The organism is Pseudomonas syringae, assembly GCF_002157375.1.
Taxonomy (GTDB): Bacteria; Pseudomonadota; Gammaproteobacteria; order Pseudomonadales; family Pseudomonadaceae; genus Aquipseudomonas; species Aquipseudomonas syringae_T.
In genome coordinates this window covers 1-115343 of sequence record NZ_MTSA01000008.1, presented here as the reverse complement: position 1 = coordinate 115343, position 115343 = coordinate 1, and the positions used below count along the sequence as shown (strand labels likewise).

Sequence of the window (115343 nt, the reverse complement as noted above, 5' to 3'; positions counted from 1 at the left end):
GACGCATTGACTACCTTGTCGTCGTATCCCTCCTGCTTGAGGCGTTGCTCCAGGAGGCTGACCCATCCCACGCGGGTATCCAGGCCGAAAGCCGCACTGATACTATCCCCAACGATCAACACCGTGCCCGCCATCGCGCCTTGTGACAGCAACAGCAACCCCAGGCCAGCACTTAAAAACCACGCACGCATCGGATTCTCCATGAGTGAAAGTATTCTCAGTGCCCAAAGCCTCAGTAAAGTGGTCCCCAGCACCGAAGGTGACCTGACTATCCTGCACGAACTCTCCCTGGAACTAAACAAGGGCGACACGCTGGCCATCGTCGGTGCCTCGGGTTCGGGCAAATCCACACTGCTTGGCCTGCTCGCCGGGCTGGACCTGCCCAGTGCCGGTTCCGTCATCCTGTCAGGCCGTAACCTCAGCGAACTGGACGAAGACCAGCGCGCCAGAGTCCGTGCCGAGCACGTCGGTTTTGTGTTCCAGTCGTTCCAGTTGCTCGACAGCCTGAACGCGCTGGAAAACGTCATGCTGCCGATGGAGCTGGAAGGCCGCAAGGACGCCCGCGAGAAAGCCCGTCACCTGCTGGAGCGTGTCGGCCTGGGCCAGCGCCTGACCCACACTCCGCGTCAATTGTCCGGAGGCGAGCAGCAGCGGGTTGCGATTGCCCGCGCGTTTGCTGCCGACCCGGACGTGCTGTTTGCCGACGAACCCACCGGCAACCTGGACAGCCACACCGGCGAGCGCATCAGCGACCTGTTGTTCGAACTGAACAAGGAGCGCAACACCACGCTGGTGCTGGTGACTCACGATGAGCGTCTGGCCCACCGCTGTCGCCGCCTGATCCGCCTTGAAGGGGGCCGACTGGTCGCCCCGCTGGAGCCTTGATGGCACGTTTGCCTTTTGTCCGACTGCTGAGCCTTGCCACCCGCCAACTGCTGCGCGATGCCCGCGCCGGTGAGTTACGGGTCCTGTTCTTTGCCTTGCTGGTGGCCGTGGCGGCCAGCACCGCCATCGGTTACTTCGGTGCGCGCCTCAACGGCGCGATGCTGTTGCGCGCAACCGAGTTTCTCGGGGCTGATCTGATTCTTGAAGGCTCCAGCCCGGCGCGTGCCGAACAGATCGAAGAAGGTAAACGGCTGCAACTCAAACACGCGCAGATCGTGGTCTTTTCCAGCGTGATCGCCACCGACGCCGGTATTCAGTTGTCGAGCATCAAGGCCGTGGATGATATCTACCCGTTGCGCGGCGAACTGAAAAGCGCACCGGACCTGTACCAGACCGAGCAGGCCGGCAGCGGCCCGAAACCCGGCGAAGCGTGGGCCGAGGCCCGGCTGTTTCCAGCCGTCAACCTGAAGATAGGTGACGACATCGATGTCGGCGCCAAAACCCTGAAGCTGAGCCGCGTACTGACGTATGAGCCGGACCGTGCCGGTAATTTCTACAGCCTGACACCACGGGTGATGATCAATCTGCAGGACCTGGCGGCCACCGGTGTGGTTCAGCCGGGCAGCCGGGTGACCTACCGGGAGATGTGGAGCGGCCCGCCCGAGGCGCTGGCGGCTTACCGTAAGGCGATTGAACCGGGCCTGGAACCGCATCAGGAGATCAAGGACGCCCGTGACGGCAGTCAGCAGATTGGCGGCGCACTGGGCAAGGCCGAACGGTATCTGAACATGGCAAGCCTGGTGGCGGTGCTGCTGGCAGGTGTGGCTGTGGCGCTGTCAGCCTCCCGATTCGCTGCCCGACGCTTCGATGCCAGCGCCCTGCTGCGCTGCCTGGGGCTGTCGCGTGGCGAGGCCATGACATTGTTCAGCCTGCAACTGGCGATCATCGGCCTGTTGGCCAGCCTGAGCGGCGCGCTGCTGGGCTGGCTGGCACAATTGGGCCTGTTCGCGCTGCTGCAGAACCTGTTGCCAGCCGCTGTGCCACCGGGCGGTCTTTTGCCTGCACTGGCAGGCATGGGCACCGGACTGGTCGCGCTGTCCGGTTTCGCCCTGCCGCCGCTGGCGGCCTTGGGTCGTGTGCCGCCGCTGCGTGTGCTGCGCCGGGACATGCTGCCGATCCCCGCCAGTTCATGGCTGGTGTATGGCGCGGCGCTGCTGGCGCTGGGCCTGATCATGTGGCGCCTGAGCCTGGACCTGGTGCTGACCTTTGCCCTGCTGGGCGGCGGTATCGTCGCGGCACTGGTTCTGGGCAGCCTGTTGCTACTGGCGCTCAACAGCCTGCGTCGCTTGCTGGCCGGCGCGTCCCTGCCCTGGCGGCTGGGCCTGGGGCAATTGTTGCGTTACCCGCTCGCGGCAGCCGGTCAGTCACTGGCCTTCGGCCTGATCCTGCTGTCGATGGGGTTGATCGCGCTGCTGCGCGGTGAATTGCTCGACACTTGGCAGAACCAGTTGCCCAAGGATGCGCCGAATTATTTCGTGCTGAACGTGTTGCCATCGGACAAAGAAAACTTCGCCCAGACCCTGGGCAAGCTGTCTACTCATTCAGCCCCGCTCTACCCGGTGATACCGGGACGCCTGATCAGCATCAACGGCGAACCGGTGAGCAACTTTGTCACCAAGGACTCGCGTGGTGAAAACGCAACCCGCCGCGACCTGAGTCTGACCTGGGCCGCTGACCTGCCCGAAGGCAACGCATTGACCGCCGGCACCTGGTGGAAAGACCTGCCGGCCACCGGCCAGGCCGACGCAACACCCGGGGTTTCAATCGAGACCAAACTGGCAGAGAGCCTGAAGATCAAGCTGGGCGACCGTCTGAGCTTCATTGTTGGCGGTTTGACGCGCGAAGCGGTGGTCACCAGCCTGCGAACGGTCAACTGGGACACCTTCCAGCCCAACTTCTTCATGATCTTCCAGCCCGGCACCCTGGCTGACCTGCCGACCACGTACCTGACCAGCTTCTACCTGCCGCCAGGCCAGGACAAACAGATCGTCGAGCTGTCGCGGGCCTATCCGTCGATCAGCATTCTGGGTGTCGAAGCTCTGCTCGCGCAGGTGCGCAGTATTCTTGACCAGGTCACTCTGGCGGTGCAGTTCGTGCTGTTGTTCGAGCTGGCGGCCGGCATCGCTGTGCTGTTTTCGGGGTTGCAGGCGACACTGGACGAGCGCATACGCCAGGGCGCGCTGTTGCGTGCGCTGGGTGCAGAGCGGGCATTGCTGATCAAGTCGCGACGGATCGAGTTCGGTCTGCTGGGCGCGGCCAGCGGAGTGCTGGCGGCGCTGGGCTGTGAACTGGTGAGCTTTGTGCTGTACCGCTACGCCTTTTCACTGGAATGGCAACCGCACCCGTGGTTGCTGCTGTTGCCCGTGATCGGCGCCCTGCTGGTGGGCGGCGCCGGCGTGTTCGGCACCCGCCGTGCGTTGAACGTCAGCCCGCTGACCGTGCTGCGCGAGGGGTGAGGCTAGAAGCTGGACGGTGCTCCTGCCTCACACGTCGGTTTTGCGACTCAGTGAGATTCTGGCTCGACTTGAGTCACCTTTTCGCCCCTCGGCGACTGACTTTGAAGGATCAAAGTAAGCAAAATCCCGGCTCCGTTTCCGGCCCGACTTCGTCGGGTTCCTTCGCCCTGACACTGACGTCGCAATCTGCGTCGTCAGTGCCATCGTGATTGAAAAGCACATCAAAAGCATTTCTGTGACAACTGCCTGGTAGCACAACATTGATTGTCGTACCGACGCAGTCGGCGCGGCAGTTCCGAACGCTCTGCGTCCAGCCTCACTTCTCATAAACAATCGAATTCACAAACCAGAGCTTCTCGCCCTCCGGTGTGTTGACCAGCACCTCGTCGCCGACTTCCTTTTTCAACAGGGCACGGGCCATCGGGGAGTCGATGGAGATGTAGTCATTGCGGCCATAGATCTCGTCGTAGCCGACGATGCGGAATGTCTTCAGGTCGCCTGCTTCGTTTTCAATCTCGACCCAGGCACCGAAAAACACCCGCCCTTCCTGTTCAGGCGAATACTCAACCACGCGCATGTCTTCAAGGCGCTTGCGCAGGTAGCGCACGCGACGGTCGATCTCGCGCAGCAGCTTTTTGTTGTATTGATAATCCGCGTTTTCACTGCGGTCACCCAGCGACGCCGCCCAGGCGACTTTCTGGGTGATGTCGGGCCGGTGCTCTCGCCACAGGTAATCGAGTTCTTTCTTCAGGGCTTCATGCCCGTCCCTGGTGATGATCTTTGTACTCAAGACGCTTCTCCGGCCCTGTAGACATCAATTCAAAGGGCGGTCGAACGTTACCGACGCGCCACCTCGTGCTGGATACAGCCTTCGTAATAAACCTTGCTGACCGCGTCCGGCTTCAACCGCGACTCGCTGTCGTAGGTCTGTTCGGTGATGCGCAATGCCATTGGCCGCATCCACTGTTTGGCGAATTTGCGCGCCTGAAGCTTCTGCCGCGCCCCGTAGCGCGTAACGCCCGATAACTTGGAAGCCTGCGCACCGCCGGCAATGGTCGAACCCCAACGGCACAGATAACGCTCGTTTTCGGTAGCGTTTCTGGCCTGAGCGGAAAAAGCCAGTCCGGACAGCGTCAAGCACGCCAGAGCACAATAAACCAAACGCATGCGGACACCACCTAATCCTTTGATAAGGCGGCGATTTTGCCTGCTGGTTGTAACGGCGGGGGCCAGCAATATGCCTTCTATTGCGATGAGGTGTACACGCGGTATCAGCCCAGCGTAATCAGCCCTTGGCGAGCAATGCGCGTCAGGTCACGAATAACCTGATCGACGTCGTCCGCTCGCGGCGATTGCACCACCGCCAGGTCGAACTGATCGTTGGCAAAGTGGCTTAGCGATTGATGAGGTTCGACAAACTGGATCAGAAACGCGCAGGAACCGCCACGCCGACGAGGCCAGCCATCGAGGTAGCGCAACAAGGTAGGCTGATGAGAGCCGCTCAGCAGGATTTTCGGATTCTTGCGCGACAAGACCGTACTGATCGGGGAAAGACGAATGAGGGGGCGCAGGTTGTTCATGGTTTTTTCTCTGCCTCGCAAGATCCGCTGGGCAGCGGTGAGAGGCAACACCGAACCAACGTTTTAGCGGTATTTCGACAAGACACGAGCCTTGCCAGGCGCCCCGCAAGTAGTTGTTAAATCGGCGCTTGAGCACGCATCCTAGAGAAACGCCCCATTCATTGTCAATTGTCATCCGTGGCACAGGCCTGCAAACGCACAAGGCCCGCCGAAAAGGCAGGCCTTGCAGAACAAGCGTAGCCGGTTACCGAGCGATCATGCGATCATGCGGTCAAGCGACAGCTTGCCTGCACCTTCGATCAGCACTGCAACAGCGCCACCGAGCAAGGCCAGTGCATATTCATAGCCGTTGTTGGCCATGAAGAATCCGTTGTGGATGTGGACCGTGAAAATCGCCACCAGCAACAGGACGATGACCAGCGCGGCAGCCGGACGGGCCAGCAGCCCGACCAGCAGACCCAGGCCGCCAAAGAACTCGGCGCTGCCAGACATCAAGGCCATCAGGTAACCCGGCGTCAGGCCAAGGCTCTCCATGTACTGCGCCGTACCCTCCAGGCCGTAGCCTCCGAATGCACCGAACAGTTTCTGACTGCCGTGGGCGATGAAGGTGACGCCAACAATGACGCGCAGGAGGGTCAGGCCGTAACCGGCACGTGTGGTGAGGATCGAGCGAATGAATGTGTTCATGTGAGGTGATTCCGAAAGTGATGAGGCGGGAATGGCGCCATCATAATCAAATATACTCATGCGAAAACCGCAAATAACGGCACATACGCATCGAATAATTCGATAATCAACGTTTCACCGCCGTGGCCGTACCGCCCTTTTCCAGCGAGTCCCGCTCGCGGTCGAACGCCAGGTAGTATTTGTTTACACTGTTGACGAACGCGACCACGTTGGCACCGCCCTGCTCCATCGCCACACGCTCGGTCTGGAAGAACCACTGATTCGGGTTGAGCCCGCGCCGCCGTGCTTCCTCGCGCATGCCTTGTACGCGTTCTGGCCCCAGGTTGTAGGCCGCCATCACAAAAGCCATCCGCTCGCGTTCGTTGACCTTGTTACTGGCGAAATACTTGCGCTGGATCAGCGCCATGTACCGCGAGCCTGCGCGGATATTGTCGTCGGCGCTCTGAATATTCTGTACGCCTACCCGTTTCGCCGCCGACGGCGTGATCTGCAGCAGCCCCGTCGCACCGCCACTGCCTTTGGCGGTCGGGTCGAGCTTTGACTCTTTGAACGCCAGCGCCGCCAGGTCCAGCCAGTCCATGCCCTGCGCATCGGCGTGGCGTTGCAGCATCGGACGCAACTGTTCAAGACGCTGCAGGTTGTTGCGCACCAGTGGGTTATTGACCTTGAAGGTGTTCCGGTACGCCTTCTCGAAGGCCAGATCATGCTGGGCGGAGGGTGTGTAGCCTTTCAGAAAGTCGTCCACGCTGGCGCGAAGCTGGGTCGCGTTATCACGCACGAACCAACTGATATCGCCATGCGTCTGCAACGTCAGGTCACGGTCTATGCGCAATTTGGGCATGATCCTGGCCCAGCGTTCGGCGATGGGCTGTTCGACCAGTGTCATCGGATAAATACCGGCCTGGACCATCTCCAGCACGTCTTCGACCGCCAGCGTGGGATCGACCCATTCGATTTTCGCCAACGGCAGCTTGCGCAGTTCCAGTTGCCGGTTGACCTGATGCAGAGCTTCGTCGGCGGCACTGCCGGTGGGCAGGCTTAGCGTCCGCCCCGACAACTGGTCCACCCGGCGCAGGCTGCGCTGACCGCGAACCCCCACCAAGACCAACGGCACGTCATGAATGATGGGGGCGCTGGCCTGAACACCTTTGGCGTCGCTGACATCCAGCAGCTCGCCGGGCGCGATCAGGTCACCCTCGCCGCGCTGCAAGGCACTCAGCAACTGATTCTTGGCTTTGGGGATGACTTTGAACGTCACTTTCCGGCCATCGCGGGCATGGCTGTTGAGGTATTGCTCGAACGCCTCAAGACGATGGTACTCGACCCCGATCTCCTGCCCCTTGACGTCGCCCGAGCTGTTTCGACTCTGGTTGACCAGCACCCGCAGCACTTTACTGCTGCGGATGGCCGGCAGGTCGCGCACTTGAGTGTTGTGCTGCACCGCCTCGGGACCTGTCTGACGCGCGGAGGCGTGCAGGGGCAGCAGCGGTAAAAGGCACATGACGGACACAAGCGCGGATCGGATCATTCGTTTACCCCGGGCAATGCCGGAAAAGAAACAGGAAAAAGAAAGTCGTTAGTCACGCAGCAGCATCGAACAGCGAAGGACATCGGTGAGCGTTCACACTCAATGTATTGAATACCCTGCCTTTTCTTCTTGTAGCCGTAGCTCTGGTATGCTCGGCGGCCTTGAGGCGGAGGTAGCACCATGCAACTCATCGACATCGGCGTCAATCTGACCAACGCAAGCTTCGCGTCCCAGCGACAGGCGGTACTCGACCGGGCCTATGCCGCAGGCGTCTCGCAGCTGGTGGTGACCGGTACCAGCGTCGAGGGCAGTGAACAGGCCTTGCAGCTGTGTCACGAGTTCGATGAAAGCGCGCAACAGTTGTTCTGCACGGCAGGCATTCACCCGCACTCAGCGAGCGATTGGACCGCTGACAGCGAGAAACAGTTGCATGCCCTGCTCAAGGAAAATCGCGTTCGCGCGGTAGGCGAATGCGGGCTGGATTTCAACCGCGACTTTTCCCCTCGTCCCCAGCAGGAAAAGGTCCTGGAAGCCCATCTGGCACTGGCCGTGGAGCTGCAATTGCCTGTGTTTCTGCATGAGCGCGACGCCAATCAGCGCCTGCTGGAAATCCTGCGCGACTACCGCGACCGACTGCCCGCTGCGGTGGTGCATTGCTTTACAGGCGAGCGCGCCGCGCTGTTCAGTTATCTGGACATGGACCTGCACATCGGCCTTACCGGCTGGATCTGCGACGAACGGCGCGGCACGCATCTGCATGCGCTGGTGGGCAATATCCCCCGCGGTCGGCTGATGCTGGAGAGTGACGCGCCCTATCTTCTGCCCCGCAGCCTGCGTCCGAAGCCGAAGAACGGTCGCAATGAACCCGCGTACCTGCCTGAAGTGCTGCGCGAAGTGGCCCTGCACCGCGGTGAAAGTCAGGAAGACCTGGCGCGACACAGCACCGCCTGCGCCCGGGCATTTTTCGGTTTGCCAACGGTGGAATCGACAGTCGGTGAAAATCTGCCGCTTTCTTGATCCGCATCAAGAGGCACTTTGATGGATGAGGCATCGTGATGGCACCTTGCTGCTATCTCACACGATCATCAAAGAAGACCTCTCATGGGCTCATGGCTTGGCAACCTGTCACTGAAATACAAATTCTGGGCCGTCAACGCGGTCGCGTTCGTCACCACCCTGTTGCTGGTGCTTTACGCCCTGCACCTGGAACAACAGGCTCGCGCCGAGACGTCACGCGAGGCTGCGTACGTGCAGGCTCGCCTGCTGGCCGCCTGGCCGGCTGAAAAACCGTTGACCCCGAGTGATGCACTGCTCGTCTACGCCAAAGGCCAGACACCGGAACTGAACGGGGTCTCTTTGCCGGCACTGGCGAGCGCCGGTGGCTGGGTTTCACTGGACAAACGGCTGGGCGACCGCTTGCTGAGCGGTGCTCAAATCGTATCCGCCAGCAACGGACAGCAAGTGGCGGTGCTGGTCTTTACTCCGAGCTTCATGGAGACACTTCAGGCTCGCTTCGCGCATTACGCGGTTGTCGTTTTCATGCTGATGATGCTGATGCTCTGCGCATCGCAGTTGCTGATCCGCTTTCTGCTCAGCCAGCTCAACGCACTCAAAGACGTGATGCTGCACGTCGAAAAGACCGGTGACCTGTCGGCGCGTGTCGTCAATCGCAGTGACGACGAAGTCGGGCAGATGGCCAAGGCATTCAACGCCATGCAGGCTGGGTATCAGCGCGTGGTCAATACCGTTTCGCAAACCGCCGGACGCCTTGATCTGGGCGCGGCCCAACTGGCGGCGGGCATGAAGGACGTGCGTCAGGGCATGCTCGGCCAGCAAAGCGAGACCGATCAGGTCGCGACCGCCATCAATGAAATGACGGCCACGGTCCATCACATCGCCCAACACGCCAGCACCACCCGCGACCAGTCGCAGACGGCCGATGCACTGGCAGGCAGCGGCAAGGCGGTGGTCGACCGCGTGCAGGTCTCCATCGCCGGGCTTTCCAGCGGCGTTCAGCAGACGGCCGAGATGATTCAACGCATGGCCGAGGACAGCCAGAAGATCAACAGCGTGGTCAATGTGATCCACAGCATTGCCGAACAGACCAACCTGCTGGCCCTGAATGCCGCCATCGAAGCCGCACGCGCCGGGGAAATGGGCCGGGGGTTCGCCGTGGTGGCCGACGAAGTCCGCAATCTGGCCAAACGGGTGCAGACCTCCACCGATGAAATCACCAGCATGGTGTCGACCCTGCAGAGCGGCACTCGCGACGCCGTGGACTTCATGCAGGACAGCTCGCTCAAGGCCGATGAATGCGTGCAGCAGGCCAGAGAAGCTGGCGAGGCGCTCGCCGCCATCGCCGGTGCGGTGGCGCAGATGCGCGAAAGCAATACGCAAATCGCCGTCGCGGCCCAGCAGCAGAGCCAGGTTGCAGAAGAAATGAACCGTGCGGTGGTGAGCATTCGGGATGTCACCGAGCGCACCGTGGTCCAGACCGTGGAGTCAGCCAGCACCAGCGCTGAACTCGCCACCCTGGCGGGCGAGCTGAATACCGCTGTCGGTCAGCTAAAGCTGTAACAGGCTATCGCGGCGATAGACAGGCTTGCTTCGTCAGTCATGACATTCAGGCCTATCCTTCAGGCATTGAACGATGCGTTGAAGAGGACAGCACGATGAACAAACCACTTTCCGATGTGCAGATGAATCAGTGGCATGACCGCGCTGCCGATCAGGCGCATTCGACCAGCGTGGCCCTGTACCTGATCGCCGTGCCGCTGTTTATCCTGGCGACACTGCTGATCTTGAACGGCCTGTTTTCAGAGAGCCTTTCGTCGAGCGCCATCGGCGTGATCGGAATGGTTGCGGCGCTGGGCTTTCACCGAAAGGACGCCGCACGGCTCAGCCAAAAACGGTCACGGTCTGACGACTGATTGCGATCAACGCACCTTCAGGGCTCCACAACGCAGCCGCCGTGTGGCCATAACCGTCGCGGGCATGCTCGATGACGGCGCGGTAGCTGCACCACTGCAAGGTGTCGAGCGCGGGCTGCGGCTGCACGAATTCGATGGTCCAGGTCAGCGAACTGCCGGGCGCAGGTTTGTTCAGGTGCGGCAACACGGCGGGTGGCCAGGTATCGACCAGCGCCAGAATATGAGCCTCGCTCATTGGCGTTGCTTCATCGTCACGAAGTCGCACATAGCCGCCAATGGCGGGGGACTGCGTATTGCTGAACGGCATGCCGCCCAGCGCCCAGCGAATGTCCATGAAGCGCATGTAATCGGGCATCAGGCCGCTGACAAACGGCAGCTCGGGACACTGTTCGACAGGTTTGAGGCTTGGCGCAGGCTCGGCGGCGACCTTAATCATCGACTCCCGCGACGCACCAAAGCTGCCCTGTATCAGCGTCATCACCTGACCGTTTTGCATGGCGCGCCCCAACACCTGGCTCACCGCCTTGCCATGACGCAGGATGTCGACCTCAAAGGAAATCGGCACACCGGGTTCGGCCGGCCCCACGAAGGTAATCGCCAGCGAGCGGATGGGCCGCCCATCCGGCACCTGGGCACGCATGGCTTCATAGGTCAACGCCGCCATGAGCCCGCCAAAGCAGGCGCGGCCCTGCGACCATTCGGCGGGAATGGTCACGGAGAGCGGGTTGTCACGGGTTGCGTCGATCAGTTCTGAAAAAGTCATGGTCATTCCAAACGCCTGAAATCCAGTCAGGGATGATAGCCATCCGTTTGCCGGCTGACAGGCTACATATCGGCCATCGTTGCGGCTTGATGCTCTGCCTTGCCCGGAAAACCGGCAGGGCGTGCGGCATCAGAAGCATGCCTTTGCAAGCCGCTTGAGCGAGGCTTCGGCCTTGCGCTCGGCGCGCACGATGCCGATCTGCCAACCGGGCAGGCACGGCGCAAGATCCGATTGTTCGCCGGCCTGGGCCAGCCATTGCAAATGATCGTGCCAGTCGCCGAGTTCGCTTTGTGCGGATTTGAGCCGGGCCTGCATGTTCTTCGGCTGGTGGCTGAGTGCCGGATAGGCTTCGGCGGCGTAGCGCACGCGTTTGATCAGCAGACGCAAGTCGTGTCGGTCGTGGCCCGGTTCGGCAATGGCCACGCGCAGTTTGTTCCACTGCTTGTCCATGCGCTTTTCAATGGTCTTGCGCAGGCCGCGCAACTGCCCTTGACGCTGTTGCAGGCGAAGCGAGGCCGGAAAACGATCAATCAGATTCAGCAGCCGGGTCAGTTCCCCCGACGTGGCCACTTTCGGGCACGCGTCGTTCAGGTGCTGATGGCGCTTGAAAGCCGCCTCGTTCAGCCCCTGCTCTTCCAGAAAAGCAGCGAGCACCTGCATATCCCGCAACGGCGTGGTCAACTGACCCACGGCCTTGGCCGCCTCTTCCAGCTCGGCGGCGACCGGAATGTCCCGCAGGGGGCGCAACACACTGCGCAGACGGCGCACGGTGGTGCGCAGATCATGCAGCGCTTCGCTGTCGGTAGACACCGCCAGACGCGCCTGACATGCAAGCAATTTGACGTCCAGCGCCAGCACTTCGGCGACCAGATGATTGACCATTGACGACATGCTGTTCCCCTTCGACCAAACCTTTCATGAATGCCTGTGCCTGACGGCTGACAACCGCCAGGGCAGACGACGACGCAGCGTCTTCAATGCCTTCTTCAAACGGCTCGCGCGAGCGAGTTGCCCGGCGTAGCGCTGCGCTTGAAATTCCCGAATGAAGCCTTCGATGGCCTCGGCATGCTGCGGAAAAAACAGCACCGCTCGATGGCCAAACGCATCGGCGCCTTCACCCGGCATACGACGCAGACCATGACGGGCCAGCAAGCGTTCAAATGCGTTGAACAGGCGCAGCTGCAAATCGCTCTCGCGCAGCCACGGTTTGAACAGCCACAAAGCGATCAGGCCCAGCGACAGCAGGATGCCCAGCACAAAAACCGGCGCCTGAAAGCCCGAAAACCAGCGCCCGAGAATGTGTAACTGTTGTTGTCCCTGATACCCCAGCACCCAGCGTTGCCAACCGTAGTTGAGGTTGTCCCAGCTCAGGCGCATCGCGTTGATCCAGGGCACGTTGCGATAACGCAACGCCGACAGCGGGGAATCCTGGAGGAAGGCTTCGTCGGCCGCCAGGGCCTGCTCCAGGCCTTGCTCGATACGCTGCGGCGCAACCGCAGCGGTAGGATCAACGCTGCGCCAGCCGACGCCCGGCTGCCAATACTCGACCCAGGCGTGCGCGTCGAACTGGCGCACGGTCAGGTACTGGCCGTCGGGGTTCAGTTCACCGCCCTGATACCCGGCCACCACCCGCGCCGGAATGCCAGCGGCACGCAACACGAAGGTCATGGCACCGGCGTAGTGAGCGCAGAAGCCCTGACGGCTGACGAACAGGAATTCATCGATGCTGTCACTGCCCGTTTGCACCGGTTTGAGGGTGTAATGAAACGGTTGATCGCTGAAGTAGGCGAGCATTGCTTCGACCAATGCGTCGGGCGTTGCGTAACGGCGGTGCAGCTCATCGGCCCACTGCCGGGCGCGGTCATTGCCTTTGGGCGGCAGTTGCAGGTTCTGGCGCTGAATCTGCTCATTGGATTGCGGGTCACGAATACTTTGCGGCCAGGAGTTGACGGTATACAGCAGCGATTGCTCGACCGGCCTCCTGCGTTGCAAGCGGAAGTCACTCATCTGGCGCACGTCGGGCAATGTCGTTTCAGCCACATCGAGGCTCAACAACCACGGACGACCGCTGGCTTCCATGACGACGCTGTAGGCCAGCGGCTCGCCCTGTTTCTCCCACTGTGGAATCTGCACCGTCTGGGCTCGGGCTGACTGCGACCAGCGACGCCCGTCGAACTGCTCAAGGGTCAGGCCGCGCCAGTACAGCTGATTGCGCGCAGGGATCGGCCCTTCGAAACTGGCACGAAACACCAGCGCCGGCGATTTGCTCAGCTCGGCCATGTCGCCCGGCGCCATGCTGTCAGACAGCCCGGTGACGCCCTTGTTACTCGGCTGCGGCAATGACCAGAGCGGGTCCAGGCGCGGAAAAAACAGGAACAGCACCAGCATCAGTGGCACGGCCTGGGCCATCATTTTAAAAGCCAGCTTCAGCGTGTCGGAAGACTGGCCCGCCAGATCGGACTGCTGCAGACCGATCAGCGCCGCCAGCAGCGTGCCGACAGGCAGCAGACTGAACAGCGCCCACAGCAGGTTGTTTTCAAACAGATAGCCGACCGCCACGCAAAAAAAACCAAGAAAAATCAGCACCCGCGCGTCACGGCGGTTGTTCATTTCCAGCATTTTCAGGACGAAGGCCGCCACCAGCAGCGCCGCCCCCGCGTCCAGCCCGACCAGACTGCCGCGCGCCAGGTACACGCCACCGGCGGTGCCCACCAGCAACCCTGACTTGACCCAGGTGCCGGGCAGACGAGCGCGCATCCGGAACACCTGAACCCGCCAGAACGTGCAGCCCAGCCACAGGAGGATGATGGAGACGGGCACATGCAGCGCGAACGGCAACACCACCAGCGCCTGCGCCAGCAACAGCCAGACCAGACTGACGCGGGGGATCGGCGCAAGGGGCGGCGCGGCGCTGGCGTTGACGTTCATGACCGGTCGCCATACAGCGCCAGTGCGCGCAGGCAGGCTTCACGGTGCGCGTCACCGCTGTCCACCGTCGAAAGAAAACCCGGCAGCCGCAAGGCGAACGGCTGGCGACGCCGGGACAGCTCCAGCACCCAATAACACAGCCGCGACAGGCGTTCTTCGATACCGCCACCCAGCGCCATGAAATCCAGGCACAGGTCATGACCGCTCAGATCGGTGAAATCCTTGATCAGCAGCCCTTGGCCCCGGGAATACGCTTTCCAGTGCAAACGACTGCGGTTGTCACCCGGCTGGTAGCTGCGCAGGCCCTGGTAGTCATCGACCCCTGCGCCCTGAGTGGCCTGACCGTCATCCTCGGCATGGGGTTGCGCACCTTTGAGCAGCGGCATGGCGCCGGACAAGGGCCGTGGATAGATCAAGGCGCTCTGCTCCAGGTCGAGCCAGCTCCAGGCGCGGAAGATGCCCAGCGGAAACACGCTTTCGACCCGCAACCGGGGGGCGTGCAGCCAGCCACGTTTCTCGGCAGGCAGGGTCAATTCCAGGTCGGTCAGGCCGCGCGGCAGTACGTCGCCGGGCTGCATGGCCGTGGCGGTCCAACCCAGGCCCAGTGCATGATGAGCCTGCCCGGCACTTTCCAGACGCAGGTGCAGTTGCACCGGTTCACCGACAAACACCGAACGCGCCACACCGGCGCTGAGAATCAAACCGCTGATGTTGCGGTAAGTGTGCAAAATGGCCAGCACGCCTACCGACAAGAGCAGAAACGTCAGACCGTAGGCCAGGCTGTTCTGATAATTGATCGCCACCAGCAGCATCAAGACCAGCACCAGCGCATAGGTCATCCCGGTCCGCGTCGGCATGATGAAGATGCGCCGATGGTCGAGCGTAACCCTCGACGCCGGTGGAATACGCTTCACCAGCCAGCGTTGCCAGAGCGGTTTGAACGGCTGGATCAAAGCGCGGGCACCTCGCGCAACAGCCACTGCACCAGCGCCCCGCCACCGTGGCCGGTGGGGTCGCTGCGCTCACGCAACCGATGGCCGACCACCGATGGAAGCACCGCCTGCACATCCTCGGGAATCACGTAATCGCGCCCCAGCAACATGGCCCAGGCCCGTGCCGCCGCCAGAATCGCCAGACTCGCTCTGGGCGACAGGCCATACGCGAACTGCGGCTGGCTGCGTGTGGCATCGACCAGGCGCAGCACGTAATCGACCAGCGCGTCACTGGCCCGCACCTGCCGCGCCTGAGCCTGAAGCTCACCCAGCAGGGCATGATCCAGAATCGGTTGCAAACGCGGTAACAGCTCACGACGCGACTCGCCGAGCAGCAAGGCTTTCTCGGCGGCTCTGGCGGGATAGCCCATTGAAATGCGCATCAGGAACCTGTCCAGTTGCGACTCGGGCAAGGCGAACGTGCCCCCGGAGCTGAAGGGGTTCTGGGTGGCGATCACGAAAAATGGATCAGGCAACAGGCGAGTCGCGCCTTCGATGGACACTTGTCCTTCTTCCATCGCTTCCAGCAGGGCGCTCTGGCTTTTAGGCGTGGCGCGGTTGATTTCATCGGCGAGCACCAGCTCGGCAAAGATCGGCCCCGGGTGAAACGTGAATTGCCCGCTGTCACGATCAAAGACCGACGTGCCCAGAATGTCGCCCGGCAACAGATCGGACGTGAACTGAATACGCTGATAGCTCAGGCCAAGAACCTTCGCCAGCGCATGACTGAGCGTGGTCTTGCCCATACCCGGCAAGTCCTCGATCAGCAAATGCCCGCCGCCGATCAGACAGGTCATCGCCAACCGTACTTGCGCGTCCTTACCCAGCACGACTTCATTGATCGCGCTCAGGCATGCATCGAGTTTTCTGCCCATCGAAAAGCCCCTCCGACCACTGCGCATGACTGTGGGACTGCGCACGATGCTAAACGTCCGAACACTCTACGGTGAGCGTAGGCCGTTTCGCCAGAGGCGGTAGGGATTTGATGTGATGCAAAGCATACGGAGCGAGAGGTGGCGACGGTTCGCTAGTCCGCGAAGGCGATGTTGAGAGCGATATATCTCCTGCGAATTTAAGGCCCTTTTCGCGGACAAGTCCGCTCCCACAAGGTCCGCTTAACACCCGTGGGAGCGGACTTGTCCGCGAAGGCACTATTCCAGACACAGAAAATGCATCGGATGTACCGCCCCATTCGCGGACAAGTCCGCTCTCACAAGGCCCGCTTAACACCCGTGGGAGCGGACTTGTCCGCGAAGGCACTATTCCAGACACAGAAAATGCATCGGATGTACCGCCCCATTCGCGGACAAGTCCGCTCTCACAAGGCCCGCTTAACACCCGTGGGAGCGGACTTGTCCGCGAAGGCACTATTCCAGACACAGAAAATGCATCGGATGTACCGGCCCATTCGCGGACAAGTCCGCTCCCACGACTTGAACTATCGTGCGACGCTCCGCGTCGGCATGCCGTTCTGGACGCTCTGCGTCCGCGATGGCATGTACGACGCGGTGCAGGATCAGCTATCAGCGGCCCGCGCGGGATTCACGGATGTAGAAGCGGGCTTTTTCGGCTTTCTCGGTGCAGCCTTCAAAGGCTTCGAACTGTTGCTGGGTCTTGGCGCCGGTCAGCAGCGACAGGGCTTTGGAGTAGCTGACGGTTCCGGCGAAGCCTTCAGCCTTGGCCAGATCAAGTTCGTGCCAGGCAGCGTCGAGCTGGGTACCGCAGCTGTCCCGATACCCGGTCTTGCCGGCACAACCTGCAAGGACCAGCACCAGCAATGGCAGACAGATCAGGGCTTTCATGGGGTGTTACCTCAAGAGTAAATACGGAGTGTGCGGCTTTGACGATCCGGCTTGCCAAAAGTGCCATGACCCAGGCGCCAGTATCGTTGTTTTCATCTTCATGTCATCAACTGTCTGCGAGCAATCGATAACCGATGCCCGCCTCGGTCATGATGAACCTCGGCGCGGTCGGGTCATCGCCCAGTTTCTGGCGCAAATGCCCGACCACAATGCGCAGGTAATGGCTGTCTTCAGTGTGGGTCGGCCCCCAGATATCCTTGAGCAATTGTTGCTGGGTGATGACTCGTCCGGGGTGCCGCGCCAGTTGCGCCAGTACCGCGTATTCCTTGCGAGTCAGCGCCACTTCCTGCTCATCGAGCAACACGCGGCGGTAGGCCAGATCCACGGTCAACGGGCCGAAGCGCAAGGCCGAGTCGGGTTTCTCGCTGCCTGACACCTGCCTCAGCAACGCCCGGACCCTGGCCAGAAACTCCTGAATGCCGAACGGCTTGGTCACGTAATCATTGGCCCCGGCATCCAGCGCCTGAACCTTCTGCGCCTCGCTGGCGCGTACCGAGAGCACCAGAACCGGCACGGCCGACCACTCGCGAAACTCGCTCAGCACCTGCTGGCCATCCATGTCCGGCAGGCCGAGGTCGAGGACCAGCAGGTCGGGCTTGCTCAGCGCGGCCTGAGTCAGCCCTTCCATGCCCGTGGCTGCTTCAATCACTTTGTAACCCTGAGACGCGAGGCTGATGCGCAGAAACTTGCGAATCTGCGGCTCGTCGTCAATGACCAGAATCGTCGCCACCTGACTCAAACAGGTTCCTCCATTTCGGCATCCGGCTGCGCCTGCAACGGCAGAAACAACGTGATACGCGTCCCCAGTCCGTCGATGCCTTCCTCGACAGCCAGTCGCCCGCCGTGCGCGCCGATCATGCCCTGACAGATCGCCAGCCCGAGCCCGGTGCCCTGCCCGCCCCGGTCACCCCGTGCTGCGGTGTAGAACATGTCGAAAATCTTCGCCCGTTCGTCCTCGGGAATGCCCGGCCCTTCGTCACTGACCGAGAAGAACAGCTCGGCGTCGACCACGCCTGCCGCCACCTGCAAGCGCCCGTCGACGGGTGAAAAGCGCGCGGCGTTTTCCAGTACGTTGACCAGTGCCTGCTCGATCAGCGCCGCATGCACATACAGCAATGGCAGTTCGCCGGGCACGTGCGTGCTGACCTGTAATGGCGCCAGCACCGCACGCAGACGATTGAGCGCGCTGCCGACGATATCGGCCGGCGACACCCAGTCACGGGCCAGTTTCAGCGCGCCGTGGCCCAACCGGGTCATGTCCAGCAGGTTCTGGATGTAACGGTCCAGACGCTCGGCCTCGTCACGGGTGCCTTCCAGCAACTCGCGACGGTCTTCCAGAGGAATGGCTTCGCCCAGTGCCAGCAGGCTGTCGATGCTGCCGCGCATCGACGTCAGCGGGGTGCGCAAATCGTGGGACACCGAGGCCAGCAAGGCACTGCGCAGTTGCTCGGTTTCCCCGTGCAGGCGCGCCGCTTCAAGCTCTTGCGCCAGTTGTGCGCGGGCCAGGGCCTGCGCCAGCGGCTGAGTCAGCGCGGCCAGCAGGCGGCGATGTTGCGCAGTGAACAACTGCCCTTCCCGGGCACAGACACCCAACAAGGCCAATGGGCCTTCTTCTGCGGTGATCGGCCACCACCACCAGCGACCCGACGGCAACGTGCCGGTGCCACTGCCGGCGGGCTGATCGTGCTGCCAGGCCCAGTCAGCAGCCGCGCGTTCGGCTTCCGAAAACGTCAGCGGCCCACCGGTTTCGACCACCCAGCCGCCCTGCCCGTCGCGCCCCACCAGGCACAGGTGCAACTCTTTCCAGCCGGAAAAGTGCTGCTCGGCGGCATTGAGTACCGCTTTGCGATCTGTGGCGGCGGTCATTTTTCGCGACAGATCAAGCAGCTCGCTGGTCTGTTCCTGGGTGTCGCGCAACGCCTGCAATTGCCTGCGCTGACGCGCCGCCAGTTTGCCGGTCAAGGCTGACATCAAAAGGAAGAACAACAGCGTCAGCACGTCTTCTTCACGCTGGATATTCAGTGAGAAGCTCGGCGGAATGAACAGAAAATCATAGGCCAGAAACGACATCCCGGCGCAAGCCAGCGCAGGCCCCATGCTGCTGCGCACCGCCACCAGCAACACCGCAGCGAGGAAGATCAGGGAAATATTGGGCAGCGCCAGCACACCCGCCACGCCCCAGGCCACCAGGCTGGCGATCAGCGTGGCGACGAAGGCCAGGCCGTAATCGAACCACACCACTTCACGGGCAGGACGCGCCCGCGGCGGCTGATCGGGCAGTTCTTCACTGTCATCCAGCACCGAGATTTCCAGACCGTGGCCTTCGCGCAACAGGCGCGCGGCCACACCGCCGCCGAATACCCGACGCCGCCAGTGCCTGCGCGACTGCCCGACCAGCACCACGCTGGCACGCCGTTCGATGGCATGCTGGACCAGCGTCCTGGCCACTTCTCCGGCGCGCAACGAGACCGCTTCGCCGCCCAGCCGCTCGGCCAGTTGCTGGGCGCTTTGCAGACGTGCCCGCGACTGTTCGTCGAGGGTCTGCCCGTCATCGACATGCACGGCGCTCCACGGCAGATGACGACGCTGGGCCACCCGGCTGGCGTGGCGCACCAGACGCTCGGCGTGGGTATCGCCATCGATCCCCACCAACATGCGCCCACGCACCGCCGGTGCGGACTGGCCCAACTGCCGGTAGCCCTGCGCCAGATCGTTATCGACCTGAGCCGCAGCGGTCTGCATCGCCATTTCGCGCAACGCAGTGAGGTTGGTCTGGGTGAAAAACGCATCAATGGCCGCACGCGCCTGCTCCGGCACGTAGACCTTGCCATCGCGCAAGCGCTCCAGCAGCTCACGCGGCGGGAGGTCGATCAGGACCAGATCGAAGGCTTCCTGCAGCACCCAGTCCGGCAGCGTCTCGCGCACCTGCACACCGGTGATGCCGCGCACCTGATCATTCAGACTTTCCAGGTGCTGGACGTTGACCGTGGTGTACACGTCGATACCGGCGGCCAGCAGTTCCTGAATGTCCTGCCAGCGTTTGGTGTGCCGGCTGCCCGGCGCATTGGTGTGCGCCAGCTCGTCAACCAGCACCAGGCTCGGGGCGGCCTTGAGCAAGGCGTCGAGGTCCATCTCTTCCAGCGTCATGCCACGGTATTCCGTGCGCAGCAACGGCTGTTGCGGCAAACCGTTGAGCAGCGCTTCGGTTTCTGCACGCCCGTGGGTTTCCACCACGCCGGCCAGCACCTTCACGCCCTGACGCAGTTGCGCGTGGGCGGCCTGGAGCATGGCGTAAGTCTTGCCCACGCCCGGCGCGGCACCGAGAAAAACCTTCAACCGCCCACGCCCCTCGCGGGGCAACTGGGCCAGCAGTGCGTCAGCTCGACCGGAATCACTCAAGTTGGGTATACCTTTTCTCTATCACTGTTAGCCTAGTCAATCTGTCGCCATTACGCATTCTGTTACAGCTGCGCGTTGCGTGGTGCAGACGGTAACTGATTCAGGCTCATATTCAAGGTCAATACGTTGACCACTGGCGGGCCGATCAGCGGACGCTGGGTGTTGGCGTCGATCAGGGCCTGCACTTTGTCCAGCGGCAACTGCCGGGCCGCTGCCACGCGACTGGCTTGCCAGGCAATGGCTTCAGGTGACAAGTGCGGATCAAGGCCGCTGCCGGACGTGGTCAGCAAGGCCATCGGCACAGGCCCCTGAGCGGCGTCGGCCATTTTGGCGGCGTCTTCCTTGACGCGTGTCGCCAGCGCCGGGTTGCTCGGGGCGAAGTTGCTCGCACCGCTGGCCACCGTGGCAAACGCGCCTGCGGATGGACGCGACTGGAACCACTCTTCGCCGGTAAACGACTGGGCGATCAGTGACGAACCGCGCACCTTTCCCGCTTCGTCATACAGCAGGCTGCCATTGGCCTGTGCCGGAAACGCCACCTGTGCCACCCCGGTGACGGCCAACGGATACGCCACACCGGTAATCAGACTCATCAACACAATCAGGCTCAGGGCCGGACGCAATACACTGGACATCTGCACATCCTCAATCAGGTAAGGCTGCACGCCGACCGGCATGCAGCACAGGCTTCACACCAGGCCGAGACCGACCAGCAACATATCGATCAGCTTGATGCCCACGAACGGCACCACGATACCGCCCAGGCCATAGATCAGCAGGTTGCGACGCAGCAGGTGAGCCGCGCTGGCGGCCTGGACACGCACGCCGCGCAGGGCCAGCGGGATCAGCACCACGATGATCAGCGCGTTGAACACAATGGCCGACAGAATCGCGCTCTGCGGGCTGGCCAGTTGCATGACGTTGAGCACACCCAGTTGCGGGTAGATCGACGCAAACAGCGCAGGCAGCACGGCGAAGTATTTGGCCACGTCGTTGGCGATGGAGAACGTGGTCAGCGCGCCGCGCGTCACCAGCAACTGCTTGCCGATCTGCACCACGTCCAGCAACTTGGTGGGGTCGCTGTCGAGGTCGACCATGTTGGCGGCTTCACGTGCCGCCTGGGTGCCGTCGTTCATCGCCATGCCGACGTCCGCCTGAGCCAGCGCAGGCGCATCGTTGGCACCGTCACCGCACATCGCCACCAGCCGGCCTTCGCCCTGCTCCTGACGAATGCGCTCGAGTTTCTTCTCCGGTGTGGCTTCGGCCAGCACGTCGTCAACGCCCGCTTCGGCGGCAATGGCTGCGGCAGTCAGCGGGTTATCGCCGGTGACCATCACGGTGCGAATGCCCAGCTTGCGCAGTTCTTCGAAGCGCTCGCGAATACCCGGCTTGACCACGTCCTTGAGGTGGATTGCGCCCAGCAGCCGACCGTTGGCGCAGACCAGCAGCGGCGTGCCACCGGTCTTGGCGATCTTGTCCACTTCACGTGCCAGCGCAGGCGGCAGATCGCTGCGCTGCATATTGACGAAGGCCAGCAGCGAATCCACCGCGCCCTTGCGATAGACATGCCCCTGATAGTCCACGCCGGACAGACGCGTATCGGCACTGAACGGCACGGCCGTCACCGAGCTCAGGGTCGGCTCGCTCATCGGGTGCAGGTTGCGCAGGAACTCGACGATGGACTTGCCTTCTGCCGTGTCATCGGCCAGCGACGCCAGCAAGGCGCCCTCGCCCAGCTCTTTCGGGGTCACGCCGGGCGCGGCGTAGATGGCGGCGCAACGACGGTTGCCGAAAGTGATGGTGCCGGTCTTGTCCAGCAACAGCACATGCACATCACCTGCGGCCTCGACCGCGCGACCGGACTTGGCGATCACGTTGAGGCGCACCAGACGGTCCATACCGGCGATACCAATGGCCGACAGCAGCCCGCCGATGGTGGTCGGGATCAGCGTCACCAGCAGCGCCACCAGGAACACCAGCGGCAGGCTGCCACCGGCAAAGTGGGCGAACGGCTGCAAGGTGATGACCACCAGCAGGAAGATCAGGGTCAGGCCGATCAGCAAGATGTCCAGTGCCACTTCGTTGGGCGTCTTCTGGCGTTTGGCGCCTTCGACCAGCGCGATCATGCGGTCCAGTGTCGATTCGCCGGGGTTGCTGCTGATGCGCACCAGCAGCCAGTCGGACACCAGCCGAGTGTTGCCGGTGACCGCCGAGCGGTCGCCGCCGGACTCGCGGATCACCGGCGCGGATTCACCGGTAATGGCCGCCTCGTTGACGGCCGCAATCCCCTCGATGACTTCGCCGTCACCGGGGATCATTTCCCCGGCGTCGACGCGCACCACATCACCCTTGCGCAACTCACTGGCGTTGATCGTGCGCAGGCTGCCGTTTTCATCGCGGATGCGCGCCTTGAGCCCTTCGCTACCGGCCTTGAGGCTGTCGGCGCGTGCTTTGCCACGGCCTTCGGCCAGTGCTTCGGCAAAGTTGGCGAACAGCACGGTGAACCACAGCCACAGGGCAATCTGCACACAGACAGAAGTCGGCACCTGCGGGTTGGGGATGACGCACAGCACGGTGGTCAGAATGGCGGTCAGTTCCACCACCAGCATCACCGGCGAACGCTTGAGCTGGCGCGGGTCCAGCTTGACGAACGCTTGCGCCAGCGCCGGACGCCACAGGGCGGCGATGCCGGTTTTAGCCGACTCGCTGGCGGCCTGCGGTTCGGCGGCTTTTGCAGCAGCATTTCTTGAAACTTCAGTAGTGCTCATGATCGGTTCCTCAGAAACCCAGGCTCAGGTGTTCGGCAATCGGTCCCAGTGCCAGGGTCGGCAGGAAGGTCAAACCACCCACCAGCAAAATGGTGACGGTCAACAGGGTGACGAACAGCAGGCCGTGGGTCGGGAAGCTGTTCTGGCCCTGCGGCGCGGTTTTCTTCATCGCCAGGCTGCCGGCCAGTGCCAGCACCGGCAGGATGTAGCCGAAGCGGCCAATGAAAATCGCCAGGCTGAGCATCAGGTTGTGAAACACCGTATTGGCACTGAACCCGCCGAATGCCGAACCGTTGTTGGCCGTGGCCGAGGTGTAGGCGTACAGCAGCTGACTGAAACCGTGCGGGCCGGGGTTGCTGATCGCACCCGCAGGGCCGGGCAAGCTGGCGGCGATCGCACCGAGTACCAGCACGCCCACCGGCATGACCAACAAGGTCGCGACCAGCAGCCGGACTTCCTGGGCCTGGAGTTTCTTGCCGAGGTATTCCGGGGTGCGGCCGATCATCAGGCCGGCGAGGAATACCGCAATCAACACGTTCAACAGCATGCCGTTAAGGCCCACACCGACGCCGCCGAAGATCACTTCACCGACCATCATGTTGACCAGCGCGACCATGCCGGTCAGCGGGTTAAGGCTGTCGTGCATGCCGTTGACCGAGCCGTTGGACGCCGCCGTGGTGGCGACGGACCACAGCACGGTGCCCGTGGTGCCAAAGCGGGTTTCCTTGCCTTCCAGCGGCGCCGTCTGTTCAACACCGGCGATGTTCAGCGCCGGGTTGGGCTGGTACTCGGCCCACAGCGACACCGCGCCGCCGATCAACAGCAAGGCCAGCATGCAGCCAAGAATGGCGCGGCTCTGGCGCATGTCCTTGACGTAGTGGCCGAAGGTGAACACCAGCGCAGCCGGGATCAGCAGGATCGACACCAGTTCGAACAGGTTGCTCAAGGCGGTCGGGTTCTCGAACGGGTGCGCCGAGTTGACGCCGAAGAAGCCACCACCGTTGGTGCCCAGTTGCTTGATGGATATCTGGCTTGCCGCCGGCCCCATCGGCAGGCTCTGACCGCTGCCTTGCAGGGTCAGCGCATCGATGTAATGGGCGAAGTTCTGCGGTACGCCCTGCCAGACCAGAAACACCGCCAGCACGATACTGATCGGCAGCAGGCCATAAAGTGTGGCGCGGGTCATGTCGGCCCAGAAATTACCCAGGCTGTGCGACGAACGACGGCTGATGCCGCGACACAGCGCGACCAGCACAGCGATGCCGGTGGCCGCGCTGACGAAGTTTTGCACGGTCAGGCCGACCATCTGGCTCAGGTAGCTGAGCGACGCCTCGCCGCTGTAGGCCTGCCAGTTGGTGTTGGTCACGAAGCTCATCGCCGTGTTGAACGCCAGCGACCACTCCATGCCCGGCAATTGCTGCGGGTTGAGGGGCAGCACGCCTTGCAGCATCAGCATCGCGAACAGCACGACAAAGCCTGCCAGGTTGAACGCCAGCAAGGCCCACGCGTATTGCTTCCAGGATTGCTCGGTTTTGGGGTCTACGCCGGAGATCCGGTAGCAGGCACGCTCCACCGGCCCCAGCACCGGGCTGAGCCAGGTGCGCTCGCCTTCCATGACCCGATAATAGAAACGCCCCAACCACGGCGCAGGCGCCAGCAGCAGGACCAGAAAGGCCAGGATCAACAGATAATCGTAACTGTGCATGATCACTCCTGACTCTGGTCGGCGCGCAACAGCGCCACCAGCAGATAGATGAACAGCCCGACTCCCATCAGCAGAGAGATACCATCCATAACGCTCATTGAAATTTCCCCATCAGGCAACAACCGATACGGCGCAGGCCGCGTGAGGTGCATTGTCGGCAGCAACGGTGTAAAGGCACGAGATCGACAGCCGGGGATCGCCGTAAAGAAGCTGTAAAAAAAACGCTACAGACCAGACGGTGCAAGGCGTGCGCTCGGGTCGGCGCTGTCATTTATGTCAGGTTCGCAGGGAGGCGCTCGGGGGTATCGTGGTGCGGCAATCTTCAGGGAAGGACCTCACCATGGCTCGCGACAAGGGAAAACCGTGCGGTGCAACGCCGCCCTGCCCGACCGCGTCCACCGTTGTCCGGTTGACTGCCAAGGAACGACAGGTTCTGGAGTGGGCGGCGATCGGTAAAACGGCGTGGGAGATCGCACGCATACAGGAATGCTCGGAGGCGACGGTCTACTTTCACACCAGCAATATCCGTCGCAAGTTTGACGTGCATTCGATAAGTGCGGCGTTGGTGATCGCGATGCAGCAGGGGGTTATTTCGGTGAGGTGATAGGTAACAATTAAAACCCCTGAGTTAAACCGGACAACGGCAAATAGGTCGTTGCCCGGCTAGCCAGTAGAAACTGTGTGCTATCAACTATTTCCGTCACCCAGAAAACTGCGCTCCTTTTGAAAGTCCCGTGGCGTACGTTTGGTCTGATACTGACCAAGCCTTATTCTTTCCTGCTGGGAAGCAATAGCTTCATTAATATCAAATTCTTTTGCAAACTTTTTTAAGGTGGACTTAACCTCCTTGGTAACAATCCGCTTCCCGACATTTTGGCTTGCATAAGTGTAAACACGCTGTGCTTCAAAAAACAGGTACTCAGTATTATCTACTGCCTCTTCTGCTGCGCTAAGCTCAGTCACAAGTCGACTCGACGGCGGCTTCCCCTTCGAGCGTGCTGACAGCGTTTCTTCTGTTTTCCTGGTCAGGTTTTGTTGTGCATTTTTATATGCCCGATCCTTCGGTATAACTCTTTTCCTGAGGTTCTCCACCGTCTTAGGCGTCATTTTCCTCAGGCGAACAGGTATGCCTTTGCTGTTGCCGAGCAATGCTTTAGGGATGGAGCTGTCCGCAGCAGAACTAAGAGGCGCTGCAAGCCTTAACAATGCTCCCCAAATACTATGCCCCGTCGGATCCACCCCATTGACCGGGTCCCCCTCAACATACGCATACGCATTCACCCCACCCTCGCCAAACGGGCTCCAACTGTCCGGGCTGTTAAAGCGCATCAATACCGGGTTATAAGCGCGATAACCGTTGCCCAGCAGTTGCCAGCCGGTATCGGCCTCGGCGAGTTCGCCGTTGTATCCCAGACTGCCGACCGGAGGGTCTTCACTGCCGGGGTAACCGTAGACCGTATAACTTCTCCGGTTGATACCGGCGGCGTGGACTTCACTCAACACGCTGTCGCTGATGCTGGTGGCAAGCAGCACCGTTTGATCGCTCTGGTGTTCAGCCAGCAGGTAGCCGTCCCCGCGCATGAAGGTACTGTTCTGATGGCTGCCCAGCGTATTGGCAAGCGTCCCGCCGCGGTAAAAACGCTGGTCCTGGTCGCCGTCACGGGTTTCGCCGGCCACCAGGTCATCCGGGCCATAGCTCAGATGAATGCCGGCAGGAGGTGCGCCTACCTCGATCAGCCGGCCTAACGGATCGTACTTCAGCGGGCGCTTCTCCTCATCGAGGGTCAGGTTGCCGTCCGGGTCGTAGTCAAGCAAGATGTCCGTTGGGTAATCGGTGTGACTATTCTGCACTCGCGTCAATTGCGCAGGGTCAGCCCCCTCGTAAAAGTAACGGGCCACGTTGGTTTTGCCTTCAAACGTCGTCATGACCGTCGTCAAGTTGTTCACGCCGTCGAAACTGAAGACTTGTCTGGTGATAACCTTGCGATACGGGTCAACGGGTAGCTGGGTGCCTGCACAATCGTATTGAACCAGGCGACCACTGGTGTCATAGCGATAGGTTTCATCACGAATGAGGGTGCCTCCCTCAGTCAGGGTGCGCTTGATCATTTCGTCGACACCGTTGTACATCTGGACCATCCGTTGCCCAACGCCATTGAGGTCGAAGGTGCGCAGCCTTTCCCGTCCCTGATCGTCATACTCAAGGCTGATCACGACCTTGTGATGACTGGTGCTGTCAGCCGTGGCGATGCTGGCGGTGCGGCCAAAGGCGTCGTACGTGAAGTTTGAGGTGATATCCCCCAAACGGGTCTGCTCCAGTCGCCCGACGGTGTCATAGCGGCTGGTCTGCTCCTGGCCCAGCACATCGGTGTACGACAACAACAGCCCCAGCCGGCTATAGCGGTAATGCATGGTGTATTGATTTCCCTGCGAAGTACGCTGCTCGCTTTTCAGTGACCCGGTGCTGTAGTACTCGCGTTTCAGCGCCTCACCCTGTTCCAGCGAATTCAGCAAACGCGCATTGCGCGGGTCGTACTCGTAATCTGCGGTCACGCTCAGTTTCGCCACGTCATCGGACTGGGTCCGTTGCAGCGGCTCGCTGCCCAATTGTGGCTGGTACTTATAGTCAATCCTGCGTCCGCTGGGCAGGTTCACCGTCTTGGGTTGAAGCAGGCCGGGATCATAGCTGAGCGTGCGTGTACGTCCGCCGGTCACTGAGCGGACGATACGATCCAGCCCGTCGAACGCCTGCTGGCCCAATTCGCTGATCTTGCCGTTGTGCTCGACGCTAATCGATGTCGGTAAATCTTCGCTGCTGTGGGCGGCGTAACTGCGATGCTCGATCGCCCCGCTTGGCAACGTGGTTGCAATGGGCCGATCAAATGCGTCGTAGGTGTAGGCGGTGATCCGTTGAACCGCATCAGAACTGACGGCTTCCCTGACGCGACGGCCCAGCCCGTCGTAGTGGTACTCGCTCAAACTGACCACCTGGCCAGTGGAATCAAGGCGCACGCTGCGAGTGGGTTGCTCCTCGAACAGGCTGAGCCAGGTTTCACTGACTGCGCTTTTTTCAGGCACGCTGCCACTGCTTTCTGTCCAGCTATGCTGAATCGGACCTTTGGACGCCGCCGTACCAATGGGATCGGTTTCCTCGACGGTCCTCACGCCGTCCGGCCCCGTCACGCATCGCTGCTCGCCCCAGTCGTCGTACTCGTAATGGCTGGTCAGCGCCAGTTGCCGGGTTTCCAGCCAGTCATATTCAGCTTCGTGCAGCAGACGCCCCCAGGCATCATGCACGGCGCTGTACGTCTGACGCGGCTCATCGGCCCGCGCAGGATCATCAGCGTTGTCACGCTCTTCATAGATGACCCGGTTCAACCCGTCGAAGCGGCTACAGGTCCTCACGTCCTTGACATCGAACAGTCGCTGCTCGGCCTGGTCGCCCGGGTTGGCGCACAGCACATATTCGTAACGCCGGGTCGCCGCGTACTCGGTGCCAGGTGCCACGGTTTCGCTCACCACGCGCCGCAGGTTGTCGTAGACGTAACGGATCTCGACATTATTGTCATCACGGTTGAGCAACGGCTCGCCGATCAGCAGCGAGTGCTCCAGGGTAATGACCTGCTGTGTGCCGTCGAAGCCGGTGACGGTCTGCACGGTACGCTGCACGCTTTCTCCGAACTCGGGGCTGTCAAGCGTGCTGTAGACGTATTCGGTCGTCGTGTTCTGCCCGCCCATCGTCACAATCTGCCGGCCCACGCGACCATGTTGAAAGGCGTCGGCCGGGGCTTCAATGTGCTCATAAACCGTGCGCTGCAATTCCTGCTCAACGTCGGGGATCTCTCGTAACAGCGCATCGATCGTGTCACGAAGCGCCCGCATTAACGCGTGATCGACGCCAGGCACCATGCCTGACAGGCTGTCGATGCGGTGATACGCATCACGCCGCAACCCGTGCCTGGCGCTGGAGTCCAGTTGTAACAGGGTTTCGCTTTGCTCGGTCAGCCACGCCCCCTGTTGACTGCCAGTCACCGCGGGCAATGCCTTATAGCGATAACGGCTGATCAAGGTAGGGGCCTGACCATACTCGGACGCTGCCGGCACAACGGTCTTGCTCTTGAGGTTGCGAACAAAGCCTTCAGGGTCAGGCGGACAACCGTCCTCCCCCTCGGCCAGGTACCATTCACTGTTTTCAACCACACCATTGGCCTGAGTCTGGGCGAGCAGATTGCCGTAGATGTCGTAGCGACTGCTGACAACCTCGGTGCGCGGCACACTGCCGACCGTGGACAACCGCCAGCTCGTCTTGACCTCTTTGGGCAACTGGCAATAGGCCGGTTGCGCGTAAAACGGCTGACCTTCCTCCACGTAATAGCTCGTGTCCACTTCCATGATATTGACGTTCTGGCGAGTGGTTTCACGGACCAACAGGTGAAACTGACTGAAGACACGCTCGATGCTGCGCACATCAAGGTCATTGATTCGCAGGGTTTCAGTCGACGAGTATTGATACGGTTCGGCGCCCAGGTACTGATAAAGGTTATCCAGACCGTTGTCTTCCCAAGCGATATCCAGGCCCGCGCCGAGAAAATTGTGCTCACGCCCCGCGCTGTCCTTGTAGCTGTAATGCACGTTGATCTCTGGCTGACCGAACCCGGGAGCCGTGCGATGGTGCGTGACTCTGGGCAGCGGCTCACGTCCGGCCTTGGCCGGGAACTGGTGACCTTCATCCTGGTAAAGCACTGTTTCCTGCCCGCCGACCGGTGTTTCCACCGAGATCATGCACAGATGGTTACGGATCAGCGTGTACTCGAAGCGCCAGGAGGCCTTGTTCTCGGTGGGTAATTCGATGCGCGTAACGCGGCGATCCGAGCCACCCAGCAGCATCATGAACGTTGCGCCCGGGCCGTCGGCCGCATGCAACTGTATCTCTACAGATGCAGTGCCCCGGCTGACGCTGAGTAATGTCTGCCCCGAGTCGTCCTTGACCTCCCTGAGCATCTGATGCCCGCTGAAGGTTGTGTATTCCAGCGTAACGCTGTGCCCTTCCGGGGCACATATGCGAACCGGCAGGGCAACCCGGTTGCCTACACTGCCGCGCACCTCCAGGTGCTCCACCAGGCCGGACTTATGCACCACCCGATAGCGGCTGTCGTCCAGTTTGTAGAAGTGAAAACTGTCGATTTTCTTTTCTGACATCAGCAACTGATCGTCACGGGTGCCATCGACTTTGAACGTTTCACCACTGCTCAAGGACACGATCTGTGTGCCCAGCGTAAATTGCGAAAGTTGCAGATTCCAGCCAAGACCAAAACCACTGTCTTGTGTGTTGAGCGGGTTATAACTCAATGCCAGGGGGACGCCGGGCCCACGCAACCCGTTGGTCTTGACGTCGGGCAATGTAATAGACGCTGTGTATTGGCCTGTGCGCGGGTCAACACCACTTTGTATGTAACTCATGAAATTGAATGCATTGGAATGCACGGACGTTGAAATGGTCATGTTTCGAAACCTCGAAGTGTCAAGTACTTAACGAATAATCACGGTGTGACGGTAGGCGGACTCGACACACGAACCCTGACACAGGACAACTTGCCCTTGATGTTATCGTCGCCACTATAACCCTTGGTTAACCTCACCCCGCGGACGATCACATCGCCCACTTTTTTGTTTCTCAGGGCGTCAATGGACAACCATCCCGTGGAAATCGGGTCGATCGTAGTTCGCAGTTCAAAGACCCAGCTCGGGTCATCATCGCAGTCTCTGGATTCAAGTGTTATGAAGGTGGACGACCGCACGTTATCGAGCCTTACGTAACTCATGACGTCGTTGTCACACGAATGATCTTGTTTGTTGAGATAGACCGTGTCGTTTGCGGCAGGAAAACTGCAATCGTCGCCTCCACCTTGATCATCTTGTGCGAGGTAGATGGTTCGCACCACCTTGGGGACCTCAGGCACGGGCTTTTCGGTGGGTGACAGCGTGCAGCCCGCCAGGGCAACAAGCACGAGGCTTGTCAGGGCGTTGTTCAACGTATTCATGATAATGACTCCCTGTCATTTCATTGTGGTGGACTGCCTTATGAACTCAGTGTTGGCGAGTACAAGGTATGCATCAGTCGATTGCGCCTGCCTACAATGCTGTCCGGCAGAAAACTTATCTTCCGTTTGTGGGTGTTACCCTGATGGTCGATCAACAATACTGCCAGTGAACCCGATAGCCTTTTTCGCTCTGGAACCTCAGGGTCTACAAAAACAACGTCGTCGGAGCGGTGCAAACTGATGACCAGCTTCCCCTTCTCGAAGACGGATTTGTCAACGTTGAAGTCCAGCAGTTCTGGAGCAATGCCGATGTAGCGAACCCCTTCATCAAAACGGATTTTTTCCGCGTCTGCGGTTTTGGCCGAGTCGTCAAAGATATACCCTGTCCAGCTGAACATGATTTCGTCCACCAACTCGGCTTCCCAGAGAATGATGGAGGTCACAGGTACATCTTCCTGGGCAGACAAAAACGTCATTGTCTCGAACCCGACCCATTGCTGCGTTTCTGGATTGCGCACACTGAGCGTCCAGTAATCGATGGTCCTGGGATGAAAATCGAATGTATCGTCGGCGGCGCCTTCCGCAGGCGGCTCGGGTGTAGGGTTGCTGCCACCGCCCCAGACACGTGTCGGCACGAAGGTGTAGTTGGCGGTATCAAACACCGGCAGACGTCGCGGTGTAATGCTCACCTTGCTGTTTATGTCGTCCAGATCAAGCGAGGTCCACCACTTGTTTTCTTCATCCTGGAAGGTGGCGTAAAAGACGCCCTCGAAATTGACCAATGCACGGCTGTGCAGGTAGAAGTTCTGAGAGATGATGTTCGGTATGTTCAGGTCCGCATCAGTGGCGACGGCGCCAGGGCTCGCCAGCTCGAACCGGTTATGTTCAAGACGGGTCTGCCAGGCCTGGCCGCCTTTCTCGGGAATACCCTCAAGTATCGGGCTGACTGACTCGAGGTTCTGGTGAGTCTCGTTGTCCACCAGACGCATGGACGCCAGTTCGATGGCGCTTAAATCATACTCGACATTATTGACCGGCATGGTCTGGGTCTTGACCTGCAGCCTGAGTTGTTGATAGCCGTTGGGGTAAAGACTGCCCTGACTGTTTTGAACGGGTCCCCCCGGCACGGTGACCGTGAACAGTGACAGTTCTTTCCAGCGAGGTTCGTCGATCACTTCGGACAACTCGATGACGCTGTAACCACAGGCGAGCACCACACCGTTGTGGATCACTTCGCAGCTCACCACGCTGCTGGTGACGACCGGATCGTCAGGCGGCATGAAGCGCCCTTGCTGGTCAACAGAGCCCGCGCCACCCACCACTTTCCAGCGTCGCGCAAGGCCTGCCAGCAGTGCGCTGTCATCCTGCAACTGCACCGGCACAGACCTGCGCGCACGCGGCACAAACGCCGGCTCGATACGCAACATCTGTTGACCGTTGACGATCAGTACGGTGGCGATACCACTCTCACTGCCCTGCGCTTCAATCTGCTGGGTAATCAGGGCTCGTTTGCCGGATCTTTTTTCGTCCGGGACAAACAGCGCGCCCCCTTCAACCTCGCTCAACTCGCCATATTCATTCCCCAGCAGGCCCCAATCGATCGGGCTGCCGTCCAATGCTGAAGCGCGCAGCGATACGCTCTGAAGCGCAGCGCCGCCACCTGCTACAACCATCACGCGGGGTGCCAGCTCCATACTCTCGTACACCACACTCAACAGCGCCGAAGCAGTGACCGCTTCGCCTGATGCTTCATAGGTGGCAGTGATCACGACGCGCAAGGCGTCATGGCCCATCAGCGCAGGATCGGGAGCCGTATAAACACCCGTGGCAGAGATGCTGCCATGGCCGTCAGGCCGATGGCTTTGCAGGCTGAACGCCTTCCAGCTCAAGACCGGCACTTCCTGCCCCTGCGGGTTGTGCAACATGAAGCGCTGGCTTTGTCCGGCCTGTATTGTCGAGACCCGCGGTGCCACGCTGAAAGGCGTTGTAAGCATCGAGCCGAACACCAGCCTGTCATGAAGTGCGTGCTGCTCAGACGCTTGAAACGCGTCGCCCGCCGCAAATTTTATGCTGTCAGGCAGCGAAACACGCTGACGGCCCAAGAGCATCTCATGAGACAACATCACCACGGTGCCGTACTTGCCCTGGTTGTCCGGCCCAGGCACGGTCGGTATCGGGTAGACGAAGTCGCGTGTTGGCGGAAAACGGCCTTCGGCAGCGCTGCCGCGCAATTTCATGAACAGCAGAAGCGCGCCATCTCCGAAATTCTTCGCTGCCGTGTTCATTGCTCCGGGCGCGGAACGGGTCAGCATCCGAAAACCTTGTGGCAACTGCGCCTGATATTGGCCGAGTGCTGCAGGCACCATCGAGAACACGCTGCGATGAATTGCAATCTGACTGAACTGACCGGCGAAAAAGTCTGCCAGGAGCTGATTGACGCCTTCATCAAGCCCCGCCAGATTGCAGTGAAAACCAGTGCCTTTGGCCAGATCAAGGGTCACGTGACCGCTGTCATCGCTCACCAGGTGGGCCGTCATTGTCAACCGGAAACCCATCGGCTCGGCAATCCTGAAACTGGTCGACACGGTCGTTGCACTGCCTGCTGGCTGGTGCAGACCACTGTAGCGGCCTGCCACAATATTCATTATCACCAACACGCTGGTGTCGCGTGACGATGTCGCCTGGAACGACAAGGTGGGCACACCCAGCTCGATACCTGTGAGGCGCAAGGTATCGACCTGATGCTCATCCATGCCGATATCGCCAGTGAACAGCGGCAAAAAGGCCAGCCGCGGGTACCGCTCTATATATTGCTGTTCTATATGCCGATTGAGGTCGCTGCGGCTTATCGCCACGATTGCCCCCCAGCCTTGAGTGACAGTCCCTGCGCGAGCTCGCCGCAGGATACCTTTGAGAGAATTGGACATTACATTACCCTCCGTGCAGCACACAGGCTGCACTTTGATTAGCCGGCCAGTGCCTGCAACACGTCGGGGGAACCGCTCAATGGCAGTGGCAGAATCAGGTGTCCTGCCGCCAGCCCCAGGAAAGCGTCCTCATACTCGGCGAAGATCACGACGAAACGTTCGGGCTTTGCAGGATCGCTGTTGTACACGCCATTGGCGTCTATTGATCCTGGCCCGCTCAGACGCCAGGAAACTGCAAGTTCGTTGCCATTGGCGATGACTTTCAGCCTGGCCTGCCCGTCAGTGACGCTGGCGAGCGTGATGGACAGTAGGGGCGTGTGGCGAAGCACCAGCATCCAGATTGACCGGGTATTCTGATCATCGCTGACGGTTATCTCGTCAAGCACATAAGTATTGCCCGGGCCACCTTCGGCGGCGACATAGACCCGCTCGTGCGCCGTATCAGTAGCCTCTTCCAACGCCCCGCTTTCTCCGGTTATCGGGTTGGCGATCTCCCATTCCAGCGTGCTGCCGAGCGAACTGTGTGCCGAAAGCATGACCCGTTGACCGTGGTTACAGACTTGAATCAGGGGGCTTACGCTGACACTGCTGACCAGCACCGTTAACAGCGTTGTACTGCTTTGCCCGGATAACGTGTCCATCGCCTTGATCAGTACGCGTTGAAAACCCTGCGTCGAAGGCAGTGTGGCGGGAGCCTGATAAAGACCCTGCGCATCGACAGTGCCCAGACTGCCGACATCACCACCTGATGGATTTGCCAGCGTCCAGACCAGGCCGTCGCGCGCCGGAAGGGTCGTGAGTGGCAGGCTCTCTCCGACGCCAATCAGCACCTGTTGCTCGACGATACTGAAGTTCGACGCACCAGGTTCGATTCGGCCGAACAACGCAAGGTCATGAGGCATGCGCTTGAGTACGGGTTGCAGCACTTGCGCGTTCGGCAGTGACCAGCCAGCCAGAAAACGCTCGGCGCCCGTTGCATCCAGTGTTTTGCTCAAGCCCTGAAGCAGCGCGCGCTTGACGGTGTAGGCCACGAAGCCGTTGACCTGCTCCAGCTCGCTGGCGCTCAGGCTGTCCAGCGACCCCGGCATGGGGCTGACTTCCTGATCGAACCCGTAAGGTGCGTAAAGATGCCCTTCCATCGCCTGTTCACCGGACTCATCTTCGATCAGATGAAATTCATGCTTGAGGCTGATATTGAAGGTCGCGCTCCGGGACTGCCATTGGTCGTCGTCCAGTGCTCGGTAGCGGAAGCCCAGTGTGCAGGGAAAGCGCCAGGTCTGCGTGGTCTGGCTGTATTCGAAATCGATGGTCAACGGGTGCTCAGTGTTGACGGCCTGAAGACTGAACGGCTCTGACTCGAAGGCAAATTCCGCACTCTGATAGTCGCCCGCCTGAACCGCAAAGGTTCCTGCCTGAGCGATCATCCGTTGCAGGGGTTTATCGGAAGCAACGATGAAGCGAAAATCGGGCGCTTGCAGCATCTGTATCACGGCATGGCCGAAGGCAGCCCGATGCAGGGCATGGGCAGAAAACACCGCGGTTGCCGAATACGAATGCTGTTCATCATTGGGGATCAGGTAACGGAAATCAGAATCGTCATCCGGCAGCCCGCCGGTCACGCCGTACTCCATCGTGGTGAACAGCAACAGGGCACCCTTCTTGTGGGTAGACACGCCATCAGCACTTTCAAGCTGAGAGCGCACATCAATCCTTCGTACCTTGAGCAGTTCGTTGCTCTGCTCTTCGAAAATGCTCAGTCGGAACTCTCGTTCCTGATTTTCCGGGCTGCTCAGCCAGCCCTGGAAAAACTGACCGATCCTGCTTCGCTCGGTATCCTCGCCCGGGAAATCCAGCATGACGTTTTTAGCCAGGCCAAGATCCACTACCAGTTCCGCGCTCTGACTCCCCAGCTCCATATCAAAATCCAGGTCTGGAGCATTCAGCGGATCATAGGCCGTCAGTCTGTGGACGTTGTGCTGTCCCTGAACGGACTCTACGACAGTGTGCAACCCCTCAAGCACTGCCACGCGCCAGGCCAGTGAAGAGTGCCCCAGAACACTGTGCTTGAAAGACAGAGCCGGCGCGCCGAGCACACAGCCCGAAAAAAAATGAGCCGCGTGCGTATCGGGAATCACGATACTTCCGTCCGGCACCGGACGCGACAGTCCGTTAGCCACACCTTGTTGATAAACATGTTCAACCAGCCCGTTGACCTTGTCGCCGTCCAGCGCGACGATCGCGTCCCAGCCCCTGAGGCGGGTGGTATCTTTCATCCATGCCAGCAGACTTTCCGCTGAATAACCGGCCATGACATCACCTCCTGTGATGTAGATATAAGTAAACCTGAAGTGCGTTCTGTTATGACTGCCCTTTTACTTTTCTGCCCTTCATCAGTGCCAGGTCTTCATCGAACTCATCCAGCGGCAAAGGCACTATGATGTGCCCTTCCATGTTTCCGAATACCGGGTGCGGGAAGGAAGCAAAGATCAGCACAAATTTTGCGTCCGATGGATCTGCAGCGGTATACAGACCGCCTTCAGTGACAGAACCGGGGCCATCCGCGGCCACTTTGAATACGGCATCGGAAACCACGTTGCCATTGGCAGACGCTTGCAGTTGAACCTGGACGGCTGACAATTTCACATCCTTGTTAGCCTTGGAAACCTTGACGACCTTGACGACCTTGACAACCAGCAGCGAGGGCTGATGCCTTACCAGTACCCACGACGATGCATTCGCCTTTGTGCTGGTCACGAGAATCTCGTCCAGCACGTACGTCTTGCCGGGCAGCTTCGGCACGGCGACGTAACAGTGATCGCCATCAAACAGTGCGCTGGGCTTTAATTCACCACTCTCGCCAGGAACGAAATGCTTGATCGACCACTCCAGTTCTTCGGTGCGAGGCGAACCCGCCGCCCTGCTATCTGGACCTGAACGGGGTAAACCGGCAGCCAGCTCCACCGTTTGCCCGGCGTCACAGACCTGGATCAGCGGGTTGACGGTGATCGGGTTGGCCACGATCGTGACCAGAGCGGAACTGTGAAGGCCCGACGTGTCAGTGGCCGTGACCCGGACACGGGTGAACGCAAGTCCGGATGAAGGCGCTTCCGGCGCGTAGTATTTACCGGTGGTATCGTTGATGGCTCCGTAGTCCTGCTCATCCCCTTGCAGCCTTTCCAGGCTCCATTTCACTTCAGCGCCCGGCGGCTGGACAGAGAACGTGACGGTACTGTCAACCACCATCTGATGCTCCTGCGGGCTGACGATAAAGTTCGCTTGGGAACCGCCGTGAATGCGGCCAAAGACAGCAATGTCTCTGGGCGCACGAAGTACATCGGGGACAATCGCTTCTTCGAAATTGAGATGAATGCTGTCGCGGATAAACGAACTGATCGACACACTGGTTGCCAGCTTGTTTTGCAGCGCGCCCCTGATGCGGGACTCGAATTTTTCTGCACCACGCTGCTCGAAAGTAGCGCTTACCCCGGCAATCAGAAACACCTCAGCGAGGGTTATATCTGGAGGGGTTGGCATCTCGGTTATTTCCCCCATGCGGGTGGTGACCGTCAGGTAAGGGATCAGCACGAGGTCGTTTCTTTCTTCTGCAAAGGTATAAATACACTCGACATCGACAGTGACTACCTGTTGCATGACCAGCACCGGACTAGTACGGTAAGGTACGGTCAGAACGATGCTCTCGACTGCCTCGGCGGTCCAGGTAAGTACTGCACGGCCATCGCCCGCGAGTTCAACTGATAAAGGTTTGGGACCTGACGCATCCAGATGGGACCCGCTTCTAAAAAGCTGGGCGTTGACCACTGTATCTAGGACAAGAAACGGAATCGCTTGAGCCCAGGGCTGCTCAACTGAAAGCGTGCCCCGAATGGCCGTTGCCTTGATCAAACGACCGGAAGCGTCATGCACGTTGTCGAATGAGATGTTTTCAAAAACCGAAGCAATAGCCTCTGTCACTTTCCCGATGACCAGCGCGGCCTTGAACGTCCGCTCTGCACTGAACAACACCGTGGCTGAGTAATCTTTGTTGGCGTCATCCGGTATCAGGTATTGGTACTCCACCGGAATGTCGCCGCCCTCTTGGCTGCCTTCCAGACGAATGAATGCCAGAATGGCGCCATCACCGTAACTGGCTGCCTGCGGATCGAGTGAGGCCGCTGGATTACTCTGCGTGCGCAATTTGAAAGATTGAGGGTGCATCAGATTATTATTGCCGCGCTTGATTTCACCCAGTGTCCATATGCGTTGTTCAGGACGGAGTTTATTAAACAGGCGCTTGAACAAGTCCCCGCCCAGCCTGCGGTCTGCGTGGTCAGCCGCGAAGGTCAGTATGAAATTGTCACTGTGATTGAGGTCAAGCATCACACGACCGTCGCTCAGAACAATGCCCGGCACCTTTTCCAGCGCCAGATCAAGCGTCAGTATCGGACCTTGCAGCGCATCGATATGAATAACTCTGTAAGCCTCCCAATTGTCGACGTTATTTTTCATCGTCAGCTGAGTGCCACCCAGAATGGAGCAGCTCAAGGTCGCATGAGACTGGCCCAGGTCGTCGTTCGTGAATGCCAGCCGTGGAGCGTCCAGAATGAATTTGTGAATTTTTTCTATAAAGGCGTCGCCAACCAGTGCCACTTCACCACTCATCGGTTCCAAGTAAGATCCCGACGTGAAACGCGTGATGTAGTCCTTAAGCAACAGGTCATTGACCTTGCCCCGTGCCATGGCGGCGATTGAATCCCAACCCCACATGACGTTGTTGCGAGGGTCTTGCATCCATGCGACCAGACTTTGCAGCGTGTTATTGGCCATGGGCCACCTCCATGTGGCTGTTTTAAACGTGGAACGATTACCTGAATGCCCGTAACGTTCTGTTGCGCGACGCGCGATCAATCGACCAATGCGAAAAGGACGGGTGGAAACTGCGTATAACTGTTCCCGTCGTCAAAGCTGACGTCGACGGTGATGGTGTTGGTCCTGGTGCCTCGGCACAGTCTCTCCAGAAAATCCCTGGGGATGTTCACCGACACCTTTTCTGCCTGGTATTCCGCTGCGGTCAGAGGTTCTGCCGCGCCAGTGCGCAGGCCGATCATTTGCTCGGTGCCTGATTGCAACAATCCGGCGACCTTGATGCGTACCCGTTGTCTTGGTGCCATGTAGGTCCAGGACGGCAGATCCAGCCCCGCCCCTTCAGCCGGAACAGTGTTGAGCGCAAGCACCCCGTCAGTAACAAGCGGGCGTACCATCTGAATCACCGGCCAGCCTTCACGGATGCCTCTGACGTCCAGATCGAATACGGCTGAAGTCCCCAGCGGGTCTGAAGAGGGAGAAAAAACCTTGTAATACACGTCTACACGCTTGCCCATGTTGGCCGGCACTGCTTCGGGCGGAATCTCGAACAACAGAGGATCGCTCGCCGAGGGGTAGGCGACAAAGCGACCAGTGCTTCCGTAGCCATCCCAGTGCATTTGCAGCTTGTTGCCTGGGCCGGTCTGCGCGCCGGCCGGTATTCGCACCCTGACCCCGTTCACCATCTGGTCCGCGAACATGTAGCCAATCACACCCGCTTCGTTGGGGCTTTCGATGAGGGCACCTTCAATGTCGGGCGGCGGCAGATCGAGCGGCCGCCGCAAAAGAACGTTACGCGGCAGCGAACTGCCCGCGACGCCCTGGCGCGCATACTGGTACACGAACTCGACGTCCTGATCCACGTTATCCAGCAACCAGGCGCGATCCAGTCTGAATTGCACGACGCCGCTGTCCAGCGTCGACTTGTCTGCACGCAGGGCCTGCACGACTTGCTGTATCCGTTTCGCACTTTTGACATAAAGCACGACATCGTCATTGATCTGCATACCGGGCCAGGGCTCGATCAACAGGACGAGGCCTTCGGGAAAGGCTGCCGGATCCAGCGATCCTCCGCTGAGATCCTTGATCCTCAGCGCAGGTAACAGGTCAGCCGATGGCTGGGTGACATGCAAGGTCTGGGTGACGGATTCTGTCAATGAAGCAGGCTCGGCGTACTCGATGCTGTAGTGCATCAGTGCAAAGCCCCCCACGATAAACATGAAGTCGGTGGACTGGATCTTCCATTGCAAGGGTTGCCCCGCATCGCTTGCGTCCAGCGTTTGGGACTGGATCAGAGATTGCCAAGGGTCGTTCTCGTCAAAATACAGCTCGAGCGTCAGTGTGACCTTGTCCCCGGCACGCATGGCACGGTACGGCGGTGTCACGATCAACAGTTCGCTGACCTTATCCAGCAGTTCAGGGTCCAGCTTCAGGTCATGCGACTCCCTGCATTGCGGTGCGCCAAGGCCACCCGTTGAAACAGGTCGTTTACCCACGTTGAAAAACAGCCGTAACGACTCTTCGCCGAGCACATCCGGGTCACTGCTGTCAGCTATTTGATACGAATAGAACACCCAGCCCTGATCCAGTATTTGCAACGTCGAGTTCGGTATTGACACCGGCACGCCCTCTTCGGGCGGAAACGGCGGGATCTCAATGAGGCTGTTGGAATAATCACTCACCTCCCCCGTCGCGCTGCAACCCCGCCAGTTGGGATAGAGATAATCCCCCGCTTTGATACCCGGATACGAGATCAGGGTCAGCAGCTCATCGGCACCCAGTTGATCCAGATCGATGTAGTTCCCGGGTTGTTGCAGGTCAGGTACCTGCGGGCGTGGTAGGGCCATGAACGTTGCTCCTGTCTCGTTTCCGGTTGAACCGGAGAGGCTGCAGGGGGTTTCCCTGTGTACGGATAGGTTTTTTTACGCTGATGCCGGTTACCCGCCCACTAGCACTATTGCTAGGTTGCCCGCCGGGTATGGGCTGTCTAGGGTTGAACAAGACCGCTTGACGTATGGGCTCTTCAGACAGGCTGAGGCCAACGGATCAGCAACGACCAGGCGCAATGGACTGCACAATCAATCGTCAGACACCGCTGCGTTTTCCCCGTATCCACCAGCGAGGCCTGCCCCATGGCTGCCCCTACCTCCGTCAGTTCCAATGCGCTCAACTTCATGAGCTGCCTGAAAAGCGGCGTTGATCCGCGGACCGGCTTGTACAGCGTATCGATCACCCTGCCCGAGCTGCAAAGCAATGACCTGCGCGGTCCGGGATTCAATCTCGGCCTGTCCTACAGCCAGCTGAACCCACTCGACAGTGGCTACGGTCTGGGCTGGAACCTGCAACTGTCTCAATACGATCCCGGCAAGCAGATTCTGTCGCTCAGCACCGGCGAGACGTTTCGTGTGGACGGCACCGGCAGCGACAACCAGCTGACGATGTCGGAAAAGAAACTGGACACGTTTCACTTCTACAAGCTGGACGACACTCATTATCGAGTGGTGCATAAGTCCGGTCTGGTGGAAATACTTGAAGTGCATTTCAGTGGCACCCGCAGCATGGCCTGGCCCGTGCAGATCATCGCCCCGTCAGGCCATGCCATCAGGCTCACACACAAGCCCTACAGCAGCAGTCAGTACATACTTGAATCAATCACCGACGACCTGGGCGAAACGTTACTGAAGCTGACACGCAACAGGGCAACGATCACGCTGGAGCTGCACCCCTACGCCGGGGCAGGAGGTACTGCGCTGGCGACGTTTGTGATGAGCCTGTCAGGCAGTGACAACCGGGTATCGCGCATCACGCTGCCCACCGAGAATGACGCGTCGTGGCGCTTCGTGTATGGCCTGGAAAACGATCAGTTGTGCATCAAAGGTGTGGACACGCCCTCGGGAAGCCATGAAGACATCTACTATCACGACACCGGCCATGAATTCCCGACCAGCGCCAAACGCCCCCCGATACCCAGGGTGACCCGACACATCATCGATCCGGGTTCCAGACAGGCCCGGGTGGATGTGCGCTACACCTACAAGGACAGTCAGCAGCGTTCGCGAAACTTTCTGGGCGCCGGGCTGCAGATCGTGTGGGAGGACAACGGCCTGGACAACCTTTACAAGTATCTGGGCACCTACGACTACACGTGTACCGAAAGCCTGTGGGTCGACGACAAAGCCGTGCGCAGCATTGAAAGGACCTACAACCGTTTTCACTTGCAGACCCTTGAAGTCACCACCCAGAACAACCATCAGCAAACACTACAGACCTCTTACAACATTCTTGAGGGCGAACCTTATTTCAGACAGCCCAATGATTGCCAGCTGCCGAGAACAATCACCAGGAGCTGGCAACTGAGCGAGCCGGGCACGCCCGTGCGCCTGCGCAGTGAAACGGTCAGCGATACCTATGACAGCCAAGGCAATCTGCTGGTGCATACCCGGGCAGACGGCCTTGAAGAGGTCAGCAGTTGGTACCCGGCAAGCGGTGACGACGGCTGCCCTCCTGACCCTGAAGGCTTTGTATCGCGACTGAGAGAAAAGGTAATCAAACCGGCCGCTTCAAACCAGACGGGCGCGCCGACGCTGAGTACCCGGTATCGCTACAGACAGCTGCCTGCACTGCAAGGCAGCGAGAGCCATTACTGGATCGTCTCTGACAGCGAGACGCTGGTGCAGATCGCCAGCCAGGCTGGCGAGGCCGAACGGGAGTTGCAACAGACCCGGCTGGAGTATTTCGACCGTCCCGCCGAGCCTTTCCTGCATGGACGTACCGAGCGCAATATCCAGACCCTCAATGGCAAGTCCACCACCTCCCACTATGCCTACAGCAAAATCACCAGCCAGCCATCAGGCGTGCCGGTGCTGCAGATAGAGCAGACCCTCAGCACTGATTTCGACAGCGAGACCCGGAAAGTCACGCGTCAGCAATCCGCACTGACCGGTCATGAGTTGCTGATCAACCAGGATGGCGTGGAAACGCGCTATGGGTATGACGCACTCAACCGGCGGACCCATGAAACGGTCGCCGCCGGTACAGCTTACGAGGCGCGCCGCGAGTACCGATATACGCTGTGCGCGAACGTCGGTGAACAGGCCGAACAGCGGGTGATCAACGCCCGCAAGATAACGACCCGCTCGTTGCTCGACGGAATGGGCCGGGCAATATACGAGGAGCAGGACCACGTCGACAGCGCGGGCGTCATGACGCTTCGGCAAATTCATGCCGCGTACTACAACGCCTGGAATACGGTGGAGTATGAAACCCGCTTTGACTGGCTGGACGATCAGCCCCGCACTGAAACGCGTCGTTACCGCTATGACGACTGGAACCAGCAATACTGCGTTACGACCGATGACGGCGTTCAGACCCACCAGTCTCTGGACCCTATCGGCAACGATGCCCACAAAGCGCCGATTCAGACAAACTGGATACAGAGCAGCGACCCGCAGCCCTGTATCAGCGGCCGCAGCGAAACCTGGCTGAACCTGTTCGGTAAACCGGATCGAATCGCAAGCCTGGACGCGACCGGAAAAGAATTGAGCAAGCAGGTTTTTCTGTACGACGGCCTGGGGCGATGCACCCGACAGGATGATGAACTCGAGCACAGCACCTTGTTCAGCTACGACAGTTGGTCGCGCATGATCTCGACCACTCTGCCGGAGGGGAGCACCGTCAAACGTGATTATGCGTTGCACAGCAGTAGCGAACTGCCAATCAAGCTGGAGGTCGTTCATGCCGACGGTAAAACCACTACCCTTGCGGGCGAGCAGACCTTCGACGGCCTGGGACGCCTGACACAGAGCAAAGTGGGTGAACGCATCGAGACACTCACCTACAACGCGGGTGACATGCAGGTCAAAAGCCGCAAAACGGCCAAGGGCGACGACATCAGTTTTACCTACAACCTTGCGCTGACCGATCAGATTGTTTCCAGCACGGCACCGGATGAACAGGCCGATTTCGACTATGACAACACCAGTGCCCGCCTGACCCGTGCGCAAAATCCACAGGGCAAGCGCGCCTACGAATACGACGTGCATAACCGGTTACGCAAAGAGACCTGGGAAGACCAGCAAGGCAAGACCTGGCATACCTCGTATCAGACTTCGCTTCAAGAACGGCCACTCAAACGTACCGATCTGGCAGAGGGCGATAACACCGGTGTGGATACCACCTATCACTACGATGCCATTGGCAGGGTCGACAGTATTGATCAAGGCAATGTGCAAACGGCCATTGCCTACGACAGTCTGGGTCAGCTCAGCGAGATCATCACCCGAGACCAAGCTGCGAGTACCGCGGTAGTTGCGCGTATGGAGTACGACGATCAAGGCCAGGAAACGCTGCGGACCCACACCGTTGACAACCAGCCGGAGCGAACGCTGAAGCAGGAATGGCAACTCGACGGGCTTCTGAAAAGTCGTCATTTGGAGCAGGCGGCCAGCAGCCTGCTGCATGAAGTGTTCACCTATGATAAACGAGGCCGTCTGACCGGCGTGAATTACACGGGCAGCACCCGGCCAGTGGACGCACTGGGAAGGAGAATAGACAAGCAGGTATTCAGTTTCGACGAACTGGACAATATGACCACGAGCCTGACCGAATTTGCCGACAACACCAATGAACGCGCAACATTCCACTACGGCCATCCGGATGACCCCGTTCGCAAGGACCGCTGCCAACTGCTGAGCATCGAGTATGTCCCTTCCAGAACCACGCCTGATCCGACCTTTAGTTACGACCGCAACGGAAACCAACTCAACGACGAGTCAGACAACAGCCTGCACTATGACAGTCAGAGCCGCCTGCTGCGGGTTGATGACGTGGCTGACAGGCTGATCAGCGAATACCGGTACGACGGCCACGATCACCTGGTCACCACTCGTAATGACGGCGAAACCGAAGTGCTGCGCTTCTATGAGGGGCAGCGGTTGAGCAGCAGCGTGCAGGACGACCAACGCACTCAGCACCTGCACCTGGACGAACAGCCGCTGGCGCAGCAAAGGGTTGGCGACACCGGAGAAACCCTGCTGTTGCTCACTGATGCCAACCAGAGCGTCATCGGCGAATACCAGCAGGATAAACTGCGAGCGGCTGTCTACAGCGCTTACGGAGAGCGCCACAGCGACGACGCGCTACGCAGTGCCGCCGCATTCAACGGGGAAGTGCGTGAGTCGCCCAGTGGCTGGTATCTGCTGGGTAACGGTTACCGGGCCTACAACCCGAGCCTGATGCGCTTTCACAGCCCGGACTTTCTGAGCCCGTTTGGCGAGGGTGGCGTCAATCCGTACGCCTACTGCCTGGGTAACCCGATTGCCCTGCGTGACCCCACTGGCCACGACGCCAGTGCTCAGAGCGGCCGACTGCGAAGACCCGATGAGGGCGCACAGCCCGCGGAGCGATCAGGAGGCTTCGACGTGCTGACCTGGGTCTTTCTCGCGTTAGGCGTGGCGGCGACCGTCTACGGCGCCTACGCCACGGTTGCCAGCTTCGGGGCAGCGGCCCCTGTCACCGTTCCCGTGACCGTCATGGGCATCACGACGACTGCAACCACCGCATCGGCCGTTGCGACCGGCCTGCTGGCCACCGGGACCGCGCTGAGCGCCGTCGCCACTGGCGCTACTGCGTATGGAGCGGCGAAGGGCGACGAGACAGCCAATATGGTCGGGATGATTGCCGGGCTTGCTACGGTACCGTTCGATATCACCGGGGGAATATTCAGATTTGCGGTGAGAGGGGCCGTGAAGGCTGCGGGAAACGCTGCAAAAACGGCAAGTATGAAGTCGGTATTTTCGGATATACATAATTCAGTGGATGCGCCTTTGAATAGGGTGGATAGCGTGGTTGGTGCAACGTTGGAACAGAGCAGCAAGCTTTATAAAAACTTCATGGCCCGACCTTCGCCAAACTGGTTGCAGCGCAAGTATCGGCAGATACAGCGACGGCTGGGGACAGGTCCTTATGACCGATCAGCAACAGCTGCAACCAGCGCCCCTTCCTGGCTCGCCCGAAGAAGTGGTGTAACGACCCCGATTAAGGAATTTGGCCCCAATAATTTTAAAGTAGACCTTTTTATTCGCGGATAACAAACACAGGCATTCTGTCACCGACAAAACTCACGACTTTGCCGGTGACACTTCTGTTGAAACCATCGATCAAATGGCAGCCATGAACCCCGTCACTGCGCAGTTTCCTGCACGACTCCAGACCCACGCCTTTAAAAAGCATGCCAAACATGATGAATACTTGTTTCAGAAACGCCTGATTAATAAATGAACGTCCGATAGTAAAAACGTACGACACGACTTTAGGAAAGTTCCTACAACAACTGCCACCAACCCACCCCCCTCTCAGCCTTCCCATCCAGCCTGTCTTCTATAAACTCTCGCCCCGTCATGACACCCTGAACAAACCGTTTAACCCAGACACTCTGCATAGTTACATCTTTCAATCCTGTAACTTTAATAGTCATAAGGTCTTTTATCGTGAAAACAACGCTCTCTGCACTCGGTCTTGCTCTGGCTACCGCACTGACCGGCACCGCAGTGTCTGCCAACACCGGCACTATCAACTTCGAAGGCCTGATCACCAGCAGCACTTGCCCTATCGAAGTGGTCAACCCGGGTGACGGCACCGTCGGCAACCTGGTGAAGATGGGTTCCGTCGAGGCCTCCCGCTTTGACGCAATCGGTCAGGAATACAGCGGCAAAAGCTTTGCACTGCGCGTCAACGACAACGGTAGCTGCGGCCTGACGGATACCGACAATACGGCGACCGTCACCTTCAACGGTACGGCTGACGACTCCGGCAGTTACTTCGGTGTGACTCCGACTGAAGACGGCGCCAAGGGCGTTGCGATTGTCATCAAGGACTATACCGGCGCTTCCATTGCCCCTGGCACCGAGTCGGCACCCTACCCGCTGATCAAGGGCGAGGTCACCAGCCTGGTGTTCAACGCCTATTACCGTTCGACAACCAGTGCGGTTACAGCAGGTGCTGCTTCGGCGGACATACAGTTCGTGGTAGCCATCAACTGATACATCCCACTTGCTTCGCGTGTGAAGGCTGGAAGGCCGATCACAGGCAGCACCATCGTCAATGCTTCCAGGCCGTGTTTCGGGTCTGGAAGCACAGGGTAAAACACACATGATCGGCATCCTCCGCCTACGGCCTCTGGTCAGGCCGACACTCGGCCCGTGCATGGCATTCGCCTTGTTTGGCTCTTACCTACCTGCGACCCATGCCGCATTGACCGTCAATGCCACACGCGTGGTATTCGCCAGTGACAAACGCAGCACATCGGTGGTCATTTCCAACCCCAGTGACCGCCCCTTCGCTGTACAGACCTGGGTCAACACCGCCACCGACGATGCAACGACCGTCGTGCCGTTTGCCCCCTCCCCGCCCTTGTTTCGTCTGAACCCCGGCAAGCAGCAGCAGGTGCAGATCAACGGCCTGCCCAACGATCTGCCAGCGGATCGCGAATCGCTGTTCTTTTTCAATGTGCAGGAAATCCCCCAGGCCGACAGCTCGCAAGGCAACGTGCTGAATATCGCGTTGCGCACCCGGCTCAAGCTGTTCTACCGCCCGGCGCAACTGACTGACAACCCGGCTGCACGCCTCAAGGAGCTGCAATGGTCAGTCGCACAGCGCGATGGCACGACACACCTGATGGCGATGAATCCAACCCCCTTCCATGTGTCGTTCATACGCCTCGAAGTCACTGACAACGGCAGGGTCGAGAAGGTCAAGGACGCTGGCATGCTTGCCCCGTTTGCTTCCGGAACCTATGAACTTGGCGAAATAAAAGCGGCGCCGGGCCTGAGCGTCGTGTTTTCCGCGATAAACGATTACGGCGGCTACAGCGCGCCACTGACAGTTCCGGCCACGCTGACTCAATAAGACAGCCTCGGCCAGCGTTCACCCCCAGGACATTGAACATGACCCTATTACCCGATTCCGGGCTCATACCAGTGCGCCTGCGTTTTATGCAGATGCTGATTGCCTGCGGCAGCACTGCCGTACCACTGGAAATGGTCAAAGCCGCCACACCGGTCGATTTTCAGTCCGGTTTTCTGCGCCAGGGCCAAGGCTACGACAGCGATGCCGCCGCCAGCGCACTGAACCAACTGGCGGTGGTCGAGGACCTTGCACCTGGCGAACACTGGGTCGAGATACAGATCAACATGGTTTACTTCGGTCAACGAAAGATCCGTTTCGATCTCGACCCACAGAGCAACCGTCTGCAACCATGCCTGTCGCGAGAACTGCTGGAACAGATGGGCGTTCGCGTCGAGAGTCTGGCCGACCCAGCGCTGTTACAGGCGGCCTGCGTCGATCTGACGCGATTGATACCCGATTCAAGGGCCGAACTGGATGGCGGCAGGCTGCAACTGTCGATCTCCATTCCGCAGATCGCCATGCGCCGTGACGCCACGGGCCGTGTCGATCCGGCGCTCTGGGATTACGGTATCAACGCCGCGTTCATCAGTTATCAGGCCTCGGCGCAACAGACTGACCGCACCGATACCGGTAACAGTCATGGCGCAGACCTGTACCTCAACAGCGGTGTCAATCTGGGTGCCTGGCGCCTGCCTGTACGGTCCTTCAACCTGTAAGAGACATAACGAACGCCATCCCCACTTTCAAGAACCAGTTGCCTGTCGAAGGCGACGTTGATCACACCGCCTATAGCGGATGCCTCAAGCGTCACGGTTCCCGTGCGCTCCGAACCGGTCGGCGTGGTGCTCCAGTACCAAGTGATGACATCTCCGGGGCTTGGGGAAAAATACGCAGGGACCTCCGCCAGCAACGTATTGTCATGAGTATCGAACCAGGCAGCCGTGAGGCCGTCGCTGATTATGTCGTCTGGAAAAATCAGCGCCCCTTCGTCTTCGAACACCGGGCCGGTTTTATCAATGAACAGCGTGAGTATTTGGGAGTCAGTCTGCACCTGATTGGCCGTCACGACGGAATAACGGAGCTGATGCACACCTTCGACCAGACGTTGCTGCGCAACCATGATGAACAGCTCGTCGGGCTGTACCGGTCGAGTCCAGGCCCTCTCCTCGACCAGATCATCGTTCCAGTAAACACGCAGGTATTCAGGGCTGTCCGGAGACGGTTCCGAGTTATCCCACATGGAGAAGCTGACCCGCAACGGTGCCAGCCAGGCGCTGATGGGGAGCATGTTCGGTTCCCCGCCAGGTATGTCGGGAAGAAGCTCGGCAATCACGGGCGGTGCCAGCAGCGCGCGCTGACGTGTTGAAGCGGGCCAGAGCAGGACGCTGATCCGTTTGATCCATTTTGAAACGACAGACATGAGCCGGGCCTCCAGCATGAGTGGGCGATGGTCAGCCCCTTTGCCGGCTGCCGCACTCAGCAGTTAACACCCTCTTCTTTTGCGCGGATACTGACACAAGTAACAGGGGCTGCTTGCGCCTTGACGCGAGCAGGCAGGCCGCAGCCCCCACCGTCGCACTGTCGCTACCAGCTGTAACGCAAACCGGCACTGACGCCCCACGGTTGTTCGATGGCTTCACCATTGCTGTAATCAAAGTCGGCATGCAGCTGCAGTCTTTCAGACAGTGAAACCGCCACGCCGGCCCCTAACTCGCCCCGGGAACCGGACAAGTCGTTGTTGAACACGTTGTCGTTCACCTTCACCTCGTTGCTGTTGACGAACTCGTGAGCCAGCGCCGCCCGCACGTAAGGTTGCAGCGTACGGCCCTTGCCCAGGTCAAAATGGCGACCCGCCGCCGTACCGACCTTGCCAAGCAGCGACCGGCTGCGGTCGCCCTCAGCGCGCATACCGTTATCCAGTTCGTAATCTTTTCCCTGGACAACGAGGCCTGACAACTGGGTGTAGGGTTCAAGGAAATAACCGTCATCCAGCGTGATGTGCCGCCCCAACTCCAGCGACGCACCTACGCCCAGGTTGTCGTAGTCGCCACGTGTGCGGGCACCATCGCTGAGGTTGACTCTGGCCTTGTTTTTGAAACGATTGAGTTTGACCACGCCATCGACGTAGTAACCACTTTCGCTGTCCAGCCAGGTGCTGTAAGCCCCCAGAGAGTAGCTGTCGACCTTGCCGCTGGCACCGTGATCCAGGCTCAGACCGGATCGGCTCTGCCCGATCATGACACCCGCCAGCCATTGCCCTCCCCCTATGGGCAGCTTGCCATCCGCGCCCAGAGAAACACCGCTCTGAACTTGCTGGTAGCCGAAGCCCGACGCGTCGGCCACATTGAATTTGTTGCCATAGGTACGCATCCAGCCGCCAGAACGGCCGTCGTCCAGTCGCAATTCACCCATGCGTGAACGTAGCGTACTCAGCTCCCCATACCAGACGGTCGGCGCCGTGTTGAACAGCGCCATGACGGTTTGCGCAGCCGGGCTGATGGTCCGGGTTGCAGCATCCAGATACCAGTCGTTTGCGCCTTGCTTGATCAGGTCATAGGACCAGGCGCCCAAGTCCACTGCGCCGCCTGCAAGTGAAAAACGGGCATCGCCGGCTGCGGCATGCACCACGTGCAGACGGGTATCGCTGAGCGGATCAGTGCCGGTGCTGCCAATAAGCAAGGAGTGACTGCCGGTTGCAGTGCCTGTGATATCAAGAAAATCCGTGGCCGCCCCACCGAAATCCACGTCCATCCTGAACGTGCCATTACCCGACAGACTGGCGAGCGACAGGGTGTAAAACGAGGCGGCGTCGCCAAACCTGACCGACCCGCCATTCATGGACACGTCACCTGCCTGACTGCTCTCCACCATCATCCACTGCCCCCCACTGGCGAGCGACAGGCTGGATACGTTCTCCAGACGCCCGGTCAGGGTCGCGTTGTTTTGCAGCACCAGACTGGCGGTACTGCCCGCGCCAGCTGAGACGTCGCCCTGCAACTGGCTGTTGTCCACGGTCATGCTGGCCGTGGAGCCGTTGATCACTTCCAGTAGTTTGCCATTACCGCCAGTCAGCGTGGACCCGTTATTGACAAAGACAGTGGCCGTTGCAGGCGCCCCGGTGGGCGTTCCGACAATCAGTGCCGAACCTGTGACCCCTTCGACGCGGGTGCCTTCCAGGGTCAACAGGTTGCTTGAGGGCACGCCGGGATCAGCTCGCATGCGTATGCCATATTGCTGCCCGGTGAGGGTGCTGCCGGACGCCTTCACCGTGGAGTCAAACATCTCCACGCCTCTGCCGTTGGTGCCAGTGGCCGTTACTGTCGTGCCTTCCATCACCAGATTGCTTAGCGAGCCGGCACTCACCCCGCGATTCGTTGCGGTGAGGGTGCTGCCAATCACCGTGGCCGTGGAACCCGTCAGTTTCGACGTGTCATTGCCCATTCCCAGACCATCTGCGGCACCTGTCAGGACGCTCCCGGTAATGAGGGCGTCTGCACCGGTCAACGATACCGCAGACGTGCTCGTACCTGCGCTGACCTGACTGCCATTGAGCGTCAGCTTCGCACCGGTAACCGTGGATATTTGCAGAGTGGTCGCGCCATTGGCTGTCAGAACACCGGTGCTGACCACCCGATAGCTGTCGAGAGGACTTGTTGCATCAATAGTCTCTGGAGCGTTGACCAGAATTTGCGCAAAGGCATGACTGCCGGACAAGAAGGGGGAAAGAAACACCATGACCTTCAATGTCCGTGAAGGCGGACGCAGCACGAATGGAAGATTCATTACGAGGTATTACCTTAAAAGAACGACGTTGAACCCCGTGGCTTGTGCCCGAAAGCGGCCCCGAGAAGAGGCTGAAAGACTACGGGTATCAAACTGAATGCTCTGTAGGACGTTTCCTAGTTAGCCGTACGGAGATTCTGACAGTGAGGGACTTACGGGGAAGATGCTGGCAAGCTTAGTCGACGTCACCCCATGCGCGGCGGCGTTGCTAAACTGTTTGGGAGCAACCTGATCCGTCCCGATAACTGAAAACGCAGGACGCAGTGGATCGCAGGCACCTTCTGCCTGCGATCTTTCCCGTTGCGGGCGCTACCTGACAGGACACGAGCTGCTTGCATCGTACATCCCCACCCGTGCAGTGGTTTGCAGTGACGTAATGGTTTCGCCTTGCAGGATGAACGAATACTTGATCCTTCCGAACCCGAAGCGCCCATGACCAGCAGGATCATAAGTGGGCAGAATGTGTATATCGTAGGGCGTGACCAGCCAGGTGAAACCCTCGGCCGGGCGGGTGTCATCCAGCGTAATTGCTTCAATCTTTTCAGTGCCCGGAATGACGTCCTCGCCCCCCTCATCCGTAGAGGTGATCCAGTGCAGGGTGACCGTGTCTCCCGCCACCAGATACTTCGATAGATCAGGAATGGACACCCGCACACCCGGTTCTCCTGGCGCCGGGTTGGCCGGATCTTTAAAGAGCGAGTTGCAGTTCAGCCAGCCACCTGGACTGAGACCGTCGAAAGCCGGCGCGTCGGGAATAATGACGATAGCGCTCACGCTCACCAGAGTAGCCGGCGAATGTTGAGCGTTCTCCGAATCGGCGGCATGGATGCGGTAATGGACAGGCAAATCAACGCGATTACCTTCGGATTCGATGTAACGCCAAGGTATTTCAACCCGAAGATCGGTGTTCGCCGTGTCACCGTCTAATACCGTGTAACGAGCTTCGGGCACAAGGCTCGCAGCCCAGTAGAAGTCAATAATCTCGCCCGCTACAAGCGGGCCATACAGCGTGAAGTTGACGGTGGCGGGCTGGCCTTTATCTGCGGGCGTCAAGGTGTTCATTGTGTTGGACGTCTGACCATAAACTTCAACGGGTAACAAGGCGTCGTTGACCGGATCCGGCCACTCGGGGTCGGGATCAGGACGGACAGGCCCGATGTAGGAAAAGTTGACGTTGACAGTGGCGCTTTTCACGTCTGATGAAAGAACGCCACGCAGGACTCGATAACTCACTGAGGTCGTCTGGTCACCGCCCGTCGTGTGAATGTATTGATCATACAAGTCCTTATCAGGAACCCTGATCGAAACGGGAAAGGTCGGAAAACTGCCCATTTCTTCGGGACGCAGCACGGCATTGCCCCAAGTGACCTCTATACGGTCAGTCGGCTTCCAGTTATCGAACGACTGGATCAACACCTCGACACCCATTCTCGCGTCATCCAGGTTGATCAGGTGTTCAGGAGCTTCTGCCAAGGGCACGACAGGGTCCAGCAGATTGGCGGGCAGCGGCCCCAGCGCTACGTCTATGCGCCTGTAGTTCGACAGCGGGCTGCGGTTGGTGGCTTTGTCAACGAGGATGTAGGCGACGTAATAAGGCTCGTCTTTCGCATCGGCAAACGTCGAGAGGGGGAATGTTACAGAGTTATTCACAGCACTGGCGACGTCAACGTAACCGATCGGATCCGGGAGGTCTTCCGGATCCGGTAAAGGTGTACCGATCCAGTAAAATGCTACTTTGTCGCCCGGCTTCCAGTCTTCGTAATCGGGCAGCGTGCCGATCAGGCCGCCTGGGTTTTCCTCTATGAATTGCTGTGTCAGCTCAGCGGCATTCAGCGTCATCTGGGCCGGCTCCAGGTGCTTGCCGGGTGGCGTTGTATCGACAATCAGGGGAACCGAAGGGCTCAAGGTCTCTTGCTCGTTCGGTTGCTTGATCCGGTAGCGAAGACGGTAAATGCCGTCTGCAGGCCTTTCGACGCCGGGCGAAAGAGCGGTCATCGGAACCTGAACCTTCATCGGAAAGGTCCCGGCGGCCACCGGGGCCGTGACAGTACCGGTAAACACCTGCATGTACGTGTCGTCACCGGGTGCATCACCGACTGCCCACTCAAGGGTATAAGTGTCGGAGTCACCTTCGTAATCGACCAGCTGTGCCCACTCGGGCAGGCTGACCTCGAGCGAGGTACCGAGAGAAACGTCCTTGTTCAACGTCCCGTCGGCCTGGTCGACGATGCCGGGTACTGTCGGCTTCTCAAGTTCTTTGGTGCTGGCACGGCGCTGAATGCGTTCAAACCGGTAAGCCATGCGCGCCGCGTTTTTTTCAAGCTTCGGTGTTGTTTTAGAATCGACCATCACAAGCACTCCTTTGCTATTCGATTGCCGCCCCCTTCTGCACAGTAGCCTCGCGGGCGGATGGAGAGGTGACAGGCCGTCTCGACGAGCGCTGTCTTTGGGGACAGACCCTCCAGGCCTGTCTTCCAGCTGATTAAACGGGGGTTGCCAGTGGCTGGATACTCTCAGAACTACTAGGGAGGTCAGTCGAACGGCACGTCTCGGAGACGTTTGGTATCAATCCAGATACATTCATGACATGCCCATGACATTCGATCACGCCACCCTTTCGCCGCGCCTCCCGGCGAAGTAGCATCGGGAACAGCGTTGATCTTCAACAGCGGCCAGCAATGGCAGCATCAGCAGGCAGCAGACGCACTATGCAAGCACTTCCCGACAATACCCTTGATGCCACATCGACCGACCAGCGCTGGAGCGTCCGTGCGCTGATCGTCGATGACGATGTGGCCATCCGCGAACTGCTTTGCGACTACCTGACTCGCTTCAATATCAACGCCCGCGGCGTGAACGACGGCACGCAAATGCGTCAGGCGTTGGCAGACGAAACCTTCGACGTGGTGGTTCTGGACCTGATGTTGCCCGGCGAAGACGGCCTGTCGCTGTGCCGCTGGTTGCGCACCACCTCGGACATCCCGATCCTGATGCTGACTGCAAGGTGTGAACCCACCGACCGGATCATCGGCCTGGAGCTGGGCGCCGATGATTACATGGCCAAGCCGTTTGAGCCGCGCGAGCTGGTTGCGCGTATCCAGACCATCCTGCGCCGGGTACGCGACGAACGCAGCGATCAGCGCACGACCATTCGGTTCGATGCCTGGCGCTTGAACAGTGTTTTGCGTCAGCTCACAGCAGCCGATGGCCTGGTGGTGCCGCTGTCCAACGCAGAGTTCCGCCTGTTGCGCGTGTTTCTCGAACGACCGCACCGGGTACTGAGCCGCGAGCAATTGCTCGATGCTGCCCGAGGCCGCTCGATAGAAGCCTTCGACCGCAGCATCGACCTGCTGGTCTCGCGCCTGCGCCAAAAGCTGGGGGACGACCCGAAGAATCCGCAACTGATCAAGACCGTGCGCGGTGAAGGCTATCTGTTCGATGCCAGGGAGCTGGGTTGATTCGCAGGTTCGACACCCTGTTTGCGCGGCTGTTTGGCGGCGCGCTGCTGGCCATTCTGCTTGCGCATTTACTGGCCTTCATCTGGTTCACGCAGTACGGCATGCGCCCCATGCCGCCGCCCCGGCCTGACTTCAACCCTGCGCACGGCCAGTTTGACGACAGGCACCTGCACAGGCCGCCGATTCTGGGTGGCCCGGTCATCCTGCTGCTCTTTCAGTTCATTACCCTGATCATCGCAGCATGGTATGGCGCCAAGGCGCTCAGTCGTCCGGTACGAAGCCTGAGTGAAGCCGCCGAGCGCCTGAGTGAAGACCTCGACAGCCCGCCGCTGGAGATCAGCGGCCCCAAGGAGGCTCGTCAGGCGGCCCAGACGTTCAACCTGATGCAGCGAAAGATCCGCGAACAGATGCAGCAACGCGGGCGCATGCTGGCCGCCGTGTCCCACGACCTGCGCACCCCGTTGTCACGTCTCAAGCTGCGCGTCGAACAGATCGAAGAACCGAGGCTGCATGGGCAGATGACTCAGGACCTCAACGACATGATCAGCATGCTCGATGCCACGCTCGCCTACCTCAACGAGCATCGACGAAACGAAGGCTTGCAACAGTTTGATCTGCAGGCGCTGATCGAGTCACAGGCTGAAAATGCCCAGGACAATGGCGACGACGTACAGTACCAAGGCCAGTGCAAGCCGCTCAGGACGCAACCGATGGCGTTGCGCTCCTGTCTGCAGAATCTGGTCGACAATGCACTCCGCTACGCCGGTAGCGCGTACATCGTGATTGAAGACAGCGCAGATCACGTGCGCGTATCGGTGGTGGATCACGGACCGGGGATTGCGCCCGAGTTTCACGAGACGGTGTTTGAACCGTTCTATCGCCTGGAAAGTTCGCGCAATCGCAATTCCGGCGGTATCGGCATGGGCATGAGTATCGCCCGCGAGGCTGCGCGACGCATCGGCGGTCATCTGTCGCTGGCGCAAACCCCAGGCGGTGGCCTGACGGCGGTGCTGGACCTGCCGCGCCTTTGACACACGGTGTATCGCGCCTCTTACAAACCCGGCATCACCACGACAACTGACACCCCGAGGCTTCACAAGCCGGTACACCGTGACCGGCTATTTTCATCTCAGGGGAGTGAGATCAATGATCAGTGGGATCAGCAGCAGTTTCTCGGGCTATACCCGTTCGACCAGCAGCGCATCAGCCACCAGCAACAAGACGTTTCAGGAAGACCTGCTGGCAAAGCTCGATGCCGATGGTGATGGCAGTATCAGCAAGGACGAACTGAGTTCGGCCCTGTCATCGGACAGCAAGGAGGGTATTACCGTCAGCCTGAGCAAGGCGTTCAGTGACCTGGACAGCAACGACGACGATAGCCTCGATACTGACGAACTGGCTGCCATGACGCCGCCACCGCCCCTGCAACCGGCGACCGATGTGGCAGACGAACTGCTTGATTCGCTGGACAGCGACGGTGACGGTGCAATCAGCAGCGCAGAACTGAGTGCAGGGCTGACCAGCGCTGGCAGCAGCGCCAGCAGCAGTGAAGTGTTCGATACGCTGGACACCAACAAGGACGGTACTGTCAGCCTTGACGAGTTGACCGCCAGCCTGCAAGCGCAACAACCGCCTGCCGGACCACCGCCCGCGCAAATGGGCACATCCGGCAGCACAACCACCGACAGCGCAGTGCTGTTCAATGCACTGGACAGCGACAGTGACAACAGTATCAGTGCTTCCAAGCTGTCGGCCGCGCTGAAACAGAGTGACAGCAACAACGAACAGACCAGCACCCAACAGGTCGCCGCCCAGGCCCTGAGCAAGATGATCGCCGCCTTGGGCGAAAGGTACGACACCGAGGGCAACAAACCGGTGGGACGCTACCTGAATACCGCCGCTTGACGCACCCCGCCGCCGGCCATTGCCGAGCGGCGGGCATGCTTGAGATCAGCGAGGGTTACGCACACGCTCACTGCCCACCCAGTCCGTCAACAGGCTGTACGCCACTGCCAGTAGCGTCGGACCGATGAACAAGCCGATAAAGCCGAAAGCCAGCAGTCCTCCGAAAACACCGAGCAATACAATCACCAGCGGCAGGTTGCCGCCCCGGCTGATCAGGTAAGGCTTGAGCACGTTGTCCACGCCGCTGATAACGAACATGCCCCAGATGCCGAGGAATATCGCCATGCCATACTCGCCCTGCCAGACCAGCCAGGCCGTGGCCGGCAGCCAGACCAGCGGCGGCCCCATCGGAATCAGGCTGAACAGGAAGGTCAGAATGCCCAGCACCAGCGCCCCCGGAATGCCTGCGATCAAAAAGCCGATCAAGGCCAGCACGGCTTGCGCCGCCGCCGTACCGATCACCCCGTTGACCACCCGCTGTACCGTCCCGGCAACCAGGTCCAGGTAGTACTGCGCACGATCACCGATCAGGCGTTCGAGCAGACTGAGTACGAATGCCGCCAGACGCGGCCCGTCCCGGTAGAAGAAGAATGCAAAGACGATGCTCAGGGTCAATTCCAGAATGCCGCCGCCAATCTGCGCGCTGCGCGCCAGCAGCCAGTTGCCGACTTCACCCAGGTAAGGTTTGAGCGTGGTCATGAACGCCGCGCCCTGCTGATCGATGGTGGTCCAGATCCCGACCAGTCGCTCGCCCACCAGCGGGATCCCCGCCAGCCATTGCGGCGGATCGGGCAACCCGTCCACCTGAATGTCCTTGATCAGCCCCGTGGCGTCACGCACATGGTCGGCCAGGTTGAAACCCAGCCAGACCAGCGGCGCCGCGACCAGCAACATCCAGCACAGGCTCATCATCAAGGCGGCCACCGATTCGCGCCCCTTGAACCAGCGCGTCAACAAACGCATCAGCGGCCAACTGGCAAACGCCAGCACCGCCCCCCAGACCAGTGCTGACCAGAACGGAGCCATCACCCAGAGGCAGGCACCGAACAGCGCCAGCAGCAGAATCTGCACCAGCAAGCGATCATTGTTGAACATGCGGTATCCACTAAAAGGAGTCAGAGGTGGCGAGCATAATGGCGAACCGGGTTGTTCGCCATCTTCGCAAGTCAGGGGCTAGCGGATGATCTCGATTTTAAGCCCTGCGCCCTCGACAGCGCCCGTCTCCAGCCGCGCAGCACGAACCCCCTTGGCGATCAGAGCATCGCGCCAGGCGCCTGCACTGGCGCCCGATACGATTGCCCGCAGCGAACTGTCGAGGTTCAGGCTGCGGGAAATCAGGGTGGCCCATGCTTCCGGCGGCTCGCCGCTCAGTCGGGGCAGGTCCAGCTTTCCGGTGCTCCTCAATTGACGCAGCAAGGTGGCCGACGTCGGCAGCAGTTCGCCCAGCGGCGCAGCGGATTCGAATTGTTCGGCATGCAGGTAGGCCCGACGGTTGCCGCGAGTAATGCTGTAAAGGGCGACCAGGGTTTCACTGCGGGGTTCGATCAGGCGCACCAGCAGATACGCCTGCCCGTTGTCGGCGCCGTACAGCTTGGCGTTGCCGAACACTTCATTGGCCCACAGACTGCTTTCTCCGCAGTCACGCGCCTGACACCAGAAAAGCAGCTCCACACCCTGCTGCTGCAATGCTTCGCGCGCTGCCGTGAACGCCTCGTCGGCAGTACGCTCGGCTGGCAATTGATACGTGACCGATGTCAGATTGCCCCGGCCGCTGACCTGACCGTCGAAACGCAACTGCCCGCTGATCTTGCGGATCGAGCCCATCGGGTAGATACGTTCGAGCTCGGCAGACGGGCGATAGTCGACGATTTCCGAGTCAACCGGACGTGGCAGACCCTGCAAATCGGCGCTGCCGGGCATATCAGCGGCGCACAGCATTGTGCTGAACATGGACAGGCACAATGCGAGGCCGGGAACACGGGATAAACGCATGCGTGTTCTCATTGGCAGGCAGACAAGAGGCAAGAATAAAAAGCATCGCCAGCAAGGCGGTTATGGGCTGCGGATGGTTGCATCACGGTTGACTCCTGTTTCAACCCGTTCAGCGTCGGCAGTTGCCGCCTTCAAGTCAAGAAGCAACGAAAAAGCGATTGATACAGCGTGCAACAGAGCGCGCGCCCTCCTCTTCATCCAGATGCAGATGGTGACCGCCTGCCAGTCGGGCGATATCGAAAGGCAGACCGCCCAGCAGCTCCTGCTTTTTCGCCAGCATGCCGTCCGACGCCACCACCAGTTGTGTCGGACAACATATGCCGTGAACGAAGGCCATTGCCTGTTCATGGGTAAGTCGTGTTGCGGACGGCAAGGTCAGGCGACTGTCGCTGCGCCAGGTGTAACCACCCGGCACGGGCATCAGACCGCGCTGAGCCAGCAGCTCTGCCGCCTCGCGACTGACGGCGAGGACGCCTTTCATACGTGCCTGTATCGCGCGCTCCTGATCCTGATAGACCGGCTTCTTCTTGCCCGACAGCACCAATTGCGCCTGCAAGGCCGCCCCCATTCGCTCGGCGGCAGATTCGGCGTCGCCAGTCAGCGGCACCAGCCCGTCGATCAGCGCCAGACGCGTCACGCGCTCAGGCAGCGAGCTTGCCAACAGGACGGAAATGATGGCGCCCAGGGAGTGGCCCAACAGGGCAAAGCGCTGCCAGCCCAGTTGCTCAGCCACCTGCAATACATCAAAGACATAGTCGGCCAAGGCATAGGACGACCCCACGGGCCGATGATCGGAATGGCCATGCCCCGCCAGGTCCAGCGCCACGATGCGCAGCCCTTCCAGATGCGGTGCGAGACGGGCAAAGCTGTTGGCATTGTCCAGCCAGCCGTGCAGAGCAATCACCGGCTGACCGTCCTCAGGACCGAACAGACGGGCAGCCAGTTCGATATGGCCGAGACTCAAACGCACGTCCTCGACAGCCAGCGTCATGCGTCAGCCCGTTGCAGATGCCGGGCGTCCCAGCGCACAAACAGCGATTTGAGCAGCTGCGCCGTTTCATCGGGACGTTCCAGAGGAAACATATGCCCTCCCGGCATCGACAGGTATTCGCCTTCGCGCATGCGTCGGGCCAGATAACCATGATGGGGCATGATCACCCGGCTGTGCTTGCCACGCACCATCGCCAACGGCACCTTGAGATGACGCGATGGCACAGGGCTGGTGTGGGGAATGCTGCGATAGATACTGATCTCAGTCGCAGGGTCGAAGCGCAGGCGCAGTTGCTCGCCGTCCTGCTGCAACCCATGCGTCAGGTAAGCGGTCAGGCAATCGGGGTCGAACCGGCGAAACAGCGTCTTGCCTGCAAAATAGGCCCGTGCCGACTCAAGGTCGTCAAACGCCTCGCGGCGCCCCAGTGTGCGGCCTGCCGGCGTGATACGGTCGATGAACCCCCAGCGTTTGGCCGCCCGGATAAACCACTGATCGGCCAGGCCCAGCACCGGCGAGTCGAGCATCACCACGCCACGATAAAGCTCGGGGCAGCGCAACGCGGCGTGCAGATGCAGCACCCCGCCCAGCGAATGACCAACGCCCCAGACCGGGCCAGTCTGCTCACGCAAATGATGAATCAGCTCATCGACGAGATTCAGCCAGTTGTCATCCACCGGAAAGCGCGGGTCGTGAGCGTGTTGCTCGAGGTGCGCCACGTCGTATTCCGGCGCCAGCGCGGAGAACAGTTTGCCGTAGGTCGCCGATGGAAAGCCGTTGGCGTGAGCGAAGAATACCGGTTGCGACATGCCAGAACTTCCAGGGGCCGAACAAGTCGCAATTGTGCGCAGCCTCGCCGTCGAACGGCAATGACTGGAACGGCCATCGCGAGTGTCACTCCGGCCATCGGGGCCATTATTCCCATGACCGGAACTTCGTGAACAGCCGTTGTTACAAGGATTGAGTCAGCCGGTCCAGCGATGCCTTGATGTAAGCCACCTGAAATCCCAGTGACTGCCTGACCAAGGCCTTGGCTTCGGCATCAGGCTTGCCTTTTCTGACCTCAAGAACTGCGAATTGCATGGCCTCTACCACCACATCCGCTAACGGTTCGAAGAGCTTCAGGTAACCATTTTTCGGAAAAGTGGCCTTGAGCTCCTCGAACAGCCTGTCGGCATCGTCACGCAGCCCGGCAAACTCCGTGGTGGTCATCAACTGATCGGCATAGAGCTGTTTCAGACGCTTATCCAGGTTCAACTCAGGCACCGGCGGCGGAAGTGTTTTCTCGAGTGTGGGTGAACTGTCTACCGCGGGTGGCTGTTCAAGGGGTTGCGGACTTCCAGAGGCCGCAACGGCGGTTGACTCAGGGGCTACGACTGGCAGGTGTTCTCCGGACGGCGTTGTCTTTTCATCAGTTTCATCAGTCATGATCTTTTCTCCTGGAAAGAATATTCCCATCGGGGAACACTCAGACACTAAGAGAAAGACCACCGGGTCACAACGTCCAGTTTGGACCTATACCATGACCTTTAATAGCCGAAAGCTCAGCGGGCAGGCGGCTCCTGACCATGCGGCACAACCGCGACGGTCAGTCGCGAGATGCAGCTCAGCTTGCCTTCGTCGGTGCTGATGCGGATATCCCATACATGCGTGGTTCGACCAATGTGTATCGGACGCACGACACCTGTCACGCGCCCGTTACGTACGCCACGCAAATGGTTGGCGTTGACTTCAAGCCCGACACAAAAATGCGTGTTCGGGTCGACCATCAGATAACTGGCCATCGACCCCAGCGACTCGGCCAGCACCACCGACGCGCCGCCGTGCAGCAATCCGAACGGTTGATGGGTGCGTTGATCGACCACCATGCTGGCGGTCAGCGAGTCGTCGGTGAACGACTCAAACTGAATATCCAGCACCTCGCCAATGGTGTTTTTCTGAGCCTTCATGAGGGCTTCGATATCGGGAGCCTGACGCCATATGCTCATGTTGAATCCTTTTCAGAGAGTGTCGATGTTCGAACAGACCGTTCAAACGTGCCTGACGCTGTTGAGCTGCATGCCGCCGGCGATCACGAACTCGCCCTCGAGTTCTGCAAGACTGGCCGTGCTCATGGGCTGCGCCTGCTGTGCATTGCCGTGTACCAGCACCCCGATCAGTTCACCGACCAGAGGCTGATGACTGACCAGCAGTATTTCGTCGACGCCGAGCGTGTCCAGTTGCGCCAGCACCTCGCGCGGCGTGCTGTCAGGCGTCAGCCAGGGCACAGTCATGACAGGCTCGTCAAAACCCAGCGACTGACGCACCAGTTGCGCGGTCTGCTGCGCCCGGACATACGGGCTGGCAACAATTCGCCTTATCGCCCTGCCCGACAGGTGGACAGCACTTTTAAGCACTTCATCGCGCCCGTGGGCCGTCAACTCACGCTCGGCATCACTGCGCGCCCGAGACTGTGCCTCGCCATGACGCAGCACCCAGACCTTCATAGTTTTGGCTCCTCATCGCGAACCGGGTGCGGCGCTGGCGCAACGTAATGCGCAGCCTCGCCATCCGGGGAGCGAGGCGCCGGCCAGTCGGCGAACGGCCAAGGCTTCTGGTCGCTGTGAAACGTCCCGAAACGGCCGATCTGAGCCAGGTATTGGCTGAGGCTGTCACCAAAGTTCATCAGGCTGCCGCTCGGCGCGCCGTAGATCAGGCGATACCCCAGCTGCACCAGCACCACGCCCGCCAAAACGATCTGGGCCAGATGCCACACACCCAGAAACAGAAGCATCCACACAATGCGGAGCAAAATCGACTCGTTATGCTGGATTTTCGACTCGTTCAAGACCTTCTCCCTGAGCAAACTGAATTCAATTGAAACCGGTGATCGAAATGAAATCGACGTCTGTCTTGGGCTCGGCGCGCATCAGCGCTTCAATGACCTGGCTGAGCGTACGGCCTTCGAAAAGAATCGCATGCAACCCGGCGACCAACGGCATATAGACCTGCACCTCCTGCGCCTTGACCTTGAGCACCTTGAGGGTGTTCACACCTTCGGCCACCTCGCCCAGCCGCGTCACAGCCTCGTCCAGCGTCAGGCCCTGCCCCAGGGCGAAACCGACCTGGTAGTTGCGGCTCTTGGGCGAGGAACAGGTGACGATCAGATCACCCACCCCGGCCAGGCCCAGAAAGGTCATGGGGTTGGCGCCCTGACACACGGCAAAACGGGTCATTTCCGCCAGCGCCCGGGTGATCAACATGCTTTTGGTGTTCTCCCCCATGTCCAGCGCCACCGCCATGCCGGCAATGATCGCGTAAACGTTCTTCAGTGCCCCGCCCAGCTCGACGCCGAAGCGGTCATTGCTGGCGTAGACCCGGAATGTCCGTCCGTGCAAGGCAGCCTGGACCTGCTGACACAGCGCCTCGTCTTCGCTGGCGACCACCGTGGCGGTCAACGCGTGCTCGGCGATCTCACGGGCCAGATTAGGGCCGGACAACACGCCGATGCGGGCCTGAGGGACGATCTCTTCCAGAATCTGGCTCATCAGCTTGAAGCTCTGCGCCTCGATACCTTTGGTCAGGCTCACCAGCATCTTGCCATTCAAGCGTTCGACGTGGGGCGACAGTACCGCGCGCAGGGCACTGGAAGGCAGTGCGACGAAGATCAGTTCGCTGCCTTCCAGCACAGCAGTAAGGTCAGTCACCGGCTCGACTTCAGGACGAACCTTGATGCCTTTGAGGTAACGAGGGTTCTCGCGATTGACGCGAATGGCCTCTGCCTGCTCCGGATCGCGCATCCACTGGCGAACCTGATGGCCGTTCTCGGCCAGCAGATTTGCAATGGCAGTACCGAAACTGCCACCACCAAGAACCGCAACTGGTTGCTGTGTGGTCATAGAACTATCCATCCAGGGCCATCAAGTGGCGATGCCGGCATTATACGGAGCGACAGAGCATCGGCCAGCAACAAACGCCGGCAACGCATGCTTCACTGACACTTCGTCTCGAAGAACGTGCCACCTGTAAGCATATGCACACTGGAAACCGGCGCCATCTCGGTTAACATGCACACGTTGCAATCAACCATAGTATGCAATCAACAGGGACACCGAGCGCACAGGCATGGACGCATCAACCGGATTCAAGCTGTATCACCTTGCCTGCAAGGTGGCCGGCCGATGAACTTTCGGCACTGGGACATCAATACCCGCACGCAGATCATAAGCCTGGGCCCCGCCCTGTTGCTGACGGTAATGCTGATCGGCTTTTTCACCTTTGTGCGTATCCAGGACCTGCGTGAAGAGCTCAACCACACAGGGCAACTGATCGCCAATCAACTGGCTCCAGCGGTCGAGCCAGGCATCACGGCTGGCGATATCGACGGTCTGAAGATGCTGATGCGCGCCACCCTGTCCATGCCCAGCGTGCGTTACGTGGAAATCCAGGACAGCTCCAACACCGTCCTGGTCTACATCGACCAGCCGCGTGAGCATGAGCATCAGGCGCGGCAGATGGAAATTTTCCAGGCCCCCGTCCGGGTGCCGCATGCCTCGCCGCAAAGCAAGACCGCCACTCAGCCGCAAGACTATCTGGGGCGGGTGCTGGTCGGCATGTCCAGCGAGGCGTTCAATCAGCGTCAGCAGGAGATACTGCTCAAGGCCGGAATCCTCGCGTTGTGCGCCCTGCTGTTTACCTTTTTGCTGGCCCGGCGCCTGGCCTTGAGCCTGTCGAGCCCCATCAGCCGCATGGGCGAGGCGCTGAAGGCCATCCAGCAAGGTGATTACCACACGCCGCTGCCGGTCAGCGATGACGCCGAGCTGGGCGCACTGGCGCGGCATATCAATAATCTTGCCGAAAACCTGCATGCCGCCAGCCAGGAACAACAGCGCTCGGTGGCGCAGTTGATCCAGATGCGTGAAGAGGCCGAAAAAGCCAACCGTGCCAAATCGGATTTTCTGGCGATGATGAGCCACGAGCTGCGCACCCCGATGAACGGCGTGCTGGGCATGCTGCAACTGCTGGAAACCACGCGCATGACCGATGAACAGAGCGAGTATGCGAAGCTGGCGACCGAGTCCACTGAACACTTGCTGCGGGTCATCAACGATATTCTCGATTTTTCACGCATTGAACGGGATGCCCTCGAGATGGAGGGTATCGCCTTCAATCTGGCCGAATTGATCAACGCCTCGACACACGCATTCAATCACAGCGCCTTGCAACGCAAGCTCTCGCTGGAGCTGAAGATCAAACCGGGGCTGGAGACATTGACCGTCACCGGCGACCCGACCCGGATCCGGCAGATTCTGGTGAACCTGATAGGCAACGCGCTGAAATTCACCGAACAGGGCAAGGTCTGTGTCGAAGCCGACTGGGCGATGCTTGACGATGATCACCTGAGCTTTACCTGCAAGGTTCACGACAGCGGCATCGGCATCGACGCGGAACGCCTGGAGTCAATGTTCGATGCCTTCAGGCAGGCCGACAGCTCGATCTCGCGGCGTTATGGCGGGACAGGCCTGGGGCTGCCCATCGCACGCACCCTGGCCGAACGCATGGGCGGCACCTTGTGTGCGCAGAGCGAAGAAGGTGCGGGGTCTGTCTTCACGCTGCAGATCCCCCTGGCCGTTTCACGCAAGGCTTCGGTCGACCCCGTCAAGCCGCTGTCGGCACTCGATGCTCAGGGCAGGAAACGCAGCGTATTGCTGGTCGAGGACAACCCGGTGAACCGCACCGTGGTGCAAGCCATGCTGCATCACCTGGGCTGCGACGTCGACGTCGCGGTCGATGGCGTCGAGGCGGTCATGAAAGCCGGCGCAGGAAACTACGCCCTGATCCTGATGGATTGCCGACTGCCGGTCATGGACGGTTATGAAGCCACGCGCAGAATCAGGCAACTTTCCGGGCTGGAGCGAATCCCAATTATCGCCCTGACTGCCAATGCGTTGCAGGGTGATCGGGACGCTTGCTTGCAGGCGGGCATGGACGATTATCTGCCAAAGCCTTTCAAACACGCTGATTTGCAGCAGGTTTTGCAGCGCTGGTTGTCTTTTCAAGCACCTGCGACTGGCGATAAATGTTAAATTGCGGCAGTCTTGGCACCCATATCGGCCAGCAAAATCGGCTGACTGATACAATTCAGTGTACAGGTGTACCTTGATTTCACCTGAGCTGTGACTTTCATTACAACGCAACAGTCTATGAGTAGGCTGCCGGACAGGGTCCTGGCGAATGAGTGCGCCGGAACCGACGTTCGAGCCAGTGGCGCCACAACCTGCCGCACAAGATTATTGAGGAGCTCGCATGACCAAACAACACGCCTTTACCCGGGAAGACCTGCTGCGCTGCAGTCGCGGCGAGCTGTTCGGCCCAGGTAACGCGCAACTGCCCGCCCCCAACATGCTGATGGTTGATCGCATTACCCACATCAGCGAAGAAGGCGGCAAGTTCGGTAAAGGTGAATTGGTCGCAGAACTGGATATCAATCCTGACCTGTGGTTCTTTGCCTGCCACTTCGAAGGCGACCCGGTCATGCCCGGCTGCCTCGGGCTGGATGCCATGTGGCAGCTGGTGGGCTTCTATCTCGGCTGGCAGGGCAACCCCGGCCGTGGCCGCGCCCTGGGTTCGGGCGAAGTGAAATTTTTCGGTCAGGTTCTCCCGACTGCAAAAAAAGTCACCTATAACATCCACATCAAACGCACCATGCGCGGCAAACTGGTCCTGGCGATTGCCGAAGGCACCGTGAGCGTCGATGGTCGCGAAATCTACAGCGCCGAAGGCCTTCGCGTCGGTCTGTTTACTTCCACTGAAAATTTCTAAGGGTACTCGCATGCGCCGCGTCGTTATCACTGGTCTGGGTATTGTTTCCTGCTTGGGCAATGACAAAGAGACCGTCACCGCAAACCTGCGTGCTAACCGCCCTGGCATCCGCTTTAACCCGGAATACGCCGAAATGGGTCTGCGCAGCCAGGTTTCCGGCTCCATCGACCTGAATCTGGAAGAGTTGATCGACCGCAAGATCTATCGCTTCGTCGGTCACGCGGCTGCCTACGCCTATCTGGCCATGAAAGACGCGATTGTCGACGCCGGCCTGAGCGATGAACAGGTGTCCAACGTTCGCACCGGCCTGATCGCCGGCAGCGGCGGCGCGTCGACGCTGAACCAGATGGAAGCGCTGGATACCCTGCGCGAAAAAGGCGTCAAGCGCGTCGGTCCATACCGTGTCACGCGGACCATGGGCAGCACCGTTTCGGCCTGCCTGGCCACGCCTTTCAAGATCAAGGGCGTCAACTACTCGATTTCGTCCGCCTGCGCTACCAGCGCTCACTGCATCGGCAACGCCGTCGAGCAGATCCAGCTGGGCAAGCAGGACATCGTGTTTGCCGGTGGTGGTGAAGAAGAGCACTGGAGCCAGTCGTTCCTGTTCGACGCAATGGGCGCGCTGTCCACCCAGTACAACGAAACACCGGAAAAAGCCTCCCGTGCCTACGACGCCAAGCGTGACGGCTTCGTCATCGCCGGTGGTGGCGGCATGGTGGTTGTCGAAGAACTGGAACACGCGCTGGCACGCGGTGCGAAAATCTACGCAGAAATCGTGGGTTACGGCGCGACGTCCGACGGCTATGACATGGTTGCGCCTAGCGGTGAAGGTGCGATCCGCTGCATGCAGATGGCCTTGGCCGACGTCGACAAGAACGACATCGACTACCTCAATACCCACGGCACTTCGACTCCGGTCGGCGACGCCAAGGAAATGGAAGGTGTGCGCGAAGTGTTCGGCAGCAACGCTCCGGCCATCAGCTCCACCAAAAGCCTGTCGGGCCACTCGCTGGGCGCCGCAGGTGTTCACGAGGCGATCTACTGCCTGCTGATGATGGAGAACAACTTCATCGCCGGCTCCGCAAACATCGACGAGCTGGACCCTGCCGTGGCTGACATGCCGATCCTGCTCAAGACACGTGAAGACGCGAAGCTTGACCTGGTCATGAGCAACAGCTTCGGCTTCGGTGGCACCAACGCTACACTGGTACTGAAACGCTGGCAGGGCAAGTAACACCGCCCTCGCCCTACCAAAAAGGCGCCTTTTGAAGGCGCCTTTTTTATGGCTGAAAAACCGCTGACATCTCTCGTTCTGCACGCCCCGGCACGGGAACGCCCTTCGTGACGCACCGCGCACTCAAAGCAAGCAGGACGTTCGACCTTAACCGAACACTTCACCCAGCAGATCATGCATCGACTTGAACGCACGCCCGGCCACTTTGGCGTCGTACATCATCATGCCCGGCACATTGGCGTGCGGATCGGTGAATGAGTGGAATGCGCCGCCGTAGCTGTGCAATTGCCAATCCACGCCAGCTGCGTTCATCTCGTCTTCAAAAGCAGGCAACTGCTCTTTCGGCACCAGCGGATCGGAGGCACCGTGCAGGACCAGCACCGAACCCTTGATGTTTTTCGCATCAGACGGATCAGGGGTGTCCAGCGTGCCGTGGAAGGAAATGGCAGCTTTCAGTTCAGCCCCGGTACGCGCCAGTTCCAGCGAGCAGCAGCCACCAAAGCAAAAACCGAAGGTTGCGATCTGCCGGGTGTCCAGCGAGACGTCTGCCTGACTCAACAACTGATCAAGCCCTGCCTGCATACGCTTGCGCAACAAGGCACGGTCGTTCTTGAGCGGCGTCATGGCAGCGCCCGCTTCATCGTTGTTACTCGGGCGTACCTGCTGACCGTAAAGATCAGCCAGCAGCACGACATAGCCCTTGCCGGCCACTGCCTTCGCAATGTCCTCGGCTCCCTGACTGACGCCCATCCAGTTAGGTGCCATCAAAAGGCCCGGCTGCAGGGCCGTGGCGTTGGCGTCGAACACCAGACGGCTCTCGTAAGGCTGACCATCAATCTGGTAGACCACAGAACGGACTTCGATATTGCTGCTCATGGCTGACTCCTGGTGAAAAATGAGGGATCGGTTGACAGACCCTGACAAAAAACCCGCCGAAGCGGGTCTTTTGCCAGACAGCTGTCAGATCGACAGTTCTACCAACAGCTTGTTCAGACGGCGAACATAAGCGGCCGGATCCTTGAGGCTGTCACCTGCGGCCAAGGCCGCCTGATCGAACAGGATGTGCGACAGGTCGCCAAAACGCTCTTCACTCTGCTCGGCATCGAGCTTGTCGATCAGCGGGTGAGCCGGGTTGAATTCAAAAATAGGCTTGGAATCCGGCACCTTCTGCCCGCTGGCTTCCAGAATCTGACGCATCTGCAGGCCCATGTCCTGCTCACCAATGGCCAGAATCGCCGGAGAGTCGGTCAGACGATGGGAAACGCGAACCTCGCTCACGGACTCGCCCAGTGCAGCCTTCAGACGCTCGATCAGGCCTTCCTTGTCCTTGGCGATTTCTTCCTGCGCTTTCTTTTCCTCTTCGGAATCAAGTTTGCCCAGATCGAGGTCGCCCCGTGCGACGTCAACGAAGCCCTTGCCGTCGAACTCGTTCAGGTAGCTCATCAGCCACTCGTCGATACGGTCGGTCAGCAGCAGCACTTCGATGCCTTTTTTGCGGAAGACCTCAAGGTGCGGGCTGTCCTTGACCTGCGCGTAGGACTCACCAGTGAGGTAGTAGATCTTGTCCTGACCTTCCTTGGCACGCGCCAGGTATTCGGCCAGACCTACACTTTGCTCGCCACCGTCGACAGCGGTCGACGCGAAACGCAGCAGACCGGCGATCTTCTCCTTGTTGGCGAAGTCTTCGGCAGGGCCTTCCTTGAGGACCTGACCAAAATTCTTCCAGAAACCCTTGTATTGCTCGGGCTCGTTTTTCGCCAGCTTTTCCAGCATGTCCAGCACACGCTTGGTCAGCGCAGCCTTCATCGAATCGATGATCGGGTCTTTCTGCAGAATTTCACGGGAAACGTTCAGTGACAGGTCGTTGGAGTCGACCACGCCCTTGACGAAGCGCATGTACAGCGGCAGGAAGGACTCGGCCTGATCCATGACGAACACGCGCTGAACGTACAGCTTGAGGCCACGCGGTGCTTCACGCTGATACAGATCGAACGGAGCACGTGCAGGCACGTAAAGCAGCGACGTGTATTCCAGCTTGCCTTCAACCTTGTTATGGCTCCAGCTCAGCGGGTTTTCAAAATCGTGGGCGACGTGTTTGTAGAACTCCTGATACTCCTCGTCCTTCACCTCGGTGCGCGGACGGGTCCAGAGTGCGCTGGCTCGGTTGACGGTTTCCCATTCCAGCGCCGGTGCTTCCTCCCCTTCAGCCGCAGGAGCCTGCTCTTTGGGCAGCTCGATCGGCAAGGCGATATGGTCGGAATACTTCTTGATGATGTTGCGCAGGCGGTAGCCATCTGCGAACTCGTCTTCACCGCTTTTCAGGTGCAGGACGATGCGCGTGCCGCGCTCGGCTTTTTCGACGTTCGCGACTTCGAATTCGCCCTCGCCTTTGGAAGACCAATGCACCCCTTCACTGGCGGGCAGGCCTGCGCGACGACTGAATACTTCAACCTGATCGGCAACGATAAATGCCGAATAGAAGCCCACACCGAACTGACCGATCAGGTGCGAATCTTTCTTCTGGTCGCCCGACAGGTTTTTCATGAAGTCGGCAGTGCCGGACTTCGCGATGGTGCCCAGGTGGGTGATCACATCTTCACGGCTCATACCGATGCCGTTGTCTTCAAGGGTGACGGTCTTCGCGTCCTTGTCGAAGCTCACGCGAATCTTGAGCTCGGCGCCGCCTTCCAGCAGCTCGGGCTTCGACAACGCCTCAAAACGCAATTTGTCGACCGCGTCGGACGCGTTCGAGATCAATTCGCGAAGGAAAATTTCCTTGTTGGAATACAGCGAATGGATCATGAGGTGCAGCAGTTGCTTTACCTCGGTCTGGAAGCCCAGGGTTTCCTTTTGAGTTTCCACACTCATAATCATCAAACTCCGATCTGGATGGTATAAGCCGTCACAATCAGGCATCAGCCTCGTGACAGCGGGTAGTCTTCAAGGTGGGGGCTGGGTCGGGGATTTCAAGAGCAGAAGATGCCCGGACTCTTTTCATCGTCCTGACGGGGCGGTGAGAAGGCTGATCGGCGTGGCTCTGAACGACCTGCAATCAGGTTGGGCAAACACCCCTGCAACCCCACTGAGACGGCCGTCTTCAATATTGTGTTCAGCGTTGGAACTTAAGCCTGCGGGACAGGCTCTTAGCCACGTGAATAATCAATAAGGAGACACACCCCATGCGTAAATCTTTAGCTTATGCCTTGATGCTTTCTGCCACCCTGGGCCTCGCCGCCTGTGACAAAAAGTCCGAAAATACTCAGCAAGATGCCAACAAGGCAGCTCAGCAGTCCCAGGAGTCGATGGAAAAGGCTCAGGACAAAGTGAATGACGCCGCCAAGGAAAGCCAGGAAGCTGCTCAGAAAAACGCAGAAGCCGCACAACAGCGCGCCGCCGAAAACGCCGACAAGGCGCCGGAAGCAGCTCCAGCCACCAAATAAGGCTGGCACGCTCGCAGAACCAGAAAGGCCCGCATTGAGCGGGCCTTTTCATTGGCTGCGTTTTAATGATCAACAGGGAGCCAGAATCGTTTTGGCCCAAGGCTAGACCTTTCCGACCTTCAAGCCAGCGCCTCGCTGCGCTTGCCCATCAGCCTGTCGATGACCACAGCGCCCGCCAGCGTGATGACCGAAGGCACCAGCCACGCCAGCCCCTGATCGCTCAACGGCATGCTGGTCAGCGCGTTCGGAAGGTGCTCACCGAATCCGGCACCCTTGAGCGCGTCGATAAGGCCGAAAACCAGAGAAACCAGCATCACCGGTGCAACCACCCTGCCCTGGCTCTGCCAGAGCCCTTTGCAGAAGCTCAGCGCGACCAGAACAATGCAAGGCGGGTAGATAGCGGTCAGTACCGGAATCGAAAACTGGATCAGCTTGGTCAGCCCCAGATTGGAGACCAGCAACGAGAACACTGCCAGCATCACCACCAGCGTTCTGTAAGACAGCGGCAACACCTTGGCGAAATATTCGGCACACGCGCAGGTCAGGCCCACCGCCGTCACCAGACACGCCAGAGAAATCAGCACGGCAAGAAAGCCGCTGCCCAGAGAACCGAACGTATGCTGGACGTAGGCGTGCAATACGGCTGCGCCATTGCTTGCACCCGCCGCCACGGCATGACTGCCGGAACCAAGGCGGAACAGGCTGACATAGACCAGCGCCAGCCCGACGCCGGCAATCAGCCCGGCAATGATCGCGTAGCGGGTGATGAGGCGAGGCGACTCGACACCCCGGGAGCGGATGGCATTGACGATGACGATGCCGAAAACCAAGGCCCCCAGCGTATCCATCGTCAGGTAACCATTGATAAAGCCCTGGGAAAACGGCGCAGCGGCATAGGCCGGCTCAGCCTCCCCGATGCCGCCGGCGGGCAAGGCAAATGCGGCGATACCCAGAACCGCCAGCGCGATGATCTTGAGCGGTGCCAGGAAGCGACCCACCGTGTCCAGCAGGCGGCCCGGGTACAGCGAAACCCAGAACACCACCAAAAAATACACCAGGCTGTAAAGGAACAGCGCCATCGGGCTATCGCCGGTCAATGGTGCAAGACCCACTTCAAACGAGACGGTGGCCGTACGCGGGGTCGCGAACAGCGGGCCGACCGCCAGGTAGCAGACTGCTGCCAGAGCGCCCCCGGCAATCTTGCCGATGGGGCTGCTCAAGGCATCCATCGCACCGCCGACCTTGGCCAGGGCAATCACCGTGATGACCGGCAGGCCGACCGCCGTGACCAGAAAGCCAAGCGCCGCCATCCACACATGCGGCCCGGCCTGCAGGCCCACGATGGGTGGAAAGATGATGTTACCCGCCCCGACGAACAGGGCAAATGTCATAAAACCGAGTGCCAGGATGTCCTGACCTTTCAAAACTTTCATTACGAGGGACCACACGAAATCGAAATAAGGGATGGGACGTCACCCATGAATGGGGCAGACGCAGCCCGTCGGCGTAAGACGTGGCAGTACCTTGCGATGCGCCCCTCGTGAGGGCCACGCAAAAACGCCGCACAGGGTAGCCAACTTCGAACGAAAATGCACTGTCTCAGGGCGCACCACCCGACGACGCACCTTTAAACGGCAGTTGAACAAAGCTTGGGGGTATTCAGAAATATCCGACAGACCTATCGATGATCGATCGGTAGATTGACGGGCCTCTCTGCTGCCGATGGCTGATGCCCATGCAAGAAACGAAAAATCGGCCTGCGGTTTTCACCCCCACCCTGCATACGCCACGTCTGCTCCTGCTGCCGTTGCAGCTTGAAGACGCTCCCGCCATGCAGAGCCTGTTCAACCATTGGGACGTTGTCCGCTACCTGACCCATCACGTGCCTTGGCCCTACCCTGAGGGTGAAGCGCTGCGCTATCTGCGCGAAGACGCTCTGCCTGCGATGCAGGACGGGGAAGAATGGCACTGGTCTATTCGTCTGCGCGGTCGACAGGAGCAATTGATCGGCAGTGCCTGCATGATGGACGAGCAGGATAACAACCGTGGCTTCTGGCTTTCACCGCCTTATCAGGGGCTGGGGCTGATGTCGGAAGTCTGTGAGGCCATTGATCGCTTCTGGTTTGAAACACTCGGGCGCCCTGTCCTGCGCGTGGCCAAGTCCGTCTTGAATGCAGCGTCCTGCCGCCTGTCGCAGCGAGAAGGCATGCGCCTTGTGGCTGTTCAGGAATCACAGTTTGTGTGCGGCACGACCCAGGAACAGCTATGGGAATTGACACGAGAAGAATGGCAGGCAAATAACCGCGGGTAGCCAAGCGGGACCAGGCATGGCCTAAATGGCTTTTCATACGCCCAAACAAAAGCCACCCGAAGGTGGCTTTTGTCGATTGCTCGAAAAAGTAAGCAGCGCTTACTTGGTCGGCCAACCGGTCAGCTCGGCCAGGGCCTTGCCGATATCTGCCAGGGAGCGCACGGTTTTGACGCCAGCGTCCTGCAGTGCAGCGAATTTCTCGTCTGCAGTACCTTTACCACCGGAGATGATTGCACCGGCATGGCCCATGCGCTTGCCCGGAGGAGCAGTCACACCAGCGATGTAGGAAACAACCGGCTTGGTCACGTGTGCCTTGATGTAGGCGGCCGCTTCTTCTTCAGCCGAACCGCCGATCTCGCCGATCATGACGATCGCTTCGGTCTGCGGGTCTTCCTGGAACAGTTTCAGGATGTCGATGAAGTTGGAGCCAGGGATCGGGTCGCCGCCGATGCCCACGCAGGTGGACTGACCGAAACCGGCGTCAGTGGTCTGCTTCACAGCTTCGTAAGTCAGGGTGCCGGAACGCGACACGATGCCTACTTTGCCTGGCAAGTGAATGTGACCTGGCATGATGCCGATCTTGCACTCGCCCGGAGTGATGACGCCTGGGCAGTTAGGACCGATCAGGATCACACCCAGCTCGTCACACTTGACCTTGGCTTCCAGCATGTCGATGGTCGGGATGCCTTCGGTGATGCAGACGATCAGCTTGATGCCGCCGAACGCTGCTTCAAGGATGGAATCCTTGCAGAAAGGAGCCGGTACGTAGATAACGCTGGCAGTCGCGCCAGTGGTGTCTACTGCTTCTTTCACCGTGTTGAACACGGGCAGGTTCAGGTGCGTGGTGCCGCCTTTGCCTGGCGTCACGCCGCCGACCATCTTGGTGCCGTAGGCAATGGCTTGTTCGGAGTGGAAAGTACCCTGCGAACCGGTGAAACCCTGGCAGATGACCTTGGTGTCTTTATTGATCAGGACGCTCATTACTTGCCCTCCGCGGCTTTGACGACTTGTTGAGCAGCGTCGGTCAGGCTGGTAGCAGCGATGATGTTCAAACCGCTTTCTGCCAGTACTTTAGCGCCCAGTTCAGCGTTGTTGCCTTCAAGGCGCACAACAACCGGGATTTTCACGCCGACTTCTTTCACTGCACCGATGATGCCTTCGGCAATCATGTCGCAACGAACGATGCCGCCGAAGATGTTGACCAGTACTGCAGCGACATTGGTGTCGGACAGAATGATCTTGAACGCTTCGGTAACGCGTTCCTTGGTGGCACCGCCGCCAACGTCAAGGAAGTTGGCAGGCTTGCCGCCGTGCAGGTTGACGATGTCCATGGTACCCATGGCCAGGCCAGCACCGTTGACCATGCAACCGATGTTGCCTTCCAGCGCAACGTAGTTCAGTTCGAACTTGGCAGCGTGAGCTTCGCGAGGATCGTCCTGCGAAGGATCGTGGAAGCCCTTCAGCTTTGGCTGACGGTACATGGCGTTGGCGTCGATGTTGATCTTGGCGTCCAGGCAGTGCAGATCGCCGTCAGCCTTGATCACCAGCGGGTTCACTTCCAGCAGGGCCAGATCGTGGTCCTGGAACAGTTTGGCCAGACCGGTGAAGATCTTGGCGAACTGAGTGACCTGCTTGCCTTCCAGACCCAGCTGGAATGCCAGATCGCGACCCTGGAATGGCTGTGCGCCAACCAGAGGATCGATAGTAGCCTTGAGAATCTTTTCAGGAGTGTCGTGAGCGATCTTCTCGATGTCCACGCCACCTTCGGTGGACGCCATGAACACGATACGACGGCTGGAACGATCGACCACAGCGCCCAGATACAGCTCTTTGGCGATGTCGGTGCAGGACTCGACCAGGATTTTGGTCACTGGCTGACCGTTGGCGTCAGTCTGGTAAGTCACCAGACGCTTGCCCAGCCACTGTTGAGCGAAGGCTGCAGCGTCTTCCTTGCTACGAACGAGCTTTACGCCGCCCGCTTTACCGCGACCACCTGCGTGAACCTGGGCTTTGACAACCCACTCGGTCCCGCCGATCTTGTCGCAGGCTTCAGCTGCTGCTTCCGGGGTGTCTACCGCGTAACCTTTGGATACTGGCAGGCCGTACTCAGCGAACAGCTGCTTACCCTGATACTCGTGAAGATTCATGCTTATTACCGTCTTCGTTTAGGTACTGCGCATTCGGTGCTGCACGTCAGCGTGCCGCACCACCTGTGACCGCTACTCCGGGTGGACGCCGCAAGTGCCATTGGACACTCATGGCGCCGCCTGAGAGGTCGAGTCCGGCGCAGATTCCGCGGTAAGCCTTGCTGGCAAGGCTCACGACGGGCACTGCGTCGTGGTTTCTCTTGTTGTCTTAGCGTTTCTTGCGATTCTGAATGTGGATGGCGCCGCCATTCACAGCCAGTGCAGCTTCGTGCAGCGCTTCGGACAACGTCGGGTGCGAGAAGACCATCATGCCGATATCTTCTGCACTGCTGCCGAATTCCATCGCGATTGCGCCCTGCTGTACCAGTTCGGCAGCGCTCGGGCCAATAACGTGAACACCCAGAACACGGTCGGTCTTGGCATCGGCAATGATCTTGACGAAACCACCGGTGTCGTTGGCTGCCATTGCACGGCCACTGGCCGCGAACGGGAACGTACCGACATTGACTTCAACGCCTTCGGCCTTGAGCGTCTGCTCGGTCTTGCCGACCCAGGCAATTTCCGGGTGGGTGTAGATAACCGACGGAATCAGGTTGTAGTTCATCTGGGCCTTGTGGCCCTTGATGCGCTCGACAACCATGATGCCTTCTTCGGAAGCCTTGTGGGCCAGCATCAGGCCACGTACCACGTCGCCGATGGCGTACACGCCCGGAACGCTGGTGGTGCAGTAGTCATCGACATAGATGAAACCGCGCTCGTCCAGGTCGACACCGCTGTCGGATGCCAGCAGGTCGGTGGTCACCGGACGACGGCCAACGGCAACGATCAAGCGGTCGAACGTGATCGACTGTTCGCCGGCGGCGTCGGTGTAGCTGACAACCACTTCTTCGCCTTCGACCTTGGAGCCGGTCACGCGAGCGCCGAGCTTGATGTCCAGGCCCTGCTTGGTGAAGGTTTTCAGCGCTTCCTTGGAAACCGCTTCGTCAGCGGCCGGAATGAACTTGTCCAGCGCTTCCAGAACAGTGACCTGAGCGCCCAGACGAGCCCATACCGAACCCAGCTCCAGACCGATTACGCCAGCGCCGATCACGCCCAGACGTTGTGGAACCTGCTGGAATTCCAGCGCGCCGGTGGAATCAACGATGACCTTCTGGTCAACCGGAGCCGGCGGGATGTCGATAGGGCGCGAACCCGAAGCCAGGATGACGTGGTCTGCTTCAATGATCTCGACCGTGCCGTCGGCAGCGGTCAGCTCGACCTTCTTGCCGGCCAGCAGTTTGCCGTGGCCCTGCAGGGTGGTCACGCCATTGGCTTTGAACAGGCTGGAAACGCCGCCGGTCAGGCCTTTGACGATGGTCGACTTGCGGCCGATCATGGCCGGCACGTCCATGGTGACGTCAGACGTCGAAATGCCATGCACGCTGAAACCGTTTTTGGCTTCGTAGAATTTCCAGGAGCTGTCGAGCAATGCCTTGGAAGGAATGCAACCGACGTTCAGGCAGGTACCGCCGAGGGCCAGTTTGCCCTCCTTGTCCTGATATTTCTCGATGCAGGCAGTCTTGAGACCAAGTTGCGCAGCCTTGATGGCGGCAACATAACCGCCAGGGCCTGCGCCAATCACTACCACGTCGAATTTCTGGGACATAACAAAGAGTTCCTCTTTAGCTGCGAGCTTTAAGCTGCAAGCTGCAAGTCGGTCCGCGTTTCAGCGCGAGGCCGACTTGCGACCTATTGATTAGGTGAAACACATCAGCCCCGATGACACGCCTTTTTACCTGCGGCTGACATAAACCGGGGCCGCCTCATCAGATATCCAGCAACAGACGAGCCGGATCTTCCAGCAGGTTCTTGATGGTGACGAGGAAAGTTACTGCTTCTTTACCATCGATCAGGCGGTGATCGTAGGACAGCGCCAGGTACATCATCGGGCGAATCACCACCTGGCCATTGACGGCCATCGGACGCTGCAGAATGTTGTGCATGCCCAGAATGGCGGCCTGTGGCGGGTTGACGATCGGCGTCGACATCATCGAACCGAAAGTACCACCATTGGTGATGGTGAACGTGCCGCCGGTCATTTCGTCGATGGACAATTTGCCATCGCGAGCCTTCTTGCCGAAGGTGGCGATGCCGCCTTCGATTTCAGCCAGGCTCATGTGCTCTGCGTTACGCAGAACGGGCACAACCAGACCACGGTCGCTGGAAACCGCAACACCAACGTCTGCGTAGCCGTGGTAAACGATGTCGGAACCGTCGATCGATGCGTTGACTGCCGGGAAACGCTTCAGCGCTTCGGTGGCGGCCTTGACGAAGAAGGACATGAAGCCCAGACGCACGCCGTTGTGCGACTTCTCGAACAGGTCCTTGTACTTCGAACGCAGTGCCATGACTTCAGTCATGTCGACTTCGTTGAAGGTGGTCAGCATCGCCATGTTCGACTGGGCTTCGACCAGACGCTTGGCAACGGTTGCACGCACGCGGGTCATCGGCACGCGCTTCTCGGTGCGATCACCAGCAGCGACAACAGGCGCAGCGGCTGCGGCAGGCTTGGCGGCAGGAGCAGCGGCTGGAGCGGATTTCTTCGCTTCAACGGCAGCAACGATGTCTTCCTTGGTGATACGACCGTCTTTGCCGGTGCCCTTGACGCTGGCCAGGTTGATGCCGTTTTCTTCAGCCAGCTTGCGTGCAGCAGGTGCAGCAATTGCATCTTCTTCGTCAGCAGAAGCTGCTGGTGCAGCGGCGGACGGTGCAGCCGCAGGTGCCGCCGAAGCAGCAGGCGCCGGAGCAGCCGATGCAGTCGCACCATCATGCAAGATAGCGAGCACTTCATTGGACAGGACGATAGCGCCCTCGCCCTTCGTGATCGGACCCATCACGCCATCAGCTTCGGCCAGGACTTCGAGGACAACCTTGTCAGTCTCGATGTCGACCAGCATCTCGTCGCGCTTTACCGCATCACCCTCTTTTTTATGCCATACGGAAATGGTGCCGTCGGCAACGGATTCCGGGAAAGAGGGGGCTTTGATCTCGATAGCCATTATCTGTAATTCCTTAATTCGGTTTCTAATGCTCGAAGGCGTTAAACAGTGAAGGCATCGCGCAGGAGTTTTTCCTGCTGCTCGGCGTGCATCGAAGCGTAGCCACAGGCTGGCGCGGCGGAGGCATCACGACCGGCGTACTCGAGAACGAGTTCGCGTTTGTGGTTGCCCATGCTGCGGCGCAGATGGTGCTGACTGCTGTACCAGGCGCCCTGGTTCATCGGTTCTTCCTGACACCAGACCACATGCTGCAGGTTGGTGTAAGGCGCGATGGTTTCCATCAAATCATCTTCAGGGAACGGATACAGCTGCTCGAGGCGAACGATGGCGATGTCTTCACGCCCTTCGGCACGACGTTTTTCCAGCAGGTCGTAGTAGACCTTGCCGCTGCACAGCACCAGACGCGTGACCTTGGCCGGATCGAGGGTATCGATTTCCGGAATGACGGTCTGGAACGAACCTTCAGCCAGATCTTCGAGGGTCGAAACGGCGAGCTTGTGACGCAGCAGCGACTTCGGCGTCAGCACGATCAGCGGCTTGCGCAGCGGACGGATGACCTGACGGCGAAGCAAGTGGTAGATCTGCGCCGGCGTCGTCGGTACGCACACCTGAATGTTGTGCTCGGCACACAATTGCAGGTAACGCTCGAGACGTGCCGAAGAGTGCTCCGGCCCCTGACCTTCGTAGCCGTGAGGCAACAGCATGGTCAAACCGCACAGACGGCCCCACTTGTGCTCGCCGCTGGTGATGAACTGGTCGACAACCACCTGGGCACCGTTGGCGAAGTCGCCGAACTGCGCTTCCCAGATAACCAGAGCATCAGGCTGAGTGGTCGAGTAACCGTATTCGAACGCCAGCACGGCCTCTTCCGACAGGAACGAGTCGTACAGATCGAAACGCGGCTGACCGGCGTACAGATTCTGCAACGGGATGTAGGTCCCTGCGTCTTTCTGGTTGTGCAGGACGGCGTGACGGTGCGAGAACGTGCCGCGACCGATGTCCTGACCCGTCATGCGGATCGGGTGGCCTTCGAACGCCAGCGTGGCGTAAGCCATGGTTTCGGCGTAGCCCCAGTTGATCGGCAAGCCACCGGCCTGCATCTTCTGGCGATCTTCGTAGATCTTCTGAACCTGACGCTGCACGACAAAACCTTCCGGCAGCTCCATCAGCTTGGCCGACAGTTCCTGCAAGGTCTTGAGATCGAAGCGGGTGTCGTGACGCGCAGTCCAGGCGTGGCCCAGATAAGGACGCCAGTCGACGAACAATTCCTTGTTCGGCTCTTTGACCAGGCTTTTCACTACGTGCAGGCCGTTGTCCAGCGCGCTGCGGTAGTCATCGACCTTGGCCTGAACGCGGGCGTCATCGAGAACACCGGTCTTGATCAGATGCTCGGCATACAGTTCACGGGTGGTGCGCTGCTTGGTGATCTGCTGGTACATCAAAGGCTGAGTGCCGCTAGGCTCGTCAGCTTCGTTGTGACCGCGACGACGGTAGCAGACCAGATCGATGACGATGTCCCGCTTGAACTGCATGCGGTAATCGATCGCCAGCTGGGTCACGAACATCACGGCTTCCGGATCATCCCCATTCACATGGAGGATCGGCGCCTGAATCATCTTGGCAACGTCGGTGGCGTACTCGGTGGAACGCGAGTCCAGCGGGTTGCTGATGGTGAAACCGACCTGGTTGTTGATGACGATGTGGATCGTGCCGCCCGTCTTGAAGCCGCGAGTCTGCGACATCTGGAAGGTTTCCATGACCACGCCCTGACCGGCAAACGCCGCGTCGCCGTGGAGGGAAATCGGCAGAACCTTGTCGCCATTCGGATCGTTGCGACGATCCTGACGCGCACGCACCGACCCTTCGACCACCGGAGAAACGATCTCCAGGTGAGACGGGTTGAATGCCATCGCCAGGTGAACTTCACCGCCTGCGGTCATGACGTTGGAAGAGAAGCCCTGGTGGTATTTGACGTCACCGGAACCCAGTTCCACTTTTTTCTTGCCTTCGAACTCGTCGAACAGGTCGCGCGGGTTTTTGCCGAAGGTATTGACCAGCACGTTCAGACGGCCACGGTGGGCCATGCCGATGACAACTTCCTTGGTGCCGTAGGACCCGGAACGCTGAATCAGCTCGTCGAGCATCGGAATCAGGCTTTCGCCGCCTTCCAGACCGAAACGCTTGGTGCCCGGGTATTTGGTCCCCAGGTACTTCTCGAGACCTTCCGCAGCGGTGACACGCTCCAGCAGGTGGCTCTGGATGTCAGCCGAGAACGCCGGACGACCGCGAACACTCTCGAGTCGCTGCATGAACCAGTTGCGCTGCTCGGAATCCACGATGTGAGTGAACTCGGAGCCGATGGTGCGACAATATGTCTGCTGCAACGCTTCGTGGATTTCGCGTAGGCTCGCTTCCTCTTTGCCGATGAACAAGTCGCCGGCACGGAAAGTCGTGTCCAGATCGGCATTGGTCAAGCCGTAATGATTGATCGACAGATCGGCAGGCGCAGGACGCTGCCACAGGCCCAGCGGATCGAGCTGAGCGGCCTGATGGCCACGCATCCGATAAGCCTGGATCAGTCGCAGCACTTCAACCTGCTTCTTTTCGTGTTCGCTGCTCACACTGCCGGCGGAGACCGGCTGAGCGCGGCGCTGGTTTTTGGCCAGCAACACGAAATGATCGCGAATAGTCGAGTGCGATACATCGGTGGCAGAGCTGCCGTCTGCTGGCAACTTCTGAAAGTAGGTGCGCCATTCTTCTGGCACAGCGTTAGGGTCGTGCAGGTAGAGCTCATAGAGCTCTTCCACATAGGCAGCGTTACCACCGGATAGGTGGGCACTGTTCCACATGCGCTGCATCACGCTTTCTTGCATGCTTGGTCACCCTCGGTAAGGGGACACCACCGGCGAAGACACCAGAGCAATCCTGAAATAGTCGTGTGCAGCGACTGTATCAAGTCACCAGGGATCACGCAGATAGTCCGGGTACCAGCCCGGATGCCCCTGCTGGTCTCATTTCTTCAAAATAAGAGCGGCAGCTTTGCGAGCTACTGCTCAGGTTAAAACCACGGCGCCGGTTGAAGCCTGCGCCGCGGCCATTTCAGTGCAACGGTGTAACAGATAAAGCGATGAATCAGACGCCGTTTTGCAACAACATGTTGCGCACGTGACCGATGGCCTTGGTTGGGTTAAGGCCTTTCGGGCATACGTTGACGCAGTTCATGATGCCGCGGCAGCGGAATACGCTGAACGGATCATCAAGCGAAGCCAGACGCTCACTGGTGCGGGTGTCACGGCTGTCAGCCAGGAAACGGTAGGCTTGCAGCAGTGCAGCAGGACCCAGGAACTTGTCGGGGTTCCACCAGAAGGACGGGCAGGAAGTCGAGCAGCAAGCGCACAGGATGCACTCGTACAGACCATCGAGCTTTTCGCGCTCTTCCGGAGTTTGCAGACGTTCGATGGCCGGAGCCGGCGTGTCGTTCTGCAGGAAAGGCTTCACCTTCTCGTACTGCTTGTAGAAGATGCTCATATCGACGACCAGGTCACGAATGACCGGCAAACCTGGCAGCGGACGAACGATCAGCTTGTTCTTGGCGACAACGGCGGACAGCGGCGTGATGCACGCCAGGCCATTCTTGCCGTTGATGTTCATGCCATCGGAACCGCACACGCCTTCGCGGCACGAACGACGGTACGAAAAGCCTTCGTCCTGTTCCTTGACCAGCGCCAGCACGTCCAGCACCATCAGGTCCTTGCCACCGGTATCGACCTGAAACTCCTGCATGAAGGGCGCAGCGTCCTGATCAGGGTTGTAACGATAAACACTGACTTGCAACATATCGGTCACCCCTTAATAAGTCCGAATCTTAGGTTCAAAAGTCGGAACAGTCTTCGGCGAGAAGTTCACGGCACGCTTGGTCACGCGCTTGTCACCCGGGAAATACAGGGTGTGGCACAACCAGTTCTCGTCATCGCGATCTTCGAAGTCTTCACGGGCGTGAGCGCCGCGGGACTCTTTACGATGCTCTGCGGCGATCGCCGTGGCTTCGGCAACTTCCAGCAGGTTTTGCAGTTCAAGCGCTTCGATACGGGCCGTGTTGAATGCCTGGCTCTTGTCGTTGATCTTGACGTTGGCAATACGAACGCGCAGGTCAGCCAGCTGGGCAATGCCCTTCTGCATGTATTCGCCGGTACGGAACACACCGAAGTAGTTCTGCATGCAGTTTTGCAGCTCTTTGCGCAACGTGGCGACGTCTTCACCGGTGGTGCGTTCGTTCAGCCCGGCAAGGCGTGCGAGCGCTGCATCGATGTCGGACTGGGAGGCACGTGCGTAATCGACGCCTTCGCGCAATGCCTGCTCCAGGTGGATACCGGCAGCACGACCGAACACCACCAGGTCGAGCAGCGAGTTGCCGCCCAGACGGTTGGCACCGTGAACCGATACGCAGGCCACTTCGCCTACTGCGAACAGACCTGGAATGATCTGATCGACGCCGGCAGCGTCCTGAGTGATCGCCTGACCATGAATATTGGTCGCGACACCGCCCATCATGTAATGGCAGGTTGGAACCACCGGGATCGGCGCGGTAGCAGGGTCGACGTGGGCAAAGGTCTTGGATAGCTCCATGATGCCTGGCAGACGGCTGTGCAACACTTCTTCACCCAGGTGATCGAGCTTGAGCATCACATGATCGCCATCCGGACCACAGCCGTTGCCGGCGATGATCTCTTTGACCATGGAGCGTGCAACCACGTCGCGACCGGCAAGATCCTTCGCGTTCGGAGCATAACGCTCCATGAAACGCTCGCCGTGCTTGTTGATCAGGTAACCGCCTTCACCGCGGCAACCTTCAGTGACCAGTACACCTGCACCGGCAATGCCGGTCGGGTGGAACTGCCACATCTCGATGTCCTGAACCGGCACACCGGCGCGCAGCGCCATGCCGATACCGTCACCGGTATTGATCAGTGCGTTGGTGGTGGACGAGTAGATACGCCCTGCACCGCCGGTTGCCAGCACGGTAGCGTTGGCGCGGATGTAGGAGGTTTCACCGGTCTCGATGCAGATGGCGATGATGCCGACAAAGGCGCCATCCTGGTTCTTCACCAGATCCACTGCGTAGTATTCGTTGAGGAATACGGTGCCGGCCTTCAGGTTGGCCTGATACAGCGTGTGCAGCAGTGCGTGACCGGTACGGTCGGCAGCAGCGCAGGTACGTGCAGCCTGACCACCCTTGCCGAAGTCCTTGGACTGACCACCGAACGGACGCTGATAGATACGGCCCTGCTCGGTACGGGAAAACGGCAGCCCCATGTGCTCGAGTTCGAAGACCGCTTCCGGACCTACGGAACACATGTACTCGATAGCGTCCTGGTCACCGATGTAATCGGAACCCTTGACGGTATCGTACATGTGCCAGCGCCAGTCATCGTTCGGATCGGCCGAAGCGATGGCGCAGGTGATACCACCTTGCGCAGACACGGTATGCGAGCGGGTTGGAAAGACCTTGGTGACCACGGCAGTCTTGTGACCGCCTTGAGCCAGTTGCAGCGCAGCGCGCATGCCGGCACCGCCACCACCAATGATGATGGCGTCGAAAGAAAGCGCATTAATATTAGCCATGAATCAGATACCCCAAAGAATCTGCACACCCCAGACGAAGTAGGCGAACATCAGAACGCCGCATACTGCCTGGAACAGGAAACGTACTGCGGTCGCGGACTTGCCCAGCGCCATTGGCGTCAGGTAGTCGGTCGCGATGGTCCACATGCCGACCCAGGCGTGAGCGCCGAGTGCAACAAGCGCCAGCAGGCTGAAGATACGCATTCCGTTGTGGGAGAACAGATCATGCCATTGGGCGTAACTCAGACCCGGATGGAAGACCATGTAGCCGATCAGGAAGATGAAATAGGCCGCGAGCACGACCGCAGAGACGCGCTGCGCCATCCAGTCGTAGAGACCCGAACGCGACAGGTTCGTGACGTTGGTTACCATATCCATACTCCTGCCAGAAGAATCAGCACCACGGAAACCGCGATAACGATTTTGGAGCCCAGCTTGCCGCCTTCGAGCGTCTCGCCTACCCCGGTGTCCATGATCAGGTGACGGATACCGGCCACCATGTGATACAGCAGGGCAGAAAGAAGTCCCCAGATGATCAGCTTGGCCAGCGGACTGGTCATACACGCTTTGACTTCACCGAACCCTTCTTCGGACGCCAGCGACTTGTCCATTGCATACAGCATGATTGCAATACCGACAAAGAGGATGACACCGGAGATGCGGTGAAGGATGGACGTGTAAGCGGTGACTGGGAGCTTGATGGTCCTTAGGTCTAGATTTACAGGTCGTTGGCTATTCACGGCTTTTTTTCACACTGAAGAGCCCCTAACAATCAGGGCAAGTTGTTGGGAAGTGCACTGGTCAGGTACCCACCACCCAGGAAGTGACGACCCCCTTGAAACAGGCCAAAAGCCTCTGGCGGTCGGACGCCGAGTATAGACAGTTAGGGCGCTAATGACAACGCGCAGACTTACCTCCAATGGCGCATTGCGTTACCGGGATAAAAGGCGTAAATGGCAGGAAACAGCTCCGAAAATCCACGGCCGGAGCCTTGTGGAACACGACTTTAGGCAAATTGACTTTAGAATTTATCTCACTATAGTGATGCGGGCCCTGCGTGGGGGGCCTGTCTGATGATTTGAAGCATAAATAGGAGGCCACATGGCTGACAAAAAAGCGCAGTTGATCATCGAGGGCGCAGCCCCCGTCGAGCTGCCAATTCTGACTGGTACAGTGGGTCCGGACGTGATCGACGTACGCGGTCTGACCGCCACCGGCCGCTTCACATTTGACCCTGGCTTCATGTCCACGGCATCTTGCGAGTCGAAGATCACCTACATCGATGGTGACAACGGAATCCTGCTTCACCGCGGCTACCCGATCGAACAACTGGCCGAGCAGTCCGACTACCTCGAGACCTGCTATCTGTTGCTCAACGGTGAACTGCCAACCGCCGAACAGAAAGCCCAGTTCGTGGCCGTGGTCAAGAACCACACGATGGTTCACGAGCAACTCAAGACCTTCTTCAACGGTTTCCGCCGTGATGCCCACCCGATGGCCGTCATGTGTGGCGTAGTCGGCGCCCTCTCGGCGTTCTACCACGATTCGCTGGACATCAATAACCCGCAGCACCGCGAAATTTCGGCTGTGCGCCTGGTTGCCAAGATGCCGACCCTGGCGGCGATGGTCTACAAGTACTCCATGGGCCAGCCCATGATGTACCCGCGCAACGACCTCAGCTACGCCGAAAACTTCCTGCACATGATGTTCAACACCCCGTGCGAGATCAAACCGATCAGCCCGGTGCTGGCCAAGGCGATGGACAAGATCTTCATCCTCCATGCCGACCACGAGCAGAACGCGTCAACCTCCACCGTGCGCATGGCGGGTTCCTCGGGTGCCAACCCGTTCGCCTGTATCGCTGCCGGTATCGCCGCACTCTGGGGCCCGGCTCACGGCGGTGCCAACGAGGCGGTGCTGACCATGCTCGACGAAATTGGCGATGTGTCGAACATCGACACATTCATTGCCAAAGCCAAGGACAAGAACGATCCTTTCAAGCTCATGGGTTTTGGCCACCGCGTCTACAAGAACCGCGATCCACGCGCGACCGTGATGAAGCAGACGTGCGACGAAGTGCTGAAGGAACTGGGCATCAACAACGATCCTCAACTCGAACTGGCCATGCGCCTCGAAGAGATCGCCCTCACCGACCCGTATTTCATCGAACGCTCGCTGTACCCGAACGTCGATTTCTACTCGGGCATCATTCTCAAGGCCATCGGCATTCCGACCAGCATGTTCACCGTGATCTTCGCCCTGGCGCGGACCGTCGGCTGGATCTCGCACTGGAAAGAAATGCTCTCCAGCCCTTACAAGATCGGTCGCCCTCGCCAGCTTTACACCGGCGATGTGCAGCGTGACATCGTCCCGTTGCAAGACCGCAAGTAAGCACTGCCCGCAAAAAAACAAGGGCTGCCAATGGGCAGCCCTTTTTTATGCGCAGCTCTTTCGAACGACGTTGAATTACTGTGCAGCCCGCTCCCTGAGCGCCTTCAGCGTATTGAATGGCGCATCAACGACAAACTTGTTGGCCAGCATCGAGGGCACGCTGCCACCTGGCTCGGTATGCACCTGATACGTGACCTCTGTCTGATTCGGCCCCTTGGGCACCATCTTCCAGAACCCTTTGACCTCTGCCACGCGCACAAAACCCTTTTCCTCGGGGATGTACTTCGGCTGCTCTTCAAGCGTCCGCGTGACACTGCCGTCAGCCCCTTCCTGGGTGGTAATCAGCAAAACAGAATCGCGCGGCGTGACGGGCCAAGGCGTATTGAACTGACTGTACGTCCAGGTCTTGTCACCTTCGTGCTTCAGTATCTTCTGCAACTTGCACTCGTGAATCCAGGCGCAGGCACCCGCAACGTCTTCTTGAAGCGCGCGTAACTTGCCGACACTGGCGTTGATCACGGCAACGCCCCGGTAAGCCTTGTAATCAGAACCCGGCACATCACTCAACGAGACCTTGATACCGCCCTCATCCTTGGCAACCTTCCAGTCTTCAGCCTGTGCAACGCCGGCCAGCGTTACAGTCAACCCACAAGCGACCATCATGCGATACAGCGGACTCATTGTTTTATTCCTTGTTTTGAAGTTCCGACAATGCGCTAGCACTCAAAGACCCGTTTCAAACCACGGCAGTAGCCTTTTCCCACCAGCCGATAAGGCGAATCGCATCAGCCTGATCGGCTCCACAGACATCGTCTGCCGGTTTGAACTGACTGCAGACCGCAGGACGCTCAGGCATACCGAACAGCGCGCATAACAGCTCTACCGACAGGTGCAGACACCGCTCGCCGGCAGGCTTTCCGTGAGGCATACCGGGTATGGGAGACGTGATGGAGGGCGCGATGCAACACGCACCACAATCAGAACGGCAGTCCATGACCCGACACCTTTTGAAAAAATGGAAAAAGAGGAAGGATAGTAACCGCCAAAACGCTTGTTTGAAAACGTCGTATCGGACGAGACGCAGGGCTTACTGCTTGAATTTGAAATCCAGCGCAGCGCCTTCCACATCGCGACGGTTTTCATTACGCATCTGCAACTGCATTTCATTGGTCAGCAATCGACCTTCCAGCTCGAAAGGGCTGGCACCGGCCGACTCGCCGAACATTTGCGGCAACAATGGCTTGCGCTTGCTGGTGATGACTTTGGCCGGAGGGTCCAGCTCCCTGACCAGTTCAGGTGGCAGGCTCAAATCAAGCTTGGGCGACTTGATTCGCACATCCTTGGCTTTAGGCTCTTTGCCTGCCTTGCGATTGCTGGCTGTAGCCTCGCGCTTGGCCACGGCAGCCTTGGACGTTGCAGCTTTCGAAGACGGCTTGCCGGCCCCCGTGGCGGGCGCCTTGTTGATCTGAGCAGACGATGGCGCATTGGACTCTTTGCCAACCACCACCGGAACCACTGGCACTCCCGGCATCAATTCATGCATCGAGTCAGGGACTTTCGGCAACACGGTTTCAGCTGCCGAAGCCTGCGTCGAAGGCTCTGCATCGTTGGCTGTGTCAGTCTTTTTAGTCACGTCCTTTTTAGCCACATCAGCGCTGGAAGCGGCAGGCGCAGCAGCCGCTTCGGTCTTTGGCTTGGGTACGGGCGTTTCCTGAGCATCACAACCGCCCAGTAGCACCAGAATCAACAAGCCGCAACAACGTAACGCATTCATAGGCAGAAATCAGACAAGACAGTGGCAAAGCCGGAAAGAAACACATGCTGTCCTTTTGAGGCCACGCTGACAAGACAAGAGTTCCGAAGAATTGACAAAAAAGCACGCACCACTCAATAGGCAGGAACGTTGTCGTGACAAAGTTGCTTGGCCAGCAATCCCAGTGTCATCAGCGCACGCTCCGCTTCCTTGTTCCAGGGCATTCCGCAATTGAGCCGTACACAGTGATTGAACTGCTCTGTGTTACTGAAAATAAGGCCGGGCGCGATGCTGATGCCCTGCTCCAGCGCTCGCACGTGCAGCTCTTGCGTATTGACCCGGCCTGGCAGGCTGACCCACAGAATAAAGCCACCAGCCGGTCGGCTCATTTGCGTGCCTTCCGGGAAAAACTGCTGCACGGCGAGTTGGTAGGCACTCATGTTCTTGCGATATTCAAGACGAATGAAGCGCAGGTGCCGGTCATAGCCACCGTTTTCGAGATAGGCGGCGATCCCCATCTGCGTAACGCTGCACGCAGAGTGGGTACTGAAGGTCTGGAGACGTTGAATTTCAGCCTGATACTTGCCGGCAATCACCCAACCGACACGCACACCCGGTGACAGCGTCTTGGAAAAGCTGGAGCAGTAGATCACCCTCCCCAACCGATCAAAAGCCTTGAGCGCCTTGGTTCGCCCGACTTCGAACATCAGTTCGCCATAGACATCGTCCTCGACCACCTGGATATCGAAGTCCGAAGCCAGACGCAGCAGGCTTTTCTGCCGCTCTTCGGGCATGGTGCCGCCCAAGGGGTTGCTCAGGCGCGAGGTCAACACCAGCGCTTTGATCGACCACTGATTGGCCGCCAGTTGCAGGGCTTCCAGACTGATCCCTGTCGCCGGGTCGCTGGGAATCTCGATGACCTTCAGGCCCAGCAGATCGGCGAGCTGCAACAACCCGTAATACGCGGGCGACTCGGCGGCAATCAGGTCGCCGGGCCGTGTGAGCACACGCAAGGCCATTTGCAGCGCATCGACACACCCATGAGTGATGACCACCTCGGAAGGATCGACCACAACACCTGCATCACGCATGCGAATAGCGACCTGCCTGCGCAGTGGTTCAAAACCGGGGCTGAACATGTAGCTGAACGCACGCGGGCTGTGAAAACGCGTGACTTTGGCCAGTTGTTGATGCAGCGCGCGAACCGGCAGGTAATCCACATGTGGCACCGCTGCCCCCAGCGCAAAAACGCCCTCGCGGCGCGATTCTTCAAGAACCTGCTGGATAATGCTGCTGCGCGTGACCAGCCCGGGTCGCTCGACGCGGGCAATGTCTGGCGTCGAAGCGGTCAGCGCGGGGGTCTGGTGGACGTAATAGCCCGACTGCGGGCGTGCCCGGATCAACCCTTGATCTTCAAGGTTCGCATAAGCCTGCAACACCGTCGCATGGCTGACATTGAGCTGTGAGCTCATCTTGCGAACCGAAGGTACGCGTTCGCCAGGCTGGTACACACCGCGACGGATGTCTTCGGCCAACTGCTGGGCGATACGCTGGTAGAGCAAAAGGTTGGTCATGGCACAGCCTCGAAAAAGACCGGTGGTTTATTATTTTAAAGATACAGATTGATAAAAACCGGTACTGCTCTGAAGTGTACGGGAACAGTTTACGTTCAGGCCAGCTGTCGTACTCGCTGCGCGAAAATAAACGCGGCCAAAAGCGCGATGCCCACAGCTTTAAAGCCAAAAAAAACCCGAGGCCGTTTCCGGCATCGGGTCTGTTTAGCGCGCACCGTCAGCGAGCAGCGCCCAAATGGCCTTTTTCGTCCGAAAACACAATCTCGACACGGCGGTTCTGCGCGCGCCCTCGCTCGGACGCGTTGGCATCCACCGGGAATTGCTGACCGTAGCCTTCGACCTGAATGCGCTTCTCATCCACGCCAAGGTCCATCAGCACGTCTGCGACCGCTTGCGCACGGTCTCTGGACAGTTTCAGATTTTCCTGACGGTCACCGGTGCTGTCGGTGTAGCCCTCGATCCTGACCACGCGACGCGGGTTGATCTGCAGGAACTGCACGACCTTGAGGATGGTGCGACTGGCCGAGTTTTTCAGCTCGGCATGGCCAGCATCGAAAAGTACATCGCCCAACGTCATGACCAGACCGCGATCCGTCTGAGTCGTCGCCAGACTGAGGATCTGGTCCTCCAGCCAGCGCCCTTGCTGCTGGGCACTGGCCAGCTTGGCTTCACGCAGGGCCAACTGCATGCGCTGACGCTCCATGTCCATTTTTGCCAGACGCTCCTGACTCAACATCAAATTACTGTGCTCGCGGGCAATCTCGCTGTAGCGGCTGCTCAAATACGCGTAATGACTCACGTCGGCGCTGCTGCCCAGGTAACTGGTCAGTCGCTCGGCGCGCGCCAGGGATTCACCGGCGCGAATCACGTCTTTGGGCGCACTGCGCAGCACATCGGTATCTTCCTTGACCTTCTGGAAGTCGGCACTGGCTTGTTGCAGCGCCTGGCCGCTGTCCTGATGACCGGCACACCCGTAAAGACCGGCCGCCCCCAGCAGCAGGCATACGCTCACTACACGCGGAACGCGGTTCATTGCGCCTCTCCCAGCTGCTTGCGCAAGCGATTGAGACGAGTGTTCAGTTGATTGACCTGCTCCTGGCTTTTCAGGGTAAGCACTCGCGCCTCCGCCAGCCGCGCATCCAGCTCGGCTTGTTCGGCCTTCATGCGCGCGTCTTTGTAAGCGTGACTCGTCATTGAGGCGCGGGCTTCGGCAAACCGGGCCAGCGCAATGTCCATCTCAGGCTGATCATCACTCGCACCGACCGCCTTGGCCTGCTCCAGCGCCTGCTCGGTCAACTTGAATTGTTCGGTGGGAACAGGATCACTGGCACATCCGGCCAGCGTGGCGATTGCCATGAAGGCAACTGAAAAACGAATACTCACAAAAACATTCCTACTGGTTTGGGGCGCTGGCACTGGCAGGTTGCAATAACTGGGCTTTCCACAACTCCAGATTGTGCTTGATCACTTCGCCCGCAAGGCCGGAGGCCGCAGATTCTGTCATCTTTTTCGCCAGCTGTCCGCGCAACCACGGATCATTGCAGGCCGAGTTGACGGACAACGCCAGGTAAAAACCCGGCGTATCGACCGGCTCAGGCTGGGCAATCAGGTCTGAAGACAAGCCCAGCGTCTGCACCATCACCATCCCTGCGTAACGTCCGGCCAGCACATAGTCGGCTTCACCCAACGCCAGTTTCTGAAAAGCCGCGGTCAGGCCCGGCAGGCGCAGCAGCGTCAGATGCTGCTTCGCTGCTTCCTCGAAAGGCGGCGTCAACCGGGTCTTTTCCGACATCACGCCAGGGTGCCCATGCAGCTCGCTGAGGGCATTGAAGGGCACGGCGTGATCGCGGCGCGTCCAGACCATGATGTCGTTCTGCACAATCGGCGGATCAATGTAGTCAAGGGATTCGAGCTGTGCCGTGCTCAAGGGTGCGTCGGCCAGCATATCCATGCGCCCGGTTCGCACCTCTTCAAGCGCCTGACTGCGCTTGCCGCCATACAGGAAACGGACCTTGATGCCGAGTTCGCCCGCGACATGCGTCAACAGATCGGCATTGGCCCCCATCAGACGCTTGGGGTCCTGCGGATCACGCCATAAATAAGGTGGCGCATCCGGACTTCCGGTCACCACCAGGCTCTCACATTTGCCGGCAGCGAGTGTCACCGTCGGCAACATGACCAGGCCGAAAAAAAGCGACGACAGCAGCCGGGAATGCCCCATGAAAAGTCCTTTTGAAATTCAATAAAAAACCCGCTCTGTCCGGGCCTACGCGCCGCAGGCAAGCTGCTGGCACGTAAACCGCGAACGGAACGGGTTCTCTTTATAGTGGAAGCGCGTGGCTTAGACCAGCTTCTCCAGCTCGGGAATGGCTTCGAACAGGTCGGCCACCAGCCCGTAATCCGCAACCTGGAAGATCGGCGCTTCTTCGTCCTTGTTGATCGCGACGATCACCTTGGAGTCCTTCATGCCGGCCAGATGCTGAATCGCGCCGGAAATACCGACCGCAATGTACAGCTGTGGCGCGACGATCTTGCCGGTCTGACCGACCTGCATGTCATTGGGCACAAAACCGGCATCGACCGCAGCCCGGGAAGCACCGACCGCAGCGCCGAGCTTGTCGGCCAAGGTGTACAGGTGCTTGAAGTTATCGCCGTTCTGCATGCCGCGACCGCCGGAGACGACGATCTTGGCGGCTGTCAGTTCCGGACGATCAGACTTCGCCAGCTCTTCGCCGACAAAGCTCGACTTGCCTGCATCGTGAGCCGCCGAAACCGCTTCAACAGACGCCGAGCCACCTTCGGCAGCCACAGGGTCGAAGCCGGTGGCACGCACCGTGATGACCTTGACCGCAGCAGTGGACTGCACGGTGGCAATCGCGTTACCGGCGTAGATCGGGCGAGTAAACGTATCCGCCGACACCACCGACACGATTTCGGAGATCTGGTCCACGTCAAGCTGCGCGGCAACGCGAGGCAGGATGTTTTTGCCATTGGAAGTCGCAGCGGCAAGAACGTGGCTGTGACCCGCGGCCAGTTCGGCCACCAGCGGCGCGACGTTTTCCGGCAATTGATGCGCGTAGGCAGCGTTGTCGGCGACCAGTACTTTGGACACGCCAGCAATTTTGGCTGCGGCTTCGGCAACAGCGCCGATACCCGAACCGGCAACCAGCAGGTGAATGTCACCGCCGATCTTCTGGGCGGCAGCAACGGTGTTGAGCGTAGCCGGGGCTACGGTCGCATTGTCGTGTTCAGCGATAACCAGGATCGTCATTTAGATTACCTTCGCTTCGTTTTTCAGTTTCTCGACCAGTTCAGCCACCGACTTGACCTTGATGCCCGCGCTGCGTGCAGCTGGCGCTTCAACCTTGATGGTCTTGTTGGTCGAGGCCGTGGAAACACCCAGTGCATCAGGGGTCAGCACTTCAAGCGGCTTCTTCTTGGCTTTCATGATGTTTGGCAGCGAAGCGTAACGTGGCTCGTTCAGACGCAGGTCTGTGGTCACGATAGCAGGCAGGCTCAGGGAGACCGTCTGCAGACCGCCGTCGATTTCACGGGTCACGGCCACCTTGTCGCCGATCACTTCAACCTTCGAGGCGAAGGTGCCTTGCGGGTAACCGCTCAGCGCAGCCAGCATCTGGCCGGTCTGGTTGTTATCGCTGTCGATCGCCTGCTTGCCGAGGATCACCAGCTGTGGCTGCTCCTTGTCGACAACGGCCTTGAGCAGCTTGGCAACGGCCAGCGAGGTGAGATCTTCGGCGGATTCGACCAGCACGGCACGATCGGCACCCAGCGCCAGTGCAGTACGCAGCTGTTCCTGAGCAGTGGTCGGACCAATAGTGACCACCACGATTTCTGTCGCAACACCCTTCTCTTTCAAGCGCACCGCTTCTTCAACAGCGATTTCGCAGAACGGGTTCATGGACATTTTGACGTTGGCCAGATCGACGCCGGAGTTGTCCGCCTTGACGCGAACCTTGACGTTGTAGTCGACCACTCGTTTGACAGCTACAAGAACCTTCATGGATTCCTCACTCTCCGGTGAAAAGAAGTCGCCCGGCGAAACCAGGCGATCGAAATGTGTCCTCAACAAGCAATCGTGCTGATGCAGGCCAGTGGCGCACGTTGAAACGCGCTATAAAAGCCGGGCGTCATCCGTCAAGCAGCGGCGGTATGTGTAAAATGCGCCGTGCGACGTTGAGCCGTGACCTGCACCGCGCCTGCCTGATGCCTTTTGAGAGATTCGCTGGAACCTCGTTTCAGCCTACGGCAAACGCAAAACCGCCCGTATCTTGACCGCAACGCCTTTTCTGGTCAATACGCCAAATCGGCCAGTCCTGAGTCTGGCGTCTTTGATTTATCAGGGCTGCGGCCGATTCAAACAAACGTTTGTATTGGACCCGCACAGTGGTGTAGATATAATGCGTGCCATTAAAAGACTGGCGGTGTCCAACACCTTCCAGGTCGGCCTGCAGGGACCCATAAAGCAGTGCCACATAAAAACACCGTGAGCCTTGAGATTAGGAGATAGCCTGTGGAACGCGAATACATGGAATTCGACGTCGTCATCGTCGGAGCCGGCCCTTCCGGGCTTTCTGCCGCTTGCCGCCTTAAACAGAAGGCCGCTGAAGCCGGGAAGGAAATCAGCGTCTGCGTGGTGGAAAAAGGCTCCGAAGTCGGCGCACACATTCTATCCGGTGCCGTGTTCGAGCCGCGCGCACTGAACGAGTTGTTTCCGAACTGGCAGGAACTGGGCGCGCCGCTCAACACGCCGGTCAAGCGCGATGACATCTACGTGCTGCGCGATGCCGAAAAAGCCCGGAAGATTCCGGACTTTTTCGTTCCCAAGACCATGCACAATCACGGCAACTACATTATCTCGCTGGGCAACCTGTGCCGCTGGCTCGCCCAGCAGGCTGAAAACCTCGGTGTGGAAATCTACCCGGGCTTTGCTGCCCAGGAAGCGCTGTTCGACGAAAACGGCGTGGTTCGCGGCATTGTCACCGGCGATCTCGGCGTCGACCGTGAAGGCAACCCCAAGGAAGGCCTGTACACCCCTGGCATGGAACTGCGCGCCAAGTACACGCTGTTTGCCGAAGGTTGCCGTGGCCATATCGGCAAGCAGCTGCTCAAACGCTTCGACCTCGACAACGAAGCCGACGTGCAGCACTACGCCATCGGCCTCAAGGAAATCTGGGAAGTCGACCCGGCCAGGCACGAACAGGGGCTGGTGGTGCATACCGCAGGCTGGCCATTGGACGACGCCAACCCGGGTGGCTCGTTCCTGTATCACTTGGAAAACAATCAGGTGGTGGTCGGCCTGATCGTTGACCTGTCCTACACCAACCCCTATCTGTCGCCGTTCGATGAATTCCAGCGCTACAAGCATCACCCGGTCATCAAGCAATATCTGGAAGGCGGCAAACGCATCAGTTACGGCGCCCGCGCCATTGCCAAGGGCGGCCTGAACTCGTTGCCGAAGATGGTCTTCCCTGGCGGCGCACTGATCGGTTGCGATCTGGGCACGCTGAACTTCGCCAAGATCAAGGGCAGCCACACGGCCATGAAGTCCGGCATGCTCGCGGCCGACTCGGTGGCAGACGCGCTGTTCGCCGGCCAGGAAGGCGGCGACGTGCTGACCTCCTACGTCGATGCCTTCAAGGCCAGCTGGCTGCATGCAGAGCTGTTTGCCAGCCGCAATTTCGGCGCGGCGATCCACAAATACGGCGCGATCAAGGGCGGCGCTTTCAACTTCATCGATCAGAACATCTTCGGTGGCAAGCTGCCGTTCACCCTGCACGACACCCAGCCTGATTACGCCTGCCTCAAGCTGGCGGCGGACTCAACGAAGATCGATTACCCGAAACCCGACGGCAAGCTCAGCTTCGACAAGCTCAGTTCGGTATTCCTCTCCAGCACCAACCACGAAGAGGAACAACCCTGCCACCTGAAGCTGACCGACCCCAGCATCCCGATCAGCAAGAACCTGCCGCTGTACGACGAGCCGGCCCAGCGCTATTGCCCGGCGGGCGTTTACGAAGTCATCACCAAAGAAGATGGCGAGAAGCGCTTCCAGATCAACGCGCAGAACTGCGTACACTGCAAGACGTGCGACATCAAGGACCCTTCGCAGAACATCACCTGGGTGGCACCGGAAGGCGCGGGCGGGCCGACTTACCCGAATATGTAAGGGCCTCAGTAAACGTCACGCCGAGAAAAGCCCCTGCCGGGGCTTTTCCATTCAGTCAGGCCGGAACCCGCAGGTTGCTGCTTTCCTCACCGGGGCTGCGCTCGAAATAGCGTTTGTATTCCCGGCTGAACTGCGATGCACTCTGATAGCCGACCTTGAGCGCGACCTGCGCCACGCTCATCCCGTCGACCACCAGCAATTGCTGGGCCTTGAGCAGTCGCAGGCGCTTGAGGTACTGCACCGGTGACAACAGGGTGCTGCGCTTGAAATGCTCGTGGAAGGTCGAGGTGCTCATGTTCGCGCAACGGGCCAGGGTGTCGACATTCAGCGCGTGATCGTAATGGTCATGCAGATAGGTGACCGCCGAGGCGATACGGGCAAACTGCCCCTGCTGCTCGACCAGCGCCCGCAACACCCCCGACTGAGGCCCCCGCAGCGCGCTGTACAGCACGTCGCGAACCCGCGACTGCCCCATCGCCTGACATTCCAGAGGGTCGTGCAGGCAACGCAGCAGCCGCTCGACGCTGTCGCGCATCGCACTGTCGATCAACACCGAGGTCATGGATTCAGGCGTCTGCAACTGACTCTCCCGCACGCTGGCCGGCCCCAGCGCCTGCACCAGCTCACCGAGCAACACGCGGTCGATGGCGACGGACACGCCGTACAACGGCTTGTCCGGCGTGGCAAAGGTTTCGCACTTGAACGGCACAGAGAGCGCCTGAATCAGGTAATGCCCGGTGCCGTATTCAAAGGTGCGCGGCCCCAGGCACGCGACCTTGCTGCCCTGCACCACGATCATCAGGCTTGGCTCGTAGATCTGCGGGCTGCTGGCCACATAACCGAACGCCGACAGGACGCGAACCTCCGGCAGAGGCGTTGCAACAAAACCGGGACGAACCGCCAACGGCTTGATCAGTGAGACGAGCGTGGCATTGCCATCGGAGGGGAAATCGAGTGACATGAAAACAGGCCGACAGAGAAATAGACAGCCGCATCATCGCAGATTTAAGCCTCGCAGCCGACCTCAAAACACGCTGCCGGAGAAATAGGCATGAAACACGGAGGAATCACCATAGCCGCGACAGGCCCGCATCCGGACAATAGTGAGCCTCTATTTCGTAACACCTTGCGAGGTCAACTATGTACACAGCTATCGGTTACGCCGCTCAGTCAGCCACCGCCCCCCTCGCCCCGATGACCTTCGAACGTCGCGCTCCGCGTGCCGACGACGTTGCCATCGAGATCCTGTATTGCGGCGTTTGTCACTCCGACATTCACCAGGCGCGTAATGAGTGGGGTATCGCCGTTTACCCGCTGATGCCAGGCCACGAAATCGTCGGACGGGTCACCGCCACGGGTGCCAACGCAACTAAATACAAGGTGGGTGATCTGGTCGGCGTCGGCTGCATGGTCGATTCGTGCCGTGAGTGCTCGGCCTGCAAATCGGACCTCGAGCAGTATTGCCTGGAAGGCCCGACCATGACTTACGCCACGCCTGACCGCGTGGACGGCAGCAACACCATGGGCGGTTACTCCAACAGCATCGTGGTCGCCGAGCATTTCGTCGTGCGCGTCCCGGAAAAACTCGATCCGGCCGCCGCCGCACCGATTCTTTGCGCAGGCATCACCACCTATTCGCCGCTCAAGCACTACGGTGTGAAGGCTGGTGACAAGGTCGGCATTCTGGGCATGGGCGGTCTGGGCCACATGGGCATCAAGTTCGCCAAGGCGATGGGCGCTGAAGTCACTCTGTTCACCCGCTCCGCTGCCAAAGCCCAGGAAGCACGTCGTCAGGGCGCCGATCATGTGATCGTCTCCACCGACGCCGAACAGATGAAAGCCGCTGCCGGGCATTTCGACTTCCTGCTCGACACCATTCCGGTGCAGCACGACCTGAACCCCTACCTGGAAACGCTGCGCTTTGATGGCGTGCATATCCTGGTCGGCCTGATCGAACCGATCGAACCGCCAGTCCACGCCGCCCACCTGGTGATGAGCCGCCGCGTGTTGGCCGGTTCGCTGATCGGTGGTATTGCCGAAACCCAGGAAGTGCTGGATTTCTGCGCCGAGAACGACATCACCTGCGACATCGAAATGCTCGACATCCGCAACATCAACGAAGCCTACGAGCGCATGCTGGCCGGTGACGTGAAATACCGCTTTGTCATCGACATGGCCACACTGAAAGCCTGATTCGGCCCGAATCAGCCGCCGAGATCGGCCGAGAGTTCCGCTGCTATCTGCTTGATCAGCGGAACCAACTCGGCCATTTTCTCCAGCGGCATGTAAGGCACGGTACTGGCAACGCTGATGCCGGCAACAATCTGTTTGCTGGCATCACGTACCGGCGCGGCGACACAACGGATCGACGGTTCGTTGTCCTCCAGATCAAACGCATAACCGCCCTGCACGTACTCTTCCCTTCGCGCGCTCAACTGCGCCCAGGTTTGCTGCTCATGCGCAGGCCATAACGGGTTCCTGCCTGACGCGGGCCTGCTGACTTCGTACAACCGCTGCCATTCCGATTGCGCACTGTCCAGCAACAACGCCTTGCCGATACCGGTCCGTACCAGCGGCATACGGTGCCCGACCCGCGAACGCATTTCAGGTCCGTTGCGGCCGGGATTCTTGTGCAGGTAAAGCACGTCGTCGCCCTCTCGAACCGCCAGATGCACGGTATCGCCTGTCAGCTCCGACAGCCGGTCCAGGTACGGTCGCGCAAGAATCGCCAATGGCACTTCTTCCCGAGCCTGAAACCCCAGCTCAATCAGTTTCGGTCCGAGCAGATACCCCACCTGTGGCACCACGCGAAGGTAGCGCTCTTCAACCAGGCAACTGGCCAGCCGGTGCGTGGTGCTGCGCGTGGTACCGATCAGCCGGGCGATCTCCTTCAGGTCGCGTGCGCCACCGGCCACTGCCTGAACCACGCCCAGACCGCGCAGCAGGGTCTGAGTGCCGGTGGGTGCCGGTTCCTTGTCGGTGATATGCCCAGTAGGCAGTGCGTCGTTTTGCATGAAAGGCCATCTTCCAAAAGAGGTCAGATCGAAAAGCGGGCGACATTATCGTCGCCAGCGCCCGCACGCGTCGACATCAGAGCTCGATACGCTCGACTTTTCCTACCAGCAGGATGTAAGACAGCGCGCCCAGCAAGGCCAGCGCCGAGATATAGGTGATGGCTGGCGCAAACGAGTCGCCCGTGGCCAGAAAGCCGATCACGATGGGTGTGGCGATGGCCGACAGGTTGCCGATGAAGTTGAACGTGCCACCGGTCAAGCCCAGCAGGCGGGCCGGGGCCAGGGTCGAGACCAGCGACCAGGTGATCGACGCCAGGCCGTTACCGAAGAACGCCAAGGCCAGAAAGGTGATGACCAGCGGCGTGGAATCGACGAAGTTGGCGCCGATGATCGAGGTCGAAATCAGCAGCCCGGCGATGATCGGCAGCTTGCGGGCGAAGCCGACGCTGTGGCCACGACGGATCAGCCAGTCGGAGAAGAACCCCGAGCACAGCACGCCGACGAATGCCGCCAGAAACGGCAGCGACGCCAGCAGCCCGGACTTGATGAAGTCCATGCCCCGGTATTTCACCAGGTAGGTCGGGAACCAGGTCAGGAAGAACCACAGCGTGGAGTTCAGACAGAACTGCCCCAGGTAGATCCCCCACAGCTTGCGCTTGCTCAACACAATGCCCAGGTCCAGCCAGCTGAAACCCTGCTTCTGTTTTTCGGCATCCGTCTGGATATCCACCAGACCGCCGCCCTCTTTGATGAGGTCGATCTCCTGCTGGTTGACGCCTTTGAAGTCGCGCGGTTCGCGATACACGGTGTACCAGATCAGCGCCCACAACACCCCGACGCCACCGGTGACGACAAACACCATGTGCCAGCCGTAGTGTGCCTGCAACCAGGCCAGTATCGGGGTCAGAAACGCCAGACCGACAAACTGTCCCGACGTGTAGACGCCAATGGCCGTGGCCCGCTCGCGCTCGGGGAACCAGGTGGTTACCACCCGGCTGTTAATCGGATAGGCCGGCGCTTCGAGCGCACCGACGGCCATGCGCAGCACAAACAGCGCAATGAAGCTGGCCGCGAAGCCGAGCATGATGGTCGCAATGGACCACAGCAGCAGCGCAGCAGTGTAGAGGATGCGCGGCGGGACACGGTCGACCAGCCAGCCTCCGGGCAGTTGCATGGCGGCGTAGGTCCAGCCGAACGCAGAGAAGATCAGCCCGACATGCACCGTATCCAGACCCAGTTCGGCGGTCAGTGCCGGGGCGGCAATCGACAGGTTGCTGCGGTCCAGGTAGTTGATTACCACGGTAATGAACAGCAACACCATGATAAAGAAACGCTTGCGGGACGGCGTCGCCAGCGACGCCGCGCCTTCCATCGTTCGAGTGCGCATGGCCTGTAGCCTCTTGTTGGATTTATTGATGACTGTGCTTCTCTCTCGCTCCCACGCTCCGCGCTCAGCGTTCTATACAAATCCGCTTTTGATTCTGGCCGAAGGCCGTGGGAGCGAACTTGTTCGCGAAAAGGCCAATGCATTCCTCGAAAAACGCATCGGCCGAACGACCGTCTTCGCGAACAAGTTCGCTCCCACACCCTGCGGGCAGTAGCCCAATCTACGGGCTTCTCAGGACTGGTGTATAACGATGAGCGGGGAGCGTGTTCATAATGGCGTGGTCGTCCTACCACTCCGCAAAACTGCCGTCCGCATGGCGCCAGATCGGGTTGCGCCAGCGGTGGCCGATGGCGGCGCGTTCGATGACGTACTCTTCGTTGATCTCGATGCCCAGCCCCGGGCCGTTGGGGATCTTGACCATGCCTTTGTCGTAGTCGAACACTTCCGGGTGCTTGACGTAATCCAGCAGGTCGTTGCTTTCGTTGTAGTGAATGCCCAGGCTCTGCTCCTGAATGAAGGCGTTGTAGCAGACCGCATCCAGTTGCAGGCAGGCGGCCAGCGCAATCGGTCCCAGCGGGCAATGCAGCGCCAGCGCGACGTCATAGGCTTCGGCCATGTTGGCGATCTTGCGGGTTTCGGTGATGCCGCCCGCATGGGACGCATCGGGCTGGATGATGTCGACGTAGCCTTCGCTCAACACCCGCTTGAAGTCCCAACGCGAGAACAGTCGCTCGCCCAGTGCAATCGGCGTGCTGGTCAGCGGGGCCAGCTCTTTCAGCGCCTCGTAGTTTTCGCTGAGCACCGGTTCTTCGATGAACATCAGCTTGTACGGGTCCAGCTCTTTCATCAGCACCTTGGCCATCGGCTTGTGAACCCGGCCGTGGAAGTCCACACCAATGCCGACATTCGGTCCCACCGCATCACGCACGGCAGCCACGTTGGCCAGCGCCAGATCGACCTTGTCGAAGGTGTCGAGAAATTGCAGCTCTTCGGTGCCGTTCATTTTCACCGCCGTAAAACCGCGCTCGACGGCCTCTTTGGCCGCCCGCGCCGTGTCGGCAGGACGATCGCCGCCGATCCACGAGTAAACACGAATCTTGTCACGCACCTGCCCACCCAGCAGATCACTCACCGAAACACCCAGCGCCTTGCCCTTGATATCCCACAGCGCCTGATCGATGCCGGCCAGCGCGCTCATGTGGATCGCGCCACCCCGGTAGAAACCGCCGCGATACAGCACGGTCCAGATGTCCTCGATGTTGCGTGGGTCCTTGCCGATCAGGTAATCGGAAAGCTCTTCAACGGCGGCAGCTACGGTATGGGCGCGGCCTTCGACCACCGGTTCGCCCCAGCCGACAACGCCCTCGTCAGTCTCGACCTTGAGGAAGCACCAGCGCGGCGGAACGATGAACGTGGTGAGTTTGGTGATTTTCATGGGTGCGGTTTCTCTTGTTAATCTCTTGTTTGAATAGCGGCCATCGAACGGCAATGCCAGCCCGTGTCGGTCAGTCTGCAAGCCCTGCGGTGTGTTGCTTCCAGGCGGTCACATAAGCCTTGGCGCGCTCGGCAACGTCGGCAGTACTCATGCCCGGCTTGAACAACCCGGAGCCGAGGCCGAAGCCCTTCACACCCGCGTCGAGGAACACCTTCATGTTATCCGGCGAAATACCCCCGACCGGCAGCAGGATCGTGCCTTTCGGCAGCACCGCCAGCCACGCCTTGACCACCGCAGGCGACATCTGCTCGGCCGGAAACAGCTTGAGCACATCGGCCCCCTCGGCCAGCGCAGCAAAGGCCTCGGTCGGTGTTGCCACGCCCGGTGACAGGAACAGCCCGGCCGCCTTGGCGGCGCGCAGGACCTTCGCATCGCTGTGCGGCATGACAATGACCTGCCCGCCTGCGTCCTTGACCTGTGTCACCTGCTCCGGGGTCAGCACCGTGCCCGCACCGATCAGGCAATCGGCAGGCAATTGCTGACGCAACAGGCGGATGCTGTCGAACGGCTGCGGGGAATTGAGCGGCACTTCGATAACCCGGAAACCGGCCTCGTACAACACATCGCCCATCGCCGGGGCTTCCTCGGGACGCAGGCCGCGCAAAATCGCGACCAGGCCGTTTTCCTTCAATGCTTGCTGGAGCATGTCAAACCTCTCGAATGTGTTGGGATGACCGGCGTGCAATCAGACCCGCCTGAACCGCGACCTGCCAGAGGCCGCGTTCGGTGGCCTGTTCGGCCAATGTCACTTTGGGAAACCCGCAGACCGCCAGGCCGCGCGAATAACGTGCGCACAGCGACTCGCTGCCGATGAGCATCACCGCAGGCAATTGTTCGTGTTTGTGCAGGTGCAATCTGGCGATGGCCCCTAATTCATGGCCAATCAGCAGACCGGAAAGGTAGTCAGGTTGCGCGCTCGCCGTCAGTTGTCCGGTCAGCCCCAGTGTCCGGGTGCTGAATACCGTGGAAAGCGGCCCGGCGCTGCCCGCCTCCGACAGGGCAATCGACAGCCCACGGTCGAACGCCTCAGTGTCGAATGCCTCTGATGGCTGCATGGTGCGCCCGAGAAGGGTGTGTGCGCACAGCGCGGCGTAGATCTCGCCGGTCATGAACGTATCGAAATGAACGATGCGGCCGCGGACCACCTGTACCCATTTGGAATGGCTGCCCGGCAGCCCGATCAACAGCGGCTGACCGTCGACTTGTGCGTCGAGTCCGGCCAGCACACCCAGCACCTGGGTTTCTTCGCCACGCATGACATTGGGCAGGGTCGAGCGTTGCAGAACGCCCGGGATGATATGCACGGTAACGCCATTCATGCTGCGAACCGTCTGCATGGCGGCACTGAGTTCGTTGACGCTCGCCGGCGTCTCCCGATAAGCCGCCTCGCGCCAACCCTGCGCACTGCCGACCATGCCGCAGGCGATGACCGGCAGACCGGGCTCGGCGTCGAGCCAGTCGCCACAGGCCTGATCGAACGCGAGTTCAAAACCGTCACTGCACAACTGCCCGGAAATCAGGCGCGGCGTGGTCGGCAACTGCATGATGCCCGCGCTCAGCGCGCGCTGTTCCAGCACCTGGCCATGTTCGCCAAGTCGATAAGCACGAAGGGAGGTTGTCCCCCAATCGAGTGCGATCAATTGCGCCTGCATTGCGTCACCTGTTGTTTTATTGGAAGTGAGTGCAGGACGACTATAAACCCGTTGTTACGCTTATCTCAATATGTAAATTTCAATCCCATATATAGGGACAAAACAAAAAACACTTTTCTCATTGCTGAGCTACCGTTACCACGTCTTCGGCAAATGCCCGGCACTACCGCCTCCTCCCGGTAGCGTTGCCGCGGTGGTAACGCGCCCGATATTCCCCCTTGGTCACCCTTCCCTCTGGCACTGCTGCGCAGTGTCTGCAGTCACACCTGCTCTTCAAGGAACCTTGCGCCATGAAGCGATTCCTCGTGCTTGACAGCTTTCGCGGGCTTTGTGCCCTGGCGGTTGTGCTGCATCACTTTCATGCGGTACAGAGCATCACTGAGCTGGGCTTTTTCAGACACGCCAACTACCTGGTCAATTTCTTCTTCGCCCTGAGCGGCTTCGTGCTTTATCACACCTACGCGGATCGACTGAACAGCGCAGTGCGACTCAAGCAATTCGTCATCGCACGCGTCTGCCGTCTGTATCCGCTGCACCTGGCAACGTTAATGGCAGCGCTGCTGTTCGAAACACTGAAACTGTTGGCCGAGCGGCAAGGCATTCAGTCGACGGCAGGCAGCTTTACCGGGCCTCGGGCGGTTTCCGAAATACTGCCCAACCTGTTGTTGTTGCAATCCTGGTGGCCCGGTTTCAACTCGATGTCGTTCAACTTTCCATCATGGAGTATCAGCGTCGAGTTTTACCTGTACCTGCTTTTCGCACTGATGGCTGCCGGTCTGCCAAGGCTGCCACGACAGGCATTTGCGACAGTCGCGGTCATGGCGTTCACCGCGCTGCACTTCAGAAGCGCCCTGTTCAGCGAAGGCGCATTGATCGGCGCAGGGTGTTTTTTCAGCGGGGTCGTCACCTGTCGGCTTCATGCAAAACTGAGCGGGCTAAAACTTCACACTGGATGGGCAAGCCTGCTGGAGGCGTTGAGTCTGACGGCGGTGTACATGGCCGTTACCCACAGCGGACCTTCGCAGAACCTCTCTCTGAGCCTGTTATTTTGCGGGGTCATCGGGCTGTTCGCGTTCGAGGCAGGGGTTATTTCGCGATGCCTGAAGACATCACTGTTCAAGTGGGCCGGAGCCTTATCCTTCTCGATATACATGACCCACACCATCGTCCTGTTCGCAGTGACGACAACCCTGATGCTGTTCGAGAGGATCACCCGTCAGACCGTACTGATCGACCTTCCGGGTGAAATTCCCGGCGCCGCCGTACGTTACATCCACACCCAGAGTGCCTGGATCGACAACCTTGTCATCGCAGTCAGCCTCGGGATGGTGTTGCTGCTTTCGATGCTGACGCACCGCTATATCGAGTTGCCGGGCATCGCACTGGGCAAGGCTTGGGGCCGCAACGCCACGGGCAGTTCCGACCAACCCACGGCGCCGCGCGGCACGGCACCCTGAATCCCAGGCATAAAAAAACGCCCTTGCAACGGGCGTTTTCAAAGCTGCGTGAATCAACGCTCCAGCAGGATCCTCAGCATGCGGCGCAACGGTTCAGCCGCGCCCCACAACAGTTGGTCACCCACGGTAAAAGCGCCCAGGTATTGCGAACCCATGTTCAGCTTGCGCAAACGACCCACCGGGACACTCATGGTGCCGGTCACAGCGGTCGGGCTCAGCTCGTGCATGCTCGCTTCACGGTTGTTCGGCACCAGCTTGACCCAAGGGTTGTGCTGACTGATCAGGCCTTCGATGTCCGCAATCGGCACATCCTTGTTGAGCTTGATGGTCAACGCCTGGCTGTGGCAACGCATGGCACCGATGCGCACGCAGATACCGTCCACCGGGATCGGGCTCTTGAAACGGCCGAGAATCTTGTTGGTTTCGGCCTGGCCTTTCCACTCTTCACGGCTCTGGCCGTTGGGCAGCGCCTTGTCGATCCAAGGGATCAGGCTGCCCGCCAGGGGCACGCCGAAGTTCTCGGTCGGGAATGACTCGCCGCGCATGGCTTCAGCCACCTTGCGGTCGATGTCCAGAATGGCGCTGGCCGGGTTGGCCAGTTCGTCCGCCACAGAGGCGTGAACCGCCCCCATCTGCTTGATCAGCTCGCGCATGTTCTGCGCGCCGGCACCTGAGGCCGCCTGATAAGTCATGACGTTCATCCACTCGACCAGACCGGCATCGAACAGACCACCCAGGCCCATCAGCATCAGGCTGACCGTGCAGTTGCCGCCGATGTAGTTCTTGGTGCCGGCGTCCAGTTGCTGGTCGATGACCTTGCGGTTGACCGGGTCAAGCACGATAACCGCGTCATCCTGCATGCGCAGGCTGGAGGCCGCGTCGATCCAGTAACCCTGCCAGCCCGCTTCGCGCAGCTTGGGGAACACTTCGTTGGTGTAGTCGCCACCCTGACAGGTCAGCACCACGTCCAGTGTTTTCAGCTCGTCGATGCTGTAGGCATCTTTCAGCGGCGCAACATCCTTGCCCACCGAAGGCCCTTGGCCACCGACATTGGACGTGGTGAAGAACACCGGCTCGATGAGATCGAAGTCCTGCTCTTCCCGCATCCTTTGCATGAGCACGGAACCGACCATTCCACGCCAACCGATCAGACCTACACGTTTCATCGCAACTGCACCTTGAATAAAAGTGGGACCGCCGTTCTGCGTGTGTACAGCAGGCGGCGGGCCAGAGAGATTACAGATTCCGCAGCGCGGCGACTACTGCATCGCCCATTTCCTGCGTACCGACTTTGACTTTGCCCTCGGACCAGATGTCGCCGGTGCGGATGCCCTGATCCAGCACCAGGCTGACGGCCTGTTCGATGGCGTCAGCGGCGGACGTCAGGTTGAAGCTGTAACGCAGCATCATCGACACCGACAAAATGGTCGCCAGCGGGTTGGCAATGCCCTTGCCCGCGATGTCCGGCGCCGAACCGTGGCAAGGCTCGTACATGCCCTTGTTGGCCGTGTCCAGAGACGCCGACGGCAGCATGCCGATGGAACCGGTGAGCATCGACGCCTGATCCGACAGAATGTCGCCGAACAGGTTGTCGGTCACGATCACGTCAAACTGCTTGGGCGCGCGCACCAGCTGCATGGCGGCGTTATCGACGTACATGTGGCTCAGCTCGACGTCCGGGTAATCCTTGGCGACCTGCTCCACGATCTCACGCCACAACTGGCTCGACGCCAGTACGTTGGCCTTGTCCACCGAACAGAGCTTTTTACCCCGCACCCTTGCCATGTCGAAACCGACTTTGGCAATACGGCGGATTTCGCTCTCGCTGTAGGGCAGCGTGTCATACGCCTGACGCTCGCCATTATCCAGCACGCGGGTGCCGCGTGGCGCGCCAAAATAGATGCCACCGGTCAGCTCACGGACGATCAGAATGTCCAGGCCAGCAACGATTTCCGGCTTGAGGCTCGATGCATCGGCCAGTTGCGGATAAAGGATGGCCGGACGCAGATTGCCGAACAGGCCCAGTTGCGAACGGATTTTCAGCAGCCCGCGCTCAGGACGAATATCGCGCTCGATGGTGTCCCATTTCGGGCCGCCCACTGCGCCGAGCAGCACTGCATCGGCTGCACGGGCGCGATCCAGGGTTTCATCGGCCAGTGGCACGCCATGCTTGTCGATGGCCGCGCCGCCGATCACGTCGTGGGTCAATTCAAACCCCAGTTGATACTTCTGGTTGGCCAGTTCCAGCACCTTGACCGCTTCGGTCATGATTTCCGGACCAATACCATCACCTGGGAGAATCAGAATCTGCTTGCTCATAACATCCTCGATGTGTGCAGCGGCGCCTTGGGTGGCACCTTTTTATAACGCTGAATACGGCAAAAAATTTATCGCCCGGTCAAAACACCTTCGCGAGCAAGACGACTGACCGCCTTGCTCGCGAATGAACCTGTCATCGTTGCCCGAGGCTCAATCGCGAAACAACCACGGCTGGCTGGCGCGGTGCTTGCTCTCGAAACTGGCGATGGCGTCGGCATCCATCAGCGTCAGGCCGATGTCGTCCAGGCCATTGAGCAGGCAGTGCTTGCGAAAGGCGTCGATTTCAAAGCTCAGCACCTTGCCGTCGGGACGGGTCACGGTCTGCGCCTGCAGATCAATGCTCAACTGATAGCCGGGACTGGCCTCGACCTGTTTGAACAGTTGATCGACTTCGTCTTCAGCCAGAATGATCGGCAGCAGGCCGTTCTTGAAACTGTTGTTGAAGAAGATGTCGGCGTAGCTCGGCGCGATGATTGCGCAGAAACCATACTCTTCCAGTGCCCACGGCGCATGCTCACGGCTCGAGCCGCAACCGAAGTTTTCCCGGGCCAGCAAGACGCTGGCGCCTTGGTAACGCGCGTGGTTGAGCACGAAATCATGGTTCAGCGGTCGCTTGGAGTTGTCCTGATACGGCTGGCCCACATCCAGGTAACGCCACTCATCGAACAGGTTCGGGCCAAAACCCGTGCGCTTGATCGACTTGAGAAACTGCTTGGGGATGATCTGGTCGGTGTCGACGTTGGCGCGATCCAGAGGAGCGACCAGGCCATTGTGCTGGGTAAAAGCTTTCATGCTGGATTCCTCAGTGCTGGATCAGGTCGCGAACATCGATGAAACGGCCATTGACCGCTGCGGCAGCAGCCATCGCCGGGCTCACCAGATGCGTCCGGCCACCCGCGCCCTGACGACCTTCGAAGTTACGGTTGGAGGTCGATGCGCAATGCTCGCCGGAACCGAGACGGTCCGGGTTCATCGCCAGGCACATGGAGCAGCCCGGCTCGCGCCACTCGAAACCGGCCTCGATAAAGACCTTGTCCAGCCCTTCTTTCTCGGCCTGTTCCTTGATCAGGCCCGAACCTGGCACCACGATGGCCTGCTTGATCGTTGCAGCCACCTTGCGGCCCTTGGCAACGTCCGCCGCCGCCCGCAGGTCTTCGATCCGCGAGTTGGTGCAGGAGCCGATGAACACGCGGTCCAGCTGGATATCAGTGATTGGCTGATTGGCTTTCAGGCCCATGTATTTCAAGGCGCGTTCGATGGAGCCACGCTTGACCAGGTCCGGTTCCTGCGCCGGGTCCGGCACGTTCTGGTCGACTGCCAGCACCATTTCCGGCGACGTGCCCCAGCTGACTTGCGGCTTGATCTGTGCGGCGTCCAGCTTGACCACGGTGTCGAACACCGCGTCGGCGTCGGACACCAGGTCCTTCCAGGCCTCGACGGCGAGGTCCCATTCAGCGCCCTTCGGAGCGAACGGACGGCCCTTGACATACTCGACGGTCTTCTCGTCGGTGGCCACCATGCCGACCCGGGCACCGGCTTCGATGGACATGTTGCAAATGGTCATGCGGCCTTCGATAGACAGGTCGCGAATTGCGCTGCCGGCGAACTCGATGGCATAGCCGTTACCACCTGCGGTGCCGATCTTGCCGATCACCGCCAGCACGATGTCCTTGGCCGTCACGCCGAACGGCAATTGCCCTTCGACCGAGACCAGCATGTTTTTCATCTTCTTGGCCACCAGGCACTGGGTCGCAAGCACATGCTCGACCTCGGACGTGCCAATGCCGTGGGCCAGTGCGCCAAACGCGCCGTGGGTCGACGTGTGCGAGTCGCCGCAGACCACGCTCATGCCCGGCAGGGTTGCGCCTTGCTCAGGGCCAATGACGTGAACGATGCCCTGACGCGGGTCGTTCATCTTGAATTCGGTGATGCCGTATTCGTCGCAGTTGTCGTCGAGGGTCTGCACCTGCAGGCGCGAGACCTGATCTTCAATGGCGTCGATACCGCCCTTGCGTTCCGCCGTGGTCGGGACGTTGTGGTCCGGCGTGGCGATGATCGAGTCGATCCGCCACGGCTTGCGCTTCGCCAGCCGCAGACCTTCGAACGCTTGCGGCGAGGTCACTTCATGGATGATATGGCGGTCAATGTAGATCAGCGCCGAACCGTCGTCGCGCTGTTTGACCAAATGCGAATCCCAGAGCTTGTCGTAGAGCGTTTTTCCGGCCATCGGACGTACTTCCTCATCAGCTTCTTTCTATGCCTTGGGCAATCGTGACGATGACCCTTTGGCTTGTGCGGCCATCCTATGGAATGTGCTTAAATAACTCAAATTCATAATTTTCATGCTTTGGATAACCAAATGGAATCCGACTATGGACCTTGCCAATCTGAACGCCTTTATCGCCATTGCCGAGACAGGCAGTTTCTCGGGTGCCGGTGAGCGTCTGTACCTCACCCAGCCGGCGATCAGCAAGCGCATCGCCGGCCTGGAGCAGCAGCTCAACGTCCGTTTGTTCGACCGCCTGGGCCGCGAAGTCAGCCTGACCGAAGCGGGTCGCGCCCTGCTGCCACGGGCCTATCAGATTCTCAACGTGCTGGATGACACCCGACGCGCGCTGACCAACCTGACCGGCGAAGTCACCGGTCGCCTGACCCTGGCGACCAGCCACCACATAGGCCTGCACCGCCTGCCTCCGGTATTGCGGGCGTTCACCCGGACCTACCCGACCGTTGCACTGGATATCCAGTTTCTGGATTCGGAAGTGGCCTACGAGGAAATTCTTCACGGGCGCGCCGAGCTGGCAGTAATTACGCTGGCACCCGAGCCGCATTCGCTGATCCGCGCCGTGCCGGTCTGGGACGACCCGCTGGACTTCGTTGCGGCCCCTGAACATCCGTTGGCCAACAGCGGCCCGATGAAGCTGGAAGACATCGTGCGTTACCCCGCCGTATTTCCCGGCAGCAACACCTTCACGCATCACATCGTCAGCAAGCTGTGCGAGGCTCAAGGCCTCAGGCCCAACATCGCGATGAGCACCAACTATATGGAGACCATCAAAATGATGGTCTCCATCGGCCTGGCCTGGAGCGTTCTGCCGCGCACCATGCTGGACGAACAAGTGGCGCGCATTCCATTGCCGGGCGTGCAGCTCAATCGCCAGCTAGGCTACATCCTGCATACCGAACGCACGCTCTCGAATGCTGCCAGGGCATTCATGAAATTGCTCGATGCGCAGACACAGTAAGTAGACCCTGCTGCAGACGGCAGGCTGAGCGCTCTATCAGCGTCGTTCATCAAAGGCTCGTGACACATGCGCAACCCACCGGATAAACCCGAGCATGACACCCTTGCACCGGCAGCGGCGGAGCGCATGATCGAAAACGACCGTGATCGGCTGGAACTGGCACTGGACCTGGCGCAGATGGGCACCTGGGATCTGGACGTCCCCCGCAACAGGCTGCGAGCTTCGGCGCGCACGGCGTTCCTGCATGGCATGGACACACAGCCCTTCGATGAGGACGCCGAGCTTTTTTTCGGCAGACTGCCCCTCGAAGAACGCCTGAAGATGCGCAGGACCTTCGAGGCAGCGATTGAAAATCGCGACGACTACCTTCAGGTGACCTACCGGTTTCAGCTGAAAAACGGCACTTCGCGCCTGCTGGAAAGCCGCGCGCGGATTTACCGGGACAGTCAGGGTCAGTTGTCGAGACTCGCAGGCACGCTGATGGACATTACTCAACAACGCGCCCAGGCGGCACTCGAGGCCAGTGAAGAAAAGTTTGCCAAAGCGTTTCACTCAAGCCCGGACTCGATCACCATCACCGAAATCGAGTCGGGTCGCTACGTGGAAGTCAACGATGGCTTCTGTCGCCTCACCGGCTTCAGTGCTCAGGAAGTGGTCGGGCGCACCGCCCATGAAATCGGCATCTGGACCGATACCCGGCAGCGCGAGTACATGATCGACGAACTGCGTCAGAAAGGTCGCGTTCATCACCGGGAAATGAGCGGTCGCGACAAAAATGGCAACCCGCTGGTGCTGGACATCTCGGTGGACTTCATCACCCTCAACGACACCGCCTGCCTGCTCATGAACGCCCGGGACATCGGCCAGTTGAAGGACGCGCAGGCGCAGATCCATCATCTGGCCTATCACGATCCGCTGACCGGTCTGCCCAATCGCGCCCTGCTGCTGGACCGCCTCAGCCAGCAGTTGTCCCTGCTCCAGCACCAGAACCTGCGCGGCGCGCTGCTGTTTCTCGATCTCGATCATTTCAAGCACATCAACGACTCGCTTGGCCATCCGGTGGGCGACAGCGTGCTGAATGTCGTGGCGGCACGGCTGGAAGCAAGCGTGCGCCAGGAAGACACGGTGGCCCGTCTGGGCGGCGACGAGTTTGTGGTGTTGATCTGCGGGCTGGACGGTTCACTCGATGAAGTCACCCATCAGGTCCGGACGCTGTCCGACAACCTGCGCGAGCTGCTGGCCGAACCGATGTTCCTCGATGGCCACCGCCTGCAGGTCACACCGAGCATCGGTATCGTCCTCATCCCGGACGACGGCCTGACCCCTGCCGATGTACTCAAGCGCGCCGACATCGCCCTGTATCGCGCCAAGGATGCCGGACGCAACGCGTCACAGTTTTTCCATGTGTCCATGCAACAAGCCGTCAGCAAGCGTTTGCAGCTTGAAAACGATTTGCGCCTGGCACTGACCCGCAATGAATTCCACCTGCATTTTCAGGCTCAGGTTGATTGTCGCGACAATCAGATCACCGGTGCGGAGGCGCTGCTGCGCTGGCAGCACCCCGAGCATGGGCTGCTGCCTCCCGACCAGTTTGTGCAGATACTGGAAGAGAGCGGCATGATTCTGGAGGTGGGCAGCCGGATCCTCGACGACGCCTGTAAAATCGGCGGGCTGCTGTTGAGTCAAGGGCTGGTTTCGAAAGACCGGTTCCTGATGGGCGTCAATATCAGCCCGCGCCAGTTCCGTCAGAACGACTTTGTCGAGCGCGTGGAATACAGCCTTAAACAGCATCAACTGCCTGCGTCCATGCTCAAGCTGGAAATCACCGAAGGCATCGTCATTCAGAACCTGGACGATACAATCCTCAAGATGCGCAGCCTGAAGGAGCTGGGCGTAAGCTTTGCGATGGATGACTTCGGTACTGGCTATTCGTCGCTGACCTACCTCAAGCGCCTGCCGGTGGACACGCTGAAGATCGATCAGTCATTCGTTCAGGACGCCACCAGCGACCCCAACGATGCCGAAATCATTCGCGCCATTGTGGCGATGGCCCAGAGCCTCAAACTGAACGTCATTGCCGAAGGCGTGGAAACCCCGGAGCAACTGGCCTTTCTCGAAAAAGTCGGCTGTTACAACTACCAGGGATACCTGTTCAGCGAACCGCTGCCCGGCCCGGCGTTCGAGTCCCTGCTGGAACTCAAGCGACACGCGCACTAGAACTGAAAACAGGAAAGGCGCCCGAAGGCGCCTTTCTGTCATGTGCCGCTGACCGACGAATCAGTTTTCCAGCGCTTTCTGGCTGTTAAGCGGAATACGCTTTGGTTTCGCTTCTTCCGGCACATTCCGCACCAGGTCAATATTCAGCAGGCCGTGGGACAAATCGGCCCCTTTGACTTCGATATTGTCAGCCAGCCTGAACGACAGCTTGAATTCACGCCGGGCAATACCCTGATGCAGATAGGTCACGTTTTCGGCTTCTTGCTCGCGCTTGCTGCCGATCACGGTCAACACACCTTTTTCAACCTGCAACTCGAGATCCTGCTCTTGCATGCCTGCTGCAGCAATCACGATTCGATAATGGTCATCGGTGTGCCGCTCCACATTGTAGGGAGGGTAGCCGCTGGTTGTCTCGTTTCGCGCCGCCGACTCGAAAAGGTCGTTGAAGCGGTCGAATCCCACTGAGTTGCGAAACAGTGGAGCCAGAGAAAATGCAGTAGCCATAATAGTTCTCCTGTTTATCAGCGAGTGGTGTACGCGACCCGTATTCGGCATCGCTTGATCACCAAAATAGGGACGCCCTTTCGCTTTTCAAGAGGTTTTTTTCAGACTTTTTTCGACCGTTCGTCGGGCTGGTTTTCCGGTGCGCAGCCGAGCAATACGCTGATCCGGTCACAGTCGGTTTCGCGGCGCAACGCATTGAACATCAGCGTCGCTTCCGGGTAACTCTTGGTCAGCAGCACCAGCCATTGCTTGAGGCGGCCGGGGGCCTGGATAAGCGTCATCTTGACCAGACAGGCCTGCCAGAAGGTGCGCAACATCGGCTGCAGCTCGGCCCAGGTCATCGGCACCACCTCTTCGCCCTTCTGCGCCGCAGCAATCTGCCTGGCCAGATCAGGGCGCGCTACCAGCCCGCGACCAATCATGATGTCCCGCGCGCCGCAGATTTCACGGCAACGGCGCCAATCCTCAACGGTCCAGATTTCACCATTGGCGACGACCGGAACCTTGACCACTTCCTGAATGCGCGCAATCCACTCCCAGTGCGCGGGCGGCTTGTAGCCGTCGACCTTGGTGCGTGCGTGAACGACAATTTGCTCTGCCCCGCCGTCAGCCAGCGCGCGGGCGCAATCCAGCGCGCCATCAGTGTTTTCGTACCCCAGACGCATCTTGGCGGTCACTGGAACGGGTTTGGGCACTGCACGGCGCACCTCGCTGACGATGGTGTGCAGCAGATCCGGCTCCTTGAGCAGGACTGCCCCGCCACGGGAGCGGTTGACGGTCTTGGCCGGGCAACCGAAGTTCAGGTCCAGTACCGGTGCGCCCAGCTCGCAGGCGAACGCGGCGTTCTCGGCCAGGCACACCGGATCAGAACCCAGCAGTTGGAGCCGTAAGGGCGTGCCGGCGTCAGTCTTCGCGCCCTTGTGAAACTCCGAAGCGTACTTGTAGAAGTAGTGCGCCGGCATCAAACGCTCGGACACCCGGATGAATTCGGTCACGCACCAGTCGATGCCACCCACTTTCGTCAGTGCATCGCGCAGGATGTCGTCAACCAGCCCCTCCATGGGCGCCAGAGCAATTTGCATGGGTCACACTCGAAAAAAGTCCGGCAGTTTACTGCCCGGCGTGCGGATTGGGAACGTCACCGTCGGGAATGGCCGTGCCATAGCCTTCGATGAACTCGGCGGGCATGCGTTTGGGCCGACCGGTGGACAGTTCGATGCAGACAAAGGTGGTTTGCGCGCGCAGCAGCGTCAGGTTGTCGGCGGGCCGTATGAGCTGGAAGCAGCGGGTCATTTTCAGGCGGCGGTCCCAGTCGGTGATCCAGGTCGCCAGTTGCAGGTCGTCGTTTTCGTAGGCGCTGGCCAGGTAGTCGATCTCGTGGCGGACCACCGCCATGGCCCGGTCCAGGCGTCGATACTCGGTCAGGTCCAGCCCCAGGAACTGTGAGTGCCGCCAGGCGCAGCGCTCCAGCCAGGAAACGTATACGGCATTGTTGGCATGCCCCAACCCGTCGATGTCTTCGGCGCCGACGTTGAGATCAATGACGAAAGGCGTTGTCCGGTCCCAGACCATGCGTGCTCCTGCTTGAGTGAATGCGATGGGCGGGAGTGTAGCGAAGTCAGGATCCGTGGGAGCGAACTTGTTCGCGAAATGGCCCGTACAGTCGCAGAAATCGGGTCGCCTAAACACAGTCTTCGCGAACAATGCGGATCGCCGCCCCGGTCGCCCCCGGCCCTTCGGGCAGAAGCAGGCTTGTGCATGACCATCGTGCCGATGCTCTGCGTCGGCATGCAGTTCTGGACGCTCTGCGTCCTCCTTGTGTTCGTGACGCTCTGCGTCACACAGCGGTTCTGTGATGTCAGTTGGATATGTTTACGGCTCAAGGCACCTTTTCACACCCCTGACCATCGTGCCGACGCTCCGCGTCGGCATGCAGTTCGTGACGCTCTGCGTCACACGGCGGTGCTGCGGTGTCAGTTGGATGTGTTTCTAACTCAAGGCACCTTTTCGCCCCTCGGCGAGTTACTTTGATGGGGCCAAAGTAACCAAAGCCCTAAGCTCCGTTTCCGGCCCGACTTCGTCGGGTTCCTTCGCCCTGCCACTGATCCGGGGGTCGCCGCAACGGGCCATCCATGGCCCGGTGCGGCTAGCCTG

Annotated in this window: 93 protein-coding genes and 1 pseudogene (1 of these 94 running past the window's edge); 24 read left to right on the top strand and 70 right to left on the bottom strand. The window is 59.6% G+C overall.

What is annotated here, in order from left to right:
- A protein-coding gene (locus BW686_RS11940; protein WP_084916934.1) for an arylesterase crosses the window boundary here: on the bottom strand, window positions 1-191 show its start. It extends 415 nt beyond the left edge of the window; 191 of the gene's 606 nt are visible here — the first part of the coding sequence; the start codon lies at window positions 189-191; its stop codon lies beyond the left edge, outside the window.
- A 10-nt stretch (window positions 192-201) separates the two neighbouring features.
- On the opposite strand from BW686_RS11940, the gene BW686_RS11935 reads away from it, so the two are divergent.
- On the top strand, window positions 202-885 hold the full coding sequence (locus tag BW686_RS11935) for an ABC transporter ATP-binding protein (protein ID WP_084916932.1): 684 nt from the start codon (window positions 202-204) through the stop codon (window positions 883-885).
- Window positions 885-3401: an ABC transporter permease gene (locus BW686_RS11930; protein WP_084916930.1), complete on the top strand. Its 2517-nt coding sequence runs from the start codon at window positions 885-887 to the stop codon at window positions 3399-3401. The genes BW686_RS11935 and BW686_RS11930 overlap by 1 nt, the downstream gene beginning before the upstream one ends.
- A 316-nt stretch (window positions 3402-3717) precedes the next feature.
- Here BW686_RS11930 and greB read toward each other — a convergent pair whose 3' ends face one another.
- The 5 genes from greB to BW686_RS11905 all read right to left on the bottom strand — a co-directional run bounded on the left by greB (window position 3718) and on the right by BW686_RS11905 (window position 7196).
- Window positions 3718-4191 (bottom strand): transcription elongation factor GreB, encoded by a 474-nt coding sequence (gene greB, locus BW686_RS11925; protein WP_084916928.1) that lies wholly within the window; start codon window positions 4189-4191, stop codon window positions 3718-3720.
- Window positions 4192-4238: 47 nt separating this feature from the next.
- Window positions 4239-4568 (bottom strand): hypothetical protein, encoded by a 330-nt coding sequence (locus BW686_RS11920; protein ID WP_007249951.1) that lies wholly within the window; start codon window positions 4566-4568, stop codon window positions 4239-4241.
- Window positions 4569-4672: 104 nt separating this feature from the next.
- The gene (locus tag BW686_RS11915; RefSeq protein WP_084916926.1) at window positions 4673-4981 is read right to left on the bottom strand and encodes a hypothetical protein; all 309 of its coding nucleotides are present in this window, start codon (window positions 4979-4981) and stop codon (window positions 4673-4675) included.
- A 255-nt stretch (window positions 4982-5236) separates the two neighbouring features.
- Window positions 5237-5668 carry a DoxX family protein gene (locus BW686_RS11910; RefSeq protein ID WP_084916923.1) on the bottom strand — a complete coding sequence of 144 codons (432 nt, stop codon included), beginning with the start codon at window positions 5666-5668 and terminating at the stop codon, window positions 5237-5239.
- 106 nt (window positions 5669-5774) lie between these two features.
- Window positions 5775-7196 (bottom strand): transglycosylase SLT domain-containing protein, encoded by a 1422-nt coding sequence (locus BW686_RS11905; RefSeq protein WP_084916921.1) that lies wholly within the window; start codon window positions 7194-7196, stop codon window positions 5775-5777.
- A 180-nt stretch (window positions 7197-7376) separates the two neighbouring features.
- Between BW686_RS11905 and BW686_RS11900 the strand changes: the two genes are divergently transcribed.
- From BW686_RS11900 to BW686_RS11890, 3 genes are all read left to right on the top strand, one after another.
- Complete coding sequence (locus tag BW686_RS11900; protein WP_084916919.1) at window positions 7377-8213, top strand: TatD family hydrolase; 837 nt, start codon at window positions 7377-7379, stop codon at window positions 8211-8213.
- A gap of 84 nt (window positions 8214-8297) precedes the next feature.
- Window positions 8298-9773: a methyl-accepting chemotaxis protein gene (locus BW686_RS11895; protein ID WP_084916917.1), complete on the top strand. Its 1476-nt coding sequence runs from the start codon at window positions 8298-8300 to the stop codon at window positions 9771-9773.
- Window positions 9774-9868: 95 nt separating this feature from the next.
- Window positions 9869-10126, top strand: coding sequence for a hypothetical protein (locus BW686_RS11890; RefSeq protein ID WP_084916915.1), 258 nt, complete (start codon window positions 9869-9871; stop codon window positions 10124-10126).
- Here the strand turns inward: BW686_RS11890 and BW686_RS11885 are convergent.
- The 12 genes from BW686_RS11885 to kdpF all read right to left on the bottom strand — a co-directional run bounded on the left by BW686_RS11885 (window position 10095) and on the right by kdpF (window position 24641).
- Window positions 10095-10889, bottom strand: coding sequence for an acyl-CoA thioesterase (locus BW686_RS11885; RefSeq protein WP_084917155.1), 795 nt, complete (start codon window positions 10887-10889; stop codon window positions 10095-10097). The two genes, BW686_RS11890 and BW686_RS11885, sit on opposite strands and share 32 nt — an antisense overlap.
- Window positions 10890-11018: 129 nt before the next feature.
- Complete coding sequence (locus BW686_RS11880; protein WP_179149257.1) at window positions 11019-11771, bottom strand: CHAD domain-containing protein; 753 nt, start codon at window positions 11769-11771, stop codon at window positions 11019-11021.
- A 33-nt stretch (window positions 11772-11804) separates the two neighbouring features.
- Window positions 11805-13817, bottom strand: coding sequence for a transglutaminase TgpA family protein (locus tag BW686_RS11875; protein WP_084916911.1), 2013 nt, complete (start codon window positions 13815-13817; stop codon window positions 11805-11807).
- The gene (locus tag BW686_RS11870) at window positions 13814-14797 is read right to left on the bottom strand and encodes a DUF58 domain-containing protein (protein WP_084916909.1); all 984 of its coding nucleotides are present in this window, start codon (window positions 14795-14797) and stop codon (window positions 13814-13816) included. Before BW686_RS11870 ends, BW686_RS11875 begins: the two co-directional genes overlap by 4 nt.
- Window positions 14767-15684 carry an AAA family ATPase gene (locus BW686_RS11865; RefSeq protein WP_084916907.1) on the bottom strand — a complete coding sequence of 306 codons (918 nt, stop codon included), beginning with the start codon at window positions 15682-15684 and terminating at the stop codon, window positions 14767-14769. Before BW686_RS11865 ends, BW686_RS11870 begins: the two co-directional genes overlap by 31 nt.
- 648 nt (window positions 15685-16332) lie before the next feature.
- On the bottom strand, window positions 16333-16611 hold the full coding sequence (locus BW686_RS11855; protein ID WP_084916905.1) for a hypothetical protein: 279 nt from the start codon (window positions 16609-16611) through the stop codon (window positions 16333-16335).
- Window positions 16612-16717: 106 nt separating this feature from the next.
- Window positions 16718-17410 (bottom strand): response regulator, encoded by a 693-nt coding sequence (locus BW686_RS11850; protein ID WP_084916903.1) that lies wholly within the window; start codon window positions 17408-17410, stop codon window positions 16718-16720.
- Window positions 17407-20070 carry a sensor histidine kinase gene (locus BW686_RS11845; RefSeq protein ID WP_084916901.1) on the bottom strand — a complete coding sequence of 888 codons (2664 nt, stop codon included), beginning with the start codon at window positions 20068-20070 and terminating at the stop codon, window positions 17407-17409. The genes BW686_RS11850 and BW686_RS11845 overlap by 4 nt, the downstream gene beginning before the upstream one ends.
- Before the next feature lie 62 nt (window positions 20071-20132).
- Complete coding sequence (kdpC, locus tag BW686_RS11840) at window positions 20133-20705, bottom strand: potassium-transporting ATPase subunit KdpC (RefSeq protein WP_179149253.1); 573 nt, start codon at window positions 20703-20705, stop codon at window positions 20133-20135.
- 54 nt (window positions 20706-20759) lie between these two features.
- On the bottom strand, window positions 20760-22838 hold the full coding sequence (gene kdpB, locus BW686_RS11835) for a potassium-transporting ATPase subunit KdpB (RefSeq protein WP_084916897.1): 2079 nt from the start codon (window positions 22836-22838) through the stop codon (window positions 20760-20762).
- 10 nt (window positions 22839-22848) lie between these two features.
- Complete coding sequence (gene kdpA / locus BW686_RS11830) at window positions 22849-24543, bottom strand: potassium-transporting ATPase subunit KdpA (RefSeq protein ID WP_084916895.1); 1695 nt, start codon at window positions 24541-24543, stop codon at window positions 22849-22851.
- 2 nt (window positions 24544-24545) lie between these two features.
- On the bottom strand, window positions 24546-24641 hold the full coding sequence (gene kdpF / locus BW686_RS11825; protein WP_003406089.1) for a K(+)-transporting ATPase subunit F: 96 nt from the start codon (window positions 24639-24641) through the stop codon (window positions 24546-24548).
- A gap of 242 nt (window positions 24642-24883) precedes the next feature.
- Between kdpF and BW686_RS11820 the strand changes: the two genes are divergently transcribed.
- A complete protein-coding gene (locus BW686_RS11820; protein WP_084916891.1) occupies window positions 24884-25147 on the top strand; it encodes a helix-turn-helix domain-containing protein in 264 nt (87 codons plus the stop codon).
- Window positions 25148-25230: 83 nt separating this feature from the next.
- Here BW686_RS11820 and BW686_RS26500 read toward each other — a convergent pair whose 3' ends face one another.
- From BW686_RS26500 to BW686_RS11795, 6 genes are all read right to left on the bottom strand, one after another.
- Window positions 25231-30045, bottom strand: coding sequence for an RHS repeat-associated core domain-containing protein (locus BW686_RS26500; RefSeq protein ID WP_084916889.1), 4815 nt, complete (start codon window positions 30043-30045; stop codon window positions 25231-25233).
- Window positions 30046-30083: 38 nt separating this feature from the next.
- A complete protein-coding gene (locus BW686_RS11810) occupies window positions 30084-30584 on the bottom strand; it encodes a hypothetical protein (protein WP_084916887.1) in 501 nt (166 codons plus the stop codon).
- Between the two features lie 38 nt (window positions 30585-30622).
- Entirely contained in the window at window positions 30623-33511 is a 2889-nt protein-coding gene (locus BW686_RS27505) for a hypothetical protein (protein ID WP_179149252.1), read from the bottom strand.
- Window positions 33512-33549: 38 nt separating this feature from the next.
- Entirely contained in the window at window positions 33550-35820 is a 2271-nt protein-coding gene (locus tag BW686_RS27500) for a hypothetical protein (RefSeq protein WP_179149251.1), read from the bottom strand.
- A gap of 49 nt (window positions 35821-35869) precedes the next feature.
- Entirely contained in the window at window positions 35870-38335 is a 2466-nt protein-coding gene (locus BW686_RS11800) for a hypothetical protein (protein WP_084916885.1), read from the bottom strand.
- Between the two features lie 77 nt (window positions 38336-38412).
- The gene (locus BW686_RS11795) at window positions 38413-40218 is read right to left on the bottom strand and encodes a hypothetical protein (protein WP_084916883.1); all 1806 of its coding nucleotides are present in this window, start codon (window positions 40216-40218) and stop codon (window positions 38413-38415) included.
- A gap of 327 nt (window positions 40219-40545) precedes the next feature.
- On the opposite strand from BW686_RS11795, the gene BW686_RS11790 reads away from it, so the two are divergent.
- The 4 genes and pseudogenes from BW686_RS11790 to BW686_RS11775 form a co-directional block, all read left to right on the top strand.
- Window positions 40546-45459, top strand: a complete 4914-nt coding sequence (locus BW686_RS11790; RefSeq protein WP_084916881.1) for an RHS repeat-associated core domain-containing protein — start codon at window positions 40546-40548, stop codon at window positions 45457-45459.
- 399 nt (window positions 45460-45858) lie between these two features.
- Window positions 45859-46410 (top strand): fimbrial protein, encoded by a 552-nt coding sequence (locus BW686_RS11785; RefSeq protein ID WP_084916879.1) that lies wholly within the window; start codon window positions 45859-45861, stop codon window positions 46408-46410.
- A 109-nt stretch (window positions 46411-46519) separates the two neighbouring features.
- Window positions 46520-47275: a fimbrial biogenesis chaperone gene (locus BW686_RS11780; RefSeq protein WP_084917153.1), complete on the top strand. Its 756-nt coding sequence runs from the start codon at window positions 46520-46522 to the stop codon at window positions 47273-47275.
- 38 nt (window positions 47276-47313) lie between these two features.
- A pseudogene (locus BW686_RS11775) lies at window positions 47314-47967 on the top strand (FimD/PapC N-terminal domain-containing protein); the annotation flags it as partial.
- On the opposite strand, the gene BW686_RS11770 reads toward BW686_RS11775, so the two are convergent.
- From BW686_RS11770 to BW686_RS11760, 3 genes are all read right to left on the bottom strand, one after another.
- Complete coding sequence (locus BW686_RS11770) at window positions 47913-48695, bottom strand: hypothetical protein (RefSeq protein WP_373271010.1); 783 nt, start codon at window positions 48693-48695, stop codon at window positions 47913-47915. The pseudogene BW686_RS11775 and the gene BW686_RS11770 sit on opposite strands and share 55 nt — an antisense overlap.
- Before the next feature lie 164 nt (window positions 48696-48859).
- Window positions 48860-51058, bottom strand: a complete 2199-nt coding sequence (locus BW686_RS11765; RefSeq protein WP_084916875.1) for an autotransporter outer membrane beta-barrel domain-containing protein — start codon at window positions 51056-51058, stop codon at window positions 48860-48862.
- 309 nt (window positions 51059-51367) lie between these two features.
- Window positions 51368-53407, bottom strand: coding sequence for a hypothetical protein (locus tag BW686_RS11760; protein WP_084916873.1), 2040 nt, complete (start codon window positions 53405-53407; stop codon window positions 51368-51370).
- A gap of 359 nt (window positions 53408-53766) precedes the next feature.
- Here BW686_RS11760 and BW686_RS11755 point away from each other — a divergent pair, with 359 nt between their 5' ends.
- From BW686_RS11755 to xopAW, 3 genes are all read left to right on the top strand, one after another.
- On the top strand, window positions 53767-54516 hold the full coding sequence (locus BW686_RS11755) for a response regulator (protein ID WP_084916872.1): 750 nt from the start codon (window positions 53767-53769) through the stop codon (window positions 54514-54516).
- A complete protein-coding gene (locus BW686_RS11750; protein ID WP_084916870.1) occupies window positions 54513-55547 on the top strand; it encodes a sensor histidine kinase in 1035 nt (344 codons plus the stop codon). Before BW686_RS11755 ends, BW686_RS11750 begins: the two co-directional genes overlap by 4 nt.
- 115 nt (window positions 55548-55662) lie before the next feature.
- The gene (gene xopAW, locus BW686_RS11745) at window positions 55663-56421 is read left to right on the top strand and encodes a XopAW family type III secretion system calcium-binding effector (RefSeq protein ID WP_084916868.1); all 759 of its coding nucleotides are present in this window, start codon (window positions 55663-55665) and stop codon (window positions 56419-56421) included.
- Between the two features lie 45 nt (window positions 56422-56466).
- Here xopAW and BW686_RS11740 read toward each other — a convergent pair whose 3' ends face one another.
- The 9 genes from BW686_RS11740 to BW686_RS11700 form a co-directional block, all read right to left on the bottom strand.
- A complete protein-coding gene (locus tag BW686_RS11740) occupies window positions 56467-57516 on the bottom strand; it encodes an AI-2E family transporter (RefSeq protein ID WP_084916865.1) in 1050 nt (349 codons plus the stop codon).
- A 78-nt stretch (window positions 57517-57594) separates the two neighbouring features.
- Window positions 57595-58413: a DUF4892 domain-containing protein gene (locus BW686_RS11735; RefSeq protein WP_179149250.1), complete on the bottom strand. Its 819-nt coding sequence runs from the start codon at window positions 58411-58413 to the stop codon at window positions 57595-57597.
- Window positions 58414-58549: 136 nt separating this feature from the next.
- Window positions 58550-59404 (bottom strand): alpha/beta hydrolase, encoded by an 855-nt coding sequence (locus BW686_RS11730; protein WP_084916860.1) that lies wholly within the window; start codon window positions 59402-59404, stop codon window positions 58550-58552.
- A complete protein-coding gene (locus BW686_RS11725) occupies window positions 59401-60210 on the bottom strand; it encodes an alpha/beta fold hydrolase (RefSeq protein ID WP_084916858.1) in 810 nt (269 codons plus the stop codon). The genes BW686_RS11730 and BW686_RS11725 overlap by 4 nt, the downstream gene beginning before the upstream one ends.
- Before the next feature lie 142 nt (window positions 60211-60352).
- A complete protein-coding gene (locus BW686_RS26825) occupies window positions 60353-60829 on the bottom strand; it encodes a hypothetical protein (RefSeq protein ID WP_179149249.1) in 477 nt (158 codons plus the stop codon).
- A 116-nt stretch (window positions 60830-60945) separates the two neighbouring features.
- Window positions 60946-61389: a hotdog fold thioesterase gene (locus BW686_RS11715; protein ID WP_084916856.1), complete on the bottom strand. Its 444-nt coding sequence runs from the start codon at window positions 61387-61389 to the stop codon at window positions 60946-60948.
- A gap of 42 nt (window positions 61390-61431) precedes the next feature.
- Window positions 61432-61887, bottom strand: coding sequence for a phosphohistidine phosphatase SixA (sixA, locus tag BW686_RS11710; RefSeq protein WP_084916854.1), 456 nt, complete (start codon window positions 61885-61887; stop codon window positions 61432-61434).
- Window positions 61884-62228, bottom strand: a complete 345-nt coding sequence (locus BW686_RS11705) for a DUF4389 domain-containing protein (protein ID WP_084916852.1) — start codon at window positions 62226-62228, stop codon at window positions 61884-61886. Before BW686_RS11705 ends, sixA begins: the two co-directional genes overlap by 4 nt.
- 25 nt (window positions 62229-62253) lie before the next feature.
- Window positions 62254-63279, bottom strand: a complete 1026-nt coding sequence (locus BW686_RS11700; RefSeq protein WP_084916850.1) for an NAD(P)H-dependent glycerol-3-phosphate dehydrogenase — start codon at window positions 63277-63279, stop codon at window positions 62254-62256.
- A 282-nt stretch (window positions 63280-63561) separates the two neighbouring features.
- Between BW686_RS11700 and BW686_RS11695 the strand changes: the two genes are divergently transcribed.
- From BW686_RS11695 to fabB, 3 genes are all read left to right on the top strand, one after another.
- Window positions 63562-65466 carry an ATP-binding protein gene (locus BW686_RS11695; RefSeq protein ID WP_084916847.1) on the top strand — a complete coding sequence of 635 codons (1905 nt, stop codon included), beginning with the start codon at window positions 63562-63564 and terminating at the stop codon, window positions 65464-65466.
- 220 nt (window positions 65467-65686) lie between these two features.
- A complete protein-coding gene (fabA, locus tag BW686_RS11690; RefSeq protein ID WP_084916844.1) occupies window positions 65687-66202 on the top strand; it encodes a 3-hydroxyacyl-[acyl-carrier-protein] dehydratase FabA in 516 nt (171 codons plus the stop codon).
- Between the two features lie 10 nt (window positions 66203-66212).
- Window positions 66213-67436, top strand: coding sequence for a beta-ketoacyl-ACP synthase I (gene fabB / locus BW686_RS11685; RefSeq protein ID WP_084916842.1), 1224 nt, complete (start codon window positions 66213-66215; stop codon window positions 67434-67436).
- 147 nt (window positions 67437-67583) lie between these two features.
- Here the strand turns inward: fabB and BW686_RS11680 are convergent, their stop codons facing one another.
- Together BW686_RS11680 and htpG are read right to left on the bottom strand one after the other, a co-directional pair.
- Window positions 67584-68312 carry a dienelactone hydrolase family protein gene (locus BW686_RS11680; RefSeq protein ID WP_084916840.1) on the bottom strand — a complete coding sequence of 243 codons (729 nt, stop codon included), beginning with the start codon at window positions 68310-68312 and terminating at the stop codon, window positions 67584-67586.
- Window positions 68313-68396: 84 nt separating this feature from the next.
- Window positions 68397-70304, bottom strand: coding sequence for a molecular chaperone HtpG (gene htpG, locus BW686_RS11675; protein ID WP_084916838.1), 1908 nt, complete (start codon window positions 70302-70304; stop codon window positions 68397-68399).
- Between the two features lie 311 nt (window positions 70305-70615).
- On the opposite strand from htpG, the gene BW686_RS11670 reads away from it, so the two are divergent.
- A complete protein-coding gene (locus BW686_RS11670) occupies window positions 70616-70876 on the top strand; it encodes a hypothetical protein (RefSeq protein WP_084916837.1) in 261 nt (86 codons plus the stop codon).
- Between the two features lie 119 nt (window positions 70877-70995).
- Here the strand turns inward: BW686_RS11670 and brnQ are convergent, their stop codons facing one another.
- Window positions 70996-72309, bottom strand: a complete 1314-nt coding sequence (gene brnQ / locus BW686_RS11665) for a branched-chain amino acid transport system II carrier protein (protein WP_084916835.1) — start codon at window positions 72307-72309, stop codon at window positions 70996-70998.
- 302 nt (window positions 72310-72611) lie between these two features.
- Between brnQ and BW686_RS11660 the strand changes: the two genes are divergently transcribed.
- Window positions 72612-73187, top strand: a complete 576-nt coding sequence (locus BW686_RS11660; protein ID WP_086934811.1) for a GNAT family N-acetyltransferase — start codon at window positions 72612-72614, stop codon at window positions 73185-73187.
- A gap of 99 nt (window positions 73188-73286) precedes the next feature.
- On the opposite strand, the gene sucD is transcribed toward BW686_RS11660, so the two are convergent.
- The 9 genes from sucD to sdhC form a co-directional block, all read right to left on the bottom strand.
- Window positions 73287-74168 carry a succinate--CoA ligase subunit alpha gene (sucD, locus tag BW686_RS11655; RefSeq protein ID WP_005617294.1) on the bottom strand — a complete coding sequence of 294 codons (882 nt, stop codon included), beginning with the start codon at window positions 74166-74168 and terminating at the stop codon, window positions 73287-73289.
- Complete coding sequence (sucC, locus tag BW686_RS11650) at window positions 74168-75334, bottom strand: ADP-forming succinate--CoA ligase subunit beta (protein ID WP_002552981.1); 1167 nt, start codon at window positions 75332-75334, stop codon at window positions 74168-74170. The genes sucD and sucC overlap by 1 nt, the downstream gene beginning before the upstream one ends.
- A gap of 208 nt (window positions 75335-75542) precedes the next feature.
- Window positions 75543-76979, bottom strand: coding sequence for a dihydrolipoyl dehydrogenase (gene lpdA, locus BW686_RS11645; protein ID WP_084916830.1), 1437 nt, complete (start codon window positions 76977-76979; stop codon window positions 75543-75545).
- A gap of 160 nt (window positions 76980-77139) precedes the next feature.
- The gene (odhB, locus tag BW686_RS11640; protein WP_084916828.1) at window positions 77140-78372 is read right to left on the bottom strand and encodes a 2-oxoglutarate dehydrogenase complex dihydrolipoyllysine-residue succinyltransferase; all 1233 of its coding nucleotides are present in this window, start codon (window positions 78370-78372) and stop codon (window positions 77140-77142) included.
- A 41-nt stretch (window positions 78373-78413) separates the two neighbouring features.
- Window positions 78414-81245, bottom strand: a complete 2832-nt coding sequence (locus tag BW686_RS11635) for a 2-oxoglutarate dehydrogenase E1 component (RefSeq protein ID WP_003382003.1) — start codon at window positions 81243-81245, stop codon at window positions 78414-78416.
- A gap of 259 nt (window positions 81246-81504) precedes the next feature.
- Complete coding sequence (locus tag BW686_RS11630; RefSeq protein ID WP_003316554.1) at window positions 81505-82209, bottom strand: succinate dehydrogenase iron-sulfur subunit; 705 nt, start codon at window positions 82207-82209, stop codon at window positions 81505-81507.
- A 12-nt stretch (window positions 82210-82221) separates the two neighbouring features.
- Window positions 82222-83994 (bottom strand): succinate dehydrogenase flavoprotein subunit, encoded by a 1773-nt coding sequence (gene sdhA / locus BW686_RS11625; protein WP_084916826.1) that lies wholly within the window; start codon window positions 83992-83994, stop codon window positions 82222-82224.
- A 3-nt stretch (window positions 83995-83997) separates the two neighbouring features.
- Entirely contained in the window at window positions 83998-84366 is a 369-nt protein-coding gene (gene sdhD / locus BW686_RS11620) for a succinate dehydrogenase, hydrophobic membrane anchor protein (RefSeq protein ID WP_084916824.1), read from the bottom strand.
- Window positions 84360-84734 carry a succinate dehydrogenase, cytochrome b556 subunit gene (gene sdhC, locus BW686_RS11615; protein ID WP_084916822.1) on the bottom strand — a complete coding sequence of 125 codons (375 nt, stop codon included), beginning with the start codon at window positions 84732-84734 and terminating at the stop codon, window positions 84360-84362. Before sdhC ends, sdhD begins: the two co-directional genes overlap by 7 nt.
- Window positions 84735-85095: 361 nt before the next feature.
- On the opposite strand from sdhC, the gene gltA reads away from it, so the two are divergent.
- Window positions 85096-86385 (top strand): citrate synthase, encoded by a 1290-nt coding sequence (gene gltA, locus BW686_RS11610; protein ID WP_084916820.1) that lies wholly within the window; start codon window positions 85096-85098, stop codon window positions 86383-86385.
- Window positions 86386-86460: 75 nt separating this feature from the next.
- On the opposite strand, the gene BW686_RS11605 is transcribed toward gltA, so the two are convergent.
- The 9 genes from BW686_RS11605 to BW686_RS11565 form a co-directional block, all read right to left on the bottom strand.
- Window positions 86461-87066 carry an START domain-containing protein gene (locus BW686_RS11605; RefSeq protein WP_084916818.1) on the bottom strand — a complete coding sequence of 202 codons (606 nt, stop codon included), beginning with the start codon at window positions 87064-87066 and terminating at the stop codon, window positions 86461-86463.
- Between the two features lie 55 nt (window positions 87067-87121).
- The gene (locus tag BW686_RS11600) at window positions 87122-87379 is read right to left on the bottom strand and encodes a YkgJ family cysteine cluster protein (protein ID WP_084916816.1); all 258 of its coding nucleotides are present in this window, start codon (window positions 87377-87379) and stop codon (window positions 87122-87124) included.
- 93 nt (window positions 87380-87472) lie between these two features.
- Window positions 87473-88159 carry a translation initiation factor 2 gene (locus BW686_RS11595; RefSeq protein WP_084916814.1) on the bottom strand — a complete coding sequence of 229 codons (687 nt, stop codon included), beginning with the start codon at window positions 88157-88159 and terminating at the stop codon, window positions 87473-87475.
- A 113-nt stretch (window positions 88160-88272) separates the two neighbouring features.
- A complete protein-coding gene (locus BW686_RS11590; RefSeq protein WP_084916812.1) occupies window positions 88273-89712 on the bottom strand; it encodes an aminotransferase-like domain-containing protein in 1440 nt (479 codons plus the stop codon).
- 217 nt (window positions 89713-89929) lie between these two features.
- Window positions 89930-90745, bottom strand: coding sequence for an OmpA family protein (locus BW686_RS11585; protein ID WP_084916811.1), 816 nt, complete (start codon window positions 90743-90745; stop codon window positions 89930-89932).
- Window positions 90742-91095: a DUF4398 domain-containing protein gene (locus BW686_RS11580; RefSeq protein WP_084916808.1), complete on the bottom strand. Its 354-nt coding sequence runs from the start codon at window positions 91093-91095 to the stop codon at window positions 90742-90744. Before BW686_RS11580 ends, BW686_RS11585 begins: the two co-directional genes overlap by 4 nt.
- Window positions 91096-91105: 10 nt before the next feature.
- Complete coding sequence (locus BW686_RS11575) at window positions 91106-91933, bottom strand: substrate-binding periplasmic protein (protein ID WP_084916806.1); 828 nt, start codon at window positions 91931-91933, stop codon at window positions 91106-91108.
- Window positions 91934-92053: 120 nt separating this feature from the next.
- A complete protein-coding gene (locus tag BW686_RS11570) occupies window positions 92054-92983 on the bottom strand; it encodes an electron transfer flavoprotein subunit alpha/FixB family protein (RefSeq protein WP_084916804.1) in 930 nt (309 codons plus the stop codon).
- Window positions 92984-93733, bottom strand: coding sequence for an electron transfer flavoprotein subunit beta/FixA family protein (locus BW686_RS11565; protein WP_084916802.1), 750 nt, complete (start codon window positions 93731-93733; stop codon window positions 92984-92986).
- A 510-nt stretch (window positions 93734-94243) separates the two neighbouring features.
- Here BW686_RS11565 and BW686_RS11560 point away from each other — a divergent pair.
- Window positions 94244-95899 (top strand): electron transfer flavoprotein-ubiquinone oxidoreductase, encoded by a 1656-nt coding sequence (locus BW686_RS11560; RefSeq protein ID WP_084916800.1) that lies wholly within the window; start codon window positions 94244-94246, stop codon window positions 95897-95899.
- A gap of 55 nt (window positions 95900-95954) precedes the next feature.
- On the opposite strand, the gene BW686_RS11555 is transcribed toward BW686_RS11560, so the two are convergent.
- Window positions 95955-96860, bottom strand: coding sequence for an AraC family transcriptional regulator (locus BW686_RS11555; protein ID WP_084916798.1), 906 nt, complete (start codon window positions 96858-96860; stop codon window positions 95955-95957).
- A gap of 179 nt (window positions 96861-97039) precedes the next feature.
- Between BW686_RS11555 and BW686_RS11550 the strand changes: the two genes are divergently transcribed.
- Window positions 97040-98092 (top strand): NAD(P)-dependent alcohol dehydrogenase, encoded by a 1053-nt coding sequence (locus tag BW686_RS11550; RefSeq protein ID WP_054079403.1) that lies wholly within the window; start codon window positions 97040-97042, stop codon window positions 98090-98092.
- Window positions 98093-98103: 11 nt separating this feature from the next.
- On the opposite strand, the gene BW686_RS11545 is transcribed toward BW686_RS11550, so the two are convergent.
- From BW686_RS11545 to BW686_RS11525, 5 genes are all read right to left on the bottom strand, one after another.
- Window positions 98104-98913 carry an IclR family transcriptional regulator gene (locus tag BW686_RS11545; protein ID WP_084916796.1) on the bottom strand — a complete coding sequence of 270 codons (810 nt, stop codon included), beginning with the start codon at window positions 98911-98913 and terminating at the stop codon, window positions 98104-98106.
- Between the two features lie 76 nt (window positions 98914-98989).
- A complete protein-coding gene (locus BW686_RS11540) occupies window positions 98990-100300 on the bottom strand; it encodes an MFS transporter (protein ID WP_084916794.1) in 1311 nt (436 codons plus the stop codon).
- A 286-nt stretch (window positions 100301-100586) separates the two neighbouring features.
- Window positions 100587-101735, bottom strand: a complete 1149-nt coding sequence (gene dgoD, locus BW686_RS11535) for a galactonate dehydratase (protein ID WP_003394509.1) — start codon at window positions 101733-101735, stop codon at window positions 100587-100589.
- Window positions 101736-101805: 70 nt separating this feature from the next.
- Window positions 101806-102441, bottom strand: coding sequence for a 2-dehydro-3-deoxy-6-phosphogalactonate aldolase (locus BW686_RS11530; RefSeq protein ID WP_084916792.1), 636 nt, complete (start codon window positions 102439-102441; stop codon window positions 101806-101808).
- Between the two features lies 1 nt (window position 102442).
- On the bottom strand, window positions 102443-103447 hold the full coding sequence (locus BW686_RS11525) for a 2-dehydro-3-deoxygalactonokinase (RefSeq protein ID WP_084916790.1): 1005 nt from the start codon (window positions 103445-103447) through the stop codon (window positions 102443-102445).
- 290 nt (window positions 103448-103737) lie between these two features.
- Here BW686_RS11525 and BW686_RS11520 point away from each other — a divergent pair, with 290 nt between their 5' ends.
- Window positions 103738-104904, top strand: a complete 1167-nt coding sequence (locus BW686_RS11520) for an acyltransferase family protein (protein WP_084916789.1) — start codon at window positions 103738-103740, stop codon at window positions 104902-104904.
- Between the two features lie 53 nt (window positions 104905-104957).
- Here the strand turns inward: BW686_RS11520 and asd are convergent, their stop codons facing one another.
- The 4 genes from asd to leuC form a co-directional block, all read right to left on the bottom strand.
- Window positions 104958-106070, bottom strand: coding sequence for an aspartate-semialdehyde dehydrogenase (gene asd / locus BW686_RS11515; protein WP_084916787.1), 1113 nt, complete (start codon window positions 106068-106070; stop codon window positions 104958-104960).
- 70 nt (window positions 106071-106140) lie between these two features.
- A complete protein-coding gene (gene leuB / locus BW686_RS11510; RefSeq protein ID WP_084916784.1) occupies window positions 106141-107223 on the bottom strand; it encodes a 3-isopropylmalate dehydrogenase in 1083 nt (360 codons plus the stop codon).
- Between the two features lie 150 nt (window positions 107224-107373).
- Window positions 107374-108015 (bottom strand): 3-isopropylmalate dehydratase small subunit, encoded by a 642-nt coding sequence (gene leuD, locus BW686_RS11505; protein WP_084916782.1) that lies wholly within the window; start codon window positions 108013-108015, stop codon window positions 107374-107376.
- 10 nt (window positions 108016-108025) lie between these two features.
- The gene (gene leuC / locus BW686_RS11500) at window positions 108026-109450 is read right to left on the bottom strand and encodes a 3-isopropylmalate dehydratase large subunit (RefSeq protein WP_084916780.1); all 1425 of its coding nucleotides are present in this window, start codon (window positions 109448-109450) and stop codon (window positions 108026-108028) included.
- Window positions 109451-109595: 145 nt separating this feature from the next.
- On the opposite strand from leuC, the gene BW686_RS11495 reads away from it, so the two are divergent.
- Both BW686_RS11495 and BW686_RS11490 read left to right on the top strand, forming a co-directional pair.
- Entirely contained in the window at window positions 109596-110468 is an 873-nt protein-coding gene (locus BW686_RS11495) for a LysR family transcriptional regulator (RefSeq protein ID WP_084916778.1), read from the top strand.
- A gap of 126 nt (window positions 110469-110594) precedes the next feature.
- Window positions 110595-112685 carry a putative bifunctional diguanylate cyclase/phosphodiesterase gene (locus BW686_RS11490; RefSeq protein ID WP_373271014.1) on the top strand — a complete coding sequence of 697 codons (2091 nt, stop codon included), beginning with the start codon at window positions 110595-110597 and terminating at the stop codon, window positions 112683-112685.
- 60 nt (window positions 112686-112745) lie between these two features.
- Here BW686_RS11490 and BW686_RS11485 read toward each other — a convergent pair whose 3' ends face one another.
- From BW686_RS11485 to BW686_RS11475, 3 genes are all read right to left on the bottom strand, one after another.
- Window positions 112746-113189 carry an Hsp20 family protein gene (locus BW686_RS11485; RefSeq protein ID WP_005893722.1) on the bottom strand — a complete coding sequence of 148 codons (444 nt, stop codon included), beginning with the start codon at window positions 113187-113189 and terminating at the stop codon, window positions 112746-112748.
- 101 nt (window positions 113190-113290) lie between these two features.
- Entirely contained in the window at window positions 113291-114271 is a 981-nt protein-coding gene (locus BW686_RS11480) for a tRNA dihydrouridine synthase (protein ID WP_084916773.1), read from the bottom strand.
- Window positions 114272-114299: 28 nt separating this feature from the next.
- Complete coding sequence (locus BW686_RS11475; protein WP_084916770.1) at window positions 114300-114761, bottom strand: acyl-CoA thioesterase; 462 nt, start codon at window positions 114759-114761, stop codon at window positions 114300-114302.
- Window positions 114762-115343: the final 582 nt, after the last annotated feature.

Bases quoted from the DNA above. Each gene is read 5' to 3' on its own strand.
- htpG (WP_084916838.1), bottom strand. From the start codon at position 70,304: ATGAGTGTGGAAACTCAAAAGGAAACCCTGGGCTTCCAGACCGAGGTA.
- kdpC (WP_179149253.1), bottom strand. From the start codon at position 20,705: ATGTCCAGTGTATTGCGTCCGGCCCTGAGCCTGATTGTGTTGATGAGT.
- BW686_RS11555 (WP_084916798.1), bottom strand. From the start codon at position 96,860: ATGTCACTCGATTTCCCCTCCGATGGCAATGCCACGCTCGTCTCACTG.
- BW686_RS11790 (WP_084916881.1), top strand. From the start codon at position 40,546: ATGAGCTGCCTGAAAAGCGGCGTTGATCCGCGGACCGGCTTGTACAGC.
- BW686_RS11795 (WP_084916883.1), bottom strand. From the start codon at position 40,218: ATGGCCCTACCACGCCCGCAGGTACCTGACCTGCAACAACCCGGGAAC.
- BW686_RS11895 (WP_084916917.1), top strand. From the start codon at position 8,298: ATGGGCTCATGGCTTGGCAACCTGTCACTGAAATACAAATTCTGGGCC.
- BW686_RS11930 (WP_084916930.1), top strand. From the start codon at position 885: ATGGCACGTTTGCCTTTTGTCCGACTGCTGAGCCTTGCCACCCGCCAA.
- BW686_RS11520 (WP_084916789.1), top strand. From the start codon at position 103,738: ATGAAGCGATTCCTCGTGCTTGACAGCTTTCGCGGGCTTTGTGCCCTG.
- BW686_RS11545 (WP_084916796.1), bottom strand. From the start codon at position 98,913: ATGCAAAACGACGCACTGCCTACTGGGCATATCACCGACAAGGAACCG.
- BW686_RS11885 (WP_084917155.1), bottom strand. From the start codon at position 10,889: ATGACTTTTTCAGAACTGATCGACGCAACCCGTGACAACCCGCTCTCC.
- leuD (WP_084916782.1), bottom strand. From the start codon at position 108,015: ATGAAAGCTTTTACCCAGCACAATGGCCTGGTCGCTCCTCTGGATCGC.
- BW686_RS11525 (WP_084916790.1), bottom strand. From the start codon at position 103,447: ATGCAGGCGCAATTGATCGCACTCGATTGGGGGACAACCTCCCTTCGT.
- BW686_RS11770 (WP_373271010.1), bottom strand. From the start codon at position 48,695: ATGTCTGTCGTTTCAAAATGGATCAAACGGATCAGCGTCCTGCTCTGG.
- xopAW (WP_084916868.1), top strand. From the start codon at position 55,663: ATGATCAGTGGGATCAGCAGCAGTTTCTCGGGCTATACCCGTTCGACC.
- sucC (WP_002552981.1), bottom strand. From the start codon at position 75,334: ATGAATCTTCACGAGTATCAGGGTAAGCAGCTGTTCGCTGAGTACGGC.
- BW686_RS11565 (WP_084916802.1), bottom strand. From the start codon at position 93,733: ATGAAGGTTCTTGTAGCTGTCAAACGAGTGGTCGACTACAACGTCAAG.
- BW686_RS11590 (WP_084916812.1), bottom strand. From the start codon at position 89,712: ATGACCAACCTTTTGCTCTACCAGCGTATCGCCCAGCAGTTGGCCGAA.
- BW686_RS11905 (WP_084916921.1), bottom strand. From the start codon at position 7,196: ATGATCCGATCCGCGCTTGTGTCCGTCATGTGCCTTTTACCGCTGCTG.
- BW686_RS11730 (WP_084916860.1), bottom strand. From the start codon at position 59,404: ATGACGCTGGCTGTCGAGGACGTGCGTTTGAGTCTCGGCCATATCGAA.
- BW686_RS11630 (WP_003316554.1), bottom strand. From the start codon at position 82,209: ATGTTGCAAGTCAGTGTTTATCGTTACAACCCTGATCAGGACGCTGCG.
- BW686_RS11735 (WP_179149250.1), bottom strand. From the start codon at position 58,413: ATGCGTTTATCCCGTGTTCCCGGCCTCGCATTGTGCCTGTCCATGTTC.
- BW686_RS11600 (WP_084916816.1), bottom strand. From the start codon at position 87,379: ATGGACTGCCGTTCTGATTGTGGTGCGTGTTGCATCGCGCCCTCCATC.
- BW686_RS11670 (WP_084916837.1), top strand. From the start codon at position 70,616: ATGCGTAAATCTTTAGCTTATGCCTTGATGCTTTCTGCCACCCTGGGC.
- BW686_RS11490 (WP_373271014.1), top strand. From the start codon at position 110,595: ATGATCGAAAACGACCGTGATCGGCTGGAACTGGCACTGGACCTGGCG.
- BW686_RS26500 (WP_084916889.1), bottom strand. From the start codon at position 30,045: ATGACCATTTCAACGTCCGTGCATTCCAATGCATTCAATTTCATGAGT.
- BW686_RS11910 (WP_084916923.1), bottom strand. From the start codon at position 5,668: ATGAACACATTCATTCGCTCGATCCTCACCACACGTGCCGGTTACGGC.
- sucD (WP_005617294.1), bottom strand. From the start codon at position 74,168: ATGAGCGTCCTGATCAATAAAGACACCAAGGTCATCTGCCAGGGTTTC.
- BW686_RS11920 (WP_007249951.1), bottom strand. From the start codon at position 4,568: ATGCGTTTGGTTTATTGTGCTCTGGCGTGCTTGACGCTGTCCGGACTG.
- BW686_RS11880 (WP_179149257.1), bottom strand. From the start codon at position 11,771: ATGGTCAATCATCTGGTCGCCGAAGTGCTGGCGCTGGACGTCAAATTG.
- BW686_RS11900 (WP_084916919.1), top strand. From the start codon at position 7,377: ATGCAACTCATCGACATCGGCGTCAATCTGACCAACGCAAGCTTCGCG.
- BW686_RS11530 (WP_084916792.1), bottom strand. From the start codon at position 102,441: ATGCTCCAGCAAGCATTGAAGGAAAACGGCCTGGTCGCGATTTTGCGC.
- BW686_RS11595 (WP_084916814.1), bottom strand. From the start codon at position 88,159: ATGAATGCGTTACGTTGTTGCGGCTTGTTGATTCTGGTGCTACTGGGC.
- BW686_RS11635 (WP_003382003.1), bottom strand. From the start codon at position 81,245: ATGCAAGAAAGCGTGATGCAGCGCATGTGGAACAGTGCCCACCTATCC.
- BW686_RS27500 (WP_179149251.1), bottom strand. From the start codon at position 35,820: ATGGCCGGTTATTCAGCGGAAAGTCTGCTGGCATGGATGAAAGATACC.
- BW686_RS11915 (WP_084916926.1), bottom strand. From the start codon at position 4,981: ATGAACAACCTGCGCCCCCTCATTCGTCTTTCCCCGATCAGTACGGTC.
- BW686_RS11605 (WP_084916818.1), bottom strand. From the start codon at position 87,066: ATGAGTCCGCTGTATCGCATGATGGTCGCTTGTGGGTTGACTGTAACG.
- BW686_RS11755 (WP_084916872.1), top strand. From the start codon at position 53,767: ATGCAAGCACTTCCCGACAATACCCTTGATGCCACATCGACCGACCAG.
- BW686_RS26825 (WP_179149249.1), bottom strand. From the start codon at position 60,829: ATGACTGATGAAACTGATGAAAAGACAACGCCGTCCGGAGAACACCTG.
- BW686_RS11585 (WP_084916811.1), bottom strand. From the start codon at position 90,745: ATGAACCGCGTTCCGCGTGTAGTGAGCGTATGCCTGCTGCTGGGGGCG.
- brnQ (WP_084916835.1), bottom strand. From the start codon at position 72,309: ATGAAAGTTTTGAAAGGTCAGGACATCCTGGCACTCGGTTTTATGACA.
- BW686_RS11760 (WP_084916873.1), bottom strand. From the start codon at position 53,407: ATGGTCGATTCTAAAACAACACCGAAGCTTGAAAAAAACGCGGCGCGC.
- leuB (WP_084916784.1), bottom strand. From the start codon at position 107,223: ATGAGCAAGCAGATTCTGATTCTCCCAGGTGATGGTATTGGTCCGGAA.
- BW686_RS11855 (WP_084916905.1), bottom strand. From the start codon at position 16,611: ATGAAAGCCCTGATCTGTCTGCCATTGCTGGTGCTGGTCCTTGCAGGT.
- BW686_RS11695 (WP_084916847.1), top strand. From the start codon at position 63,562: ATGAACTTTCGGCACTGGGACATCAATACCCGCACGCAGATCATAAGC.
- BW686_RS11935 (WP_084916932.1), top strand. From the start codon at position 202: ATGAGTGAAAGTATTCTCAGTGCCCAAAGCCTCAGTAAAGTGGTCCCC.
- BW686_RS11820 (WP_084916891.1), top strand. From the start codon at position 24,884: ATGGCTCGCGACAAGGGAAAACCGTGCGGTGCAACGCCGCCCTGCCCG.
- BW686_RS11740 (WP_084916865.1), bottom strand. From the start codon at position 57,516: ATGTTCAACAATGATCGCTTGCTGGTGCAGATTCTGCTGCTGGCGCTG.
- lpdA (WP_084916830.1), bottom strand. From the start codon at position 76,979: ATGTCCCAGAAATTCGACGTGGTAGTGATTGGCGCAGGCCCTGGCGGT.
- BW686_RS11485 (WP_005893722.1), bottom strand. From the start codon at position 113,189: ATGGCTACTGCATTTTCTCTGGCTCCACTGTTTCGCAACTCAGTGGGA.
- BW686_RS11660 (WP_086934811.1), top strand. From the start codon at position 72,612: ATGCAAGAAACGAAAAATCGGCCTGCGGTTTTCACCCCCACCCTGCAT.
- kdpA (WP_084916895.1), bottom strand. From the start codon at position 24,543: ATGCACAGTTACGATTATCTGTTGATCCTGGCCTTTCTGGTCCTGCTG.
- BW686_RS11575 (WP_084916806.1), bottom strand. From the start codon at position 91,933: ATGGGGCATTCCCGGCTGCTGTCGTCGCTTTTTTTCGGCCTGGTCATG.
- asd (WP_084916787.1), bottom strand. From the start codon at position 106,070: ATGAAACGTGTAGGTCTGATCGGTTGGCGTGGAATGGTCGGTTCCGTG.
- BW686_RS11540 (WP_084916794.1), bottom strand. From the start codon at position 100,300: ATGCGCACTCGAACGATGGAAGGCGCGGCGTCGCTGGCGACGCCGTCC.
- BW686_RS11865 (WP_084916907.1), bottom strand. From the start codon at position 15,684: ATGGGCAGAAAACTCGATGCATGCCTGAGCGCGATCAATGAAGTCGTG.
- BW686_RS11800 (WP_084916885.1), bottom strand. From the start codon at position 38,335: ATGGCCAATAACACGCTGCAAAGTCTGGTCGCATGGATGCAAGACCCT.
- BW686_RS11765 (WP_084916875.1), bottom strand. From the start codon at position 51,058: ATGAATCTTCCATTCGTGCTGCGTCCGCCTTCACGGACATTGAAGGTC.
- sdhA (WP_084916826.1), bottom strand. From the start codon at position 83,994: ATGGCTAATATTAATGCGCTTTCTTTCGACGCCATCATCATTGGTGGT.
- BW686_RS11680 (WP_084916840.1), bottom strand. From the start codon at position 68,312: ATGAGCAGCAATATCGAAGTCCGTTCTGTGGTCTACCAGATTGATGGT.
- BW686_RS11890 (WP_084916915.1), top strand. From the start codon at position 9,869: ATGAACAAACCACTTTCCGATGTGCAGATGAATCAGTGGCATGACCGC.
- BW686_RS11550 (WP_054079403.1), top strand. From the start codon at position 97,040: ATGTACACAGCTATCGGTTACGCCGCTCAGTCAGCCACCGCCCCCCTC.
- BW686_RS11875 (WP_084916911.1), bottom strand. From the start codon at position 13,817: ATGAACGTCAACGCCAGCGCCGCGCCGCCCCTTGCGCCGATCCCCCGC.
- sdhD (WP_084916824.1), bottom strand. From the start codon at position 84,366: ATGGTAACCAACGTCACGAACCTGTCGCGTTCGGGTCTCTACGACTGG.
- BW686_RS11725 (WP_084916858.1), bottom strand. From the start codon at position 60,210: ATGTCGCAACCGGTATTCTTCGCTCACGCCAACGGCTTTCCATCGGCG.
- BW686_RS11780 (WP_084917153.1), top strand. From the start codon at position 46,520: ATGATCGGCATCCTCCGCCTACGGCCTCTGGTCAGGCCGACACTCGGC.
- fabB (WP_084916842.1), top strand. From the start codon at position 66,213: ATGCGCCGCGTCGTTATCACTGGTCTGGGTATTGTTTCCTGCTTGGGC.
- BW686_RS11570 (WP_084916804.1), bottom strand. From the start codon at position 92,983: ATGACGATCCTGGTTATCGCTGAACACGACAATGCGACCGTAGCCCCG.
- odhB (WP_084916828.1), bottom strand. From the start codon at position 78,372: ATGGCTATCGAGATCAAAGCCCCCTCTTTCCCGGAATCCGTTGCCGAC.
- BW686_RS11700 (WP_084916850.1), bottom strand. From the start codon at position 63,279: ATGACCACACAGCAACCAGTTGCGGTTCTTGGTGGTGGCAGTTTCGGT.
- BW686_RS11480 (WP_084916773.1), bottom strand. From the start codon at position 114,271: ATGCAAATTGCTCTGGCGCCCATGGAGGGGCTGGTTGACGACATCCTG.
- kdpF (WP_003406089.1), bottom strand. From the start codon at position 24,641: ATGAGCGTTATGGATGGTATCTCTCTGCTGATGGGAGTCGGGCTGTTC.
- leuC (WP_084916780.1), bottom strand. From the start codon at position 109,450: ATGGCCGGAAAAACGCTCTACGACAAGCTCTGGGATTCGCATTTGGTC.
- sixA (WP_084916854.1), bottom strand. From the start codon at position 61,887: ATGAAGGTCTGGGTGCTGCGTCATGGCGAGGCACAGTCTCGGGCGCGC.
- kdpB (WP_084916897.1), bottom strand. From the start codon at position 22,838: ATGAGCACTACTGAAGTTTCAAGAAATGCTGCTGCAAAAGCCGCCGAA.
- BW686_RS11475 (WP_084916770.1), bottom strand. From the start codon at position 114,761: ATGGTCTGGGACCGGACAACGCCTTTCGTCATTGATCTCAACGTCGGC.
- dgoD (WP_003394509.1), bottom strand. From the start codon at position 101,735: ATGAAAATCACCAAACTCACCACGTTCATCGTTCCGCCGCGCTGGTGC.
- BW686_RS11715 (WP_084916856.1), bottom strand. From the start codon at position 61,389: ATGAGCATATGGCGTCAGGCTCCCGATATCGAAGCCCTCATGAAGGCT.
- gltA (WP_084916820.1), top strand. From the start codon at position 85,096: ATGGCTGACAAAAAAGCGCAGTTGATCATCGAGGGCGCAGCCCCCGTC.
- BW686_RS27505 (WP_179149252.1), bottom strand. From the start codon at position 33,511: ATGTCCAATTCTCTCAAAGGTATCCTGCGGCGAGCTCGCGCAGGGACT.
- fabA (WP_084916844.1), top strand. From the start codon at position 65,687: ATGACCAAACAACACGCCTTTACCCGGGAAGACCTGCTGCGCTGCAGT.
- BW686_RS11810 (WP_084916887.1), bottom strand. From the start codon at position 30,584: ATGAATACGTTGAACAACGCCCTGACAAGCCTCGTGCTTGTTGCCCTG.
- BW686_RS11495 (WP_084916778.1), top strand. From the start codon at position 109,596: ATGGACCTTGCCAATCTGAACGCCTTTATCGCCATTGCCGAGACAGGC.